A 111,411-nucleotide genomic window follows, 5' to 3' on the forward strand; every position below is an offset into this window, starting at 1 on the left:
TGAAACAATAATAGATTTTTCTTTAGGTGTGTTTACCTTGTAATACACTGCAAATGTTGCGCCTACGATTGAAAAGTTAGCCATACACATCATAGGCATTAACATATCGTAACCTTGTGTTGCAAAATTCTGCAAAGCAATCGGAGTCATTGCATGATGCATGCCAGTAAAGACAGCCAAAGGTCGAATCGCACCAACAACAACGCCAGCAAGGATGGGAGAGATACCGAATAAGCCTTGAACAAGCCAAGCTAAGCCATTGCCTAGGTGAATGCCAATGGGACCGATAACGGATAACGCAAGGAAGCCTGAAATAAACAAGGTTAACGTTGGCGTAACTACGGTTTTTAACACTTCTGGCATAAATCTATTGACAATTTTATGAATATGGCTCATTGCCCATACGGCAAAGATAATCGGGATTACAGTACCGGTGTAATTAAACACTGGGATAGGAATAAAGCTTAAAAACTGAAACGAGGAAAGTTCCCCGGCCTTGGCCGCATCCACCATCGTTGGAAACATAATGGTAGCAGCGATTGCTATCGCTAAATATTCGTTGGTTTTGAAAATTTTAGCCGCCGAGGCTGCCAGGAAAAACGGTAAAAACGTAAATACCCCGCTCGCCATCATGTTAATGATCTGAATGGTTTCGCTTTGATCCGAGATGACATGTAGGGCGGTCAACCCTGCGATAAGTCCCTTGATCAATCCTGCCCCGGCAATAGCTGGAACGATAGGCCCGAACACGCCGGATACAATATTCATGAAGAGTGTAACAAACCCCTTCTTTTTTTCAACACTTGCCTCATCTTCCTTTTGAACATCCGTTAGCTTTAATTCACTGGCCAAAATATTAAAATATTCCGCGACTTTAGGACCGAGAATGATTTGGAATTGGTCATTATTAAACTGCGCCCCTAAAACTGGGTCCAATTCCTTAATTTTGTCTATGTCCACTTTGTTTTTATCTTTTAGATCAAACCTGAGTCTGGTCATGCAATGCCAAGCGTTTTGAATATTGCTTTCTCCTCCGACCCCATAAATCATGTCTTGTACCGCTTTCACTTTGTTCATTAAAATTCTCCTGTCCTAGGAATATAAAGTATTGGTTCCGTTTACATTCTGAATGGTATCACAATGGTCTGGCGAATAAAAGCAGTCCAAAATAAGCTTTGTTTCATGAAAAAACCTTGATACATAAGGTTTTTTTGAACTTTTCATGCTAAATTGGACTGGTTTTTTTAAACAATTCGACAATTTACCCAGCCAAATTGATTCTGCATTTCAAACATGTTTCAATTAACCTAGAAATTCTTAGAAAAGAGGAGACATATGAACCCTTCCATCATCACTAATGTGGAATGTTTTGTGCTTAAACCTGACCGACATAATCTGGTGATCGTCAGAGTAACTACAGAAAATAAAATTACAGGATATGGTTGCGCCACTTTTCAGCAGCGCCCGAAAGCTGTTCAACTCCTCGTCGAGGAGTACCTTAAACCTATATTGATTGGAAGAGACGCTAACCATATTGAGGACTTATGGCATATGATGATGGTCAACTCTTATTGGCGTAATGGACCTGTACTGAATAACGCTATTTCTGGGGTGGATATGGCTTTGTGGGACATTAAGGGTAAAATAGCCGACATGCCCTTGTACCAGCTGTTTGGAGGCAAATCGAGGGATGCGATACCTGCATATACTCATGCAGTTGCAGACAACATCGAGGATTTGTACCGAGAGATTGATGGTATTCTTGAGCAAGGATATAAACATATCCGGTGCCAACTTGGCTTTTATGGGGGGAATCCTTCGCAATTGCACGCTCCGGAATACTCAACCCAGGGTTCCTATTATGACCAGGACGAGTATATGCGAACAACCACCAAGATGTTTGCTTTATTAAGGTCAAAATATAATGACCAGTTTCATATCCTGCATGACGTGCATGAACGACTTTTTCCGAATCAAGCCGTACAGTTTGCAAAAGACCTCGAATGCTATAAACCGTACTTTGTTGAGGATATTTTACCTCCGGATCAAAATGAATGGTTAAGTCAGATACGCTCCCAAACCTCAACTGCAATAGCCACCGGAGAACTGTTCAATAATCCTTTAGAATGGAGAAGCCTTATTGCCAACAGGCAGATTGATTTTATTCGCTGCCATGTATCTCAAATTGGAGGGATCACGCCTGCTCTTAAGCTCGGAGCCTTATGCGAGGCATTCGGAGTTAGAATTGCTTGGCATACACCATCAGACATTACTCCTATTGGGATCGCCGTTAACACGCATCTTAATATTCACCTGCACAGTGCCGCGATCCAAGAGAATATTCCTGTTAAGGAGAACACACGCAGCATTTTTACACCCATCATAGACGCTAAAGACGGATATATTTACCCTCTTGAACTTCCGGGCATCGGTGTGGAATTCAATGAAGAACGGGCGAAAAATTATCCGGTGGAATACAGGATGCACGAATGGACGCAGGCGAGATTGCCAGATGGAACACTGATGACCCCTTAAAACAGGCAGCTTCTCCAGCATATAGGGACCCTTATGCTGGAGAAGCTGCCTGTTTAGGTGAATGCTTCTATAAGTTTCTTCTTTTGTGATGCTCGTTATTGAAGGCTGTCAAATACGTACATTTATAGTCAATGGCTACGATTTCGCTTTTCTCAAAGATAATCCCATTATTAAGAATGCCGCGGCTTGATATTTTCATTGCTGGGCTCTTATTCTTTTGTTGTAAGAGCATAGCTTGTTCTTTACTTAGGGCGATTGCCTCATAGGTATTTAGGTAATGCGAAATCGTATATTTATGTTTTTTCACATAGGATTGAATGGAGTGTTCGGCATCCGTGTGCGTAAGGATTGGAAACAAAATAACAGGTAATCGGGACAACTCTAATTGCATCGTTTGATAGTTAACGATTCTTAGACGTTGATATACCCATACCTCATCGCTACTTGTTATTCCAAAAATCTGTTGGTCCTCGGGAGTAGCGGGTTGCTTTTGCAACTCGATTACTTTGGATTTTATGTTGGAGTATGGGTTCTCAGTTAAAGAGTTATAGATGAGTGGACTGGTCTGAATATTCTTTCCTATGAAGATGCCTGATCCTTGAACGACTTTAACCAAGCCCATGTATTTTAATTTTTTGATTGCTTCATGGATGGTGTATCGTGAAACATTATACTGCTTTGCGAGTTCTCTTTCCGTCGGCAGTTTCCAGTCAGGATAATGATTTTGATAGATTTTGCTCAATAAATCGTGAATTACAAATTCCTTTTTGTTCACTAATAAGCCCCCTAGTTGTTGGTTCATTGATATTTTTATCATACTGTTATAGCAACTATTATCAAGTGATCAGAGTAATTATGAGATAGAGGGAGGAATGCAGATTTGTCTTTCTTGGACATGTTATCTCTAACAAATCTTCGTGTCCCGTTAGGCTAAGTATGCCACCAACCTATAAAATAAAGGTAAGAAGAGTCTTCATCGTTGAATAGGAGATGACTATAAATGAAACTCTGTGAACCTCTGATCATTTCATCTGAAAGCGGATACAATCTTCGGGCTGTCGGAAGTGTGCCAGTTGCCCACGCTTGGAGAATGATTGCTCGAGATCATAAGCAAGTGTTTGGCAGAGAGCCCTTGCAAACAGAAGAAGAGGCCTCGATCATTATCCGTTATGCGCAGGAAGAGGATGATTGCCCGCAGTGGCCAGAGGGCTATTGTATGCGTTTTATTGCTGGTGAGAAGGGAACGGTACTACATATCATAGGCCGTGATGAGCTGGGGATCATTTATGGGTTGCTTCATTACAGTCGCTTCGTGCTTGGTGTGGAGCCGTTCTGGTTCTGGGCGGAACTCCCTCCGACCAAGCGGGATACAATAGTCCTGTCGAGCCAGAATTATGACAGTGCACCGTCCAAGGTTCGCTATCGGGGCTGGTTCGTCAATGATGAGGTCTGCCTGATTGGCTGGAAGGATGATTATCCACCAACGGAGCAGGTGTGGGAGCCCGTTTTTGAAGCGTTACTACGCTGCGGTGGCAACATGGTGATCCCGGGAACGGATTTACCGCGCACGGGTATTCATCATAAGCTTGCAGTAGAAATGGGATTATGGATTACACATCATCATGCCGAGCCGCTGGGTGCAGAGATGTTTTTGCGCGCTTTTCCAGGGAAACAGGCCAGCTACAAGGAGCATCCCGAGCTGTTTGAGCAGCTATGGCAGGAAGCGATTGAACGGCAAAAGAGAGAGAAAATTGTATGGGTATTGTCTTTTCGTGGGCAGGGAGACAAGCCTTTTTGGGAAAATGATCCTTCTTTTAATACGCCGGAGAAGCGCGGACAATTAATATCTTATGTGGTTCGCAAGCAGTACAGTATGATCTGCGAATTTGTAGAGCAGCCTGTGTGTAGTATGGCGATGTATGGCGAGATTGCCGAGTTATACAAGCAGGGTCATATTGAAGTCCCCGAAGGGGTGATTAAAATATGGGCGGACAATGGTTACGGTAAAATGGTATCCCGGCGCCATGGGAATCTCAACCATCGTGTACCCGCATTACCCAAGGTGGAGTATGAAGGCAAGAACGGTGTATATTATCATGTGACCTTCCACGACTTGCAGGCGTCGAACCATCTTACTCAATTTCCCTCCTCAGCCGAGCTGATTGTGGACGAATTAACGGCAGCATTTGCCGCAGGAGCAGACGAGTATCTGTTGGTCAATTCAGGTAATATTTTGCCACATTTATATACTCTGCATTTGACAGCGAATTTATGGACGTATGGTAACGTGGATGCTGAACAGCAGCTTATTGATTTTATCGGGAGGTTGTACAGTCGTCAGCATCAAGAGATTTCCCAATTATACCGGGATTATTCCCGTTGTACTATTGTTTATGGCCCGCATAAGGATGATCGAGCGGGGGAGGAATTCTATCACCATCCAGCGAGGCAAATGATGGGCTTTTGGCTGCAAGGCAAAGAAGGCAGTGATCAACGGCTGTGCTGGGCTGCTGGAGAAAGACCTTTTGCTGAGCAGGTACGCTGGTTCAAGGAAAAAGCCGAGTCGGCCATCCCGGGCTGGGTTGAACTGCGAGAGCGGTGTCTACGAATTATGAAACAATTACCTGAAGATGAATATCGCAGACTATACAATCAGCTTCTTGTACAGATTGAATTGCATCTAAGCGGTTGCCGCGGGCTGGCTAACATCTGCATCGCTTACGGGTTATTTCTTGAAGGAGATTATCCACGAGCATTTATACAAGCTTCGCATGCCGTTTGGAACTACCAGACGGGTAGAGAAACGCTCTCGCTCGCAGGGACTGGAAGATGGGAGCATTTCTACCGGGCAGATTGGTTGACTAATCTCGATAACACCATTTCTCATGCGGACACAGTGCGGAGGTTTCTCCGGATTCAGGGAGATAGTCCCGATATGTTCCTGTGGTACAAACAATATGTAATGGCGGAAACCGAGAAACATATCTACCTGGAGAATACGCATCGCAAGCCTCTACCCGATGATGAATTGGCACGCTGCTTGGAGAAGGTGCTATATTAGAGGAGTCGGTCCCAGTAAAAGAACCTTCCAATCCATCAAGATGGAATGGAAGGTTCTTTGTAACTTAGCCCATGGTTCATTTAGCTTCTGCATATCTCATGATGCAACATTCAAGATACCATCACCTGCTGACCTCTAAACAAATTTTTTTCCTTCTATATCGTTTCTTGAGTTTCAGGTCTACTCATATCTTCTTGTAGAGAACCCGTGTTCCTTGGCCCCCCACGAAACGACGAAGGCAAGAAGCATAAGTATAAGCAATGTCCACGGGAAAGAGCGAACCCCAAGCGTCTCTAAAAGAATTCCGCCAAGCAAGCCGCCCCCGCCAATGGCCAAATTCCAAGCAGTTACAAGCATAGACTGAGCTACATCTGCACTCTCACCTGCCGTTTCGGCCAATGCGGTCTGTAATAAGGTAGCAGCACCGCCAAAGGTCAGTCCCCATAGGGCAACACTTAAATACACGATAGCAGGTTGGTGACTTCCGATTCCTAGTGCTACAGCAGTTACAGCAAAGCCAAGGGTACTCATGAGTACCAATAGACGCAGCCAGCGGTCGACCAATGCACCGATCAATCCAATTCCGGCAACCGAAGTTATCCCGAAAATAAGCAGCACCGCATCCGTTCGGGAGGCCAGTCCAGCCTGACTCAAATAAGGAGCGATATAGGTGTACAGAATATTATGCGCCAGTACCCAAACCAAAACGACAAGTAAAATGGGACGTACACCGGCAATCGTGAAAACCTTACTCAGTGGGAGTCGCTGGTGGGTAGCCTGCACGGGAAAATTTGGAAGTTTCCAGAGTACCCAGACGATTAAGACTACCGCAAGAAAGGACATGGTACCAAAAACCGTTCTCCAGCCAACAAGCGCACCGAGGAACGTTCCTAACGGAACGCCGAGGGCAAGAGCCAGCGGGGTTCCTGACATGGCGATAGCCATGGCGCGTCCTTTTAATGCATCCGGAACCATTCGCCGGGCATAGCCAGCGAGCATCCCCCATAACACACCAGCGGCTACGCCTGCAAGGAAACGGGCAGCCAGCGTCAAAATATAGTAAGAAGACAGTGCTGTAAGGGTGTTAAACAAGAGAAAGCCAATGATACAGAGCAATAATAAAGGCCGTCGTCGCCAGCCCCGTGTTGCGGCAGTCAATGGGATTGCGGCAGCGAGCGAACCGAGAGCATACAACGTGACCAATTGGCCAGCCAAAGCTTCTGATATTCCCAGCCCTTTGCTGATTTGTGGCAATAGACCAGCGGGAAGCGTTTCGGTGAGAATACAAATAAATCCGGTCATAGCAAGCGCCAGCAACCCGCTCCATGGGAGTCTTTTGGATGGCGCTGTATCTCTGGAAGTGCGTTCGGTAAAATTCATATTTCAATCCCCTTCTAAATCAAGCATTACATCTGCTCATAAGGAGCAGGAGTTGTTTTTTATCATAAGATATGTTTTGATATAACTGAAATACTATTATTTCATATAGGGCATAACCATACGGTTATGATGGGTGTATGTCTTTGAATATGAATCATCTTGAAGTGTTTATAAAGGTTGCAGAGAAAATGAATATGACGGAGGCTGCTAAAGCGCTGTTTATTTCCCAGCCTGCGGTTAGCAAGGCTTTGATCCAATTTGAAAATACTTTGCAGGTAAAATTGTTTATTCGCGACAAGCAGAATGGACTTGTACTGACTGAAGTGGGAAAAGAAATGCTGAGTCTGGCCAGACAAATGAAGGAAATCGAACATAAAATGGTTCAGCTTGCGTGTCAGGAGAATAAGCTTTTGCGCGGTAAAGTGAAAATAGGCTCCTTCCCGGCGGCCTCTACGAACATGCTTCCAGAAGCGATCTGCTTATTCCGCTCCCAATATCCCGAAGTCACCATTGAACTGATGGAAGGAAACTCGAATCAAATTAAGCAATGGGTGGAGGATCGCACTGTTGAAATTGGAATAGTAGCTTCTCCATTCGATCATTATGACGTCCATATTCTTGAACACGATTCCATGGTTGCGATCATACCGGAGAATCATCCATTGCAAGCAGAACATGAGGTTTCACTGGAACAGAACAGGAACGATCTTATCTTCTGTAAAGGAGGACATGAATCTGCTGTATTAAACACCTTGCATGAGCAGCAAATTCCTTTCCAGGAGAGTCTCACGGTCCAAACGGCTGAAACCTTAGTCCATATGGTCCAAAAAAAGCTGGGCATTGGAATTATATCAAAGTTTACGCTTTCCTCGGTGTCTCATTCACTAATCGTTAAAGGGATTATACCCCAGATTAAGCGGGATATCGGAATTATCGCGCATTCTTTTGATGAAGCGACCCCGGCAGCTCGTGAGTTTGTGAAAGCATTGAGTCAGTTATATCGTTCGAATGAGTAATGAATAAAACAGGTCAAAAGCAATATTCGGATGCCTATGACTGTGTGAATAGGATCGCTTGCAACCTTTCCAACCTGTACTGCGTCAAAGAGGTTGCTAATGGCCAGGCGGCCTAATTCAACTACAAGGTGGAACTTACATGAATATGAGAAAAAGCGCATTCGCAGCCATGACCACAGTAACACTTCTTTCCTTCTCTTTTGGAGGTCAAATGTTTGCGGCGGGCAATCCGTTCAAGGATTTGGACAGTGTAAGCGGCAAAGATAAAATCATCTCCCTTCAAAGTCAGGGTTTGCTCAAAGGGGTCTCTGATACGCAGTTTCTCCCCGCCTCTAAAGTGACTGCTGCCCAAGGCATTCAGTTGATCTCCGGCGGGTTTCAGCTCAGTTTGGCCGCTATTGATTTTAATAAGGCGCCACAGGCCAGCGGACTGTTCGCCCATGTAAAGGATACCGCATGGTATGCCGAAGCCTTTATCAACGCGCATTATAATGGCGTAGAGATTCCAAAAGATATCGATCCTTCAAAAACTCTGACCAAGGAAGAGTTCACCCATATGCTGATTCAGGGCATGGAAAAAGCAGGTAGCCTGCCGATGATCAAAATTGCACCTGTAACGATTGCCGATGATAGCAAGTTGGAGCCTTCGTATCAAGGCAGCATTCAGCGTTCGCTGATATACAAGGTCAATACCTTGGATGCAAGTAAAAAGTTTAATCCAAAAAGCGAGATTACACGTGCGGAAGCAGCCGTTATGTTGTATAACGCGCTAGAATATCTAAAAACTCATAAGGCTTAACCGACTATTCTGGGCCAACCTCTTGATTTTTATGAGGTACCGTGTGGATTTGGGCTTACAGTTACTTGACACCATTATCGTTAATGCTATAATAAGGAAATCGAATTTAGACCCAACGGTAGCTGATTATCGTATGGTTTCTATCCTGGTCCTTCGGCATGTAACACAGGTAACGAATAAATAAGCTGGCTCCGGATGAGGGAGACCAGCTTATTTTTTTGTAAATAAACCGTTTAAACATTTCGGGACCCATATATCGAGAGGAGACGGGAGTTATGTTTGGTAATGATTGGGATGAAGTTTTACGAGAAGAGGTAGAAAAGCCTTATTTCAATGAATTGAGGTATACATTAGCACGCGAATACAAGATACATAAAGTCTACCCTCCAAAGGAAGATTTGTTTTCCGCACTCAAATTAACACCATATCATCTTACCAAAGCCGTTATATTGGGGCAGGACCCCTATCATGGAGAGGGACAAGCCCACGGCTTGAGCTTTTCCGTAAGACCAGGTGTGCGTACACCGCCGTCTCTGCAAAATATATATAAAGAGTTGCGTGATGATATCGGCACTCCCATTCCCAATCAGGGTTACCTTGTTCCTTGGGCAGAGCAGGGAGTGCTGCTGCTGAACAATGTGCTCACCGTGCGTGAAGGACAACCGCAATCTCATCAGGGAATAGGCTGGGAACGTTTCACGGATGCCGTTATTGAGGCGATTAATGAACGTGAGCAGCCGGTAGTGTTCATTTTGTGGGGAAGCCATGCTCAGAAGAAAGCAAGCTTTGTGAATACGAGTAAGCATTTGGTTTTGAAATCCGTCCATCCGAGTCCTTTGGCGGCTCATAGGGGCTTTTTCGGCAGCAAGCCTTTTTCGCAAACCAATGCATTTTTGCTGGAGCATGGAATGGAACCGATTCGGTGGGAGATTCCTAACCACTAGCACTGGAGGTGAGGACATGCGTCAATGGAAGGGACGTCAGGTCATTTTATATCACGGCAACAATGGTCATACCCAAAAGGTGCGCGGAACGATTGAAAAATGGGATGACACGCACAAGTGTGTTATTTTAGGCCCGAAGATGTTGTCTATTCCTTTTGAAAATATAACGTATATTACAATGCTCCCTCCTGGGCGTGAGCGCAGAAGCCGTCATCCGGCGAAGCTACATTCTATCGGTTATGTGATGAGCGTTCCATTACAGTTTGATAATGCCATTCTTTTTCAATCGGCGGTGACCGTTTGGAAAGAAGATCAGTTGATTGCTTACAACACAAAATTGACCAGTCACACGGATTATGATGTCGTTCTGGATGATGGACAAACCTTGTCCAAGAAGGGGCATTTGTTCGTGGTAAGGTCGCTACACGGAGAACTTTAACTGTTATAATCCGCCTTTTTTCTTCCCAAGGGTTCAAATTAAGTATCTGTTTACCGATAAAGGTAATGGGATTGTTAATTATACCCTATTTTATAGAACTGAAACTAAGGGAGAGAAACGAATGGAACGTATGAAACGTATGAGCAAACGGAGTACCTTCTTACTTGCTGTGCTGATGTTTTTATTCGCAGCATTGCCAGCGGGTTTGATCCGGGCGGCAGAAGAGAGCAAGACCTCTACGGTACAGTGGGACAGTCAAAATGTGACTACATTGAATCTGGGTGGAAACTCCGCTCAATTAAAAGTGTGGAAAGTGACAGAGTCCGGTAAAGAGGATGTTACCCAAAAGGCAGCATGGATCTCTGGAGACTCAGGCATATTAAAGGTAGATAAGGGACTTATTACTCCAGTATCAAAAGGGCAAATTAAGGTTGTTGCCACATATGAACAGCAAACGGTAAGCACAACGATTACGGTTAAATCGCCTTACAGCAAGCTGCAAATAGATCCATCCGTTCCCATCAATCTGGTGGTGAGCGGAGATTCGAAGCAATTGACTGCCCAAGGTACGCTTACGGCAGGCGGTACAGAAAAAGTATCTGGTGTGGAATGGACATCTACGAATCCGTCCGTGGCTACAGTGGAAGAGGGTCTGGTTCGTCCTCTTGCCAAGGGCATGACTTACATTAAAGCAAGCAAAGATGAACTCAAAGCACAAACGATCGTGTATGTACGTTCCTCTTCCCAGGCATTAACATTGAGTCCATCCGCTTCCCAATCGGTCTTTCTGGGTAGTTCACCAATTCAGGTCAATGCGACCGATGTGAACCTTACCGGAGGTAAAACGGATGTCACCAGTACGGCCGAATGGACTTCCTCCAATCCGCTGGTTGCCACAGTGGAGCAAGGAAAAATTAGCCCAATGGACGCGGGTAATTCGGTAATTACTGTGTCCTATCACGGTTTGAGTAAGAACTTGAAGGTCAACGTATTGCCGACCATTGAAAAGCTGGTATCAAGCAAAGCGAGCTTATCTCTCGAAACAGGAAGCAAAACGGCTCTTCCGAGCATATCTGCTTACTTGGTCAATGGAGCCAAAAAAGCAGTCCAATCCGATGTAAAATGGAGCCTGAGCAATGAAAGTGTTGTCAAAATCGCGGACGGTAAGCTGGTTGCAGTGAATCCAGGTAGTGCAACATTGACAGCTACGTTGGGTGCCATCAAGCTGGATATCCCGGTAACCGTGCAATACAAGGTTCTCAAGCTGACCGCTTCCGAGAAAAAGTATGTGCTGGTAGCGGGACAAGAAGTGAGTGTTCCTACGGTAAAAGCACAAATGGCTGGTGGTGGAACGCTTGATGTTACGAATCAGGTAAGCTGGGTAGCTACGACTGCGGCCGTAACAGTGGGAAATGGCAAGGTAAAAGCAGTAAGCGGCGGTAACTCTGGAATCAAGGCCATGTATTTGAATAAATATGTGAAAGTGCCTGTCATCGTAGAAGGAACGATTTCTTCGTTGACACCAAGCCTTTCAAGCGCTGAAATGAATTTGAAAGGGAGTCAATCCGTCAAGGTCATCGGTGTGTATACAGATGGTAAAAAAGTTACACTTAGCAACAAAGTGAAATGGACAACATCCAATACTTCCGTGGCGATTGTAAACGGCTCAGCCATCAAAGCGGTTGGGATTGGAACAGCGACGATTACAGGCACATACCAGAATAAGTCGTTTAACATTGAGGTCAAGGTTACACCTAAGCTGCTCAAGCTGGTATTAAGTAACAAGAACTTGAAGCTTCCTAATGGTTCCTCTCAAGTGCTGAGTGTGAATGCGGTTTATGACACAGGCACAATTACCAATGTGACAAGTTCAGCGGTATGGACTTCCTCCAAGCCTTCTATCGTACAAGTTAGCGGAGGACAGGTGAAGGCATTGGCTTACGGAAATTCCAGTATTAAAGTGGTTTATAAAGGTAAGACTGTAGCTACCTCTGTCAGAGTGTTAAAATAATCTTCATGATCGCTTATGCAAAAATAACCCCGGTCAATGACCAGGGGTTATTTTTCAACCTATTCTACGCCGTCCTGATAATGATTCTTCCAGTGTTTGTCGCCTTTGTGTGAGAAGTCTTCAACCGTCTTTTCCAGCGTGGCCACCAGTTGAGCTTTAATCTCGGAAATGGTATCTCGGAACAGTCTTTCTTCCGTGCCGTTAATTTTTTCACCATACAAAGCCTGAGCGGCTATAAATTGACGATGTTGCTCAACAAAGCTGTCAATTGAATGCAGCGCATGCTCCACGTATTGTGAAATGCTATGATGCTCGCTAGGTAGTTGTAATTTTAACTCCTGTACTCTGTTTAATAATGCCATGATGATCACCTCGTACGTTTTATTATGTCAATAATTATACATCATTTTCGGAAAACTTTCATTAAATTTTGATTAAAATGTGATTTTTTTTATATCATAATTGTCATTCCCGATGGGAATGAACTTATTTCCGGAACGATTTCAATTTATCTTCAGATTATTATATTTTAAAGTTAAAATATTTATGATTAAGATATATGAGGGCATGTTGCGACAACGGTCTTTCTGGCATGATATAATAGGGCAAAGCCCAGTCGGAAAGGTTGTCAGTGCGGTATGAAGCTTTTTAAAGGTTTATTTTGGGGAATATTGATTAGTCTTCTCCTGTGGTGTGCCTTCTTTGGGTTTGTCCGCTGGATATCTCAATGAGTCGGGTTATACAAAATAAAGTTCGGGGATTTCCTTGATTGAAGGTTATCCACCGGAATAGCTTGAAGGGAAGAGGGAAATTGAAGAAAAAGCTGTTAAGTTTTATAACTCTATTGCTGCTAGCTACTGGCGTGTATTGGTTTGAAGGTACCAATCTTCTTACGAAAATGACAGGAGAGAACCCGCCTTCATCGGCTCAGGTTACGTTGCAATTTCCGTCAGGTCGTTATCCTGAGACGGCGCAGCATATCAAGGAAGCCATTCAGGCGGGGAAATCATCCATATGCACAATTGACCGTGAAGGAGCCGAGCAAAATCGCAAGCATTCGCTTACAGGAATCCCCACTCGAAAAGGATACGATCGTGACGAATGGCCGATGGCTATGTGCTCAGAAGGTGGTAAAGGTGCAAATGTCAAATACATAGCTCCTAAAGATAATCGTGGGGCAGGATCATGGGTCAGTCACCAATTGGATGATTATGAGGATGGAACGCGCGTAAAATTTGTCGTCAAATAATATGTTATGAGATCGTATCGTTACTTTTTCTTTCCCTTAGTAGGCTCCTGTTTGGTCCTAACCAGAGCCACAAAATTATTATCCTTAGCAGGCTCCTGCTTGGCTCTAATCAATGCCAAAAAAGCAAAAAAATCACCTAGTGTAGTGAAGCCTGCACCTAATAGCGCCAGATCTTCAGCGGATAGTTGATTGAACCATTCCATTTGCTTAGCATCAAACATTTTATCACCGCCAACCATTAATAATGTATAGTATGTTCTGATGGCAACGAAGGTCAGGGCTCTGGCATAACATTTATGTATGCCTGTTTTTTGTGCAGAGGATGTGTAGAACACATGTTAAAATTTAATTTTTATACTAAAATTGTCTCTATCGTTATCGTATTGCTTATTCCTATTCTAATCCTGTATGTGTATTCAAACCAGACAACGACAGACGTGTTACGTAAGGAACTGAATCAATCTAATTATAACCAGTTGACTTTTTTCCAAAATCAGGTGAATACGAATATTGAAATGATATCCTCCTGGCCGCATCTGCTGATTCATGATCCTGACGTAGCCAGTTTTCAAACAATTTTTTTAAAGGACAAGACTCTCAATCTGGATGGCATTAACCTAGTCAAGCGGATTCAAACCAAGCTTGGACTTCAAGAAAGCTCATCGAATTGGAGGACGGGTCTGAATATTTATTCACCTTCGCTTGGACGTGTTGTATCAGAAAAAGGAGCCGGTTTTTATGATCAGAAAGAGTTAAAGCAAAAGATTAAAAACGGCTGGCAGGTATCTAAAAAAAGGATGTACGGGAAGGATCAGTTTATATTTTCGCTGTATACATTATCCCCGTTTTCTTCACTTGGTAATCTGGAAACCGCTAACACGATTATTAAGGTCGAATTTGATAGCAGCAATATTCAGGACATGCTTGACCGTTTCAAAGGAGATGGACGGAAGGAACCTTTTTATTATAAAAAAGGCGTAGGAGTGATCTATAATCGTACTGCGAATGAAGAGCTGTCAGGCAAGCTGATTACGAAACTGGAGAAGATGGGACTGCATGAAGTTGATAATCTGACCGTGAAAGTTGGAGAAGAGAGCTACCTTGTTCACGCCGTTCTTTCACAAACGACGGGCTGGTATTTGATTGACTACATGCCTTTGTCCGATATGATGTCTCCGATTTATACATCTAATCGACTATTTTATATAACCGTTGTTGGCTTGCTGCTGGTAGGCTTCATTGGTGCTTATCTGCTTCATTCACAGGTGCAAGTGCCGATTCTTCAGCTTGTGCGGGCATTTCGGAGATTAAAGGATGGGGACTATGCTGTTCGATTGAGCCCGAAGGGGAGTCATGAGTTTGCTTTCCTGTCTCGTCAATTTAATTTGATGGTCGGACAGATTCAGGAGCTGTTTGAAAAGGTTTATGTTGAGAAGCTACATGTGAAGGAAGCGCGTCTAAAGCAGCTCCAGTCACAAATCAATCCACACTTTTTCTATAATTGTTTTTCTTTTATTACAAGTATGGCGAAGCTGCGTAATCATGAGGCGGTCGTGGCAATGGCTCATAATTTGTCCAAGTATTATCGATATACGACAAGACAGGAACGGGATTTAGTACCTTTATCGGAGGAAATCGAGTTTGTTCATTATTATTTGAAAATTCAGCAGATGCGTATGCCGCGGCTAACGTTTTCAATTCATGTTTCTTCACAGGCCAACAGTCTGCTGATTCCGCTGCTTGTAGTGCAACCACTAGTAGAAAATGCGGTGCTGCATGGGATAGAACCTCAAGCAGAGGATGGTATAATCTGCATTACAACGGAACAGATCGGGCTATATATGTGCTTGATTGTGGATGATAACGGACTCGGTTTGGGTAGGGAGGCTATAACATCCCTGAGATCAGCACTTGACAAGCCTGTAGAAGAGGACAGCGGCTACGGTTTATGGAATGTGCATCAACGAATGCGATTACATTTTGGGGAAGACGCCGGACTGGACTTCTCATTGTCACCTTTGGGGGGACTGCGCGCGGTTTTAAAATGGCCGGTGTTAACAGAAGAAGAGCAGGCGAATAGCTTGATCAAGCTCAAACCTTCGTCAAATTCGAATATGGTTAAAATGGAGGGACCTGATGGTTCAGATATTACTGGTAGATGATGAGAGCTATGTAACAGAAAGCCTGGCGGCTACGATTCCATGGGAGGCGCTGGGCATTGAGAGGGTTCATCAAGCCGCTTCCGCATTAGCAGCAGTGGATGTGCTGGAAGCGTATGATATTGATATTCTGGTTACGGATATTCGTATGCCTGGCATGACAGGGTTGGAGTTGATTGTTGAGGTAAACGAACGATGGCCGCATATCCGATGTTTGCTACTAACAGGCTATGCCGATTTTGAATATGCTAAAAGGGCACTTCAGCTTAAGGCTTTTGATTATATTTTAAAACCGGTGGATGATGAAGAGTTTATGAAATGTGTATCAGCTGCCATCGATTCGCTAAAGGAAGAATGGGAAGCTTTTAATAAGGTTCATCAATTACAGTATAACCGCCGGACGGATTTTGGTGTGCTGCGCACCCACTTCATGCACGATTTGGTACTTGGACGTGATTTGTCTGTACAGATAATAGAGGACAAGTTATCCCAGTACGAAATCATGTTACGTACGGGACAACCCGCAGGTATGCTGCTTATTCAGATGGGCAAGCATTTTTCTGATATGGATTATCATTCAGTATCTTTAATCGAGTATGCGATTGGAAATATCGCTGAAGAAGTGTTCGCACCTGATTTTCACGTCTGGCACTGTAAAGCACCACATGACTGCTTAATTGTATTAATAGAAGCAAATTGGAATAACAATCTGAAAAAGTATGGTATGCATCATGAGGAAGAATCAGAGGATGTCCCAGAACAGCATGCTATGAAGCGAATAACAGAAATTAGTATGGACGAGCATAGTAGTATTTTGCGGGCGACTATCGAAACCTTTCGGAAAAATGTGAGCAATTACTTGAAAGGGGAAATTTACGTCACGGTAACTGGTTGGTTTATGTTCCCGGAGGAGCTGCCTAAGGCATATCAGACTGCGATAAGATCCTTATACTGGAACCACCGGGAGGAGGCGGATACGTTGCTATTTGTAGAGGAGCAGACAGAACAGCCACACAGGTCAGTCAAATCGCTGGAGGGACTATATATGCCTCCTACGCTTACTCATCTACTGGAGTCTAGGCAATGGGAGGAGGCTGAAGCGAAACTGAACCGTGTATTTGGGAAGATAGAAGAAGCAGGATATACCCGCGAACATTTATATGAGCTGTTTATCTCGGTTACGAGCGCCTTTATGTACACGGCACACAAGCAAGGGCGCTTCATTACGCAGATGGATCAAACGGGCTTCGACCCGTTGCATGCCCAGAAAATGGTTCAATCGTTCTCCAACCTTAAGGAATGGATTTTTTCCATGATGAACAAGCTTAAATCGGAATGGTCTGCAAGTGAGCAAAGCGCCAAAAGCTATGTGGTCAAACAGGTTCAGGAGCTCATCTCCCAGGATAAAGGTCAGGAGCTGTCTGTTAAGAAGCTTGCCGATCAGGTTTATCTTCATCCGGTCTATTTGTCGAAAATATATAAAGCTGAAACCGGAGAAGGTCTGGGAGATTATATCATCCGAATGAGAATGGAGCGGGCTCTTTATTTGCTCAAGTATTCCAACAAAAAAATATATGAAATTACAACCGAATTGGGCTATCAGAATCCCCAATATTTCAGTAAGATGTTCAAAAAGCATTACGGAATGACTCCGCATGAATTTCGGGACCAGTAAAGATGAGACCAAGGAGAGAATAGTCAAGATCAGTTGGGAAAGGTGCAGAAATATTTATTTTGTGACATAGGCTGCGTAGAAAAGCCCTCTTATAATTAAAAGAGTAGAAAATGATTTTTTGAGGGGGAACATTATGCGAGTTCATTCGAAAAAAAAGCTGTTGTCGTTGCTCACCGCAACTATGGTATTAGGAGTTGGCCTTGTGGGCTGCTCAGGGTCGGGGAATGATGGAAATGCGGCTAGCACAGCTAAAACTGAAAACGTATACAAAGAAAAATACAGTCCGGAAGTCACAATTTCGACAGTATGGGGTGTAGATCCTGCCTTAAAATTTAAAAATGGCGAATCTATCGAAAATAACGTTGCGACGAAGTGGGCTAAAGAGAAATTCGGGATTAATGTAAAATCACTCTGGTCTGTCACGGATACGAATGGCGCATTTGCCACCAAGCTGCGATTGGCTATGTCCTCAGGTCAGGAGATGCCCGACGTCGTTGTATTGGGGACAGAGAATGAGCAACTGGCACAGGATATGATTGATTCCGGTATGTTTGCGGAAGCGGGCCCGTTGTTTGATAAATATGCTTCGGATTCCTGGAAGCAAGCGATGAATCAGGATACGAACGTATGGAACCAATATAGTCGGGATGGCAAAAAAATGGGTATTCCTGTACTGGATTTTGCCTATAATCACGACTATGTGTTGTGGGTACGACAGGATTGGCTGGACAAGCTGGGCATGAAGGCCCCTCAGACGATGGATGAGCTTGAAAAAGTGATGGATGCTTTTAAAAATAAAAATCCAGACGGATTGTCTCCGGACAAAGTTATTCCGCTCAGCATCGGTTTCAAAACGTCCATGAACACTTGGATGGGTGACCCTTCCTGGATTTTCGGGGCATACGGTACACTCCCAGAACAGTGGAACACTGGCACGAACGGTAGTCTGGAATATGGCTCCGTGCAGCCTGGTATGAAGCAGGGTTTGCAAAAGCTAAGTGAGTGGCTCAAAAAGGGATATATTCCGCGGGAAGCAGCATTGTGGGATGAGAATAAGACGGCAGAACCCACAGTCGCGGGAACAGCAGGTATGATTCCTGGTCCTTACTGGATGAGTGGCTGGCCGCTTCAGGATACGGTGAAAAATGTGAAGAGCGCTGTATGGAAGCCGATCAAGATCCCAGTGGGGCCTGACAACAAAGCCATGCGCCACGGTACGCAATACACCAATGGTGTCGTACTGATCAACAAACAAATGCAGCATCCTGAAGCTTTTTTCACCTATCAAAATTACCTGTTTGATCACTTTGCAAATGCCAAACCGGAAGGGGATTTGGCGAACGGGATGTTTAAGGGCTACGACTATGAATTGGATGCGAGCGGAATGTTGTTGCCTATCGACAAAATAGCAGGAGGTTATGTAAACTCTGTTCGTTATTTGCTGGTTCGTGATGGTGCGCGTATACCTGATGCCCAAATGAAAGCTTTGTTAAGCTTGGCTAACGGCGGGGAAGCGAAGACCCGTCTGGAGAAGGATGTAATGGTTAATTATGGGCAAGGTACTCCTGCGGCTGCCAAGGTGTTGATGGAACAAAAGGACATCTCCATGAAGGATCAGTTCACGGGGCCTACTACGCCAATCATGAAGGCCAAAAAAGACTACCTGGACAAGATTGAAAACCAGACCTTCAATGAAATTATTTATGGTAAACAGCCGATCTCGGCCTTTGACACCTTCGTGCAGACGTGGAAGACTGCTGGAGGCGAACAAATTACAAATGAAGTGAACGAATGGTATAAAAGCGTTGAAAAGTAATAATAGTTAAAAATGGTAAAAAGGCTGCCCAAACGGGCAGCCTTTTTAATACAGATTACCAGAATAAAATGGAAATAAATGCGTTATCTTTATGAATACGAGATAGACTTTCACTCCCATGGTGAGACTAAAAATGATTGCTTTTGTGCCATGTATGTTGGTTATTTGAACTGTCGGGACAGCGGAAACGTCTCTATAATTGAAGTATAACATGAGAGTTACAGGAGGAACTGCAATGAGAAGTCTGCAACGTACGTGGCCATTTCATATTATGCTGCTGCCAGCCATCATTTTCTTAATTGTATTCAGCTACATTCCGATGGGCGGCATTGTCATGGCCTTTCAAAATTACAAGCCTTGGCTCGGCATAACCGGTTCCGAGTGGGTTGGACTGGATAATTTTCGCTTTTTGTTTCAACGGGAAGACAGTCTTCAGGTCGTCTGGAACACGCTAATTATCGCTGTATTAAAGATGTTTTTTAATCTGCTGATTCCATTTGTTTTTGCTATACTGCTCAATGAAATCCGCAAGGTTGGACTTCAGCGTTCCATTCAGACACTGGTTTACCTGCCCCATTTTCTATCATGGGTAATTTTAGGAGGTATTTTGATTGACCTGTTGGCTACAGATGGATTTATGAACCGCATTCTCGGAAGTTTCGGGATTCAGCCCATCTTTTTTCTGGGAGAAAATAACTGGTTTCGTTTTACTGTCATTGTATCGGATATATGGAAGGAGTTTGGCTACAACACCATCGTATTTCTCGCCGCACTGGCGGGCATTAATCCTTCGTTGTACGAAGCATCCGAGATGGATGGGGCGAGCCGCTGGAGACAGACGCTACACATCACTGTACCTTCGCTGATTCCTATGGTGGTGGTTGTCGGTACGCTTGCACTAGGCAATGTCCTGAATGCCGGTTTTGACCAGATTTTTAACCTTTATAATCCGTTGGTATACCAAAAAGGCGATATTATTGACACATTCGTCTACCGGACAGCCTTAATTAATGGGGAAATGGGCTTTGCCACCGCCATCGGGTTGTTCAAATCCGTTATTAGTATGGTTCTCATTCTGATATCTTATCGACTTGCTTACAAATGGGCAGGTTACCGTATATTTTGATTCCACGAGGCTGAAAGAGGGAGAGTCATGTATCATAAAACAAAGGCATATCGCATCTTCAATGTGTTTAATATTTGCTTACTTATATTTTTATCCATCATGTGTATCGTTCCGTTAATTCATGTATTGGCGGTATCATTTAGCGCCAAATCAGCAGCAGATGCCAATCTGGTTGGACTGTGGCCGGTGCAATTTTCATTAGAAGCCTACAAGAAGACGATGAATAATCCTATTTTTCTGCACTCTATCTGGATCTCTGTTCTCCGGACCGTGCTGGGAACTGGCTTGACGCTGCTCATTACCTTCTTAGCTGCTTATCCACTTTCAAAGGAAACATCTGTGTTCCGTAGCCGAAACGTATATTCATGGCTGTTTGTATTCAGTATGATTTTTAACGGTGGCCTGGTTCCATTCTATATGGTTATTCAAAAGATTCATCTCATGGACAGCTTTTGGGTTCTTGTTTTGCCAGGAGCGGTCAACACATTTCTGGTCATCCTCATGTTGAACTTTTTTAGAGGAATACCCAAAGAGATGGAGGAGGCTGCACTGATTGACGGGGCAGGTCATTTTCGGACCTTGTTTAGTATATTTTTGCCGATATCCATGCCATCCATTGCGACGATTGCGTTGTTTAGTATGGTATTTCACTGGAACTCATGGTTTGACGGCCTACTCTATTTGAGCAATGCCAAGGATTATCCATTGGCTACATTCCTGCAAACGGTAATCATTCAGAAGGATATGAGCTCTATGAGTATGAGTCCCAAAGAGATGGAGTTGCTTTCACAAACGACAGTGAATGCAGCACAGATTTTTATTGGTGCAGCTCCTATTCTGATTGTATATCCATTTTTACAAAAGTATTTTGTTAAAGGTATGACGCTTGGTTCTGTCAAAGAGTAAAGCATATTGATTTAAAGGAGATGATTTACAGTGTCGCAGCAAAACATAATCAAATACCCGCCAATCAGTGAGCGAGTTCCACGTATGCTGCATGGAGCGGATTATAACCCGGAGCAATGGCAGCATGATCCCGAGGTGCTAGAAGAGGATATTCGTCTGATGAAACTGGCTAAATGTAACGTGATGTCCGTTGGCATTTTTTCCTGGGTGGCATTGGAGCCTGAGGAAGGCGTATTCACGTTCGAATGGCTGGACCGTATCCTGGATTCGTTTGCTGAGAACGGGATCTATGCGTTTTTAGCTACTCCCAGTGGAGCAAGACCTGCCTGGATGTCACAAAAATATCCCGAGGTGCTGCGTGTAGAGGCTAACCGTGTCCGTAACTTGCATGGGTTTCGTCATAATCACTGTTCTACGTCGCCTGTATACCGGGAAAAAGTAGGCATCATGAATACAAAGCTGGCCGAGCGCTATGCAAATCATCCGGCTGTCATTGGTTGGCATATTTCCAATGAATTTGGTGGGGATTGCCACTGTGATTATTGTCAGGAGGCATTTCGTACCTGGGTGAAGGATAAATACGGCACGCTGGATAAGCTTAATCACGCATGGTGGACGACCTTCTGGAGTCATACGGTTACGGATTGGAGCCAAATCGAGTCTCCGGCTCCTCACGGTGAAACGCAGGTCCATGCTATGAATTTAGACTGGAGACGGTTTGTGACCGATCAGACCGCAGATTTTATCAAACATGAGATTGTGCCGCTCAAGGCTGCGAACCCGGCACTTCCGGTCACCACAAATCTGATGGAGTTTTTTGAAGGATTGAATTACTGGAAGTTCGCTGATCTGCTCGATGTTGTATCCTGGGACAGCTATCCAACGTGGCATGACCGTGGAGGAGATGATAGCCGTCAGGCTGCCAAAGTGGCCATGATGCATGATATTATCCGTTCAATCAAGGGCGGGAAGCCATGGATACTGATGGAGAGTACGCCAAGCTTGACGAATTGGCAGGAGATTAGCAAGCTGAAGCGGCCAGGAATGCATCTGCTATCGTCTTTACAGGCTGTGGCACACGGGTCAGATACAGTCCAGTATTTCCAGTGGCGGAAAAGCCGTGGTTCGAGTGAAAAATTACATGGTGCAGTCGTCGATCATGTGGGGCATGAGCATACTCGGGTGTTTGGGGATGTGACAAATGTGGGCAACGCGCTGGAAAAACTGGAGGAGGTTATCGGCACATCTGTACCAGCAGAGGCGGCAGTAATTTTTGATTGGGAGAACCGCTGGGCGGTCAACGACTCACAAGGTCCACGTAATAAAGGTGTAAAATATGAGGAGACAGCTGAAGCACATTATTTGGCTTTGTGGGAGCAGGGTGTGCCTGTAGATGTCATTCATATGGATGCAGATTTCTCTAAATACAAACTTGTGGTAGCTCCAATGCTGTATATGGTGCGCAGCGGTGTGGGCGAACGTATCCAAAAATTTGTTGAAAGCGGTGGCATTTTTGTAGCAACCTATTGGTCCGGTATTGTGGATGAACATGATTTGTGCTTCCTTGGAGGCTTTCCGGGGCCGCTTCGTAAGACGCTTGGGATCTGGTCGGAAGAGATTGACGCGCTGCATGATCACGACCGTAATCATATTTTTCCAGTTGAAGGCAATGAGTTGGATCTGCATGGTGAGTATGAAGCTGTGGAATTGTGTGATCTCATTCATACGGAAGGAGCAGAGGTACTGGCTCTATACGGTTCAGACTTTTATGCAGGACGCCCAGCCTTGACGATGAACCGCTTGGGACAGGGAAAAGCTTATTATATCGCCTCACGCAACACCGGATCATTTCACAGTCATTTTTACAAAAGTTTAATTGATGGCGCAGGAATTAGTAAAGCGCTCAATGTTCAATTGCCGCATGGAGTGAATACGGCGATTCGTACCGATGGAGTTCATGACTATATTTTCATACTGAATTTCACTCATGAGCCACAAGAGATTCGGCTGGATGGACATATTTATGCGGATATGCTCGAAAATCATGTGGTGGAAGACGGTAAGGTTCGATTGGATGCCTATGCTGTTAAGGTACTAAAGACAGAGCGGAGTAAATCGGAAATAGTATAGACTGTGATGGCTGGCGTTTTCCCGAATGAGTTTCTAGGTAAATTTGCAAGAGGCAATGAGGTGTACACAATTCAGATGGGGGATGACTTATGAAAACAAGTAAACGGATTATGGTATTTGCGATGTTGATCTTGTTATCCAGCTTTTTGTATCCATTTGGCTCTGTGGGAGGTGGTGCGGCTTCGGCCGCCCCTGCTTTTGCCAAAGGAGCAGATATAAGCTGGGTAGCAGGAATGGAAGCGCAAGGTATGACCTGGAAGGATAAAAAAGGGGTTCGCCGAGATGTGCTGCAAATTTTGCGGGACGATTATCAGATCAACTCGGTGCGTATCCGGGTGTGGGTAAACCCTGACATGAAGGATTATGGAAGCGGATACATGAATGCCGAAAAGGCAGCAGAACTGGCGCAGCGAGCTAAAAAATTGGGTATGAGCGTCATGCTGACGCTGCACTACAGCGATTCATGGGCTGATCCCGGACAGCAGAACAAACCTTATGCGTGGCGAAATCTTACATTTACGCAACTTATGGACGCGGTCTGGTCTCATACGGTTTATGTTATGAACACGGTGAAAAGCAAGGGGGTAACACCGGACTGGGTGCAAATCGGCAATGAAACGAACAATGGAATGCTCTGGGAAGACGGTAAAGCCTCGGTGAACATGAAAAACTACGCATGGCTCGTCAATACAGGGAATAATGCTGTAAAATCGGTAAGCAGCAGCACAAAAACGATCGTACACCTGGCAAACGGGGATAATGGCTCCACCTTAGCCTGGAATATTGGCGGCTTGATTGACAATGGAGCTCAGTTTGACCTCATCGGGTTTTCTCTGTATCCGTCTCCTTCGAACTGGCAGGGAAAAGTGAACCAGACGATTACCAATGCCAATGATCTCATTGCAAAATACGGCAAAGGTATTGTTATCAGTGAAATCGGAATGGAATATAATGAACCTGCAACCTCCAAGGCATTTATTGCCGACATCAAAACAAAGGTTCGCAGCATCGCGGGCGGCAAAGGCTTGGGAGTATTTTATTGGGAGCCGGCTGCAACCCCAGGTTATAATCAGGGCTATAACAAAGGTGCTTGGCAGGCTGACGGCAAGCCAACCTCAGCGCTGGAAGGCTTTATAAACTAAAGTACGTGACGAGTATGTCAAAGAACCTCTAATTCGCACAATGCGCAGAATAGAGGTTCTTTGTTTTCGTTGGTTTATTGAAGGTAGATCGTTAGGATTTCCGATTTACCTTGAAGAATGAAATAAGCTCTCCTAACTCCCCGGACATCAAGGTAAGCTTGTCTGAAGCTTTGACGATAGAAGCCATCGACTCAGCCTGTTCTCCAATGGTGTGCTCAATTTGTTTGCTGCTGTCTGCTGTTTTACTTACTGTGGAAGACAACTCGTCAGAGGTTGCTGACATTTCCTGCGTGCTGGCTGAAATCTGCTCTGTCGCACTGGATACCTCCTGAATTTGTGACGATACTTTATTGGCCGCATTCAAAATCTCCGAGAACATTTCGCCCGTCTGACGTGTGACTTCCAGCCCGATTTGAACTTCCTTCACGCCTAGACTCATTCCTTCCACCGTTTGTCCAATTTCCTTTTGAATTTCCCCAATAAGCTCGGCAATTTGTCTAGCGGATTCTTGAGATTGCTCAGCCAAATTACGCACTTCTCCTGCTACTACTGCAAAGCCTTTCCCTTCCTCACCTACTCTGGCGGCCTCAATGGAGGCATTCAGTGCGAGCAGATTGGTTTGGCTGGCAATGCCTGTAATGATGCTTACGATATTACTGATTTCGTTAGATCGGTTCTGTAGCGCATTAACGGAATCAACGGTTCTTTCTAATGTAGTGGAGATAGAATCCATTTGAGTAGATAGCTTTTGGGCTACCTGGTTGCCTTCTACCGAACGTTTTTCCATGGAATAAGCTTGATCTGCTACGGAAGATGAGCTTCCGGCAATGGTTTGGATAACCGTAGCCATTTCATTCATAGCCCGGGAGCTTTCAAGCGCAGCGTGATCCTGGGATTCAAGTCCTTGGGTTATTTCCTGAATATTGCTGTTAATGATGTTCGTATTCTCACTGTTTTTCTCACTAATACTTAGCAATTCCTGAGCTGATCCTGTAACCTCTTGCGTCGTATCCTGTACTTTTACCATCGTATCGTTAATACGTTTGATCATGGTATTAAACTTTTGATTGATAATGCCAAGATCATCCTGGCCTGTTTTGATGCTAACATTCAGATTGCCCTCGCTCACTTCCTCGATGCCCTTCATCAAGCTGCGAATCGGGGAAAGGGTACGTTTTACCAGTAAATATTGAATGGTTAAGAAAATAGCAAGGAACAGAATGAGCAGGGATACACCGTATAAAAGCAGTTTTTGAAGTCCGGCAGGTACCGAGCTTGCGTCTACGTCAAAGAAAATGGAACTCGTAATTTTACCGCTTGCATCTGTAATGGGATAAACAATGGTCGTCCATGTGCCATAATCGTCGGTGTAAAAGCTGCTCAACGCCGATTCTTTCGTTTTTAGCATTTCATTTACGGCGGTTGCATTTTCAATAGGAAGAGTATACATATCCCCTATGTTCAGTTTGGAATCCTGGAACGATTGAACCAAATTTGTGGGAACGCCAATAATGGAGGTTTGGTCTCCTTCTTTTAACTCTGTACCAAATATGTAAGCTTGGGCAACATTTGGATAAAAGGTGTGAATAGAGTCGAGAAATTTGCGTAGATCTTGCTGAACAGGGCCATTATAATCTTTTTCGGTCAAGGCTTGTTGCACTTTTGTTTTATCGACATCATTTGCCCATTTTTTGGTTAACACCTTAACCTGGTCTTGTAGCTGTGTGGTGAGAATGTTCTTTTGAAGGATGTAGCTGGATGTGATGAGAATCGTACCGATCAATACGATGTTAAGGAATGAAATCAATAGATTTTTACCAAAAAAGGACATAGTACTCCACTTCAAGTTTTTCACGTGCTTCTTCTCCTTTAAGTTGAACTATATTTTTAATATACAACCTATCCCTTATATATTTCGTCTATTTGCTTTCTAAATGTTAGGTATTTATTAAATTTGGAGAATATCGATTACATACTAGTGAAATATAGCGATAAAAACCGACAAATATTATTTTTTGATTTTATAAGGTTAAAATGGGATTTGAAGGATGAAATAAATTAGGAATTAAAATGATAAAAATATGACCTGTTGCCATGATGTTGCTTCCAATAATGAAGATGTCCACCAAATGGCTGGCGGACATCGGGTAATCAATCATTACTTTGCTTGTATGCAAGTTAACCTGATAATCTTAAACCAGGACCGTTTTTTTGCCATTCTGTTTAATGGGTCTATACTTGCAGTCCCACATTGCATCCCGAACCGCTTGGCGGATATCATCGGGCTGGTGACGTGCTATGCCATCCTGAACGGCAGCCTCTGCAACTGCTACAGCTACTGCTTCAGATACTTCACGCAACTCGCTGATTTTCGGTAGAAGGGAAGCTCCTGGCTGTGACAAATCGACTATATCGGCTACTGCATGGGCAGCGGCGGCAAACATGCTGTCTGTGATGATTTTGGATTTCACTACAATCGCGCCAAGACCTAGACCAGGGAATACGAAAGCATTATTGGATTGTCCAATTTCAAACTTAACATTATTATAGGTTACCGGTTCAAAAGGGCTGCCTGTTGCAATCAATGCTTTTCCTTCAGTCCAGCGGATCAAGTCTTCCGGAGTTGCTTCAGCCAGTGGAGTTGGATTAGACATAGGCATAATAATCGGATGTTCTGTATGCTTAGCCATTTCTTTAACGATTTCCTCACTAAATGCTCCGGTAACACCAGAGGTTCCGATCAAAATGGTTGGTTTCACCCGGCGAATGACTTCCAAAAGTGGAATTTTGCCGTCCTCCACACGTTCCCAATCACGATATTCTGCGGCGTCTCGTACATAAGGAACCTGGAATGGGAAAAGTCCTTCTGTTTCATTAGTAAGCAGACCGCGGTAATCATAAGCCCAGAAGTTACTTCTTGCTTCAGTTTCCGATAGTCCTTCCAGCATCATGGCTGCACTAATTTGATCTGCATTACCGATACCAGCGGCTCCTGGACCAAAGACCAAAACTCGATGCTTGCTCAGTGGGACACCAGACAGTTTGACACCAGACATAACACCTGCGAGCGTAACTGCACCAGTGCCTTGAATATCATCGTTAAATGTCAAAATACTGCTTCCGTATTTATTGATAATGTTCCGGGCGTTGACATTACCCAAGTCTTCCCAGTGCAGTAGCGCATTCGGAAAATAAGAAAGTGCAGTCTGAACATAGGTGTCAATAAATTGGTCATATTGTTCTCCGCGAACACGCTTGTGACGGTTCCCCATGTATAAAGGATCTTCCAATAGTATTTCGTTGTTCGTACCTGCATCAAGAACAACTGCCAGCACCCGGCTAGGATCAATACCGGCAGCGGCAGTATAAACAGCAAGCTTACCGATGGAGATATTAATTCCACCAACTCCCCAGTCCCCGATTCCAAGAATACTTTCAGAATCCGTGGCTACGATGAGGTCAATATCCTCAGGGTCCAGGTTCAAATTTTTAAAAGCTTCTTTAATGGCGGAAAGGTTACCAATAGATAAATACATACCGCCGGGTTTGTGATATTCATGACTGTATTCCTGTATAGCCTGACCGACCGTTGGAGTATAAACAATCGGAAGCATTTCGCTTAGGTGCTCGGAGAGCAAGCGATAGTATAGGACTGTATTCCGGTTAAACAGATCGTTTAACGCGATATTTTTACGCAAATTATCCGGTTGGCTCTGAAATTGCTCGTAAACCCGTTGAACCTGTTCCTCAATAGTCAATATGGTAGGAGGCAGGAGACCGTCAAGTCCAAGCTGCTGCCGTTCTTCAAGAGTAAAAGCCACTCCTTTATTCAGTAGTGGATTAGCCAGCAATTCCTTTCCGGTTAATTTGGTTTCGATAGAACCATCTTCAGTCAATTGAAAAGCACGCATTTCTAATTCCTTCTTTCTAAAAATTTCATTTGATTTTCATTATATTTTCGATGAATTTTATAAAATGTAAGTTATGTCATAGCGAAGCTACTGTTGAGATGAAGAGATTTTTATAATAGGTGGATAAAGTGAATGAAGAAGAGAGAAGGGGGATATACACAATAAGTCACTTGGAGTTTTAGCTATGAGATTTTTTTATTTTTAGGCAAACAAAAAAAGCCTTGAGTATCAAGGCTTTTTGACGTATAGGACGGATGGGGATCGAACCCATGACCCTTACCCTGTCAAGATCATACCCTGATAAGTAACGTTCGGTAGGTTACGGTAAAAAACCAATAAAATAAAGGGTTTTAGTGTTCGCACGAACAAACGTTCAGTAGGTTTAAGTATGTCTAGGAACCTACTTTCGTATCAAAATTCGTATCAGGCTTGTTATAGAATGACTTCCCAAACAGATCGGCTGTGTCTTCTTGTATGTCCGGCAGTATGTGAGCGTAGTTGTCAATCATTCTGGTATCCGACCAGCCCATTCGTTCTGCAATAACCTGAGGCGTTTCTCTATTCTTTATAAGAAAGGTAACGTGTGAATGCCGCAGATCATGGAATCTTATTTTCTTCAATTTAGAGTTAGCTATTATTCTATCAAAAGTACGGCTAATGTTTCGAGGGGAGACGGGTGTTCCTAACGACGTTGACACCACTAATCCAAGGTCTGTGTATACAAGTTTGTTGCTCATCTTCTTTTCATTGGTGCGTATTTTATGAAGTCGCAAAGCCTCCATAGTTTCTGAGTCTACGCGGATTAGCCTGCTCCCCGAGATCGTCTTAGCACCAACTTGAAAGTCTTTCCCGTCACTACTCATAATCTGAGTGATTGATATAGTTCTTTTATCGAAATCTACGTCCTTCCAACGGAGTCCTAATATCTCTCCTTTGCGCATTCCGGTGGTTAGTGCAAGAAGGAACACAATATAGTACATATCGTCTTTTGAAGCTTCCAGGAAAGCATGTGCCTGTTCTAAGGTCCACACCTGCATTTCCTTTTTTCGAGCTTTAGGACGTTCGACCAACGAAACAGGATTTTTGCTGATCATTTCCCAAGAAGCTGCTTTTTTCATGGATTCATTAATAATTGTGTGGCACTTCTGGATGTTTTCATCCGATAGCTTCCCGTTAGAATGCAAATCATTATAAAAGTCTTGAATGTGGCGTGGTGTGATGCTGCTAATGGCAAGGTGTCCAAGTGCGGGCAGAATATGATTGTTAATCATGCTGCTATATGTAGTCATCGTGCCTCGCTTAACATGCATCTTCTTATCGTTTAAAAAACTCTCCATGAAATCCTTGTAGAGTGTCTTTGACTGCTCAATAAAGGTGCCTTTGTTTAGATCGTTCTCCATTTCACTCATCGCCGCTTTTGCTTCTTTTTGAGTTCTGAAACCACGACGCATCTTTTGTTTGTACTTACCATTCTCTTTGTAGTTGACTTTGAAGTCCCATTTCCCAGTCTCATCATTCTTATATACAGGCATTATTGTTCACCAGCCTTATGCTCGATTATATCGCTCGCCTGCACACCAAAATGCGTACATATCTTGTTCAACACTTCAAACGATATATTTTCATCTTTGCCCATCTTCGCCATTGTTGCAGTAGATATCCCCAGTTGAAGCCGTAAATCCTCTTTGTTCATATCCCTTTCAATTAACAACTTCCAAAGCGGTTTGTACGAAAAGCCCATTTTAACACCATCCCAAATATTTATTTTATATATATAAATCATATCTTTACATTATCAAAGATATGATATTCTCGCAAACTTTTGAATCGAAAAAAAATACGTGAAAATTGATCGTAAAATGAAAATAATTGTGATCCATTAGGTTTTGCACATGGTAAATTAGTAACATAGGAAATCAAGAAGAGAACAACACCCGACACAATCACACACCTGTTTGACGGTGGTAGGCGTAAGACGAGCGGCACCAGTTAGCCCCTTGCTATAAGACCTACAGAGAGCCGCAAGGGTAGGACAAGCGGGCATGTTGCTCTTTCTATTCCTGAGCTTGTCACGACCGCTTGAGGGTGCGTTCTACGCGTCTTAGGTACGTGAGGGGCAATTACTCCACTTTTGCCTGTCCAAGCGCTTATATCGGGCGTATGGCATCTGTATGCGGTGATCCTAGCCGTTAAAGAGTGGATCAGGAGCGCAACTGGTCGCGTCAGTAAGTACCGGATTCCGAAACAAAGCCTATATCAGATGTGGTGGCGGAAGAGAGACGCATACACAGGACACGCGCGGCTTTAAAGAGCGAGGCGTGGGTTCAATTCCCACACCGTGCAGCGTGCAGAATATCTGGTGTGCTGCGGGGGTCAGATCCCCACAGTCCCGGTTCAAATCCGGGCTTCTGCTAAAAAAGAAAAGACCACCTGAGAAAGGCGGTCTTCCTGAAAAATTGATTTACTTCTTGTGTTTGGTCGGATCGACTAATTTGTAACCTTCGCCAGATTTTTGTGTAGGTGGTAAAGGGTTACCTTTAGTAGATGTGACCTCTCTTCCTTTGCTGCCGCCTCTTGGACCTACAACTTCGTACTGTCCAGACTTGGGAGTAGGAGTGCCGGGAGTCAATTTGTCTGCTATATCAATCACCTCCTTTCGAACTAATACTTTCGGCACGGAAAAAGGAATATCCTTCCTTGGTGTCGAATTGTTGTGTCGAAAGGAGGGTAACCATGACACAGGTTTTAGTTTTATCTGAGTATTCAGAAGGAGCATTGCAACGAGGGATTAATGAATTTCTTAACGGCTTCCATAAATCTAGGCTAATTGATATAAAATTCAGTACCTCAATGATCCCTGATAATGGTGATTTGTCTATCACAGGGCATACCATAATTTATTCTGCTCTAATTATTTATGAAGAAAATGGACAACTCTAAGCAACCTAATCACTGACTTCTACCGATATAAGGTAATGAGAGAGGATGTATGAAAATTGGAATACGTAAGAATCGAGGCCTGCAGTGAACAATCTGTTCAGAGATACCTTGATGGTGGTTGGAAGATCATTGACACTGCCAAGAGCGAGTACCCCGGAGAAGGTTCACAAATCATTTACCATGTAGGATATCCAGCAGCTAAACGAATTGAAGACTTGCTGAATATCATTAAGGATTATGAAAAACACGGTTTTAAAGAAAGACTGTTTGAGATTATCGCTACTGAAAATGAGGACGATTATACTCAGTATGATCGAGATGGCGGAGTACCAACAAGCGACACAGCAAAGTACATGTCACAATATGATAGCGCTGTGCAGAATAGAAATATTACTTACTCTAAAAGACACGTTCCTCAAGAATACCATTTACGTGGTTAAGCCGCTCATACGAGCGGCTTTTTTAATCCCCTTGAAAGGGTGAAGGCCAATGTTTAAATGGCTGACAGAATCCTATCCGCCGCGTGACGTATTCGAGTGTAACAATTGCGGGAAGAAGACGCCTGGTCGATGGTGCGGTTATTGTCCTGGCGAACGAGGAACCTACTGGGATAAGAATGGTACTCCCAGCAAGCCGACAGCGCGTATAAATCCTAAACTAAAGGACGTGGTGAAAATGAAGAAGCAGACCGTTTGGTTCAGGGAGTAGGTGTGATATGAGAATACTCAAGTGGCTTGTACGATTGACAGCAGCTCATTCTGAGGCACCGAGAAACAGGACAGAACGTCGTCAGGGAACACGTGTCTAGTTGGGGGTTCAAATCCGATACCCCCTCCTGAATCTTGGGGGCTCAAATCTGATACCTCGGCTTGTATGCAGTGCTGTTCACACGACTCAAACCAAAGATTAAGCGGTGAATGTTTATGCGTAATATACAACAATCAATGCATGTAGTGGTGGACGATTGTACCCCCTAACATAATTCTACTGGTGGATGATTGTCCCCCACTAGGAGAGTGTAAGAATGCTTTAATCCCTTATGTATAAAGGGTTTGTGGGAATTACACTCTCATGATGGTGTGCAAAATGTACCCACTGCATTAATGTATAAAGTGTGCATAACGCCGAATTTAGGCTAAAATGGACTGCTTGACAGCTAAATATGATTGTCAGTATAATGCTCTTATCCTTCGTATCTAGTAACTAAGTACAAGGATCTTAATATGGAGCGTAGCGTTCATATGCACTTCATCTGTTCAAACGATTTAAAAAGATAATTTAAAAAAACAGCAGGTTCACGTCATTTTTTCAGACGTGAACTAGGCCAGTCCGGCTATGAGGACGGTCTTATCTTTAAATCTTTTAATGCATACGTTTAAAGTAACTTTAATGCTATAAAGTATATACGACGCTAAAAACCTTGGTATAAAAGGGTTATTCCTATACAGAAAACACACTACGATTACCGAAGTCACTCCTATAAAAGAGTGGCTTTTTTGTGTTCATACATAAAACTGATTGGAGGATACAGACCATGATCACACACCCCAACATATTCAGATGGCATATCAGAGGAATAAGGATAACAGGAGACGATACCGCTGTTATTGATATATACATACCAGGAGTGAATCAACGGGATCGGGTAGATATACGCTTAAACCTGATTGATAGATTACGTGGTATTGATATCGAAAAGAAGACATTACGTACATTGGATAAATGGATACTGATTTGTCATGAGAAGAATGTAGAGTTGGATAGAGCAGATGCATTGAGCAGAATTTATCATGAACCAGGAGCTTATGCCAGCATAGTTCCATATAGCAGGATTGTCACTAAGAATACAGAGCATGGATAGCAGCTCACCCTTTATACCAAATGATTTAAAGATAAAGAATAAAAGAAGGAGGCGCGCGCGTGAAATGATTATGAAAAATAATCATAAAAGCTTTCTTTTTCTCAGAAAAAATAAATTTGGGTCCTTCTGGAGCTTAAAAATGGGTACGGGTGCGCATGAGCCCGAAAATGCTCCAGTTTTTTATTCAGAATTTCACTTCCGTTTCCGCTTTAGAAAGCGCAGGAGTTCGATAGAGAGAATTTTCCTACTAATTAAGGGGGTCGGTTAGGGTCATGGTTTAAGAGGGCTTAAAACGGAAGCAGGAGGGCTGACGATGGCTAAAGCTAAGACGGAAGCAATGAAGGTACATGATCAAATAATTCAGACTGGCGAACTGGCTGCCATCGTCGGCAAATCAGACCGCTGGATCAGGCAATTGACCACTGAAAAGGTGCTGCAGCAGTGCTCCAGAGGCAAATACAACTTGGGTGAATCTGTTCAGTCTTATATTGAGCATGTTTCTGGTGGTAAGGAAGTCGATAAAGGGCCTCGGCTGATAGATTATAAGACTGAACATGAAAAAACGAAGGCAGAAAAAGCAGCGCTGGAGTTGGATATTTTAAAGGGTAACCTCCATGCTGCTGGAGACGTGGAAAAACTTCTCGCAGACTTGATAATAACAACAAAGTCACGGCTGCTTGGGATTCCGCACCGGGTAGCGACTGAGTGTGAGCACGAGACGGCGGATGTTATAGAGTCTGTTGTCCGGCGTGAAGTAGAATCAGCACTTGCTGGGCTGGCCCGTTATTCCCCGGATCAGATCGGTGGCGGCAACGATGATAGCTAACAAAACGATAGACCTTTTTAGCAGAGCGAATAAGCAGTGGGAGCCAAAACCACAACTGAGTGTGTCGGAATGGGCGGACCAAAACCGGATGCTCACGACTGAGAGCAGCGCAGAGCCGGGACCATGGCGGACAGATCGAGCAGAGTACCAGAGAGAAATTATGGATTCTATTAAGACATGGGAAGAAGTAGCTATTATGGCCTCGGCTCAAGTCGGCAAGACAGAATTTTTGCTGAATGTTACAGGCTCGTATATTGATCAGGAGCCTTGCCCTATCATGCATGTGCTGCCCAAGGATGATTTAGTTCAGGCTTATTCCAAAAAGCGTCTGACTCCAATGATTAATAGCTGCGACGCTTTAAAAACTAAGATCGGTCCAGCCAAGTCGAGAGACAGCAGTAACACGATTGAAGAAAAATCTTTCCCCGGTGGTTATGTGACAATAGTGGGGGCCAACGCTCCAGACAGCCTTTCTTCGCGTCCGATTCAAGTTGTTCTGTGTGACGAGGTGGACAGGTTTCCGGTTTCCTCCGGTAAAGAAGGTGACCCAATCGCTCTTGCTACTGCACGGACAACAACATTCCGGCACAAGCGGCGGCATTTGTTTGTATCAACTCCGGTCGATAAGGAAACTTCTCGCATTTACCAGCTTTACGAAGACAGCACTATGGAACAATGGTGCTTGCCGTGCCCGCATTGCGGGGAGTTGCAACCTTTGAAGTTCAAAAATGGGGTTGAATACGAACATTACGAGTCGGAAAGCGGCGAGATTGTGGTCACAAAGGCTGAATATCGCTGCTGTTATTGCGGGATTTTGGGTTCTGAAAAGGAGTGGAAGCGCGGAAAAGGGGCGTGGATTGCACGTAAAGAGCATTCAACCCGACGCGGATTCCACATCAATCAGCTTTCAAGCCCCTGGTCTGACTGGCGGGAGGTCTCGAAAAAGTTCTTAATTGCCAAGCGTGAGGGCGTAGACAAACTCAAAGTTTTCATAAACACGGTCCTTGGAGAACCTTGGGAAACCAAGGTTAAAGGAATGGACGAGAAAACGTTGATGCAGCGCCGTGAGGTGTATGAAACCGAGGTGCCAGAGGGTGTGAAAGTCATTACGGCAGCGATTGACACCCAAGACGACCGTTTTGAGGTCGAGATTATGGGCTGGGGTGCTGGCAAAGAGTCTTGGAGAATTGAATATCACCGTATTTATGGAGACTTGGACAGACCCGAGGTATGGGAGGAACTGGACAGGTTTCTTTGTCGTTCGTGGGTCGGACCAAACGGACGAGAATTCCGTATTGTGGGCGCTTGTATGGACTCAGGCGGTCATTATACCAAAGAGGTGTACGAATTCACTAAACCGAGGGAACATCGCCGCATATACGCCGTTAAAGGGCAAGGGATCAATCCCAAAACGGCAGAGCATGTCCCGTTCATCGCCAAACATACCCGTACCCAAATGTATAATGCGATATTAATTCATTTGGGGGTAGACGATGGCAAGGTCAAGGTCCATGACAGCTTAAAAGTAGAATCGCCAGGTCCGTTATACTGCCATTTTCCGGGCGAGGACAAGGGATACACGCAAGAATATTTCTTGGGCCTGACTGCTGAAACTCACAAAGTAGTGGTAAAAGAGGGCGTTAAGTACAAGGCTTGGGTTAAAACCCGCGACCGAAACGAACCATTTGACCTAGCTGTTTACAACCGGGCAGTTGTTGAATTGTTAAACCCTAACCTTTCACTGCCCATTGAGCAACAGCCTAACGGGCCTATCATTGATCCTGATGTTGGAGGGCGAGTAATTGCACCACGTAAAAAGCGCAGGCAAGGCGTTAACAGCAGTGTGTAAACCATATGAAGGAGGTGAAAAGGGGATATGCCAAATATCACACTTGAAGAAGCGAGGGAAAATCTGACCGCATGGCGTGATGCTGAGATGGCTCTTGCTACAGGACAATCCTATAGCATCAAAGGGAGATCAATAACCCGTGTACCCATGAGCACAATCCTTGAAAGGATACGTTACTGGAGCAAGGTGGTTGACGATTTGGAAAATCCGGGCCGGAGACGTTCCCGTACTCGTGCGTTCACCCCGTTTGATATATGAACAGGCTTGAACGGATCATCAATTATGTTGCTCCTGGTGTAGCTAAAAAAAGAGCTGCAGCCAGAACTGAAACTATTCGACAAGAAAAAATCGCAGTTATTTTGAATCAAGGGTACGGTTCTCATGGAGCCAGCCGGACCAAGAAAAGTATGACCCTTTGGAATCCTGATATCGGTGATGCCGATTCGGATATCCATGATTATCTGGAGGAATTGAGAGCACGTTCCCGGGATCTTGCTGTAGGAGGAGCGATTGTTGCCGGAGCTCACAAGACTATGCGAACAAATGTGGTGGGAACAGGGCTCCGGCTCAAACCAGCGTTTGACAAGGACTTTTTAAATCTAAACGCTGAGCAATCCGCAACATTAAAATCTCAGATTGACCGCGAATGGTCGTTGTGGGCCGATTCGAAAAATTGTGATGCCGCAGGTTTGAACGACTTCTACGGACTTCAACAGCTTGCTTTTCTTTCTCAGCTTCAAAGCGGTGACGTTTTCGGACTCTTGCCGATGATTCCACGCAAGTTCTCAACCTACGACCTAAAGGTCAATCTGATTGAGGCTGATCGTTGCAGTAGCCCAAATCTTTCGGATACGGACCGGATACAATCCGGGGTTGAAGTAGATGAAACAGGTATGATTATCGCCTACCATTTCAGTAGTCGTCACCCAGGAAGTGGGAAGAGCTACCTCGGCGGCGACCAAAAATGGACGAGGGTGTTGTCACGGGGAGAGGGGACAGGTAGATACAATGTACTCCACCTGATGGAGTCTGAGCGCCCAGGACAGCGCCGTGGTGTTCCAGTCATTGCGCCAGTTATTGAGGCGTTGAAGCAGCTTGACCGCTACACTGAGGCAGAATTGACGGCTGCTGCAATACAAGCGATGTTTACTGTGTTTATCGAAACCGAAAATGCCAATGATCCGAACGCGTTCGGTTTGAAACCACCTGACACTGATAATTTAGACGGTGACGAGCTGCCGTCCAATGACATTAAACTTGGAGTGGGAGCAGTTCAGTTTCTTGAGCCGGGTGAAAAAGCAAATTTCGCAGACCCAACAAGACCAAATCCGAACTTTGACCCATTTGTTACGGCTATATTGAGGCAGATTGGTTCTGCTCTTGAAATTCCTTACGAATTGCTGGTCAAACACTTCACGTCGTCTTATACAGCTAGCCGCGCTGCAATGTTGGAAGCATGGAAAATGTTCCGCATGCGGCGAACATGGCTTGCCAAGTCGTTTTGTCAGCCTATTTATGAAGAATGGTTTGTGGAGGCAGTTACAAAAGGTCGCATCGACGCGCCGGGCATCTTTGATGATCCGGCTATTTTTCGTGCCTATACAAAAGCTGCTTGGCATGGTCCGTCTCAAGGCATGCTCGATCCGGTCAAAGAGGTTAACGCTGCAATCAGCCGTATCGAATACAACTTTAGTACCGCAGAGGGCGAAACAGCCGAACTAACAGGCGGTGAGTGGGAGTCCAACGTGCAGCAACGAGCCCACGAGCTTGCTACCCTCATGAGGTACGGACTTAGTGAGGGCGCAGCTAAAGCAGCGGCTACCGCCGTTCCAACATCGTCTAATGTAGGCGACGAGGACAACGACGATGAGGAAGGGGGTGAAAAAGAAGATGGCGAAGAAACTCAAACTTAACGGAACGGTTGTGAGTCAGAGCATAGCTTGGATTTATGACTGGTTCGGCATTGCAACCATTAACCCTGCTGCTGTTTCGGATTTTTTGGATGAAGCAAACGGCGAAGATGTTGAAATTACAATTAATTCAGGTGGGGGTGATGTTTATTCTGGCGCAGAAATCTACACATCTCTCCGAGATTACCACGGAAACTCCACGGTTAAGGTCGTTTTTGCCGCCTCTGCTGCTTCTGTTATCGCTATGGGTGGCAAGAAGGTCCTTATGTCTCCTGCCGGGCAGATGATGATCCATAATTCATCTACATCTGCATGGGGTGACCGTAATGACATGAATGATACGGCAACCATGCTCAAGTCTGTTGATGATTCCATTGCCAACGCTTATGTCAACAAAACGGGCATGAGTCGAGAGGAATTGCTTGGCCTGATGGATCAGGAAACTTGGATGGATGCGGTAAAGGCGAAGGAATTAGGGTTCGTTGATGAGATCATGTTTTCTGAGTCGGCCCCACAAACGACGAATAGCGCCGCTGGAGGTCAGGTTATACCCGAAGAGGTCATTAACAAAATACGCAACGAGTTCCTTTCTAAAGGCGGATTCACCTCACAGTCTCCGGCTCTTGGTGACGGTGGACCAGAAGGTATTATTGATCTGAACGCCAAGACTCCATCAGCCAGCGTCAACACGAATAAAGGTGGCGCGCCTACTGGACTCACAGCGGAAGGACTGAAAAATCAGATAAGCCAAATGAAGGGAGAAAACAAACCAATGGATTTAAATCAACTGAAAAACGAACATCCAGACCTATACAACCAAGTCGTACAAGAGGGTGTGACAAACGAACGCCAACGGATTACGGCGCTGAATGAATTGGCTGCTGCTCCAGGCGCTGTCGAAATTGTAAAGAACGCTATCGAGGCAGGCCAAACCGTCGCAGAAGCTTCCTTTGCGATTGTACAAGCTTCTATCGCTAAGAAAGGTGAGGTAGCAGCAGCACGTCAACATGACGCGCAAAATAGTGGGGTAAATGACGTTCCTGTCCAAGAATCTACTACACCAGAAGCCAAGAAAGCCGCTGAGGAAGTGCAAGCACAAACAGAGGCGGAAGAGGTAATTGCAGAAATGAAAAGATTACGGGGAGGTAAATAATTATGCCAGCATACGAAAGCCAGCCTTACGATAACCTGATTGCGGGATATGTTGTACCGCTCGCTACTGTGTCCGTCATTGTAAAAAGCGGCTCCGGCGTCATCAAGCGCGGGACTGTTTTGGGGGTTGTATCTCAACTGCCTGAAATGAACGCTTCTCATGGAATGTACATCGTGGCTCCTGTAGATTCCAGCAAGACAGACGGTTCTGAAACTCCTTTTGCAATCCTATCCGATCAGGAAGTGGATGCAACCACCAAAGATGTACGAGCTACAGGTTATGTGAGTGGCGAGTTTAATCGCCATGCTCTTATTTTTGGTGGCACGGACAAGGTTGAAAAGCATGAAGTAGCAATGCGTAACATTGGTTTAATCACAAAACGGGTAGTGGAATAGGAGGATTTAAACAATGCCAGATATTTATTCTTTGCCGCAGCTTCTCAGAGTAGTTGGGCAGTTACCGCAAACATCAGAGTACATTTTGAGTACATTCTTTTCTGACGGTGAGGTGGGGCTTACAACAGAAATCGAAATCCAGACGCTGAAAGGTAAGCACCGTATCGCACCTTACGTATCCGAATTACAACAAGGTAAAGTTGTACTGCGTGATTCTTTCAGCGCGAAGCAATATTCCCCGGTTCCCGTTAAGCCAGCACGGAACATTACTTATCATGACCTTAAAGCTCGCCAAGCTGGAGAATCACTGTATAACCCGGATAGCGTTGAACAACGCCTTCGTAAATTGATTGCTAGGGACTTGGTGGAACTGAATGACACTATTACTCGCCGTAAAATCGAGATGGCATCACAAATGATTTTCACGGGTAAGGTAACGCAAATTGGTGAGGGTGTGGAACAAGAACTGAACTACGGATTCTCGAACGCCATCACTCTTTCCGGTAAAGACTTATGGAGTGACCCGGATTCCGATCCTATCAAGTTCTTGGCGGGATTGCGATTGTCTGTCATGCAAAAGAATGGACAGACTCCGCGCAAAGTAGTGGGTGATTACGAGGCACTGATAGCACTGACCCGTCACCCAGCCATTCTAAAACTGGCCGACAATAAAGGGCTGACCATCGGTAACATTGACACGACTTTGTTACCTGACGGTGTAACTCACCATGGGTTCCTGAGAGACGTTGGTCTTGATCTTTACAGCTATACAGGTACGTTCGTGGACGACGATGGCGTAGAAAAGCCATTCATCCCGGCTGGTACGATTGTGATCCTGCCAGAAGGCAAGCCATTTGAATTCCTTTACGCAGCTAACCCGGTTATGGTCGGAGATGATGATATTCGTTTGGTTAATCAACAAGTGGTTGCACAAGTATTTGCAGACCGCCGCACGGCGGTTCGCACACTGGAGCTGCAAAGTCGTCCGTTTCCTGTTCCGTTGAACATCGAGAACTGGTACGTAGCAAAAGTTCTATAAGGAGGGCTATTTGTGGAAATCGAAGCATTGAGTAAAATACGGCACAACGGTAAGGACTATGCTATTGGTGATGTTATTAGTGGCCTCGATGAAAGCGAAGCAAATCGACTTGTTAGCCTTAAATCAGGGAAATTTGTCGAGGTTGTTGGTGAAAAGCCACCTGACGACCCAATAACTGTAGAAGAGTTTGCTAAACTAAAGGCTGATGAGCAAAAGGAATTGCTGGAGTCTCTTGAATTTGAAGCGGCGAGTAATGTTGAGGGTCGAGTCGAGCAGTATACTGCTTGGTTGGACGAAAACAATGCGCTCGTTTAAGGAACAGCTTGAGAAGGATGTGAAGGATGTTTTTCTGAACGAGAAAGAGTTTGCGGATTGGCATGAAATCGCCTTTATGAGTCCGCCGAAAAACGGACTGCCTGCCACACCTGAACCGCCTGTCAAAATGTTGGTTATTGTTGATGATGATGAACTGAGAGATCGGAAAAGTAGCGCCTCGAATCCAACAGATGGCGTTTACGATGCCGATCTTTTGTTTTATGCCCAGCGTGCCGACTTCCTCCTGTATTTTGGCAGGTTGCCTGTACTGCAGAGCAAAATCAAGTTTGATGGTCGCATCTATACTGTTGCGGATCTACAGGATGATGGGAACATGATAACTGTAACTTTGGGGCGCAAAGGATCATGATCCAGATTGACACCACTGCTTTGAGAGAAGCGCAACGGCACCTTCAAGAAGTCAAAAAGAAAACGAAAGTCGCTATGTATCGGGCGCTTAATCGGGTCGCTCAGAACGCAAAGACAAACGCCAGCAAGGAAATACGAGAGCAGTATGTTATAAAGGCTGGGGACTTAAGCAGTACCTTTTCCATAAAAAAAGCTGACAAAGGAAGCTTGTCTGCTACTATACGTTCCCGCAGCCGAGGTACAGGGTTGGATAAATACAAGTTTTCACCCCGCCGAACGACAGGTAAGCGCCCAAAAGTGCTAAAGGTCGCTGTTAAAAAGGGCGGTATGAAAAAGGTTCCAGGCGCTTTTGTTGCTGAAAAAAATGGAGTTAAAATCTTCATTCGTGAAGGCAGAAGCAGGCTACCGATTAAGCGATTATACGGTCCACCTGCGCCAGAAATGTTCAACAATGTGCAAATACGGGAGTCGGTGGAAAGAAAAGCCCGTATTTTATATGCACAACGACTGGAACATGAACTGAATAGGGAGTTGGGCGGATAATGACACCCTTTATACTGCAAGACGCTTTGGTAGCTAAACTAAAGCGTCTTTTTGCTGATTCGGAATACATGAATGCTCAATATGAAATGGTGCCTCTTAATATCTATCCCCAAAACCTTCCTGCAAAAGAAGAACAAGATGACCGCGCTCATTTTCCTTTTATCACTGTGCGCTTTGGCGAGACAGTGGACCAAGGTCATGAAGCCCAGTCATCTTGTTCTGTTTTGCTTAGTGTGGGCATTTTCGATGAAGAGTTGGATATGCAAGGTGAAAGAACGGTTCAAAACATCACACAGCGTATCCGGCATGCATTCATGACGCATCCGATTTTGGAACGGATGTTTGAATTAGATTTCCCCCTGACCTGTTCCCTTTTTGACGACGAAGACTTATCACCATATTTTTTTGGCTACGTCAACATGAAGTGGAAAATTCCAGGCATAAGCAGAGAGGATGTTTATTTTGGATAAAGAGCTAGAAAAACAAGAAGCTGCGGAATCGAAAACGCGACGCTCTCATACTGCTGCGACTGACAAAGTCGCTCAAGCAGATAAGGCTGCTATCGAACCAGATCAACTAATTTACATCGGGCCGAACTTGCCAGGAGGGCGGCTGGCGAAGTCACTTATTGTTCGCGATGGTTTCCCAGCACATTTGGATGATGTTGCAGAAAAAGTACCAGAAATACGGCAACTTTTCGTGCCAGTGTCTGAGTTGGCTACGTCGAAAGCGGCGTTGTCCGTACCGGGAAGCGCACTACAAATTGCATATGCTGCTGTCATTGCAGCAGTAAAAGGAGGGATTTAAATTGGCAGAACGTCATGGTATTTTCACTACCGAGCAGCCAGCGGAAGTCATTACGCCAGTGCCACTAAACATTACTTTACCAGTCGTGTTCGGTACGGCTCCAGTCAATCTGACAACTCTGGAGAATGCGCCAGTAAATAAGCCGATCCTCTGCGAAAGCTGGAACGATGTGGTTGCTGCTTTTGGATACTCGGACGACTGGGAGAGCTTCACACTGTCTGAATTTACACATTACTTTTTCAAGATTGCGAAGTTGTCACCAGTTGTGTTCGTGAATGTCTTGGACCCAACTAAACATAACGCAACGGTAGCCACAGCCAGTTACACATTATCTGACGGTGTTGTTACTGTACCGGACCAGGGCATTATTAAGTCAACGGTGGTGCTCACCTCTGACGACGGAGCGACCACCTACACAGCAGGGAAGGACTACAGCGTGAGCTTTAATACTTCCGGCAACCTCGTGGTATCCCGCATTGCTTCCGGCGCTCTGACAGCCAATAGCACCGTTAAAATAGCATACTCTAAGTTGGATCGCAGCAAAGTGACAGCAGCGGACCTTATCGGCGGCGTTGTGGAGGCTACTGGTGAGGCTACCGGGCTTGAACTACTTGATCAGGTATTCCCGCTGTTCCGAATCGTTCCGGCTTTGATCGCTGCACCGGGATTTTCGCAAAATCCAACCGTTGCAGCAGTAATGACCGAAAAAGCAGCGAGTTTAAACGGTGGACACTTCAAAGCACAGGCAATTACTGATCTATCGAGCGAGATTGTGTATACAGATACGCCTGCATGGAAAAAAACGAATGCTTACAATGACCCGCGCCAGATAAACACCTATCCGCTATTCACTTATGATGACCGAACATATCATTCTTCCACTGTGGCATCCGCGGTAATTGTACAAACAGACGTAAATAACGGCGGGGTTCCATCGGTTTCGCCATCGAATAAATCGGCAAAGATTGACGGAACAAAAACGGATACCAGGGCGATTGCTCTTGGACCTCAACAGGCACAGTATTTGAATGCAAACGGCATTGTCACGGCGTTGAATTTTGTCGGCGGCTTTGTTCTTTGGGGTAACCGTACAGGTGCATACCCAAATCAAAAAGACCCACAGTCGTCGTTCATTCCGGTTCGCCGTATGTTCGACTGGATCAGCAATACATTGACGCTCACCTACTGGAAATATCTCGACGGTTCCATTGATAGGCGTCTGATCGAAGCTATTACTGATGCAGCAAATTTCTGGATGAACGGCCTGACTGCTGCTGGGTACATTCTGGGCGGACGTGTGGAATTTAATGCATCTGAGAACCCTGTCGCCGATCTGATGGATGGGAAGATGAAATTTCACGTCTACGTAACGCCGCCGTCTCCTGCACAGGCTATTGATTTTGTGATGGAATACGATACATCTTACTTTGCTGCGCTATTTGCTACGGCAGCGTAAAGGGAGGGCTGAACCTTGAGCCAAGAAAAAATTAATTTACGGACAATTAAATACGAAGCGATACGTAACGGTAGTCAATACCTTGGTACGACCACTGTTGATTTGCCAGACATTGCTATGCTCTCTGATGATGCCATGGGTGCCGGAATTAACGGTACCGTTAACGTCGCCACGCTTGGACAAACCGATTCCATGCAGGTGACGTACAACTTTGCAACTTGGGAAGAAGGTTATTTTGACCTATTTGCTCAGGAGACACACACAGTTGACCTGCGGGCGGGTATTCAGAGCCAAAACCGGGTTACGGGTAGTATTGACGTTATTCCGATCAAAATAACTATTAAGGGCTCTCCGAAAACGCTGTCGATGGGTAGCTTGGAGACAGCAGCAGGGTCAGATAATTCAGTAGAACATGAAGTCACATATATCAAGATTACGATTAATGGTGTCGTAAAGATTGAAATCGACAAATTCAACGATGTTTTTGTCGTAAATGAAGTGGATTTCGGCGCTAAAATTCGGGCTGCGCTCGGCAAATAATGGAGGACAAGACTATGACTGAAAAGAAAACTACAACCCCAGCAGAAGCAGGAAACGAGGGTAAATACGTCCTTAAATTTTCAAAACCTTTTAAGTTTGAAGACCAAGAACCAATTACAGAATTAGTTTTTGATTGGGACAAAGTGAATGGTCGTAAACTCATTTCTCTAAGCGAGCGTTTGGCATTGAATGATATGGATTCACCCATTAAAGCTGTGAACATGAAGTTTCAGGCCGCCGTGTGTGCCGAAGCTGCGGGTGTTCCGTTTCAACTAATTGAGGAATTGCCGGGCGGCGTATTTGGGCGTGCGACCGCAATGGCACAAAGTTTTTTGCTCGGTTTGGAATAAACGGTAACGCTGGAGCGGAAATAAGGCAAATCATAATGACACTTTCCATTGAAACAAGGAATTCTCTGGATTTTTGGTTGGACCAGAGTCTTTATGAGTTGTATCAGTGGCATGAGGCATTTGAAGCTTACGTTAATTTGAAAAATGAGGCGTTAGAAAAGCAAATGGAAGAAGCAGAAAAGAAACGTAAAAACAAAGCTCCTAACGGACGTAGAGGGCGCGTAGGACGGTGATTTAATGTCCCATGAATATGATGTAGCAATGAACCTAATTGCCGAGGTTGACCAGAGATATCGTCGTGCGTTTGACCAAGCGAATAATCAGGTTGAGGAATTACAACGTCAATTACGAGAATTGCAAAATTCACGTGGCCCGGATCGGGCTCGACGTGAAGTTGAAGACCTTACAGATCAAACCAAAAAAGCAGGCGGCGCGTTCGGGAAACTGAGCAGCGCCGCTTCTTCTTTTGGTCGCACTTTTCGAAAAGTCGCAGAAGTATCCGGTGCTATGGCTATATTGGATTCAGTTACGGGTACCATCAACAATATCGGTAGTGCTATTGGTGATCAGCAGGAAGCATTTAACCAGTATGCGGCATCTACTGGTACAAGCCTAAAAGATATGCAGGCCATCAAAAAGGAAGCTCGGAATTTATATAACCAAAATCTCGGGGAAGACTGGAACGATCTTGGAGGCGCGATGGAGAACACGCGTCAGGTTTTGCAACTTACAGGCCCTGCGCTTGAAAAAGCGACGAAGAATGCAATAGTCTTTCGGGATGTGTTCAAGGATGACATCCCAGAGACAAATAAAGCTGTACAGACCATGACGAAGCAATTTAAAAATCTCGGTAATACGGAAGCCTTCAACTTGCTTGCTCAAGGTAAGCAGATGGGGCTGGATAAGTCCGGGGAACTGCTGGATTCAGCGAATGAATACTCCGTATATTACAAAACGATAGGTTTGGGTGCGGAGGACATGTTCAACAGCTTCAAAAATGGCTTGGATGCAGGGGCCTTTAACCTTTTTATTAGGGCTTTATGGCGGTGACGCCATATCGAAACCTCTCTAATTCATGGAAAACCCTAACGTAAAGTCGAGGGAAATCATGAGCGAAGCCTGTATAAAGCAGGAACGTGCAACGACTATCGGTGAGAAACCGAGTACACGCAAGCGCGTGGAAATGGGAGGGGACTCTTAGGAGTTTTTGATATAGTCTGATCTGCATGGAAACATGCAGCTGCCTTTAGTGGCGGGTAAGGCGTAGCGAGCCTTGCTGAACAGTATGTGACAAAGTTGGTGATGCCATCAAGGAATTTGGAATTCGGAGTAAAGATGGTTCCAAGACAACGAATGAGGCATACAAGATTCTGGGGCTGAATGCAGATAAGATGCAAAAAAAGTTTGCTTCTGGTGGAGATGTGGCACGGCAGGCTTATTTTCAGGTCCGGGATGCACTAAACAAAGTTAAGGACCCCATAAAGCAGAATACAGCCTTGCTGAATTTGTTCGGTACGCAGGGTGAAGATTTGGAAAAATCAACGATACAAGCTATTTTGCGTACAAACAATGCTTTTGACAAAACAAAAAATACAATGCAAGAAGTTCAGAAAATAAAATATTCCTCCATAAGCTATGCCTTCCGATCCATCGGCAGGCAGTTGCTCACCGAATTTGTATATCCACTCTCTGACCTTGCGTTACCTGCCCTTGCTAGTTTCGGTAAAGGATTAGAGACGGCTATTCCTAAAATAAAGAAATATTTCAAACAGGGCATGCAAGCTATGCAGCCTTTTATTAAAGCCTTGCAGGATGTAGGAGACTTGTTTGCTAATTCAATGGCAGGCACAGGGGACATGTCTGCTGCAACTGGTATAAGTAAATTCTTAATCAGCCTGGGAGTTGGAGAAGACAAGGCATATAAGTTTTCGGCGGCCATATCTGACGTGTTTGATAAATTCGCAGCAATTAAAAATATCGTAAAAGGCGCAGGGGGCTTGCTGACAAATGCACTAATGGGTAGTGGAGATATCAGCGGTGTGCAAGATATTAATAAAGGGTTGCAGTCTATTGGGTTTAGTCCGGATCAAGCCATTAAGATGTCTAATGGTTTCGTCGATGCGTTTGATAAGATCAAGGGCAAGGTTAATGATTTTGTTAATAGTATTAGGCCAGTCATGGACGATATAACATCATATTTCAAAGATGCTTTTACGTTTGGTGGCGGTTTGGATCTTGGTGGAATTGTAGACAGTGTGAGCAGCCTTCGTGACTCTATAACACCTGTAATAGAATCTATTGCCACCGGGATCGGTCCAGCGCTACACTCTGTCACCTCTTTGCTTGCTCCTTTGATGAAAATGGGGAAGCAAGCATTCAATGCCATAATTCCTTTGGTCGCTAAATTAGCATCCTCCATATCTTCAAAACTAGGCCCCGTATTTACGTCAGTCTTTGGATATCTGACAAAGACCTTGTTGCCGCAAGTCAGTTCGGTGTTGGCTGCATGGCTGCCCAAGATAGGAGCTTTGTTTGGTAAACTAGGCGGCTTAATAATGGCTATATACGAAAGGAGCATTGCGCCGACCATAAATGCCCTTGTGGGTATATTCAAATGGGCGTGGCCCGTTATCACTACTGTTGTAACAGGTGCGATTAATATTCTCAAACCGATTATCGGAGGGATTATTGATGTGTTGGGTGGTGTAATTGACTTTTTAACAGGGGTGTTTACAGGTAATTGGTCATTGGCTTGGGATGGCATCAAACAAATCGTGGTTGGCATATGGGAAGGCATAACCGGGGCAATTAAGGCCGCGTTCAATAATGTGATCGGAGTAATAAATTCAGCTATTGATAAAATAAATGGATTTAGTTTCACGATGCCAGAGGCTTTAGGGGGCAAGACTATAGGTGGCATGGATATACCGCATTTGCCCATGCTCGCAAAAGGTGGATTTACTACAGGTCCGTCTATCGCAGGAGAAGCCGGAACCGAGGCCGTCATCCCGCTAAACAATAAACAGCGCAGTATGAACCTACTGGAGAAAACAAACCGCATGATGGGGTATACCACTACTAATAACGGCGGGGATTCCATTGTGCTGCAGTTTGACATAACTATTCAAGGTAATGCCGATAAGGAAGTCGTACAGCAGGCCATTCAGGCGGCGCAGCCGACTTTTAGGCAGCAGTACCTAAATATGAAGCGTCAGGATGCGAGGACGAGCCTATGACGACATATACGACAATCCAGGGTGATACCTGGGACATGATTGCCTATAAAGTGTTTGGCGTTGAAACGTTGATGATCCAGATAATGAATTTGAATCTGGACTACATCGACGTTTCTGTTTTTTCTGCTGGGACTGTTCTTCAATTGCCGGATATTTCTGTAGTGGAAGAAACTGCTGCTGATCTGCCGCCGTGGAAGGTGTGACAATGAACGATATCATTAATGCAAGACGTGCCCAGGTCGTCATAAATTACAACGGCAAGGACATCACCAAAGAACTGTCTGATTATCTGCTGGATTTTACTTATACCGATGCAGAGCCGGGCACCTTGGATGACTTGCAAATTAATTTGGAGGATAAGGCCCGCAAGTGGTCTGGCCCTTGGTTGCCCACCGAGGGGGATAGGATAATCGCGTATATAAAGACAATCGGCTGGGATAAGCCGGGAGAGATCAAGCGGCTTAATTGTGGCATGTTCGAGGTTGATTCTATGGACTTCGCGGGACCGCCTGATACGGTGTCGATTAAGGCTGTATCCTTGCCTGTGAACGTCAATGTCCGACAGGAGAAGAAAACGAAGGCTTGGGAGTCCGTGACGCTCAAGTCTATTGCTGCGGAGATTGCCAAGCGCGCAGGCTTTACACTGATGTATGAGGCTCACGGGAACCCGAAATATGACCGCCAGGATCAGACGGATGTGTCTGATCTGGCTTTTTTAAATGACCTGTGCAAGCAGGAAGGCGTCGCTTTGAAAGTTACGGGCAAAAGGCTGGTTCTGTTTGACGAATACGTTTATGAGCAGAAGCCTCCAGCTTTGGCAATCACACGCGGCGTATCCGACATTATTAGCTATGGATTTACCTTTTCGACTCAGGATGTGGCATACGCAGCATGCGAGGTCAGCTATCAGCCAGCAGCCAAAAAGAAGTCGTCAAAGAAAAAAGACGAGAAGAAGGATGAAACAAAGGACGATAAGGATAAGACCAAAGCTGCTACAACCGCCACTGATTCCAAGGAAACTGATAAGGAATCGAAGACCAAAAAGAAGAAAGAGAAATCGGAGCAGCCAAAACCGATAAAGGTGATTTATCGTCCACCAGGCGCTCCAAAAGATGGCCCAATACTAAAGGTGTCTCAGAGTGTTGGTTCACAGGCGGAGGCCCTTAATGCAGCACGCAAGGGCTTGCGTGAGAAGAATAAAGAGGCTGGCAAAGCTACTTTGTCTCTTATGGGTAATGTCGGTCTTGCAGCCGGGATGACCATCACTATAAAAGGGTTTGGGAGATTTGACGGTAAGTACATTATCGTTTCTGTTACTCATGCTGTTGGCGGATCCGGTTATACGACCAATCTGGAAATCAGGAAAGTGCTGGGGTGGTGACATGGCGAATGAAAATTTAAACAGGATCGGGGTTGTCTCCAGCGTTGATACCGACACAGGAATGGTTCGGGTAGTCTTCCCTGACATGGACGACATGGTTTCCCCCGAGTTGCCACTTTTAACAACGGGCACAGGCTGGGGGCTATCAAACGCGATGCCAGAGCCGGGTGACAATGTGGCGTGTATTTTTATCGGGAATGGACGACCAGATGGAGTTTGTCTTGGTGCGTTATATGACGGCAGTTATGATATGCCTGCGGACCAATCGCAGCGTGGTATCTACTTCGAGGATGGCAGCTACGTGTATTTTGATAAAAATACAGGCTCCATAGAGATTAATGCGGTCGGAGCTGTGAATGTACAAGCCAAGGATGTGAGCATTAAAGCGGAGTCTGTTCAAATTACAGCCCAAACCGTAGAGATTAACGCCAGCAGCGTAAACATAAATGCTCCAGCGGTCCGGTTTGGTGGTAATGTAACGGTCGTCGGATCCGTAAAGGAACTAAATGAGCCGATTGAAGGTGAATAATTATGGCAGCTAAAATAGGTAGCTATGGCAACATTGCTTTTGTCGTTACGCCGAAGGTGATTCGTACATTCAAAGAGCTTACCCGGTCCAGTGCCAGCCGTTGGGCGGACCATGAAATCATGTTGAAAAAGCCCAAAAGCCAGTTCTTAGGGCCGGGGCTGGATACCGTGACATTTACGATGTACTTTGCGGCATGGCACGGAACTAACCCCCGTAAGGAAATGGATAAGTTAGTGGATTGGGACCGCAAGGGAAAAGCCGGAGCGCTCACAATCGGTGGCAAGAAGCTGGGCGTTGGTCTGTGGGTTGTGACGGGGCTTGAGCAGGCTTGGACTCACGTTGATAACCGAGGAAACGTATTGTCTGGAACCATCAACATAACGCTAAAGGAGTACGTTAAATGAGCCAGTACAACCTTACGTTATCCGGTACCCAGCCGATTGACTTTGCCCCGGCCTCACGCGAGATTGAATTGCGACAGAACCTGTTTACTCTGCTCACATCCTGGCGCGGATCGGTTGTATTGAATCGACAGTTTGGGTTTGATCCTGCAGCATTGGACGAGCCGACAGAAGTTGCCAAGGCACTTATAACATCACAAATTTATGAGCTGGTTGGTGAATATGAGCCGCGAATATTAATTCAGGAGATCCAATTTGTGAATCCGCAGGACGACCCCGACAGCGGCCGATTGATTCCTGTTATTTATTTCGATGAACAGGAGGTGAATGCGGATGAGTACACTGGCTGAGTTGCCGGATATTGATTTTGTCCAGGCGGATGTTAAAGCGATGCAGGATTCCCTTATTACGCTGTACGAATCAATCGCAAAACGACAGCTTGCTCCAGCCGACCCGCTGCGTATTTTCATTTACGCAATAGCATACAAAATGGTTCAACAAGAAGTTAAGCTGAATCAGGTCGCCAAGGGGCAACTACTCCGGTATGCGCGCGGGGATGTGCTGGATCATTTAGGGGCCTTTGTAGAAACACCGCGTTTAGGTGCCGATTATGCCGTTACGTTAATACAGTTCACGTTGTCCACTCCGCTGACGAATGTCCAGATTATTCCCGCAGGGACCCGTATAGGGCCGACTGAGGGGGATGGTACTATTTATTTTTCTACCAAAGAGGCGGTATCTGTCCCGATTGGTGATGTTGTTATTACTGTAGCAGCAGAATGCAATGTTTCGGGTCCAGAAGGCAATGGATATATCGCAGGCCAACTTACGACGCTGATCGACCCTCTTCCATACGTGGCATCTGTCACCAATCTTACTGAAACATCGGGCGGAGCTGCCGTGGAGGACAACGACCCATACCGTGAACGTATACACATTGCCCCGGAATCGTTTAGTGTAGCGGGTCCAGATGGTGCGTATGAATATTGGGCCAAAACTGCCAGTGCATCAATAGCAGACGTACATGTGGATTCTCCGAGTCCTATGCAGGTGGTGGTTACCGTGTTGCTTGCTGGTGGGGTCATCCCCACACAAACCGTTCTTGACGAGGTGTTTGCGGTGTTGGATGACAGGAAGCGGCGGCCTCTTACAGATAAAGTGACAGTCAGATCGCCCACAACAGTCGACTACAATATTGATCTGACTTACTATATCCGTAAATCGAGAGCGACAGACGTAACGAGTATTCAAAAGGCCGTAGAGGCAGCTTCATCTGAATACAAGCTGTGGCAAAAGTCAAAATTAGGGCGCGACATAAACCCATCTCAGCTAACGCATATGTTTGTTGCAGCCGGAGCTTCACGACTTGAAATTCGATCACCTGTATTCTTGGAGCTTAATTCAAGTCAGGTAGCCAAGGAAGGGACTACGACGGTGGTTTTTGGAGGGCTGGTCGATGATTAAACTGTCTGAATTAAGCCTATTAGACTTGCTACCTGATAACCTGCGGACAGACAAGCAAGTGTGTGACGCTGCTATGGCCCTCGACGTGAAAATGGACGAGCTGACGGCGAAGATTCAGCGTGTTAATTTGTTCGGGAGAACCGATTGGACAGACGAAGAAACTGATGAGTTAGCTTGGCAGTTCCATGTAGACTACTACGACCCTACATTGCCTCTTGAGCAGCGTAGGGAGCTTGTGCGCCAGTCTATCCCCCTCCATCGACGCAAAGGCACACCGAGCGCTGTGGAAGATCTGGTAACGACCATATTTGGATACGGAAAAGTAGAGGAATGGTGGGAGTACGGTGACGATCCTGGCTATTTTCAGGTGGTTGTGTCCAACCCGAAGGCTACCGAAGAACAGGCGCAGCAGTTTATTGAGGTAGTCGAGTCTGTTAAGCGGAAAAGCGCCCATCTACGCCGGGTTGTTGTCTTGGATTCGGCAAAGGGCACTCATTACTATGGTGTAGGTACACAGCAAGTGGACTTCATCAATTTAAGGCAGGTGAACTAAATTGGCTTTCGACGGAATCCAAATTACTAATCGGGGGCGAAATCTGCTGGCAAAGGCAGAAGCAGGCCAGACCAAAATAACATATACAAAATTTTCAGCGGGAGACGGGAAATTAGCTGGGCAAATGCCTATTACATTAAAGGCGCTCATTAGCGAAAAAATCTCCTTCCCGGTGAGTCGCTTGAAGATACAAAATGAAAACGTGGTTGTTCCAGGCTTTGAATTTAGCAACCAGGGTGTTTCCTCCGGCTTTTTCTTTCGCGAGGTTGGTCTATGGGCGACTGACCCAGACTTGGGAGAGATCTTATACGCGTACGCTAATGCGGGTGAGGGAGCCGAGTACATTGATGCTCAAAACACCTCAGCTGTACTTAAAAAGCTATTTAATTTTGAACTGACTGTAAGCAATACAGCCCAAGTAACAGTAGTTGTGGACGACACAATTATTTATGCCACTCCGCAAGATGTGGCGGACGTCTTGAAGAAATCAAAGGAGTACACAGACAACGCAATTTCAAACGTAAAAGTACCTGACGCCAGTACGACCGTGAAAGGTATTGTGCAGTTAACCAACTCCACAAACAGCACATCCGAAGTATTGGCACCGACCGCCAAGGCGTTGAAAACTACTTATGAATTGGCTAACAGTGCTTATAGACATAGAGGAAACGCGCCAAACGACTGGAACACCGCAATATTATCTGGTAACTATGCCGTGGCGCTCGCTAATTGGACGGGATACTCTAATTACCCCGCTGGTTCATACACTTATGGGAAACTTGTTGTTCACGGCGATTATGGATTACGCGTTCAGACGTACCACACACACGACAACCCCGGACGTGTATACACTCGCGTTTCCTTCAATGATACTGATTGGAGGGCATGGACAGAGGTAATCACCAGCAACACGACTGCGAATTGGCAAAAATACAGGCTCACAACAGATACAGGGTCAAACATCCTTTACATTAGCGGCGACTTGAATAACCTGACCAAAAACGGGTTTTATGCGGGGGAAAACCTTGGCAATTGCCCGTTGGGTAAGGCTCTTGGCACTTGGGCATATATAGAAGTCATGTCCTTGGACGGAACGAGTGGGTACGTCATCCAGAAACTTTATAACCTGCACGGGGATTTTTCTTTTTACGTGCGGACGCAAAAAAGTGGGACATGGGGTCCTTGGTCCCAAGACCTTTTTACATCTGTCGTTAATGGTAAAGGCGCTGTTGCTGGCGCAATTAACGGCAAGGGTGGCAGTGCGAGTGCAAGCAACTCATTCGCAGAGCTGGCGGCAGCTATAACAAACCTTCCCGTCAAGAGGTGGGCAACAGGCACATTGAATGGACAAAGCGCACAGGCCGCAAGTACAGTTAATGGAGTGGATATGAGAATAACAGTGACCGGGTTACCATTCACAGTTACTCGCTTATTTGTACGGGTCATATTAGCGGAAACCGATGGTACGCGACACATCGACGCTGTTCTAATGACCTCATCAACCTTTAACGACAATAAAGGCGCTAAAGGATGGAGAAATAATTATGTGAACATTGGATACATCGAGCCACCTATACAGGGTTTCAATGTGTTGCTGTCCAGTAGCAGAATAGACGCGTACGCTGGCGGTTCTCCAATCGCCAAAATATCCGCCTATGAATGGTGGGCGTACGAATAAGAGAGGGTGTTTAAATTGAAAATAGGTCCAAAAGTGTATTGGAGAAAAACAACTGGCGAGATTATTTACATCACATCCCAAGTCGAATCACCTTGGGCGGTAGAAACGACGAAAGAACAGGATATGGGATTTTACCCGCAGCTCAAAGGGTTCGACCCCGAACAAGTGGACGTGTTCAAGCTGGAGTTTGATAAATATACGGAAGACTTCACACACGCAAAGTCGTATTGGGTAAACCCGAACACTGGCAAGCTGGAATTTTCCTATGCTGAGGGTGGAGAAACCGAACCCGTACATCAATCGCCGCTTACTGATCAGGTCGCGGAACTAAAACAGGCTGACCTGGACAACAAAGAAGCTATTGCCTTGTTGCTTACCCTTGTTCAGCCAGCCGATGCATAGGCTATGGATCTGGCTATCCCTTTGGGCGTTGGAACGATCTGTGAGGGGAGGTGATGAAATGTCCGAACAAATGAAGCGCGTATTTGCAACAACCTACGTAGCCCTTATACTGGCCGGCAGACGGACGGTGGAAGATGTACCATCCTATCTACTGGATATCGTTAAGGTAGATCTAGGCACAAATACAGAGCAAGCTTAACCAGCACGCCCATAACGGAGCGTGTTTTTTTATGCCCTCGCAATGGTCGGGGGCTTTTTATATTCAGGCCAGGATAATTTTCCTGACCTATAGAGACGGGGGAAGCAAGTGGACAAGTGGGAGATTTATAAATTAAGTGCCGCCTTTGGCGGGAGCGCGATAACGTATCTTTTTGGAGGATGGTCATTTGCTCTGGCTGCACTTCTTACATTTACAGTATTTGATTATGCTACAGGGCTGCTTGCAGCGTGGACGGAGGGTAAAAAAGGAACGGGTCCCGGTCTAAAGAGCAAGATTGGTCTTATCGGTATTTCCCGCAAGGTTTTTATCTTTGCAATGGTAGCCGTGGGTCATATTGTAGACGGTATTTTGGGGGATAGCCATTTGTTCCGAGACACGGTCGCCTATTTCTATCTGGCCAACGAACTACTTTCGATCATCGAAAACGGTGGTAGGATGGGTGCGCCAATTCCGCCAGTGATACGGCAGGCGGTTGAGGTTCTAAAAGGTAAAGGAGGCGGTAACAGTGGCAATGACACTGGAGTTGGTAAAGAGTAAATCCGCCGCTCGCCTGCAAGGTCTTTTACCAGTCGTGCGTACAGCCACGGAGCGCCTTATAGAGCGCTCTTTTTCTTTGGGCATACCTATCGTCATTGTTCAAGGATTGCGTACCATAGCGGAGCAAAATGAGCTTTACGCGCAGGGTAGAACGAAGTCGGGGCCAAAGGTAACGAACGCTAAGGGCGGGACTAGTTACCACAATTTCGGTGTCGCGGTTGACTTTGCTTTATTGCTTCCAGACGGAAGATCCGTAAGTTGGGATACCAAACGGGATGGCAACACCGATCACAAGGCCGACTGGATGCAGGTGGTGGCTATCGCTAAAGAGTTGGGTTTCGAGTGGGGTGGAGACTGGAAGACTTTCACCGACCTTCCACACTTGCAGATGGTCTTTGGACTGTCTACGGCACAGTACCGGGCTGGAAAGCGTCCTACGGAGGCACAGATTCAGGCTGTACTTAAAAAAATAGGAGAGGCGGAGGAAAGCTTGGAAAAAGCAAAAGTGATTGTAAATGGTAAGAGTATTGAGGATGGCGTGCTGATTAACGGTAAAACCTATGTACCGCTGCGTGCTGTGGGCGAGGCATTAGGTGCTATAGTGGATTGGGACAATAAGACTAATACGGCTACAGTTAAAAAGTAATCAAATGCCCTGCTGGCTTCGGCTGGCGGGGCTTTTTTTATTTTTGAGTTGTTAAGGAGACCAACGATTTACCTTATATTGTAGACGGGTTGTTAAGGATGAGTACACCATATGATAATTTGTATTTTTTTAGAAAACAAAAAAACAAGCAGGAATCTGGAAGCTCGATGTAGAAAGCTATGTTTAATTTTATAAATTAAATATAGCCGTACTATATAGCTCGAAGAGCTGTATAGTACTTTTTTTATGCTGAAAGGCGCTTCGGCTTAGGCATAAAGCAAAAGAAGGGGATGCCATGAGTAATTTAAAAAATCTGTTGGTATATTTTCTTGAACATTCCCCTAGACTGTTGGGTAGAACGGATTTGATGAAGTTTGTATACTCGTTTGAGTATTACTACTACCAATTACACAAACAACATTTCACCGAGACGACATTCATCAGGTATCATTATGGACCGAATGATGACTCTGTAGTAACTGCTACTATGGAGTTACAACAAGAAGGTTTTGTGGAAATCGCTCGAATCCCAACATCAAAAGGGAACTTCTTTATCCAGCATGAATACACTGGTAAGAATACTCAACAATATTCCTTGCCAGAAAATGCTGAGTTAGTTGCATGTTTTATATTGGATCGCTTGGGTAAGGAGAAGTACGGAGGAGTTATTGAATTTGCGTATTCTACTCCACCAATGAAAGCGGTCCTTGATGAAGAAAAGAGAACGGGGACAAACATTAGTGGGAGGGTGTTAGACATGGACCAAAAGGAAAAGGTCTTCAAATCCACTCGCCAAGAAAAAGAGGAAGCTCGAAAAAGATTGAAGATGAGAAAGTTTCCCGAATGTTCTCAAGAAGAATATTACGATCACATTGTGGCGCAATATCAGCTTTATGAGGATGTTAGAAGGAGGACTAGTCTTGTCGGCGACTGTTAGATATGCAAACAGAAGGGCCTTGTTTGATGATAGAAAATTTAATTTTGGTGACATTTGGCTTATTGATGACGAATTTGTGAATACGCCACCCTCTGATCAAATAGGCAAACGAAAAAAACATGTAGACAGATGGGTGGCTATTGTTTCAAACAATGATGAAAATTTTCACCCGCTTTGCCCAATAGTAACGGTAGCTCCATTATCTCATCGGGTTGATCTTATGCAGAAAAATGATTTGGAACTGTTTTCTGATAAAGACAGTGTTGCTCAGAATTGTCTGGCTCAACTGAAAATCATGCAGCCTATTCTTAAGAAGGATCTTAGAGATTTCAAAGGTCCAATCTCAGATACCAAAAAGATTGAACTGCAAGTGATGATTGAAGACTTTTTTGGTTTATCTACAGAAGAATAATTTCCGAAGGTGATCATCAAGAATTATACATACGAGTTATTTACAAAATCACCCAAAGCGATTATACTGATAACAACACATACGGAAGCACCGTCGTGCAATCCGAAAGCATCGGTGATACCCTACTGGCTAAGCTGGTGGGGTGTTTTTACGTTTAGGGGGATGTAATTTGAAGAACATGAAAAGCTTAATAGTAACCATAATATTGGCCTTTAGTATCGGGTGGGCTGTTACACACGGAATGTTCATTCCGCAAGGTCATGAGGCTCCTACGGTGTCTGAGCAATCGCAAACAGCGACAACTGGCGAGACAGTGCAGTTGGAGTTCCCAAGTTCACGTTATCCTGAAACGGCGCAACACATTAAAGAGGCCATAGCAGCCGGGAAGTCATCAATATGCACAATTGATCGTGACGGAGCCGACAGCAACCGTGACGCATCTTTACGGGGTGTGCCCACACGTAAGGGCAAAGACCGCGACGAATGGCCTATGGCCCTGTGCGCAGAAGGTGGAGAGGGTGCAGACATTAAGTACATATCCCCAAAGGATAACCGTGGTGCAGGTAGCTGGGTAGGTCATAAGCTGGACGACTATCCGGACGGAACCCGAGTGGAATTTATAGTGAAATGATGTACAGGCGTATGCTATATTAGATGTAACAGTAACACACCCGTGTATTTAAATTTTTAGTTCTACTTTTAGAACATATAACCATAACAAAGGATGTAAAAAGCTCTGCTAACCTTAATTGGTCGGCAGAGCTTTTACTTTAATCATTCCGATGCGCGTGTATTTCCTCCGCCTCAGCAGGCGTTTTGAAATCAAACTCGAAGTATACTGCACGAGTAACCTCTCTTATTTTATCATCCTCCCAACCTTGTCGGCGTAGAGCTGATATGATGTACCCAAGGCAGGCGTTATTACTCATTGCTTATCCCTCCAGACCTTTACCCCGACGTACACCGATACGACCAATGCAGCCACGCTCACAACCATCGTTACTGTCTCCATACGATTACCTCCTATAGAGGGGCCGTAGCCCCTTAATGGTTAATTGTGAGCAGTCTCCAGTTCTTGCATTTTTGAATTTACTATATTGTGGAACATCATGTTCCAGTTATTATACTTAAATCCTTTGTAATCTTTTGCGGCGCTAACCTTTTCAATTGGATAGCCCAGCGCCTTCATGGCGCTTTCCAGCAAAATTACATTTTCCTTTGTTGCCCTATACTTCTTAAACATTATCATTACCTCCCGCGTAAGGCCGCCGCCATATAGTCTATCTATGGAAAATCAATATAATTGTATTGGCGATGCTAATTATCAAGGCGGCATAAGTGGCCCATATTTCTACCCTTTTTTTCATATCTCATCGCTCCTTGTGTTATAATCGAAAGGAAAGGCGACACCTTGTATTTCATCACCCTACACCTTAACCCCTTGCGGGGCCAAGGCTTCGGGTTTCCCTACTTCACCAGCAGGAGGATGAAGGTGAGTACCGAGTTAATCAAGAGGATGATTGCAGTCACCATCTTGATTGTTTCGACTCGTTGCTCTTGTTGCCTTTCTTTTCGTGTTTTATCCAAGTTGTTCACCTCCTTTCTATATTCTAATTATACAACATTAAACGTTGAATGTAAACATAAAACGTTTAATTTATTCTTTTAAAGTTGATTTTAATCGTTTAGTGTTGTATATTTAGCGTATGGAGGTGAGTCATTATGTTACGTTTGAGGCTACGAGAATTAATGTTTGAAAAGCGGTGGAATGCGAAACAGTTAAGTGAGGCCACTGGTATTCGTTGGAATAGCATAGACGATATGATGGAGAATCGGTCAAAGAGATGGACTGTTGAAAATATGGAGAAAATTATGACTGTCTTGGAATTAGAGGATATATCAGAACTTATTGAATATAAAAAAATGAGCAGGAGGGAATGACCTCTCTGCTCTTTTTGTATCTGGATATATTAAAACCCCGGATTGCTCCGGGGCCTGTTTTATTTACCGATATCAATCAAGGCCGTTTTTCCAGCTTCAAACCCAAGCCCGCTATCGGCTTGCAGTTTGAATCCTTTGCTATCCTTTGGTACTTCAAATGCAATGTTTGCCTTCTTTGTTAAACCGGGGTTGATCTTGGCGAAAAACAACATGTTTTCCGGTTTGTTTATGTACATATCCGCATCGCTCATTGGCTCATATTCTGTACCGTCTGTGCCGATCAGCTTGAACATACTGGAGTCCAGTGTGCGTGCTTCCTTATCTCCGTTTTTTATCGCCAGATTTATAACGATAAATTTTTCTTCGGTAGTCTTTTGAAGGTATTCATTTTCACCGATCTTTGTCTTAGCGCTCACTTTAGTTGCTGTTACAGTAAGACTGCCCACCTTTACGGCTTCGCCTACTTTAGTCTCCTTAGGAGCAGCTTCCTTTTCAGCAGTTGCAGCAGCCTTTGTATCGGCTTGTGTAGTAGATCCCGTAGCTTTTCCGCTATCAGTAGTGGTTTTAACTCCACAACCAGTAACCACAATCCCAAATGCAAGTACAGCGGTAGTGAGTAGTGCCAATTTCTTATTAAACACTTCTTATTTCCCCCTAAATTTAGAATATATTATATAGGGGTAGTATATATGAACTAGGAAAATATTTCTATAGAAATACAGGAAGAAAAAAATATATTTGGGAAGACTATTGTAAAATATACGGGATTGCCGTATATTTATCAGGTAGTATTTTACATACATGAGGAGGGAAGTCATGACCTTGAATCAATACAAAATGATTGCCGATAAAGTTGGAGGAGAGGTCGGAGAGACAATACGAGAGCTGATAAGAGAGCTAGAAGAGGCACGGGAAGTAATACGAGGCAAGAAGATTCCTCCGTTGCTTGGAAGCAAAGAAGTAGCTGAGTATTTGGAGGTAGACCCCAAGAATATGCATCATACCCGTAAAACACGTTTTTTCCCCGAGCCGGATCTATTGGTTGGAATACGACCATTTTGGTTCAAAACTACTATACAGATGTACCAGGATAAGCTGGCGGATTGGCGCGAAAGTAACGCTAAATAACTGCTGGATAACTGGTGAAAAAGGGGATGCGCGTATGTGGGAGCCGATTAGGTTCTTACTGTTTTCGACAGCGGAGGCAATGGCGGCATTTTTTCTAATGACCGCTATGTTCCGCTTGAAAGGGATTGATTATGCATGGCAGGCTCTGTTTATAAGCCTTATTATGAATCTTCAAAGCTATATGATTCGAGAGGAAACAAGCCTGTCATTTATAGCGCCAATCGTGAACATTCTTCTATTCACATTTTTGCTCGCGACCGTTGTTAAAGTACCCGTTTTGTGGTCAGCGATAATTTCCATAGCCGGGGTTTTCTTGTATGGAGCTATACAAGCGATACTACTGGTTACCACCTTTAAGGAGGTAGACTCTACCCAATTACAAAACTCATCAACAGGGGCGTTGTTGCAGGCCATAACTAGCGCGTTGGTATTTATTCTATCTTGGTTCCTGTACAGATTCCGGGTAGGTTTTACCTTCGACTTCGAAAAGCTCCGTCTTAAATGGGAACACACTATAGTATCAGTTCTTATTGTCACGACTCTTGCGGCTGCAGCATTTGTCATGTATGCAGCCGATCTTGCACTTATTATTATTTATTTTGTACTGGCTGCAGGGATGTTTTTATACTATGCGTTAAAAAAAGAAAGGGAAGAGGGGTGAATAAGCTGATCGAGGCCTTATCTTTACGCATGGCTCAACACATTAAAAGCGTTGTGCCGGATCATCCCGCTTCTGTAGCGGTCTTAAAGCATGCACTGGCTGTACTCCTTAATATGTTCTTTATTATCGCCTTTACAGTTGTCGTTGCTTTATTTACGGGCAAGGTGAGAGAGGTCGTTTCATTAATGGCCGCATTTGCGTTTTTACGGCAGATGACAGGCGGAGTACATCTTAAAAGTGGTATGGGCTGCGTATTGGTTTCTGTACTGTTATTCACTGTTTTGTCATATGTGGAGTTTAATCATGTATGGACAACTGGGGCCACAGTCGTCAGTATGTTCCTCATCCTTCTGTATGCGCCCGCAGGGATCGAGAACCAAACGCGCATACCACCACGATACTTTCCGTTATTGAAAGTGGCTGCACTTATTGTCGTTGGCTGCAACTTTTGGTTTGTTAATCCCGTTACAGCTGCAGGTTTTTTGGCACAAAGCCTATCGTTAATTAGCCTAAGGAGGTGGAGAACATCATGAGATTTGGAAAATTTAAGATTAGACGAAGCACCTACTACGGCTTGGCTACATGCCTTTCCTCGGTTGCAATTATGACCGTTGTAGTTGCAAGTTTGGTATTTGTCCATAACCCGGAACCTCCGGAAGAACTGCTTAAATAAAGCTGGAGATGAGTTTATGATTTCTGTAACAAAAGAATTGGATGCAGGTCTGATCGTAATTCCTGTTCCTGATATATGCTACGGGGAATATGATAGCTCGATTGAGAGGATCAAAATCCATACACACAAGCACACATTTTATACAACTGGTTCGTTGATTTATTGGACAACCATTTTAAATAACAGTGGGTATAATTTTCACAAAGCTGACCGATACCATATGATTAATGTGGACAACATTGTCGAAATGGATTCGAAGTTACGTTATGTGTACTTTGACGAGCAGCCAACAGAAGATTCAGTAGTATGTAAGATGGCATACCATAAGTTCATTAAGGTTAGCCAGGAATTGTTGAAGCTTAATTCGAGGATTGTCTTAACGTAAGAGCTGCTGAAAAGCAGCTCTTTTTTTGCTCGGGGCGGCATTGTAACATAGGTCTAATGTAACATGCTGTCGAAACTTGTAGAATGCATATGCAAAATTCATTCTACGAATTTTTATTTACATAACCCTAATTATGGGATTAAATAATAAGAAATGGTTAGCATTTTTTTCTTGACACAGTGGAGGTTAACAACGCTGTAAACATGGCGCCATGGTGGAGCGGTATACAACCACTCCGGCCTGTGCGTTAACGGGGCCATTCGTAAAGGTCGACCTCTTGGCAACATAAGACAATGCACATCCCACGCATGACGACCGGGTTCATCTTCCTGTGGTCGTTCTCATACTGGGATATCATTACTGTGGATACATCAAGGCCGAGCCTAGAGAGCCTATCAGACAACTGAGCCTGTGTTATTCCGGCTTCTAGTCTCCTATAACGCAACAGGCACTTCCCGAAGGTAAGCGCCATGTCGATCCTCCATATTAAATTTTTATTGTGTAAGAACGTCCGTTCGCATATAATGAAACTACGATTACACGGGGGTAGTACATAATGACCAAAACCGATAGTGTCGATGCAGCTCACTTTTTGCAATTAATCGCAAAGGATACCGAGGCGAATTTACAATTAATTGCCGATTTTTTTAACGATCTTGCTGCAGAAGCAGACGAGCCATAGACTGCAACTTTTCTTTATCCGCACGCGTAAGTTCACGTCCATTTATAGTAAATTCAGCATCCAAGAATGAATCGTCGCCTAACTCAATAGCCTTTACCAGAGCCCTTTCAGCCTCCTTCAAAACGCTGTTAGGGTTATTTGTATGCCCCAGTACCCAATCCGATGTTACTCCATAAAGATCACACAGGACCTTCAAAGTGTCATAATCCGGCTGGTTCTTCCCTGTTTCATAACCACTCAATGTTTTGTTGTTAATCCCCGTAGAATGCATGACTTGCAATTGTGTCATGTTGTTGGCTTTTACACGAGCTTCTTTCAATCTTTTAGCGTAAATTGGCAACATCTTATCGTTCACCTCTTAATTAGGATAGTAGCATAATATCCGAGTTACAGAGAAATTATTCTCTAAAACAAATACTTTTTTTATTTTTAGCGTTGACATCTCTGAAACGAAGAATTATAGTAAGGGTACGAAATCTCTGAAACAGAGAATATTCTCTAAGACAGAGAAGAAGGGAGGCGTATCATGCCCGGTACCAAAACACCTATTCCTATTTACCGTCGCGTTCGCAATTACATCCTTACCCAAGGTTATGTATTCAAAGATGTTGCTGAAAAAGCCGGTATTCATCCAAAGCGATTCTACAAGCTACTGTCCGGCACCTATGCACTAAACGCGGAAGAGCTGGAAGCGATATGTATGAAGGGACTGGGTATCAATCCATCGGTTTTTTTTGAGAAACAATTCTCTGAAATAGAGAATTGACCACGAAATGAATTATACGGTAAAACCGTATAAAATGCAATACTCATTAGGGATTTATTTCCGGTTAGGAGGAAACATGAAACGAAACGTTGCTGCATTAAACGATTATCAAGCGGCGGTTGTCACGAATCGAGGCGATGCATCACTTACATTGTTTCAAGAAGAAATAACTGATCTGGAAGGATTGTCAGGTGTCCAGCCTGCAAAATCATTCAGGATAGATGGGGTCGAATCGCTTATAGAACTGCGTGATTTACTAATTGCTGCAAACCTTGGTTGAAAGGAGGTTCCGCATGAACATACGAACTGAAACCTGGCTCGGTCATAGCATTCACTTTGTTGAAAAAACACCTAGTAATTGGTGGGCAATTGCTGGAGATATCGCGGAAGCCTTGGGATATCGAAAGATTGACAGCATGCTGCGGAAATTAAAGCCATCCCAAAAGGATGCTCACTTAATGAGTACCCTTGGTGGTCTACAAGAAGTATCTATTATCTCTGAAACCGGAATTTACAAGGTGATAATGCGGTCTCGAAGAAAAGAAGCCGAAGAATTTGAGGATTGGGTACTTGAGACGATCCGCACGTTACGCCAGTCCACCGGACTTGAAGGCTTTCAAATCTTCCGCATGTTGGACAAGGACCATCAAAAAGAAGCGATGCAGAAACTGCGCTCCAGCCTGAAACAGCCTGTACGCGTGGACTTCATCAAAGCGAACACGATCGCAAACAAAGCTGTTTCATCAAAGTACGGTCACCCAAAGATGATCAAAAAGGATCAAATGACACCGGACATGCTTGTAAGCAGGCAGGAGATTCTGGAGGATACAGTCGATCTAATGGGCACCAAAGAGCGTTTCGGGCTGGACATAGCGGTGAGCCAGACGATTTATGACAAACACATTCATTAACGAAAGGAAGGTAGCTATGGACGAACAGCAAAAAGAAACCACCGCGGCAACGATGGTCACTCATGAAGAAGGGACTACGGACGGCGAAGCCTCTTCTTTATCACAGGATCGTCAATCTTCCCAGGAATCTTCGGGTGAGCAATGTAATCAGCAGCTACCCCAAATTGAAGAGCTTTCTTGTACAACAGAGCTTCATCTTCATGCAACACCGGAATCTGTTGCGGCTGAATCTCAAACTCGTGTTCGAAGTCTATTATCTCCCAAAGATAACTTGTAACGTAATCCAATGCACGATTTTTGGCAGATTCCCGATCTTCTGAAATGACCCAAACATGGGCAATTGCACTGGCAATATCTGCACAATCTTTATTCTCTGGCATCGGAATGACATTTATCACAAATAAATACGGATTCAACTCTATCACCTCCCCTCTGGAAGATAGTTTACCAGATTGAGGAAACAGAAAGAAAGGAGCATGAACACACATGCACAAGCCTAACGAAGAAAGGTTACGTGAGCTTTGCGAATTCTTCGGCAAAATGGAACGCCGGATGTTGGCGAATGGTCGTGTTCTGATAGCCCTACACGCTCGGGGCCAGTATCGCAAATACCATCGGCAGTTGGTTGGGCGGTGGACAGCATGAAGGTTTTGGGATCAGTTAAAGGCACTTGCTGCGCTGTATGCGGAAACGTAATGCATAAGCAGTTTCTACGCCGCTGGAACGAGCAGGACGTTTGCAGGCCGTGCATCGGTGAAATGACTCAGGACTACCCGGAGGGAGGTGAACACATTGGGAATGAAGCGCGATGACCTGATAGGCCGCACTGGTTCGATTACCCGGAGCATAACCGTAATTGATGCTAAGGAGTGTGAAGACGGTACCGTAGATGTCCGTATTCAGGACAGTATGGGAAATGAATATTCTACCGAATTGGACGACGATATCTATCTTGATTGAGGTGGGAGCATGAACAATCACGAACAGCAATTATTCCTTCAATTCTTCAACTCACTTGCCCCGGAAGTGCAGCGGGACATTAAGCATTATCTATTCGTCTATGACATGTATCTGGACGAGAAGGACCCGAAAGCCCGAGGAACGTTGCTGATGGAAATGCACATGCTGGAGCGCAAATACAATTTGGAGGTAACACATGGAAATAAAAATAATCAGCCTACGGGCGCATAACTTTAAGGCGCACCGTGACCTGTCTGTTGAGTTTGGCGACACGACGCAGATCACGGGCGACAATGCACAAGGCAAGTCCACCATTTTGGAAATACCTTCGTGGACATTGTACGGCACAGATACCATGGGTGGCAAGCTCGATCCCACACCTACCAATTATTCTTACGATCATGTTCAGGCTGAAACGCTGCTAGACATTGACGGGAAACAGGTGCTACTTGGTCGTGGAATTGAGAAGGGCAAGGCTACTTACTACGTCAACGAGGTTCCTAGTAAATACGGCGACTTCGACGAAATTGTTAAATCTCTTTTTGATAAAGATTTGTTCTTGTCTCTGTATAACCCGTCCTATTTTTTCACTCTTCATAAGGATGATCAACGGGACCTGCTACTTCGTTACGTGACTCCAATATCGAATAAAGAAGTATTCACGGAAATGAGCCGGACAAGCCCGGACGAAAAGACAAAGGACATAAAACTTAATCCACAAGCTGCCAAGTTGTCGGAGTTGGTGAAAAAACACACGCTGCAGCAGTTGGGAGAAATCCATAAGAAGAACAAGAACGACAAGGACACAGCCTATAAGCGGGCACAAGGACGCACAGAGGCGCTTGTCGATCAGCTCCAAAAGCTTCCCGCAGCACCGGAGGATATCGAGGCGATTAAAGCCGAAGATGCCGCGCTGCTTGAACAAATACAGGCGCTGGAAGCCCAAACGGATATTGCCGGAGAGACGAACCGCAAGCGTACCGTATTGGAAAGTACCATACAGTCCCTTCAACGTCAGATCGGGCAAGCCAAGGACAATTATATGCGTGTCTATAACGAAGCCATTGAAGACCATTGCCCTGCTTGCAAACGTCCACTTGATACGGAGTCTGTGGAAGCTGTCACACAGGATAAGGAGCGCCGGAAGGAAGAACTTCGGAACGCGCACCAGAAGCTTATCAACGAGCGCAAAGAGCTGGAAACCCAGCTTGCCAAGATTGAGCCTGTGGATATATCCGAGCAGACCTCACAGATTCGAGCATTGGAAGAAAAGCGAGACGCAACAGCCACAGCGCTATCGGCCCACAAAGCACGTCAGGGCATGCAGGATGATCTGGACAAGGCCCGTGCTGACGAGTCAGACACGCTTGCCAGCCGGAACGATTCTATCTTTATCTTGGACGCAATCAAGGCGTTCGAGGCAAAAGAGGCCGAATTGCAAGCCGCCAAGGTGCAAAGTCTGTTCACAACTCTATCAATCTCTTTATTCAAGGATCAGAAGAATGGCGAGCGTAAGCCTGACTTCGTAATCGAGATGGACGGAAAGGCATATCCGCTATTGTCACTGTCAGAGTCCGTCAGAGCTGGTCTGGAGCTTCGGGAAGTCCTCAGCGAACAGAGTGGTGTCATTGCTCCGGTAGCCGTGGATAACAGCGAGAGTGTGTTTAAAATCAAGCAACCTTCCGGTCAATTGATCTTGGTCAAGGCCGTCGAAGATGCACCTTTGGAAATCAAACAGATCGGGAGCGAGGTGGAATGAAGAACGGAAAGAAGCCCAACCGTCGCCAGCAGGCCGCAATCAAAGAAGCCAACTTAAATCCTGACAACTGGCTCGTGTTTAAAGTCGAACCGGCTGCCATGCATATCGTACACCGCACTACTGGAAAGACCCAAATTATTAAATCATAGGAGGCTTTTAGCCCATGGCAAATACAAAACAACTCAGCACTGAAATAAATCTTAACGAAATTCAAGCGATTGGAGAGTTTGGTTTACCTGAGCTAATGACCATGAAGGAAACGCTCGGCAAGAAACTCACGATCCCACAATTCAACTTGTTCATGTACCAGATGAACCGCATGAAACTGGACCCATCACTGAAACACGCTTTCCCTATTCCTTACGGCGACACCATTGATATAAGGATTGCTTACGAGGGATACCACGCCAAAGCACAGGAGTCCGAAGGATATCAAGGCGTTTACAATCAGGTCATTTGCGAAAATGAGGTTGAAGATTTTGAAGCGGAGACTGATGACGAGGGCGTTATCGTTAGCATCAAGCATAAAATACGCTTCCCACGAGGCAAGGTTATGGGAGCCTACTCCATCGCAAAAAGAGAGGGACGAAAGAACGCTATTGTGCTTATGGATGTATCTGAGGTTCAAAAGTGGGTCAAAAAGAACCCGAACTTTTGGAAGCTAGATGACGGTTCAATAGATCCAGATATGTTCAAAAAACACGCAGGGACAAGGGCGATAAAAGCTCAATACGACATTGCTGCTGTGGTCGAGGATAGTATGGAGTCTCTCAACGCTGGATCTGCAGTACCTTCATATGAACGCCGTGATATCACTGCCGAGTCTGACGCAGCAGCAGCGGCAGCCAAGCAAGATAACAAGCAACTACCTAGCGAAGAACCGCCACTAACACCAGTCGAACAAGCCTTAGCAGATATGAAATCTAAGTTCAAGCAACTTGGCATTACTGAGAGGGACGACCAATATGCCTATATCCAAAAGCATGCGAAGCCGAAGGCTGACGCTCCCACACTGGCAGAGCTCAAAGGCCTGTTAAAGATAATGGACCTGCACCTTGCCGAGAAAGCCGCTCAGGAGCAGGCAAATGACGAGCTTCCACTTTGATAGCCAAGTCGAAATATACGTCCGCTGTGAAGACTGTCACGTTTGCGGAAATGAGATAAATCCCGGCCGGGAAGAGTACATTCGCGAATTGCGGGTGTGCCCCCGGTGCTATGCGGAACTGAGGGGAGGCGGCGCAGTACGGATATGTTTGTCTCTTTCGTGCTGGGCCGCAGGCATTATCAAGAGCCTGCCAAGGGGTGCCAACATCTTAAAGAGTGGCAAGAACGCATTAAGAGGGAGAGGGCTATATGAACATTTCAGGAATAAGGTTTGAATATTTCAACGAATGCCAAAACGTGTACATTGACGCGGTTGGCGATGATTTAATCCCGAAATTTGAAAACACAATTCCCGTTGAAGAGGGCGGAACCATTCACTGGGGAGTGAACGAACACGGCATCGTTAACTTCGGTCTTTGGAAAGATGATCCTAAAAAAAGACCGGGGCATGGTGGTATGTGGTCAAGCAGGGCAGGAGTTGTAGGCCCACTGATTGACCGCAAGATGGTTGAAGTTGGAATCAACGGCTCCGCTGCTCACATCACGGTTGAAGTCCTAGAAAAAATCCTTCCTGATGAATATGAAATTAGGGAACGGGACTCGTACGGGGAAACCGTGTATGAAGTACAAAGGAAAGACGGGAATAACGTTCCTTCCTCAAGGACAACGACATTGAATGCTGGATATTGGTATGGAGGTCTACCGGATGAAAGTTGATATCTTGGCATCCGGCTCAAAAGGCAACTGCATCGCGCTCACATCGCAAGATCAGACCATCCTTATAGATGCTGGTATAGCCAAGACCAAAATCGAAAAACGACTGCTGGACGTTGGTGTCAGACCAGATCATATCAAATCTATTTTTATAACCCACGCTCACGGTGACCACATCAAGGGCCTACCACTGGCGAATAAGTATCGCATTCCGGTGTGGGCCAGTGAAGGAGAGTGGAAAGGCATATCGGGCGTTTACGACGACCTATGCCAGGTAATCGAAACGCGGTTCGGTGTGTATGAACCCGTGCAGTTGGGACGAATCTCCGTTTACCCATTTGGCGTACACCACGATGCATATGAACCTGTAGGCTACGCAATCGAGCCGGACGAAGGGGATCGCGTCTCCGTTGTGTTCGATACAGGAAAGGTTGATAAGTCCATGCTGGCGCTCATGGAAGGTTCCATTTACATCATCGAAGCCAACCACGACCCCGACATGGTAGAGGTATCGGATTACCCTATCAGTACTCAATCTCGTATCCTGTCCGACCTTGGACACCTGAGTAACCAGCAGACAGCAGCGGCGCTCCAGAAGCTTATACAGGGCCGGGGGGAGCGCATATTCCTAACACACTTATCTAGTAAAAACAACATGCCCGCGCTGGCTGAAATGACCGTGAAGGCGGCGCTCAAGCAGCGGGGATTCATAGAAGGCACACACTATCATTTGGAGGTTGTTTCAGAATGAAGACTTTTAAAATTAGGATCATCACTAAATTCAACACCAAAAATGAACTGTTTATCCCGGGTGAGGTACACGAGGCACGCCGCCTCTCTTATGACTTCATGGATTTTAAAACGCCTTTCCAAATTGTTTCAGGCAAGAAATCAGGCGAGGAAGTGCCCTTTAAATATGCTATTGTGGGACCGGACAAGCACCAGCCTACGCAACAGCAGTTTGACAGACTTAGCCAACAAAATGCAGAGCTATTGGACGAGTTGGAACAGATCAACGCAGCGGTAGGCAAGTATGATGGGCAATTAGTGGATGCAGTACGTAAGCTGGTCCAAGACAAATCCGAATTACTCCAGACCGTGGAACGCCACACTGACGAGCAGCTAAATTCCGAAAAACTCCTGCAGCGTATCCGAGAACTGGAGACAATCGCCAACGAGCGCGATGAAATGATTAAATCCATTAAATCCGTAAGCGTTGTGATACGAGATAAGCGCAACCCTGTTGAGGTGCCTCGGGATGTAGCAAAGGCAATTGACGGGTACAGATGGAATGGGGTCGATAACGACGAAATCATGAGACATTTGGCTATCGGAATCAAGGGGCCGAACGTGGATGTTTTACGATCATATGTCCTTGAGGGAGGTAATGGACACAATCTGTTACGTGCTTTGCTCAACGGCTACACGACGGTTTCAGAACAGGACGATGCCGCCGCCATGTTGGAAAGTGTGACTACCCTTGTGCAGAAGTGGTATCACAGTCCTGCTACAGACAATGGAGTAGAGGTTTTATCTCAACAAATCTGTGATTTTATCAGGGAACGGGAAACGGCGGCAAGCGAAGCGGTGACTATTTAAAGCAGGTGGTAGAATGAGCGGCTTCATCCAGGTCGGAAGGGAGTTGCAGAACCATTGGATTCGTCAAGACAAGGACTATTGGATGGTTTTCTGTGAAATGTACTTTCTCGCCCGGTTCTCGGAAAAGCCCGAGGTGAGAAGGATTGAGGGAATAGATGTAACGGTCCATCATAAAGAGTTCATTTTCGGTCGGCCTGGCTGGAGCCGCAGGCTTGATATATCGGAGCAGCGCCTGAAAACGCTGGTCAAAAAAATGGTTAGTGAGGGGTTCATAAAGCAGACCCAAAAGTACAACAAATTCACGGTTTATTCCTTCGAATACGTGGATTCAATCAACCAGCAGAACAACCAGCACAGCAACCAGCAGAAAACTCCAGATCAACCAGCAGAACATCAAGCCACACAAGGGATTGAGGGCCATGCCAACCAGCAGAATATTTTTGAGCAACCAGCAGAACAACCAGCACAGCAACCAATGAAAGAAAAAGGTATTAAAGAAGAAGGTTACAAAGAAGAATGTTTTAAACCTTTAGAGGAGGAACAAGACGTGCGGAAGTATACAGAATCGTTTAATAAATTCTGGTCTTCATATCCAAATAAAAAGGGCAAGTCTAAGGCTTCCATCTACTGGAATAGACTTGTTGAACCTGAGCTAAAAAAAGGTAATGTAACCATGGTTGAAATTAACGAAGGCACAGCTCGCTACGTGGAATACTGCGAGAAATCGGGCAGGCCATTGAAGAGCGGAGACACAGCGGTTAATCACGAGGTGTGGCAAGATGACTGGACGTGGAAAGGTGAGACGTACGGAGACTCTAGAGTGTCATTAGCCCCAAAAGAGCCTTCATTCTTGGAACAGAAGTTAGGAGGGATGATCAGTGACGGAAAGAGAGTTGACGTTACTCCTAGCCGTAGCGGAGAAGGTTCAGTCCTCCTTGGTCAAGGATCAGGAGACCTTTAATGTTTGGTACAACTTGGTCAAAGACGTGCCGTTTGAAGTAGCGCACCAAAACGTGATACGACACCTGCAGACAAGCCCCTTCTTCCCGAAGCCAGTTAATATAATTGGCGACTATCTTACTCGGCAGCCATCATACTACGAGCTACAGAGGGCAGAAGAACAGGCTGACGCTTTGGCTCTTGAAGAGTACAACCAGCAGGCCGTGCCTATGCCCGACCACATCCGCAAGCGGCTGGAGAAATTACAGTCCAGTAGGAGGCTGAACCATGAGTCTTGAAGCTGAATGCGCAGTATTGGGTTCAATCCTGAATAAACCCGAATTACTGGACGACTGTTACCTTTCTCCCGAAGAATTTGGAGCTGACGAACGGCACGGGCTGATTCTTACGACGCTCCAGTATGCTTATGAACAATTTACAGGGAATCCTGACCCATTTGATCCGCTGTTGATGGTACAACACTGGGGTGGGAATATTGCAAAGATTGGCGGGGCGAGCTACCTCATGCAGCTTCGTGATGCGGTTCCTGCGGTTCATAACTACCAAGCCTATCAATCCATTGTTCGAGAGGCGTATGTACAACGGGAAGCCGCTAGAGCGTTTGAGGAAGCATCGGCTGCAGGAGTAATTGACGTTACGTATGTACAGGAAAAAATGGACGAGCTCAACCAACTCCAAAAGGGGCAGGCCGAGAACAATATGCTTCGGATGACAGAAGTTCTTGAGGGCCATCACTTAGAGATTATGGACCGTGGCTCCCGCGCGGGAATGACTGGCGTAAAGACGGCTTCGACTGACCTTAACGAAATGGGGAGCGGTCACCAGCCTGGAGATGTAACCATTGTAGCTGCGCGGCCCAGTATCGGAAAGACAGCCTATATTGTTAACGATTCTGTAGCTGCTGCTGAGGGCGGAACTACTGCCGCTATATTCTCCGCTGAAATGCCATCCAAAGACGTGTCAGAACGTCACATATGCGCTCTAGGTGGCATCGACAGCAAGAAGATACGAACGGGACGACTGACGGAAAACGACTGGGACAGCTACAGCAAGGCCCTTGAAATTTTGGAGTCGTTACCAATCTACATTGACGACACTCCAGGTATGACCATCGAATATATTTGGCGCCAAGCGAAGGCCCTTAAAAAGCGGAATCCGCGCCTGATCATTTATATCGACTATCTTCAATTAATTGAATCAGAACGGAAGTTTTCTAAAACATCTGAGCGTGTATCTTATGTTTCAGCACAGTTTAAAAAGCTGGCTCGGGTGCTGGGTATCCCCGTGGTGGTAATCTCTTCGGTCGGCCGGAAATGTGAGGATAGGCAGGACAAGCGTCCCATGATGTCAGACCTACGAGACAGCGGCAACATCGAGTTTGACGCGGACGTGATTATCTTCCTCTACCGGGACGACTACTATTACCCGGATACGGTCCTAAAAGGGGTCATGGAGCTGATTGTAGCCAAAGGCCGAAAGATCGGTACCGGAACTATACAGATGATGTTCAACCGGAAAACGAGCCGCTTCCTGAATCTCACGAAGGATGACAAGTACGAATTGGAAAAGAAGGTGAGGGAGCATGTCCAAAATCGAAGATGAAGCAGGCTACCAGCGTTCGTTGTCCTGGCTCGTATCAAAGGCTGCGATGCTGGATGATCCTCTCATTGACGAATCTGCCAAAACCAAACTCAGAGAGCAGTATGACCTTGTAGCGGCGAAGGTTCATGAGTATCGGCGCGGGGAGCTGGTAGCCAAGTTTCTGGGGCTGAAAGAGCAATACAAGATACTCGGATGGTCTTATCAGGAAATGCCCTCACAGGCCGAACAGGAGGCCCCAGTAACAGAGGCTGTACAGACGCAGGCCAACGCACCTACCGAGCCTGAACAGGCTCCAGAAACGCCGCCAGAGCTGCCAAAAGCTAAGCCGGATCTATCAGGCTGGTTGGATTAATTTAATAGGGAGAGGATGAACGGTATGCCTTACGAACCTGATTGCATGATTGATTATGACGATTTTTACGGTGAGCCAAGCGAATTCGAACAGAAGTGGAATGAGCTTAAAGGACAACTTATGGATAGTGTGAAGGATGAGCACAAGCAGGAGGTAGCACGGCTCAGAAAGGAGAATGCCGAACTACGTGAGGTCAAGAGTAATTTAGACGAAACGAAACACGAACACAACCAGAAGCTTCACGAATTGGACTTACAAAAACGAGACCTTGAGAGAGTTGTCCGCAAGGAACGACTCGACCAATTGATGGGTGATTTCAAACTAGAATTGTGGGTTCCTGAGTCTGATTATAAACTCGGTGAGAAGTGCGATAAATGCGACGATAATCGCAGATTCCACTACAAAACACCAATGGGAAGAAATGATTCGGAGACTTGCGGGTGTGCGGTGAAAATCCCTTATTACAAGCCCGAATTATATACCGTCTATTCATTCGGCACGTATGACAATGGCTCTAAACTTAGACCATGGTACAGAAAAAAATACCGTGATCAAGATTATTACGAATCCGACAGTTCATACGCTGCTGAAGCTATCTATGAAGGCGAGACGTTCGAAGAATTCCGGAAGAAATCAGAGGATGAATACCGCGCGTTTTTCAAGGATAAAGACGATTGCCAAGCATACTGTGAATGGCTGGCAGAAAGAAGGAAGGAAGAGATGCAAAATGCCAGATTGTGAATATTGCGAAGGAAGCAGCATACAAGATTTTGGCGATGGAGTACATGAGTGCGAAGAATGCGAAGGAACGGGTAAAACAGGCTGGATATACCAAGACGGGCAACGTGTCCCGGCTCCACCAAAGAAAATGAGGCATGTGGTTTGTTGGGAATGTGAAGGCAAAGGGTGGCACGCATCCATTGGGGCGAGCTCACTACCTGAACAGGAAACATGTCATCAGTGTAAAGGTAAAAAAACGATGTTTTGTACAGAAGAATTTTTTCAAGGTATGGGAAACTTGCAGGAGGTCGAGACGGATGAATAATAAGATACAAGAGATTAAAGAAGCACTGGCAGGGATTACACAAGGTGAATGGTGGTCAACAGATGATGCTGTAAGGATTACTCCAGCTGACAGTGAAGTATGTGTTTGGATTTGCCAAATGTACGAAGAAGACGAAAATGGGCCTGATGGGATTGCTCCTTTCCCAAACTATGAAAATAACGCAAAGTTTATCGCTAACGCACCATCTTATATATCCTACCTCCTACAACAGATAGAGATTAAGGATAAGGCGCTGGATTTTTATGCGGACAAAGAAAACTATCGCGGGTACTATTCCGCAGGGAAGGAATGGAAATCACCTGTTAACGACGATTGGGGTGACTTAGCCCGAGCAACTTTGAAAGGAGAGGATACCCAGTCATGAGCGAAAAATTCATAGTATTTGCAATCCCCGTGCTGGACTATCCAGTGCAAGGCTACCAGCCGGGAGACATGCGGGTCAAGCTTCAAGAGGAAGTCAACGAGCTTATTGAGGAAGTCGAGTCCGAGGATTACGACCAGCGCCGGACGCTATCGGAACTGTTCGACGTGTTACAGGTAACGGTGGGTCTGATCCGGCAGCAGGCGCGTGAGAATCTTCCACCCGGTGAAGCTACGAAGGTCCTCAAAGACGTGATTGCCCGAGCGAATCAGGACCACTTATACAAGATTGCAGAGTATGGGCGGCAGCGCAGTTGGGAAGTGTCGCGGCGATGAATCTTTTGGGGATCGACCCGGCTATGAGATTTGTGGGAATTGACCCGGCGACAACAACGGGGCTTGTTGCTTTGGACATTGACGGGAACGTGTTAATTGAGACGGAACTAAAAGGTAAAGGACCAAAGGAGCCCGGGGGAATATCAATGGAGCAACTGGTTTCCCTTGAAAATCAACTGTTCCAAGTAATACAGCCTAATGATGAAATTGCTATCGAACAGCCCGCTATGAATACGCCAAAGGGCGTGACAACCGGGATGATACACGGCGGATGTCGGACCATGATCCATCGAAAAAAAATGGTTTTCAATGATGTTAATCCGACCCGGACAAAGAAGTATGTTGGTGTTACCGGATGGACAGGCGAGCAGGGCAGCAAGCGCCGCTTGAAGGATAAAGAGAAGAAAAAGGCTGTCGGTGACGCTGTGAAAGAGCATTTCGGATACACCCACAAAAGCGACAACGTTGTGGATGCCTATATCATCGCTCGTATCGCTCTGAATCTCTACCGCATGCGCGAATACATGCCGCTGCTGGACAACGAACCATATCAAATAGAAGTCATAGAATCCATCTTAAATAAGGCATAACACCCAGGGCTATTGGGTCCTGCGGCGGGTAGCTGCGCCCAAAAACGCTCAGAGAGGGGCAATCCATGGGTACACCTGTACCAAATCGGAAAAATGAGTTGTCTTCGCAGGGTCAGGGTGACGTTAAAACGTACACTCTGACCCCGGAAGAAATAGAAAAGATTGTCGGCAAGCCTATACCCAAGTCGCATATAAAACCGCTGACCTTCCGTGCCAAGACACCGACCATCAAGGAGGAGGGGCAGCACAAGTGCCCAAAATAACTACCAAAAGAACCGGAGCGTTCCGCGATGAAGAATGTACGTGCGAATGCGGCAATAAACACGAGCTATACGGCGGTGAAGGGTACAGGACCGTTGTTTGCGAAGCTCATTCTAACGGAAGTGTAGGCGGAGGTTATTACATCCACACGGTGGCGTGCAATAAATGCGGTGCGCCCAGTGAGCTTGTACTTTAGATAGATCATTTAGGAGGCTTAGCCCTCCATAAGGGGGAGAGACACATATGCGTAAACTAAGCCTGTTCAGCGGTATAGGTGGAATTGATTTGGCTGCTGAGTGGGCAGGCATGGAGACGGTAGCATTTTGTGAGCGTGAGCCGTTTCCGCAGTCTGTGTTACGTAAGCACTGGCCCACCGTCCCAATATACGACGATGTATGTACGCTTACAACAGATAGATTAAGGGAGGATGGAATACTTGGAGACAATCGAACAATTGACATTATTTCCGCTGGATACCCCTGCCAACCCTTTTCCCATGCCGGGAAACGAAGAGGCGAGGAAGATGACCGTCACCTCTGGCCGGAAGTTGCTAGATTACTATCGGAAATCAGGCCCCGTTGGTTCCTTGGTGAAAATGTTGCTGGGCACATCACTTTGGGGCTCGACGTTGTGCTTTCTGACCTGGAAGGGCTCGGCTACACCGCGCAAACGTTTGTTATTCCGTCTGCAGCCGTCAATGCCCCGCACAGGAGAGACAGAGTCTTCATTGTGGGCTACGCCGAGCGCAGCGGATGCAGTGGGCAGTCACGGGGGAGGACAGAGCAAGTCGCTTCGGACGGACATAGACAACTGGAAGAAGGGGTTTTGGCCAACTCCAAGGGCGGGGGACGGTCCGCACGGAGGGCCGAACAGCCGGGACAGCAAAGGGAATTATGCACTATCGGGAGCTGTACATCATGCGAAGATGTGGCCGACCCCGGCAGCCCAGGACAGCAAGAATGCCACGCTACCGCCGTCACAGATCGAGCGGGATACGGTTCCTGGGGCACTGATGCGGGAAGGTCACTCGGGGCAACTAAACCCGGACTGGGTAGAATGCTTGATGGGGTTTCCCGAAAACTGGACGAACATAGATGGCCCGCAGCATTAGGGCAGGAACAATACTATTGGGAACCGCCGCGAGTGGCAACCGGTATAAAAAATCGTGTGGGCCGGCTCAAGGCGTTGGGCAATGCAGTTAATCCACGTCAGGTTTACCCGGTGTTGGCAGCTATAAAAGCCATAAATGACAGTCTATAAGGGGGATACACAATGCAAGGAGTACGCAGCCCATTGATTTGGTTCGGGGGCAAGAGCAAATATGCCCAGCACATCATTAGTCGCTTCCCGGCACATCGGAAGTATGTTGAACCATTTGGAGGCGCGGCGCACGTCATTGCTCAGAAGCCAAGAATAACGCATGAGGTATACAACGATATTGACGGATTGGTGGTCAACTTCCTAATGGTCAATATAGGGGATCCTGAACGGTTACGTGTTGCTTGTGAGGCACTTCCATATAGCCGCCAACTATTTGAACGGTGGAAGCGTGAGCCGATGCCGCAGGAGCCATTTGAAAAGGCCGTTCGCTTCTTCTACCTGAATCGTTCAGCCATAAGCAAGGGGAATGCGGAAGAGGTTCCACAAACAGGCTGGCGGCACAGTACAGTTTCTGGCCAAAGCCCGGCGAACGGATACCTTAGTGCCTGTAAGCTACTGGCAGATTTTGCGGAGCGGATGAAAGGTGTAATGATCGAGCATACAGATTTTCGGAAAAATATTGAAAAATATGATGATCCACACACACTGTTTTACGTTGACCCGCCTTACGTGGGCAGGGAGAAATATTATGCTGGAAGCTTCACTGAGCGCGACCACCGCGACCTGTCGGACTTGCTGCATGGAGTACAGGGAAAAGTGGTCCTGTCTTATTACGACGATCAGCTAGTCAAGGAGCTGTACCCTGATTTTACTCGAGATCCATTTGATGCACATAAACAGGTTGTCGGGGGATCCGGTGCGGATATCGACACGGAAGAAATGCTTCTCATGAATTTTGACAATCGTCAATTAACACTATTTTAGGGGCATCCCCTATACCAAAGGAGAGATAACAGATATGCCTGAAGGAGTGACTGGCCTCGCAAAAAAACCAAAGTACCAAAATTATAGAGTTTGTTATGACAGTTGGGATCGTACTAAAGCTACAAAGCTGTACGCTCTATACAAATATTGCAATTGCCCCGATTGCAAAGACAGTTTGTTGAGAAGGGAACCCGTCAACTGGGCCTCGGCCACCACAAAAGAGATTTCAAAAGTGGATGATGTGGCTGAGTTTTTACAAAAGTGGACGTGTGACACCAGGGGGAGATACGTAGGAGTAGTTTTTTTGAAATTTTAGCATTGAGGCTTTCGGGCCTCTTACCCCCTATAAGGAGAGTGAATAGATATGGACGGGCTAATCATTAAGCCTAACTGGGCTAACAAGTACGCTCATAAGAGCAAGCCAAAGGGGTGACCGTCAAGTATGTGGTTTAAGATCCTGCTCGCAACATGGCATGCATATGTGTTGCATCTATATTAGCGTTGTCGATACTGTTCGTTTTCTATAAATAAAAATTGAGAGGGGGAATTCAAATGTCTATTCAAGTGAAAGCGAATTTTAATAAGCAAACCAAGGATTCTAAAAAGGAGCTGGTTCAGTTCCATGTAAAGGGTGACGACGAATTTAAGCCGGAGCTCAATACGCTGACCCGTGAGGTGGTCGAACTCAGTATCGAAGGTGTTGAACAGAAGATCACAGCTGAGTTCAGCAAGAGCACGAAGGACTCTAAAAAGACGGTTCTGGAGTTCATTGTTAAAGGCGATACTTCTTCCGCTCAGTCGTTTGAATTTTATAAAAAGGCTGGTTCAGATGTGGTCCTGAATATCGTGGCTTCTCAGATGACCATGGAGGAATTCCAAAAAGAGCAGAAGGAATATCGTGAAGGCGTTAAAGGGACCATTGCCCAGGACGGTAGCGTAACGGTAAACCGTGAAGATGATCCGAACCAGGCTGAATTGCCTTTGGATGACGAAGCAGCCGCAGCCGCTGAGATTGCCGCAAGTGCTGCAGGCGGAGATAACCCGGACGACGATTTGCCTTTCTAAGCAGACCGCACTTATACGCTCCCCGGCTTCGGTCGGGGGATTTAATACAGAGCATGAGGTGATTACAAGGTGGGTCAACAGAGTTTTTTACCGGAGATCGACCGGAAGCGGACACAGGCTGCTGTCGAGGCAGCTCTTGAGAAATACAGAATATACAAGTACCTCAGTGTTGAAGAACGGGAAGCAAGCACAACGGCAGCGTACAGCGATATGCCGCGTAGCAGCCCGACGAATGTTACTAGCGATCAGACAGCTAGTATTGCTATATATAATGTAGATTCTCAAGCATATCGTGATGAATATTGTAAACGGGTGGAAAGAGCTGTGAAGCGTATGCCCAAGATGGAAAGCTTCCTAATTGAATCCCGGTATATGACAAAGGAGCATGATTACATTACGGATTATCATGTCTATAATTTCGCTTTCCAGCCTCCTATGAGTGGCGGTAAGTATGCGACGATCCGTTGGAAAGCTTTTTATAAGTTTGCTTCTATTATGAACCTTCTTGTGGAGAGGGAGCAGAGAAAGGGTGGGGATAATGAACGGAATTGAAGTGGCTAATGATTGGGCGCAATATCCTATGACTCTGCGCCCCAAACATGTTGAGGAAATAATGAAGATGAGCCAAAAAAAGACTTATGAGTTTCTGGCAGATCCACCCTTTCATGTGGCCCGGGCTGGCAGGGAAATATATATCAGCAAATTGGTGTTTCGTAACTGGCTTGAAGGTACTAATTTTGATGTGTTCCAAAACAACGAAAGCAGCGGATTATAGCCGCTGCTTTTTCGTATCAAAAAGTGATTCGTATCAAATTCGTATCAGAGCCATATTTCGTATCGGATAAGAGTTTATAAAAATAAGAAAAACCCCTTATAAATCAAGGGGTTTTCAGTATAGGACGGATGGGGATCGAACCCATGACCCTTACCCTGTCAAGATAATGCTCTCCCGCTGAGCTACCGTCCTTCGGTTATTAAATAATATCATGTATTAACCATAAATGTAAAGTAGAAAAATAGAAATAAGCTTGTACTTCATCACCATTTATATATATAATTCAAATTTAGTGGGTTTGCAAATTGAAGCAGCATAAGGGGGAGCAGATGAATGGCCGCAGAAATTATCAGTGTGACGACAGAAGAACAGCTACAGGCAGCGATATTGATCCGTACCAAGGTGTTTGTCGAGGAGCAAAAAGTTCCTCTCAATCTAGAAATTGACCATTTTGACAAGCTGGGGAATACTGCACATCATTTGTTGATCTCTGATCATGGTGAGATGGTGGCAACGGGACGCTTGACCTATTATGAGGAAGATACAGCTAAAATGCAACGTATTGCGGTTCTCAAGGAGCATCGCTCCGGGGGGTATGGACGTATATTGCTGCTGGCTCTGGAGGAACGCGCACGTGAGCTGGGGATGCTGCATTCGCTGCTGGATGCTCAATGTCAAGCTGAAAAGTTTTACGGGAAGTTTGGTTATGAAACGATTTCGGAAGAGCCTTTTGACGATGCAGGTATTCCACATGTACGTATGCGCAAAAAGCTGTAGCTGGCAGCCCAAAGATGTATATAATTCTGCATAGGGTGCATGCTAGTAAAATTCCTCCACTATACTATGGATAAGGAGCGATGCAGCATGACTAATGTAGAACGGGAACAAATTACGGCAGTACGTAAAAACGGTGATGGTGATCTGACGTCATTTCAGACTTCTACCGGACGGGTTTTGGATTACAGTCAGGCTTTAAATGAAATTGAAGCAGGCTCGATTGAAGGGGTCAATGTTTTCAAAGCCAAGGACGGAAGCAAACGGATTCGCGGAGATGCAGATGGAGATCCTACGAATAATTTAGATCAGTTGCCGTTGTTCTGACGTTTATTTCAAGCATCTATCCCTAAGCACATAACTACACGCAAGTATATGGCACGTCGCCGGGCTCTTTTCCAGTTGGAAACCCGGCGGCTTTTTGCTTTCTCACTTTGAATCCAGTATTATTTTTGCTTTGTGCGTTCCAACTCCACAATGTTGTATACGCGCTGCTGCTCCAGAAAGGACATGACTCCAGCTTTTTCCTTGAATTGCTCCATATCGTCACTATAGTGCATGAGACGAATCCGCTCTTGAAGCTGGATTGGCAAGCTGAGCAGCTCGTCCAACGTCGTATGAACTTCTCCTGCACCCTGTAATTGAACCTCATGCAAAATGCTGCGACAGCCCCGCTCGTGTACCAGTTGATTCAGCAGGCCTGGATCAAAGGTCATATCCGCACTATAAAAAAGACGGTCATTAATGAACAGGGAGTAGCTGTCCTTACCAGGGATATGACGAGTAGGAATGAGTTCAACTTCGACGCCGGATATGAAGCTGGTGGATTCACCAGGCGTCAGTACGTTTACCTCAAACACATCCTCCAGCTTGCCAATCATTCCTTGCTGTGACATGCCCCCCTTGAGCGTATTTTCCCATAATGGATGAATTAGCGGTTCTGCGATACAAAGCACAGGTTTGCGGCCATGTAGGATATTCATTTGAAAGCCAAACTCTTCCAGACCCCCGACATGATCGGCGTGAATGTGGGTGATTAGAATGGCGTCAATTTCGGGTAATGGGACACCCATTTGGTGCAGAGCCAGCGAAGCGGTTGTTCCACAATCGACTAACAGCTTGCCTTCTTCACTGTCTAGCAGCGCGTTATTGTTGTAATAGCTTTTGGCAAAGGCATTGCCTGTGCCTAGCATTTGTATGGTCAGGCTCATTCGTATTTCACCCTCCAGGCTAAATGTGTATAAATCCTCTTCAGTCGTATCTTACCATTGATGCTGTTAGAAATTAAAGATTTTACGCCTTATCAAAAACTTTGGACAATTTGTGATGCCTAGCGCAACTTGTGCGGCTGAGCTAGGTATAAATGTACAACAGAAGGTTTTTAACAGATAATGATGGAGGGATATCTAGCGATGAAGTGGAGAAAAGTGATGGCCCTAGTGATGGCCTTTTCGATAATGGGAGGGACCGTTATTTCGGCGGAATCCGCCAAGGACCAAGTGAAGCTGATTATTAACGGTGAGGTGTCGAAGGATGGCGCGGTTGTCATTGATGGCAAAACGTATGTGCCCATTCGGGATTTTAACGGAATTGTCAGTTTTGATCCGTCCGGTGGAAAAGTTGTTTTTGACCAACCGAATGTACACATGTTCTTGTTCAAGGGCGATACGGTGTTCGGCAACGTGAATAAAGGCAACAAAGTGAAATTCAATGTATTCAGTCAAATTGATACACTGAAAGCGGATATCTCCGGAGTGAAGGTAGCGATTACCGACCCGACGGGTAATGTGAAAGATATTCAGTCTCAGGATATCAGCGGAGCACAAAAGGATAACTTTTGGTTCCGTACAAACGACTTTACGTATGATTTTAAAACAGCAGGGAATTACCGGGTCGGTTTCTACATTAAAGAAAGCAAAGATGGCAGCTATACACTGGTGTCCGAAAAAGTTATTACAGCGATAAATTAGGCATACCACAAATTGACCTGTACCCTTGATCATGTTACGATACGGGGGAAAATAAAACAATTTGAAGGTAGGTATTTCCATGAGTGATCACAAACATGAACACGGTGAAGCCTGCAACCACGATCATGACCACGAACATGAAGAAATGGTTCTTACGCTAACTGATGAAAATGGCAAAGATGTAGAAATGGTGCTGGTAGAGACCTTTGACGTAGAAAATCACGTTTACGCTCTCCTGCTGGAGCGCGGCAATCCTGAAGCAGACGGCATTATTCTTCGTATGGAAGAAGAAAACGAAGAAATGGTGCTTTACAATATTGAGGACGAAGATGAATGGAAACGTGTAGAAGAGGCATACAGCGAGCTGGTTGCCCAATACGAATAACATTAGATCTATCGGCTGTTACAACATTGTTAGCTGATGAAAAAGCCCCCATTTGGGGGCTTTTTTTGTTAAGCTTTTAAGATGCTTATAAGATTTTTCAAGCTTGTTACGGCTCAGGAGACTTAGGAAATGGCGTCCGTTTCGACGATAACCTTCACTTGATGTACCGTTCGATCCTCAGGCCCTTTAACAGGCAGGCCTACTTCCACATGATCGACAATATAATCAATATTGTCCTGTGAGATCACTTCGCCCGGCAGCAGGATCGGAATACCTGGCGGATATACATAAATGAATTCTGCAATAATGCGTCCAGCAGATTCCTTGAATGGTACCACTTCCGTATCTCCGTAAAAAGCGTCTCTTGGAATCAGGGAGAGCTGCGGGATATCCTGTATTTTTACATCCAGTTCATGCTGCTGACCTGTAGAATAATGTGTGGAGGCCAACTCACGCAGAGCTTTCAATAAAATCTCAATATCCTCTTTCGTATCCCCAGGGGTCACCAGACAGAGAATATTGTACATATCGCTAAGCTCAACCTCGATATTGTAGTTTTGTCTCAGCCAATTTTCCACGTCATACCCGGTAAGGCCCAAATGGCGGATATGAACCGTAATTTTGGTTGGGTCATAATCATAGGTAGCCTCCGTGCCGAGAATCTCACTCCCAAAGCAGTACAGCCCTTCAATCTTATTGACCTCTGCACGGCAATATTCAGCCAAGTCCAGAGCACGTTGTGCTATTTCATGACCGTTAAGCGCCAGGTTACGTCGGGATGTGTCCAACGAAGCCAGCAGAATATACGAAGTGGATGTCGTTGTCAGCATACTGAAAATCGTCTGCACACGCTGCGGATTGACGTATCCGTTTTTGGTATTCACATTCAGAATGGAGCTTTGTGTCAAGGAACCGCCCAGCTTATGGACGCTTGTAGCTGACATATCTGCTCCCGCCTCCATGGCGGACATTGGCAGATCAGGATGAAAATGAATCAGTACACCGTGGGCCTCATCGACCAGGACCGGCACATTATAGCTGTGAGCGAGATCTACAATTTCTTTCAAATCGGCGCACACACCGTAATATGTCGGGTTGATGACGAGGACGCCTTTGGCGTCAGGATGGCGTTCCAGTGCCCGGCGTACGGACTTGGTTGTAATCCCGTGGTGGATACCAAGATTCTCATCACTGACCGGAGATACGAATACAGGCTTTGCTCCAGACAATATAATGGCAGACATTATAGATTTGTGTACATTTCGGGGTACAATAATTTTATCACCTGGCAAGCAGATGGACATAATCATAGTAATGATAGCTCCACTTGTACCCTGTACACTGTAGTAAGTATAATCTGCTCCATAGGCTTCTGCTGCAAGCTTTTGGGCTTCTTCGATGACACCCGTAGGTTGATGCAGATCGTCCAATGGAGCGATGTTGATCATATCTATCGAAAAGGCATTATCCCCCATAAATTCGCGAAATTCCGGATCTGCGCCCACTCCCTTTTTATGACCTGGGATGTGAAATTGAACCGGGTTGCTCTGAGCGTGCTTTTTCAAAGCAGTAAAAAGCGGGGTGTTGCTTTGATTCATTAGTGTTGTCACAACCTTTCGTGCAGGATTTCGACAATCCTGGCAAGTGATAATAGAACAAAATTGAGTATAGCAGTTTAAAGTAGGAATGCAAGCGGTTGACGGTGCTTTTATTTGTAAATGAGAGGAGCATGGGGACAGCCCGGACTTCATGACAAAAAAAACGAAGGTAGAGGATGTGGGACAGATGAAGCAAATCGGAGGAGAAAAAAATCCTCGGCGGTTGTGGTCTCCCTTTTTTGCAGAATTATGGGTACTGGTATTTCTGGTTGAATTTATGAAGGGATCTCTTCTGGTAGCTATCCTGCCGGTATATATGGGAGAAACGCTCAGACTGTCAGCTGGAATCATCGGTTTGGCCTTTTCACTTCAATATTTTGGCGATAATGCGTTCCGGGCACCGGCAGGCTGGATAGCTGAACGGCTCGGTTACCGGGGAACGATGTCGTCCGCGTTGCTGTTCACACTTGTAGCGGTGATCATGCTAAGTGTGCTGACAGAGCCAGTGTGGCTCGTAGTCGCCTGTCTGCTGCTCGGTCTGGGCACTTCTCCGCTCTGGCCCTGTGTCATGACTGGAACGACTGAAATGTCCGGGCCTAATAACAGCAATGGTGCGGCGATGGGCACATTGGAAATTGCGTCCATGGGCGGAACTGGAATGGGGCCGCTTGTTATGAATTTCGCTATGGCACATTATGGTCATTCCTACGGAATGGTGTTTATGATTTTGACAGGATGCAGCATTGTGTTGTTGCTGGTCTCCCTTATGCTGCCCGGACGCAAAAAAACTGCTGACCAAGGAGCGCTGCAACGGAGCGCCTTGGTGTCCTCCGACGGTCTCGCGAAGCAAAAGGAGCCGCTACTGGGAGGAATCAAGGAAACTTTCAACTCTCTCAAAACAAAACTTGATGTAAACCCGTTAATTTACCCGGCGCTGTTTTTGCAGTCGTTTGTTATCGGTCTGATCAGCCCGGTATTGACGCTGTATGCCCGGACAGACCTCGGCATTTCGCCGAATCTGTACAGTGTATTTCTGATCGCGGGTGGCGGGGTGACGGTGCTGGCGCTTATTCCTTGCGGAAAGCTGGTGGATCGGCTGGGAACAGAGTATTTTCTGCACGCCGGTTTTTTGCTTGCCGGGATTACGCTGTTTTTCTTTTCCGCCGTCCGATCCATTCCACTTGTGTTCGTATCCGTAGCGCTCATTGGCTTGGGTTATGCGCTCATTTTACCTGCATGGAATACCTTCCTCGCTAAATTGATCCCGGAAAGCGAACGAGCGACGATATGGGGCTTTTTTCTGACACTTCAAGGCTCCGGCATGGTCATCGGTCCACTCGTTTCAGGAGTGCTGTGGGACCGCGCTGGACACACAGCTCCATTTATCATCAGCGGAGTTGTAATGCTGCTTATGTTCTGCTGTCATTTGGCTTTGGCGCGTAATCCGCACAGAAAGTCGGCCAAAGCCTGAATAGTAGCTTGTTTAGCTAATGTTGGTTACTCTTTCGAGAAGGCAATTTGGTACAGCGGCAGCAAACGCTCAAAAGTAGAGCGCACTGTCTGTAGCAATGCAGCTCCGTCACTGGCGAGTGGGTCGTCCCGGTCGATACGGATACCACACATGACCTCGGCTTTTTTAACCTGCTGCAGCTTGTCGATGATCGTTTGAAAATCCTTCTCGTCCATTTGTTTTTGCTCTGTACCTTCCGGAGCCATATGGTCCATGGACCAGTAAAAATGATCCGGTATGTTTGAGCGTACATCGCTCAGGCTGGCTTTAAGTGCCTGGGCAAACGTAGCTTTGTTCGGACTTTCATAAATAATCGCAAAAATGACGAATAGATGTGAAGCAAACATACCTACCTCAAAATGCGGTAACGCCTTGTATCCACGCTTATTCGCCGCCCAAGCTACCCAAGAATCCTTGGGTGGGTTTACTTTGCGTCGTGCATGCCTTGCAACATGAACGTGCATGGGCTCGCCGCACAGGTCCGTCAGGAAAGAAGCCAGCTCCGCACCAATCGCTTCTAGTTTGGGTCGAACCTGTTCAATCAGTACCTCCATGCGAGGCTCCAGCCCCGGTATTTCAAAAACATCAAAGTCCTTTGCAGTAAATCCACTGAATGTCATACCTTTTCCTCCTGTAACTGGGTTAAGCCATTTCGTGTGGCGCAATATGTCCGATTATAGCATAATGGCAGCAGGCTTGACCGACTTTAGGCCGGGTTTAGGATAAGCGTATAAGGCAAAAGTAGGATTGTGCGTTGTTACTCATAAAAATAGGTCAAATAACCAAGTACCCTTACATAAAATGAAGTATAAAATAGAGCAAGGGAAGATCAAGCGGGAAAGCCGCAGGCTTTGCTGTAGCCGGACTTCTTGAATCGGACTTGAAAAAGGAGGGAATGCCGTGAACAAGGGCTGCGAGGTAGAATATTGCAATTTGGAGCTCCGGTTTAGCCGTCGGCATATCCATAATCTGATCAAGGATTTGATATCGGAAGGATATTCGCTGTACTGGAGCGAGGATGAGTCATACCTGGTGCTGTCGGTAAGGACCGGACGTAAGCTGGTGAAGCTTCGTTTTCAACAATTGCGTACAGGGCACTACAAGTTGGCCGGAGATTATGTGATCCGCGACGCCAAGCTGGCGGAGTGGTTGGAAAAGCTGATTGGAAGCACCCGAGGCCATGCCATTGTCAAAAGAGTTAAGGACCATCATATTTTGGTGGAAAATATTTTGTTCGGTGAGGTCATTCGTCTGGTCGAGGTTACCGGTTTTAAGCAACGCGTTATTTATCAGAAGGGACCCGTGCTGTCAGCGCAGGAGATGGAGGAAATGTATATTTCCAATGAGGGAGAGACCCGACTGCTGCTGCTCAGAATGGAAGTGGATGATGAACTGGAGAAGCTTTTCACGGCAATGATAGAGGGAGATACGATCAGAGCCGAGAACTGTCATGAACGCCTGCAAGCGCTATCCCGCCAACTGCTGATGATGGAAGCATAATAATGCAGATTTAGTATAACCGAACACCTCATGAAAATGGGGTGTTTTGATCTGCGAATAGACAGGGGTTCACTTCTGACACCAAAAACGTTAAAATAGAATTGCACGTGTTCCGATTCACATAAAGTGTAATACGGTAAAGCGGCGATATAGAATAAAAAATATGTTGCAAAGGATGAGGAACCAGATGGCAAAACAGCAGATTGGTGTGATCGGCCTGGCGGTAATGGGTAAGAATTTGGCCCTTAATATTGAGAGCAGAGGCTTTACCGTCTCGGTATTTAACCGCTCTCCCGAAAAAACGCATGATCTTATCAAAGAAGCAGAAGGTAAGAAACTGACGGGTACTTTCTCCATAGAAGAATTTGTGAACTCACTGGAATCGCCCCGTAAAATCCTGATCATGGTTCAAGCTGGTAAAGCAACGGATGCCACGATTGAGCAGCTTGTGCCTCATCTGGACAAGGGCGACATTATTATAGACGGAGGCAATGCCTACTTCCCTGATACACAGCGCCGCAGTAAGGAGCTGGAGGAAAAAGGATTCCGCTTTATTGGTACAGGCGTATCCGGTGGCGAAGAAGGTGCCTTGAACGGTCCTGCAATTATGCCGGGTGGACAAGAAAGTGCCTACAAGCTGGTAGAGCCGATTCTGACAGCAATCTCTGCAAAAGTAGAAGGCGACCCTTGCTGTACATATATCGGTCCCGACGGTGCTGGTCACTATGTAAAAATGGTGCATAACGGTATCGAGTACGGCGACATGCAATTGATTGGTGAGGCTTATCACCTGTTGAAATCGGTCCTGAATGTGAATGCGGAAGAGCTTCATGAAATCTTCACAGAATGGAATAAAGGTGAGCTGGACAGCTACCTGATCGAAATCACGGCTGACATATTCTCCCAATATGATTCCGAAACAGGCAAACCAATGGTAGACGTTATTCTGGATGCAGCAGGTCAAAAAGGTACTGGTAAATGGACAAGCCAAAGCGCGCTGGATCTGGGCGTGCCATTGTCCATGATTACTGAATCCGTATTCTCCCGCTTCCTGTCTGCTATGAAAGACGAGCGCATTGCGGCAAGCAAAGTGCTGAGCGGTCCTAATGCTGAATCCTTCAGCGGAGACAAAAAAGAATTTATCGAAAGTGTACGTAAAGCATTGTTCGCGAGTAAAATTGTGTCCTATGCTCAAGGGTTTGCTCAAATGCGTGCAGCCTCCGACGAATACGATTGGGATTTGAAATACGGAAAAATTGCTATGATCTTCCGTGGCGGTTGCATTATCCGCTCGCAATTCCTGCAAAACATCAAGGATGCGTATGACCGCGATCCTGCTCTGAAAAATCTGTTGCTGGATTCCTACTTCAAAAATGTAGTAGAAACTTACCAAAACGCATGGCGTCAGGTGATTTCCGTGGCTGTATCTCAAGGTATTCCAGTGCCAGGCTTCTCCAGCGCGCTCGCATATTATGACAGCTATCGTACTGAGCGTCTGCCAGCAAACTTGCTGCAAGCGCAACGTGACTACTTCGGTGCGCATACGTTCAAACGTGTGGACAAAGAAGGCGTATTCCATCACCAATGGTTCTAATACATTGATGGATATGTAAGGATAGCATTGATGTAATACAACGGAAGTTTTTTTTACCCTTGTGGTAGAAGGAGCTTCCGTTTTTTGATTTCGTGAATGGGTAATTGGATGAGGATGAAGCTAGAGGATTGTGTAATCTTTTGGCGCTGTGGTATGATAAGAACAAGATATTTTAACGCATTACCGCGTCTAAGCTTTGGGTTGTGAAAAAAGACGGGAAGATCCCGTCTTTTGTGGTGAGCAGCATGTTACTGCTCTTGTGACCATTGCAGCATACCGCCGGTCATGTTAGTGCAGCCTTCATAACCGAGCTGTTGTAAATATTCGCAGGCTCGTTCGCTGCGATAACCGCTCCGGCAAATAAAGATAATTTCACCGGTACGTTCAATTTCCTCAAGACGATTCGGAATCTGTCCGAGCGGAATATGCTTGGCACCGTCAATCATGCCTTCCGCTACTTCTTCTGCCTCGCGAACGTCGATCAATTGCAATTGTTCTCCTGCTTGCAGGCGTGCGCGTAGCTCAGAAGGCTCAATCAGGGCGATTTGCGTCATGGCTGTACCTCTTTTCTAATGTAAAATGGGTGCTGCGTGTGTTATTGACGTGTGCAAAACATCACACTCTCTATGTATGATAGCGAAGCTATCTCTAAGCTGTCAATTGGGCTAATCCTAAAGACAGTAGAGACTAATCAATCTGATGGATTAAACTCCGGTAGACCTAAATGAATATTGTATATTTTTTTGGGTAGAGAAATGAACGCTACAGCTTGTATAATGAACGTAAACTAGGATGGTTTGAATCGAAAAGGAGCATGTACAATATGGATGTTATCGTTAGACCTACCCCTTCCTTGCAGGGAGAGATTGGGGCCTTGTCCTCCAAAAACTACACTACACGCTATCTGCTCACAGCGGCGCTTGCCGATGGACAAAGTACCATTTATTATCCGGCACATAGTGAAGACAGTGATGCTATGCGTCGTTGTATCGCTGATCTGGGGGCGGTGCTGGAAGAGGATGACGAAAAAATTGTCATTACGGGTTTTGGTAGCCATCCTCGTGCTGTGAAGGAGTTAAATGTGGGGAATGCCGGAGCGGTGCTCCGTTTTTTGATGGGAATTACATCCTTATGTCCGGATGTTACTTTCGTTAATACATATCCTGACTCATTGGGTAAACGACCACATGATGATCTAATTGATGCGCTGGGCCAATTGGGTGTGAGAGTGGACCATCGCGAAGGTAAGTTGCCAATTCGTATTCAGGGCGGTCAAGCTAAGGGCGGCAAAATTCAGGTGTCCGGTTCGGTTAGCTCACAATATTTGAGCGCTTTGCTATTCCTTACACCTTTACTGGAGGAAGACAGCGAAATCGAGGTGCTGCATGATCTGAAATCCAAGGTGGTTATTGGTCAGACGCTGGAGGTGCTCCAAGAGGCAGGTATAATCATTCATGCAAGTGACGATTATATGTCTTTCCGTGTTCCGGGACGACAATCTTATCAGCCGCGCACGTATACAGTGCAGGGGGATTACCCGGGCAGTGCCGCTGTGCTGGCAGCGGCTGCGGTAACGAACTCGGATGTCACGATTCATCGGTTAAAGGAGCAGAGCAAGCAGGGAGAACGTGCTATTGTAGATGTGCTTCGTATGATGGAAGTACCGCTGACACACGAGAACGACACCGTTGTCGTGAAGGGGAACAGCCGTTTGAAGGCAATCGAGTTTGACGGCGATGCTGCGACCGATGCTGTGCTGGCCATGGTAGCTGCCGCTGTATTTGCTGACGGTACGTCCCGTTTTTATAATGTGGAAAATTTGCGGTACAAGGAATGTGATCGCATTACCGATTATTTGAACGAACTGACCAAGGCCGGAGCTCGCGTGGAGGAACGTCAGGCTGAAATTATCGTACATGGCCGACCGGAGGGGGTCGAAGGAGGCGTTGAAATCAACGCGCATTTTGATCACCGTGTTATTATGGCATTGACGGTAGTCGGTCTGCGGGCCCAGAAACCGCTGGTGATCAAGGATGCGCATCATGTTGCCAAATCATATCCGCAATATTTTGACCATCTGACGACGCTTGGCGCCTCTGTGGAGTGGGTAAAATAAAAGTAAGCTTTGAAAGTGAACAGGAGGGGACAGGATGGCTTTTGAAAATCCGTCAAGAGAAGAGATCAAAAGCATTTTGGAACAAGTAGGCAACATTGCGGTTGTAGGTTTGTCTGATAAATCGGACCGGACCTCTTATATGGTGTCTTATGCTATGCAAAAGCGGGGATACCGGATTATTCCGGTTAATCCTGCGGCAGCAGGGCAAACGATTTTAGGAGAAACTTGCTATGCAAGTCTCGAAGAAGTGCCTGAGCCTGTGGAACTGGTCAATGTATTCCGTCGCAGTGAGTACTGCGCGGAGGTTGCTCGTGAGGCAGCTGCTATTGGTGCCAAGGTTTTGTGGCTTCAACAGGGCATTATCAGCCAGGAAGCCGCTGACATCGCGCAGGAGCATGGAATGAAGGTTGTTATGGATCGCTGCATTAAGGTAGAGGATTCCGTAACCCAAGCTGTACGCAAAGGGTAATCTGAACATGAAGAAAAACCTTCGCCCCGGTGAAATACGGGGAGAAGGTTTTTAGTGTGGAATTTTACAGGAATCCATATAATGTATGTATGCCATTTAAACGGAGTTATTCAGACCTTTAAAAGCGTATATAAGTATTTTTTATCAAGCAAGAGAATCGCTTTGACAAAAGTATTTATTCGGCTTACCATCAGGGATAGAAAGGAGAGGAATGCCATGAATTGGCTCGGATCCTTACAACAGCTTGGTCGTGCTGTCATGCTCCCGACGATGGTGTTACCTGCTGCTGCTATATTACTAAGTCTCGGTAGCCTTCCCTGGTCCACTTGGGGATTTCCAATGGTGTCTGATATGGCGAAGACGGCAGGGAACGGGATTTTTTATTTTTTGCCGTATTTGTTTGCGGTTGGTGTTGCACTGGGTATGTCGAATCAAGCAGGTCAGGCTGGACTGGCTGCATTGGCTGGTATGGCTATATATGATCAGGTCACATTGAGATTTGGAAACGGACTCATTCAACCAGCGACGCTCATTGGTATTATTTTGGGGATCATCTCAGGGGTGGCCTATAATCGCTTCAAAAGCATCAAATTGCCCGAGGTGCTTCAATTTTTTGGGGGTACCCGATTTGTTTTGCTGCTTATTGGCCTCTTCTCAGCTGTATTTGCAGGGCTCATGCTGATTATTGCTCCACTCATTCAGAAAGGACTGCAATTTATAGTAGGTCTGGAATCGAGCTTGGGCGGCTTTGGACTGTTTATCTACGGTATTCTATACCGGCTGCTGGCGGCCTTTGGTCTTCACCATCTGCTTAATAATATATTTTGGTTCCAACTGGGTACATATAAAACGCCGTCTGGCAACGTTGTGCAGGGAGATTTACCTCGTTTTTTTGCTGGCGATCCGACAGCGGGCTATTTCATGTCCGGTTTGTTCCCCATTATGATGTTTGCGATTCCTGCCATTGCGCTGGCGATTATTCAGGAAGCACGTGAAGACTTGAAGCCAAAGGTGCAAAAGACATTTTTGACTGCTGCCCTGGTCTGCTTTTTTACCGGTGTATCAGAACAAATCGAGTTTGCTTTTTTGTTTGCCGCTCCATATTTGTTCCTTGTTCATGCGGTTATGTCCGGTCTGGCCATGTGGCTTACCTTCGAGTTGGATATTCATCACGGTTTTTCATATTCAGCGGGTGTTATTGATTACGTACTCAATTTCCATCTGTCACATAACGCTTGGTTATTGATTCCGTTAGGGGTGGCGTATGGTCTGGTGTATTATGTGCTATTCCGCTGGGCGATTCGGAGGTTCCGTATTCCCACTCCAGGTCGCGAGGAAGGTTCAGTTCTGGAGGATTGGGCAGGCAATATTCCCTACAGCGCTCCGCTCATTTTGGAGGCGCTTGGTGGGAAGGAAAATATTGTTCGGGTGGAAGCCTGCATTACACGGTTGCGCCTCACCGTCCACAATGACCGGCTGATTGATACCGGAGCGATAAAAGCCTTGGGCTCGGCCGGACTCATCAACTTGGGCGGGGGAAATTTGCAGGTTGTATTCGGTACGTATTCGGAGCTGATTCGTGAGGAAATCGCGAAACTTATGGAACGTGATCTTCCTCAAGTGTTGTTCAACGCCCCTGTGCATGGAAAAATGCTGCCAATTCACGAGGTGCCGGACAAAATTTTTGCAACGAAGCTGGTCGGAGACGGAGTTGCTTTTGTTCCCGAGCGAGGTGAACTTGTGTCTCCGGTGTATGGTACGGTTATGCATTTGTATCCGACCATGCACGCTTTGGGCATTTCTACACGAGAGGGACTTGAGGTTCTGCTTCACATAGGGATTGATACTTCACAGCTAAAAGGGAATTTTACTGCTATGGTAGAAGCAGGCGATACGGTGGAACCAGGGCAATTGCTGATCAAATTTGATTTGCAGGCACTGCGGGAACAAGCTCCATCTTTAGTGACCCCTATGGTCATTACGAATCCGGATCGTGTGAAGTCATGGAGCTTTGCTCCGTTTAAAACGGTGAAAAAAGGTCAGACCTCGGTAATGTCCGTTGTGCTGCATGACAGGAATGTTGGAGGGGTAGAAACATGATAGAAGGCATCGGCGCCGCCGCGGGTGTGGCAATCGGGAAGGCTTTTGTCCTGCCGAGCTGGGAGTGGGATTTACCTGAGCAGAAAATGGATGCGGTGGATCTCGCAAAGGAATTCGAGCGGTTGTATGAAGGGATACGCACATCCAAAAGTGAAATCCAGTTTATTAAGGATGAGTTTCGGGAAATGGTGGGACCGGAAGAATCCAGCATTTTTGATGCGCATCTGGCTATATTGGAGGACCCTGAATTCATGAACGAAGTTCGAGGAATCATCGAGCGTCAATATAAAGCAGCCGAGGTGGCTGTTAAGGAAGCAATTGACCATTTTGTGACAATGTTTGATCTGCTGGATGATGAATATATGAAGGAGCGGGCGATCGACATCAAGGATGTGGGGAATCGGTTGCTCAAGCATTTGCTGGGTGCGCCGGAAGTAACTCTTCCGAAGGACACACAGCCTTACATTCTGGTAGCCAAGGAGCTTTCTCCATCTCAATCGGCCCACTTGAATCCAAGCTATGTATTAGGAATTGTGACTATGAATGGGGGCAAAACATCGCATTCCGCGATCATGGCCCGTGCGATGGGCATCCCGCTCGTTTCGGGACTGGAGAGCAATCTCAATTTGCCTGTCCAGACTGGGGATATGATGGTTGTCGACGGAGACTTGGGTAAGGTTTATGTGAAGCCGGAGAAATCCATTATTGACCATTATACGGCATTACGTGATGAGCAGCTCCGCAGAAAAGAACAGCTTCAGGTGCTCGCTTCCGTGGAAGCCGTGACTAAGGATGGAACTGAACTGAGGCTGGCAGCGAATATCAGTTCTGTCAAGGAACTGGAGGCGGCATTGAAGCATGGAGCGCAGGGTGTTGGACTGTTCCGCACGGAATTTTTATATATGGATCGAAACTCTGCACCGGATGAAGATGAGCAGTATGAAGTGTATCGCCTGGTAGCAGAAAAGGCAGGAAATCACTCCGTTGTTATCCGTACATTGGATATCGGCGGGGATAAACCGCTGGACTATCTTCAACTGCCGGTGGAGGAAAACCCGTTTCTCGGCTATCGCGCTATACGCATTAGCTTGGATTGGAAGGAATTATTCAAGACACAACTGACAGCTATTTTACGTGCCAGTGCGGCAGGGAATATCAAGGTCATGTATCCGATGATCTCATCGGTGGAGGAGATCCGCCAGGCGGATGTGATCTTGAAGGAAGCTATGGCAGATTTGGATGCGAGAGGGCTTGCCTACAATTCACATATCCAGCAAGGGATTATGATTGAGGTGCCAGCGGCAGCAATGATTGCCGATCTACTCGCTGCTGAAACAGATTTTTTCAGTATAGGCACGAATGATCTGGTACAGTATGTGCTGGCCGTAGACCGTATGAACGAGCAGATTGCCCATATGTACCATCCATACCATCCGGCTGTGCTGCGGATGCTGCGGATGACGGCACTGGCGGCTCATCAAGCGGGGATTGATGTGAGTGTGTGTGGTGAAATGGCAGGAGATGAACGCTCCATTCCCTTGTGGCTGGAGTTGGGAATACATCAGCTAAGCATGTCTCCCCAGTCCTTGCTGCGAGTTAAGCATCGTGTGCTGAACACGTCCACAGCTGAGGCGAGGCTGGTTGCCCAGGCGTGCTTCAGTATGTCTACCGGCGCGGCGATCGAAGACAAGCTTACCGCAGTTAGTGTCAGTTGTATTTCAGTCGGGCCTGGACGGCAGTAATCCTGCAATGGTTGTATAGCTTGTTTTGGAATAAAAAAACACCTTCAAAACCATGATAACGTGGCGATTTTGAAGGTGTTTTGCTCATTTTACTGGACTGTCTTATTGCTTTGCATTGTTTGCCAACAGATCGCAGAACGCTTTTCCATATGGCGGAAGGTCAGGCGGACGGCGGGCAGATACGATATGTCCGTCTGTCACGACAGCTTCGTCCTTCCAGATGGCTCCTGCGTTTTCCATATCATCACGGATGCCCGGTGTGGATGTTACGGTGACACCGTCCAAAATTTTGGCGGAGATCAGCACCCAGCCTGCGTGGCAGATCTGCCCGATGGGTTTGTGGGCGGCATGAAACTCCTGTACAAGTTGAATCACTTTGGGATAGCGGCGCAGTTTATCCGGCGCCCAGCCTCCGGGGACAAGAATCCCGTCATAATCGCGGCTGTTCAATTCCTCAAAGGCATATTCCGCTTCAGCAGGTACGCCATATTTTCCAATATATTTTTTACCCTTTTCAGCACCGGCCAAATGCACTTCTGCGCCTTCTTCACGAACGCGGTACACGGGGTACCATAGCTCCAGATCCTCGAATTCCTCATCTACCAGGGCGATAACCCTTTTTCCGGCAAGTCTTGACATCTAACCATCCTTTCGTGCGTCACTTGATGATACGCTGTTTTATATCTGTACCTATACATCTTAAGAAAAAGAGCGCCGGAAGTCCATTCCTCTGTACATTCTCATAAATTGACTAGCTCTTTTAATACTAGCAGCACCATTTCGCGAACCACTAAACCTTTGGTAATTTGTTCATAGCTGCAATCTGTGGAAGGATTTGAGGTCCCAAAGTCGAAATTTAAGAGGGTATGAAAAATTTTATAGAGTTAACAAAACTTTTATAGACTAGTAGATAGATATATCTGGATTCTGATGAAATCCTCATATAGCTTGATCCTACGTAATGAGGTGGTTAAATGCATAAGCAATGCCAATGCGGTAAACCGATGGGGCTGGAGTTAAGAAAGGTAGTTTATGCGGACAAGGTTGAAATTTTACATGTTCCCGTATTTTCATGCGCTTCATGCTTCTCCAGTAAGGTTTTGCAGCATGTAACGAAGGACATTAAGGAGCTATTGCAAAATTTGGGGAGGAAGCCTACGGCTCGGCGCATTTCCTTTGCCCGTAATAACGAGCTGGCTGAAATTATTCGCAGGCTGGTGCTGGAGGAAGCGGACAATCCCAATGTGGACTGGCAATCCTCTTTGGAGGAGCGAATGGAGCTTCGAATCAATCTGCTGCTGGACCTTTATCGTTATGCGAGAAGTCTGGGAGATGAGGATTGGATGAACGATGTACAGAAAAGATTGGGGCAATTATCCGGTTTTACCAGTGAATCTGTGTTTATGAATACAAAAAACTAAAAAAGATGAAAATTTTCATGGTCACCATTGGATTTTACATGTTCTTTTTGTTAGGATGTGAATAGGACATACGACAATACGAGGAAAGGAATGTATATCCAATGGCGACGATGACAAAAATGACTACTGTTCAACAATTAAATGCGGCGCTGGAAGCGTCATCAGACAAGGCATTGCTTCTTTTTAAACATAGCACGCGCTGTCCGATTAGCTCTTGCGCACATCAGGAACTGGAGTCCTATTTGCAAGACACTCCCAACGAAAATATTGAATACGTTATCATTTATGTAGTAGAAGACCGGCCGGTGTCCAATGAGGCTGCGAACAAGCTCCAGCTGCAGCATGAATCACCGCAGGCCATTTTGATCAAGGGCGGAGAGGCTGTCTGGCATACATCCCATTCGAATATCACTGCGCGTGCGTTTCACGATCATTTGGTATAGATATAATGAGCGCTGTCGTTGCATAAAGTGGTATTTTGTCGTATCATAGTTCTAATTAGTTGTTCTAGGATTCGGTTGAAAATTTATTGGCAATGGAGAGAAGGAATTTGACGGTAACGATCTATGATGTAGCTCGCGAAGCTGGTGTCTCAATGGCGACAGTGTCCCGTGTAGTTAACAATAATCCTAACGTAAAGCCTCAGACACGCAAGAAGGTATATGAAGCGATTGAGCAATTGGGATATCGGCCTAATGCGGTGGCTAGAGGTCTGGCCAGCAAGAAGACAACAACCGTCGGCGTGGTTATCCCTGATATATCAAACTCAATTTTCGCAGAGATTGCGCGGGGCATTGAGGATATTGCGAATATGTATCACTATAACATTATTTTGTGTAATGCCGATAAGAGGAAAGAAAAAGAGATTCGTGTCATCAATACGCTGCTCGAAAAGCAGGTTGATGGACTTCTGTTCATGGGTGGCACAGTAACGGACGAGCATATTCAGGCCTTTCATACGGCTGCGGTTCCTATCGTTCTGTGCGCAACGAGTGATGAGAAAGGCAGCTACCCTTCGGTTGATATTGACCATGAAGCCGCTGCTTTTGATGCTGTGAATACATTGATCCGCCACGGGCACCGTCAAATCGCGATGATTAGTGGTACTCTTCAGGACCCTGCGAATGGCTATGCACGTTTCCAAGGCTACAAGAGAGCGCTGGAAGCAGCAGGAATGGAATATCAGGAAGATCTCGTGCGAATCGGGAACTATCGTTATGAGTCCGGTGTGGAGGCAATGAAGTATTTCCTGGGCCTCAAGAAGAAGCCAAGCGCAATTTTTGCGGCTACGGATGAAATGGCAATTGGTGCGATTCATAGCATTCAGGATGAAGGCTTGAAAGTACCGGACGATTTCTCTGTCATCAGTGTGGACAATATCCGTATGGCTTCCATGGTTCGTCCGCAGCTTACAACAGTAGCGCAACCGATGTACGATTTGGGTGCAGTAGCGATGCGTTTGCTGACCAAGCTGATGAAGAAGGAAAATGTGGAAAATCCCCGCGTTATTTTGCCGCATGAGACGATTTTGCGGTTGTCCGTTAATTATTTAGACTAGACAAATTTGTTAACAGGATAGACCTTTGATGAAAGCTCCTTTTATGGAGCTTTTTTCGTGAATACATAGTCCATAATGCACATCATTAAACAAAGAATAGAGGGATTTGAGATGAGCCGAATTTATGGATTAATTGGTGCCATGGATGAAGAAATTGAGCTGCTGCTTGCTGCAATGACTGAAGCTAGTAAGTCGGTCAAGGCTGGAATCACCTATACAAAGGGAGTCATTCACGGTCAACAGGTTGTCGTATGCAAGTCCGGTGTAGGTAAGGTCAATGCTGCGGTAACGACACAAATCCTTATCGATAGCTTTGGAGCGGAACAAATCATATTTACAGGAGTGGCAGGGGCGGTGCATCCGGATTTAAATATTGGGGATATCGTGATCTCCTCGACGTGTATGCAGCATGATATGGATGTAACACCTTTGGGTTACGCCAAAGGGATCATTCCTTATCAGGATACCTCGGAGTTTGCAGCTGATCCTGATCTTGTTCGCCTGGCTGAGCAAGCCTGTCAATCCTTCGGCGATCGTTATATTATCGGCAAGGTGCTTTCCGGTGACCAGTTTATCGCCAGTCGTGAGCTGGTAGCTGCATTGCATCAGGAGATGGACGGTGCTTGTACCGAGATGGAGGGTGCAGCAGTGGCTCAGACAGCCCATATGAACGCTGTGCCTTACGTGGTCCTCCGCTCTATGTCTGATAAGGCAGACGGATCTGCCCACGTTAATTTTGGCGAATTTACAATAGAATCTTCCCATCGTTCGCATCGGATTGTGGAGTATATGCTGAAGTATTTGTCTTAAATGGAAAATAGTATAATATTTAATACATGAACCTTCTCACAAACCGGATACGATCAAACTGTTCCCGTGACGTGAGGGGGACATCCTCTCCCATTCGGACCATTAGGCAATTCGCCGGGTGGGAGCATATTTCAGGATCATCCGTTGCGTACCAGATCATATCCACGGTTTTCATCAGACGTTCCATCATGCGGCGGTATTCCCATACAGAGAGACCGCTGCCTTTTAAATCCCAATGCCAATAGTACTCAGTCGTAAAAATAATATAGGATTCCAGTTGTCCGTCCTCAAAGGCGACACGGATCATTTGGCTTCCCAGACCCAGTCCGCGATATTCGTCGGCTACCTCAATCGCTCCAAGCTCCAGCAGGTCCTTCATTCCGGCTTCCGACCAGCGTTCCATCTCATCCGGATAGTGAAAAGTCACATATCCGAGAATGGTTTCCCCATCATGAGCGATGATAATCCTGCCTTCCGGCAGTCCCGAAATATCCACCAGCGCGTCGAATTGCTCCTTCGGCTTGCGAAAGGCGTCCAGTTGTGGATGCATTTGAAATGAACGCAGTTGGTCAGCGGATACGGGGCCTTCTAAGTAGATCTTTTGCCCGTTATGACTCAGCGTGTCCAAATGGTGCAGTTTTAAATGCTGCATACATGTGCCTCCTTGTTTACTGTGACCTAGCTCTCCATATCCCCTACTTATAGCAAAAAAACAAATAAATGAAAAGGATGGTCGTCACATCCTCACCTATGATATACTGTTTTAGACATAAATTGTTCACAATTGGTCGCTTTTATCAGATGTTAAACAAAGGAATTGACATGCTTGTATTGAATTTGTAAGCGTTATCATGTTCTATATTATTCTCATTATATCGTGAGGAGGCTGAACGCATGAAGATTGAAGAACTCCAGGCTGTAGTTCCCACATCCAACATGGGCCCGTATGAACAAGCTTACAACCGCTTTCAGTGGGAAGATGCAGAGCGTCATTTTACGTGGTATGAATCAGGCAAGGTGAACATGGCGCATGAAGCGATTGACCGGCATGTAGAGGAAGGGAGAGGCAGCAAAACGGCGTTGTTGTATTGTGACGCGAACCGCCATGAAGCCTACACCTTTTCTCAGTTGCGTGCCAGCTCCAACAGGTTTGGTAATGTGCTGCGTAAATACGGAATTGGCAAAGGGGAGCGGGTATTTATATTTATGCCGCGTTCACCTGAGCTGGTCATTAGTCTGCTTGGCATTTTGAAGGTAGGCGCAGTCGTCGGACCTTTATTTGAGGCATTTATGGAAACGGCGGTCAAGGATCGGCTAGAAGATAGCGGGGCGGTGGCGCTGGTGACCACGCCTGCACTTCTCGCGCGCGTACAGCGTGACCAACTTCCGGAGCTGCGGCATATTTTTGTGGTTGGCGACGTGGACGAACGGGAGCAGGGGATTATTGATTTTGAGACGGAAATGCTTGCGTCCTCCGAGGAACTTGAACCGGAATGGCTGAGTCGTGAGGATGGGTTGATTATTCATTACACGTCAGGCTCAACGGGCAAGCCTAAAGGCGTATATCATGTGCAAAACGCGATGATACAGCACTATTATACCGGAAAAATGGTGCTGGATCTGCGTGAAGATGATGTGTATTGGTGTACAGCCGATCCTGGTTGGGTTACCGGAACGTCATATGGCATTTTTGCCCCATGGCTGAATGGAGTAACAAATGTTATTCGTGGCGGTCGTTTTAGCCCCGAGGACTGGTATCGAACCATTGAGCGTCACGAGGTGACCGTATGGTATAGCGCTCCTACGGCGTTTCGGATGCTCATGAGCGCAGGGGAGGATATCGTTGACAAATATGATCTCGGAAGCCTGCGACATGTGCTGTCCGTCGGAGAGCCGCTGAATCCCGAGGTGGTGCGCTGGGGCTGGCAGGTATATAAGCAACGTATTCATGATACCTGGTGGATGACGGAAACGGGTGGCCAAATGATCTGTAATTACCCTGAGCTGCCGATTAAGCCCGGCTCGATGGGAAAGCCATTGCCTGGCATCCAGGCTGCTATTCTGGACGACAGGGGGCAAGTGCTGCCGCCTAACCGAATGGGGCATTTGGCGATACGTACGCCGTGGCCGTCTATGATGAACCGTATATGGAACAACCCGAACAAATTTCAGGAGTATTTCCGTTTTTCCGACTGGTATGTGTCCGGTGATTCTGCTTATATGGATGAGGACGGATACTTCTGGTTTCAGGGGCGAATTGATGATGTCATTAATTCGTCCGGGGAGCGAATTGGTCCTTTTGAGGTCGAGAGCAAGCTTCTGGAGCATCCCGCTGTAGCGGAGGCTGGAGTGATCGGAAAGCCGGATACCATACGGGGAGAGATCATTAAAGCTTTTATCTCACTCCGTGAAGGCTATACACCCTCCGAAGCTTTGCAGCAGGATATTTATCGCTTTGTCAAAGAAGGGCTGTCTGCCCATGCTGCACCACGTGAAATTGAGTTTAAGGAAAAGCTGCCCAAAACTCGTTCCGGTAAAATTATGAGACGTGTACTGAAAGCTTGGGAGCTTAATCTTCCTACAGGAGATTTGTCTACCATAGAGGATTGAAATGCTTTTTAAGAAAGATACAAAAAAGGGAGTCTCCAAAGCCGTGATGGCTAAGGGACTCCCTTTTTGTTGCTGTTGTGAGCTTTTATGGACGAACGGCTCCGGAAGGAGGTGATTCCCCCAAGGCATTCTTGGAAGTGATGCGGAACCAGCCCTTCGGTTTGCTGCCCGCTTTATATTGAAAGCTGGTGGATGCGGTGGAGCCGATATTTGCAAAAGGCTCCGCACCGCTTTCACTGTAGTACACGTTATAGCCTGTAATCGCGTCCTCAGGCTTTCCTGCACTCCATTGGAGCGCCACGGCTGAGCCTGCTGCTTTCGCTTGAGGCTGCCCAGGAGCGGTAGGAGTCTCCGTAGGCTGCGCACCTGTTCCATCTCCTTCACCCGGTACAACTGGATTCTCGGGATCAACAGGTGGCGTTACAGGAGCTGCACTTGCTTGGGGGCTTGGCCCTGACTCATGTCCGCCTACATCAACGGCGGTTACGTAGTAGCTGGAGCTGCTGCCACCCGGGCTGTCAGAGAACACTTTAGAGCCGTCAGCCATGACGACCTTGCCAAGCCGTTGGAAGCTGCCCCCATCCGTAGAACGATATAGGCGGTATCCTACGACGTCGCTGTTTCCACTTGGGCTAAAGCTGATCCTCGCTTTTCCGTCACTATAGCTTACGCTAACGTTAGACGGAGCACTAGGATCGGCTCCATCGTCTTTGCGCGGATCAATCTGGGTAGGAGCCGCCTTATCTGCATCCTGAGGCAGATAGTAGGACAATGAATTATGTCGTCTCATCACCGTAAAGGCTTGCTGGAGCTCTTTAATCAGCTCTGAAATCGGTTTTTCCCGTTTACTAACGGTCCGCTCGTTCAACATGTCATCCGGTGTGCCGTCCCGTGGAATGTAATTGACACCTTGATAGGTAATATATTTGGCACGAGTGACACCATTTTCACTGTTTTTGGGTGGATACTTACTGTTGTAAATATCCGAACCGTATGCGGACGCTGTTCTTGTTACAATACCGTCTGGTCGCTTGAAGCTGTTGGTTTGGAACAGATCCGGATCCTTGGCGGTCACTTCATTCATGATTTGCGCCCACAGGCGACGTGCCCGCTCTTTTTGTGCTTTCGTTTCAAGCTTATTGACAGGCTGCTTGTAACCAACCCATACACCCAGTGTGACGTCAGGCGTAAAGCCCTCGAACCATACATCGGTATAAGATTGTGTAGTACCTGTTTTACCAGCAATCGGAATCTTGCCAGCTTGATTGAAATTACGCTTCACGAGTCTGCCTGTACCTTCCGACACGACTGTACGCAGCATATCCGTCATCAGATAAGCGGTTTGTGGTGTAAAGGCTTGTACAGGATTAGGCTGATGCTTATAAACGATATTCCCTTGCGAGTCCACAATTTTTTCGATCATGTAGGCGTCATTAAATACACCGCCGTTTGGAATCGCACCATAAGCATTCGTCAGTTCCTCGACTGTGACCCCATGGGCCAAGCCGCCGAGTACACCCGTCTGGGCGTTGTTATCGCTTGGTTCCAAGGTGGTAATGCCTAGCTTCTTGACAAAATCCCAAGCTTTGCTGATACCCACTTTTTCGTTAAACAGCTTGAGTGCTACCGTATTTAGTGACTGATTCAAAGCATAACGGGCCGTAACAAGCCCCTGATAGCGGTTATTGGCGTTTTTCGGGATGTGATACCCATTGCTGCCATCCTTCAAAATAATAGGTGCATCATCTACGATGCTGCCTGGCTGCACAAGACCGCTATCCAATGCAGGAAGATAGGCGGCAATCGGCTTCATAGCCGATCCCGGCTGGCGTACCATCTGGGTAGCATAATTCATCTGTTCCTTTTGGAAATCCCGGCCTTCCATCATACCGAGAATCGCGCCTGTTTTGTGCTGGATAAGAATGGCGGCCGCTTGCTCGTCACCCTTGGTTTTACTTGTGGAAGAGAAATTATCCTTGTTTTCTGCAATTTGGCGCATCGACTTGTAGATACTTTTATCAATAGTGGTATATATCATATAACCACCTGTTCGAAGCTGTTGTTCAGCTTCTTTGAGTACGTCGTTATCATCCATAGTTTTGGCATCTGCACTGGCATTGGCCGCTTGACCCGGATTTGTGATTGACATAAGTGCCTGTGCCGCTTGCCGTTCCGTTTCCATCATAAGATACGGATACGTGTTGTAGGCTTTAACGGTGCGTGGAGCGAGCGACTTTTTGATATCAAAAGCCATCGCCTCATTATACTGTGCCTGATTGATTTTGTTCTCCTCTAGCATCCTGCTAAGTACCAGCTGCTGGCGGTTGATCGCCCTTTTAAAGCCGGACTCGTTAAATTCACCCTTACCGTTGTAAGCGGAATAAGAGGAAGGAAGCTGTGGTAGACCTGCCAGATAGGCGGCTTGAGCCACATTCAGCTTATTCAGATCATTCTCATTAAATATACCTTTGGCCGCTGCTTTGATCCCAAAGACGTTATAACCGCTTGATCCGTTACCAAAAGGTACTTTATTGAGATAGGCCGTAATAATTTGCTGCTTGCTCAGGAAGCGCTCAAGGCGCAGAGAGAGCAAAATTTCCTTGACCTTGCGGTCATCTGTGCGATCCAGATTCAGAAAGACACGACGGGCGAGCTGCTGGGTTAGGGTGCTTCCCCCGGTTTGTACGGATTCATGCAGCGCTTTTTGTTTTATAGCCCGCAGCGTTCCCGACAGATCGACACCTTTATGCTCGTAAAAATGGTTATCTTCAATGGCAATGACTGCGTTAATAACGAGTTGCGGAATCTCCTTAAACGTGACAGGACGCCGATCTTCTTCTGTCCGGAGCTGTCCGATAGGGGAGCCATCATTGAAATAAGCGAAGCCTGTAATTGCATTTTTGTCTACTTCCTGTTCAATCATGGATCTGGAGCGCACAGGCTCGCTTTTCACAATAGAGGCTACATAGCCGGCTGCGGCTCCTCCTGCAAACAGCGCTCCCATAAAACCGATGATGACGACCCACTTTATGACACGGCCGAGCCTTCGCATGTATGTCCATAAGCGGGAAGGCTTTGGCTCTGACACATTGTTTTTTTCTTCAACCATTAAGTCTTCCTCCTTTATAACAGCCATTATTATAGCATAAAATTACAAAATGAACCCATATGCTAAAAAGCCTGTCTTTTGGTGTCGTTGACTCTATAAAAGTGGTGTGGTATAAATAGGTCAAAGTAAATATCGTGAAAAGCAGAGAAAGACTTCAGTAGAAGGTGGAATCACGTTGTACAGAGAGCCGATGGGTGGTGCGAATCGGTAACGACTCTCCTTTGAATTACCGTCTGGAGCTGTCTGGATGAATGGTAGAGCTTTTGCAGATTTGCGAAGCTGACTATAGTAATCCAGTACCGGGTGTAGGCCCGTTATAGGAATGAAGTGAAAGAAACACTTGTCTTTGGCATACGTTTCTTTAATTAGGGTGGTAACGCGAGCAGCTCCTTCTCGTCCCTTGGGATGAAAGGGGCTTTTTGGTTTGTTTAATATGTAATATTTTGGATAAAAAACAGGAGGTATACAGGATGAAGTGGGAAGAGTTGAAGCTTGAACAGCAGGTAGAGGTAGAACGCCAATTAAATGTGATTCAACGTGGTGTGGCAGAAATTGTACCGGAGGACGAGCTGAAGCGTAAGCTTATTAAATCGGTCATTAGCGGTGAGCCGCTTCAAATTAAATTAGGACTTGACCCATCGGCGCCGGACATTCACATTGGGCATACGGTCGTTATGCATAAGCTACGCCAGTTTCAGGAGCTTGGTCATCAGGTACAACTTATCATCGGTGATTTTACGGGCAAGATTGGTGATCCGACAGGCAAATCGGAAACTCGTAAGCAACTGAGCGAGGAAGATGTCCAGCGCAATGCTCAGACGTATAAGGAGCAGATATTCAAAATTCTGGACCCCGAAAAAACAAAGGTATACTACAATTCCCATTGGTTGGCGCCCATGTCTTTTGCGGATGTGGTAACTCTGGCCGCTAAAGTAACTGTCGCACGTATGCTGGAACGGGATGACTTTACGAAAAGATACCAAAACGGCTTGCCGATCAGCATCCATGAATTTTTCTACCCGTTGATGCAAGGGATGGATTCCGTGGAACTCCGAAGCGACATTGAGCTGGGCGGTACAGATCAAAAGTTCAATTTGCTGATGGGCAGAACTCTGCAAAAGGAATACGGAGTGGAGCCACAGGCCACCATTACGTTGCCACTGCTTGAAGGGCTGGATGGCGTGCAGAAGATGAGCAAAAGTCTGGGCAATTACATTGGTGTCGATGAGGAGCCGAACGAAATCTATGGAAAATCCATGTCGGTTCCTGATGAACTGATGCTTAAATATTTTGAGCTGGCAACAGATTTGAACAATGAGGAACTGGCTGAGCTCGCGGAAGGTATTAAGAACGGTTCAGTGCATCCGCGTGACGCCAAAATGAAGCTGGCCGGAACGTTGGTACGCATGTACCACGGTAAGGAAGCGAAGGAAGCAGCGAAGCAGCATTTTGTGACTGTATTTCAGCAACGAGCGCTGCCTGACGATATTGAAGAGTTCACTTTGACGGAGGATCATTTGGAAGATGGCGGCATCCGTGTCATCCAATTGCTGACTCAATTGGGATTTGCGGCTTCTAACGGTGAAGCCAAACGCAGTATTCAGCAGGGCTCGGTCAAAATTAACGAAGAGAAATGGACCGATGTTAACGAAGCATACACGCCGCAGGAAGGCGATATTGTGCAGGTTGGTAAACGGAAGTTCGCCAAAATCAAGCTGGGCTGATAAAAATGTGAGACACATGACGGGAGTGAGGTAGCCCTGGGTTTATTTGAACGTAGGGAAGGACCGGATTTTGAAATCACCGATGTAATGAATTCTTCCTTTCCCGATTTGGATATCAAGGTATATATACCAATCGAATAAAATGTTGCAAGCAACACGCAACAGTAACACGAAAAAAGCACCCGAACGAAGTTCGGGTGCTTTTCGGTGCTATCACAAGGATTAGCGGTTGTAGAATTCGACGATTTGTTTTTCGTCGATATCTTGGGACAATTCGCCGCGCTCAGGCAAACGGATGTATTTGCCTTCCAGAGCTGCGTCATTGTACTCCAGGTAAGCTACCAAGTGGTTGCGGTTTTCCAAAGCTTCTTTGATGGAAGACAGGGAACGACTTCTTTCGCGAAGACCGATCACGTCACCCAGGCTTACTTGGTAAGAAGCGATGTCAACTTTTTTACCGTTCACAGTAACGTGACCGTGTGCTACCAATTGACGTGCGCCTGCACGGGAGTTAGCAAAGCCAAGACGGAACACGAGGTTGTCCAGGCGGCTTTCCAGCAAGAACATGAAGTTCTCACCAGCGATACCGTGCATGTGTTGAGCTTTGTTGAACAGAGTGCGGAATTGTTTTTCACCCAAGCCGTACATGTGACGCAGCTTTTGTTTTTCTTGAAGCTGCATACCGTAGTTGCTGATTTTTCTCCGTTGGTTTGCACCATGTTGTCCCGGAGGGAAAGGGCGTTTCAATTCTTTACCTGTGCCGCTCAGGGAAATTCCCAGACGACGGCTCAATTTAAATTTAGGACCAGTGTAACGTGCCATTATAGAGTTAACTCCTTCATAATTAAAATTTGAGTTGGGGCTCTCTTTGCGCTCCAATTTGTTCGGCGCTACCTATCAAGGTGATGCGCACTACTGACAGAAAAGTTCAGCCGCTGTCCTGTCAGCAACAAATAAGATGAGGGTGACACAAACTGTTACGCCCAAAATTTAAGATCCGCACAGTAGATAGTTCTGCCGTACAGTCTTTTTCATTAATATATACTATATGTAATGATGGGTCAATGTCAAGAAGAGAAAAAGAATGAAAACGTCAAAATTTGTCGATAGGGCTTTAGAACTAAAAAAGTGGGACGAATTTCTGAAAAATGGATGCATATTTCTGTAGTTAAGAGTAAAATAGATCATATTATAAGCTATAGTGGTGTATAGCCGCTGTCTTGGTACAGCTAATTTTGCTGTGAAGGAGCGCCTTAATATGTCGGACTTTTCAACAACGGATCAGCAAACGCTTGACGGTAAAACAGCCCAGGCTAGCGATGCCCCGCTGTTTGATGATAAAGGGTATACGTCTTTTGCCTGGCTGCAAAACATGGATATGACACCTTTTGATTTCCCCTATATTAATCAGCTTCTTGTCCAAGGGTATCGAAACTGGTTGCAGCAGAGCAATGGCATATCGTGGGTTAATGAAGAACATACCGCCGTTTTTAATTTTACAGGTGTTCGCGTTGCAGGTAGGGAAGAGGATAATGACGAGGATTTGGAGCTGATCGAACGTTGCTGCTTGTCCAGAGAAATGGAAATAAGCCAATGCAAACTTCGGGACGGAAGCCTTGCATTTGTGTACATGGTTCCTGTATTTTGCCGCAATTATAAGGGTGAGGCTTTTGCTGCTCTTCGTTTTACACTGCCTGCTCAACATTCTGTTCCTGAGCAGGATGCATTATTGGCGGCAGCTTTGCATTTTAGATCCTGCTTTTATACGAGATTTGAGTATATATTTATGGAAGACATCCTCGGGATGAAGAACCGGAGCGACCGCGAAGGCAGGCGACGCTCTATTTTATTTCAGATTGTAAAGCGGATGCATGACAAGATTGATGTTGAAGGCGTGCTGGACGAGGTATTTGGCAGCATAGCTTACTTGTTTCCGCATGTGGATATCACGTTATATATGAGCCAGGATCGTCACAGTCGTAATCCACAGGTCAAACCTTTGTTGTTGCACGAGCGGGACGAGGATGTATGTGTGCGTGCATTTATGAAAGGTCAAATGGCTGTAAATGAGCCTGTAGGCACAGAAGGAGAAATGACCGAAATTGGCATTCCTTTACGTGGCAAGCAAGGAGTATATGGTGTATTCCATATGATTCTTCCATCAGGTGCCGAAAGCATGAAGGAAGTGGATGTGGAGCTGATCGCCATGATGGCAGACACAGCCGGCACCGCATTTGAAAATGCAAAGCTGTTGGAGCAATCCAATGTGCTCATCCATGAGTTGCGCCTCATTAATGAACTCGTTCAGCGCTTGAATCAAAGCCTTAAACTGAATGAAATATTCGAGTTTGCTGTGCAGGAATTATTGAAAATGTTCTTGGCTGACTTTTGTTGTATTGTGCAACTCGATCAGGAGGGAAATTGCTTTAAGGTCACGTCAAGCAACGTAGAAAGTTTGAGTCTGCATAGTTACTCTGATGAGGATGGGGTTGCAGGGCTGATACGCAGAACAGGAGAGCCTCTCATCGTGTCGGATTACAGAAAGGAAGGGAAGATATCCTCCAGTTTTATGGATATGACCGACTCCCTTTCTTTGATGGCGGTACCTATGAAAACCAGCGGTACGCCGAGAGGGGCTATTTTATTGTCCAGTAAGCTCCCTCACTTTTTTTCGTACGATAATTACAAAATGCTGCAAATGCTGGCGCCCCATATCGGTTTGGCTGTAACAAATGCCATGCTGCATGCTGAGGTACGGCGTCTGGCCAATATGGACATGTTAACGGGTTTGTATGTACGTCATTATGTGGACAAAGTAATTCAGAGGCATCAGGAGAAAGATTTTTGCGGATCTCTTATTCTGGTGGACATTGATCAGTTCAAACAGGTGAATGATACATACGGGCATCAGACAGGTGACCGAATATTGAAAAGCGTCAGCGATATTGTTCGTTCGGCGACTCGCAGTGAGGATGTATGTGCTAGATGGGGCGGCGAGGAACTGGCGATCTATTTGCCGCAGCTTGGTGTGCAGCAGGCGTTGGAATATGCGGAAAAAATCCGTTATCGCATAGAACATGAGACCCAGCCACAGGTGACCGTCTCCTGTGGAATTGCCGAATGGAATTGGCTGGATAAGCAGATTAGTATTGAATCTTTATTTTACAGGGCAGATATGGCTCTGTATGAGGCGAAAAATGAAGGGCGCAACCGGATTGTTATTGATCATGTCAGTAATTCATAGAGAATGTTCCTAATGGAATATTCTCTTTTTTGTGCTGTGCATAACCTTTTGTAGACAGGAAACCCTAATCGTAGCTATAAAAATAACAAACTCAGACGTGTGTGGCGCATAAGCGTCACTAGAATGGTAAGTACACAGGTAATGGTTATTTCAGGACATGATGGGTGGAGAACTGGATGCGTTGGAGAAGAGAATGGGTTATGCTAGTTTGTATATTGCTGGTGATGTGCTCGTTGAGTGGATGTACACTGACAGAACAGCAAAATGCGCCGGAGCAGATTTTTAAAAGAGCCGTTGCAGGAGTAGCGGGCAAAGAAATATTAACGTTCAAAGGACAAGCTGGTGTCATAACCAAAAACGGTCTGCTGACGAACAAACAATTTGCATATCATGGAAAAGTGAGCAATCACGATGAACTGACCATGCATTGGGGTTCTGCGTCGGCTTTTAACAAACAGTCAAGCTATGCTGCACTCGAACAAGGCGTATTCGGGGATGGGGTAACACAGGAGCGTTTTCTTCGTCTGGATGGAAAATGGATTGCGGTGACGCCTGAACGTATAGCTATGAATGGAGTAGGGATGTTAAATCGTTTTAATCCGCTTCAGGAGCTGGAGGAACTGAATGCACTGAATAAGACCGTTCGTATGGAGGCTGGGGCAGCGCGGGGAACCTGGGTAGTGAGGATTGAGCCGGAGCCTGCATCCGCAAAGCGATGGTTGAAAGAGCGTTTAATGAAAGAAATGAATGCCATAAATCCTCAACTCTTGCAAGCGAAAATGAAGTATGACGGGACAAATCGAGAGCTACAGCAAAAATTGAATCGAATATGGGCGCAGAGTTGCGAGGATATGAGTAGCCAATTAGAACATTCTGATGTGCAGGCTGTGTATCATCTGACGATAGACCGCCAAACAGGTCTGCCCCTGAAGTTGTCGTCGGAATGCCGAATTGCCCGGCAGGAGGCAATCGGAGAGGAGCATGAGGAAGCTCTGATTACCAGAGTTGCTTTTGAGGGCTACAAGTAACAGGGCGGGCATGATACAATGGATTTGGAATTAACCGTTGTTCAAAAAGAATGAAATAGAGAAGGAGAGACAACAAATGAAAGATCCCAGAATACTTAAACTGGCAGAAAATCTGGTAGGTTACTCTGTTGAGGTACAGCCGGGTGAGAACGTGCTGGTTGAAATGATCGGTACAGAGCGTGACCTGCTTAACGCCATTATTCATGAGGTGGGCAAAAAAGGTGGCAACGTTTTCGTTCAGCTTACTGATCGTAAGGTCCAGAGCGCCATGCTTCGCCATGCGACAAAGGAAATGGTGCAAACCTGGGCTGAAATAGACCTTAATCGGATGAAACAAATGCATTGCTACATTGGGATTCGCGCTGG

129 protein-coding genes, 1 tRNA gene, 1 pseudogene and 1 other annotated feature (2 of these 132 running past the window's edge) are annotated in these 111,411 nt (G+C 45.9%); of the genes and pseudogenes, 107 read left to right on the forward strand and 24 right to left on the reverse strand.

Translation table 11 applies throughout. The features are described 5' to 3' along the window. Nucleotides 1–1,077, reverse strand: partial view of a PTS transporter subunit EIIC gene (locus ACIFO6_RS16200; protein WP_430041903.1) — the 5' portion only. It extends 309 nt beyond the left edge of the window; the window shows 1,077 of its 1,386 coding nt (coding positions 1–1,077); the start codon lies at nt 1,075–1,077; its stop codon lies off the left edge, out of view. A gap of 258 nt (nt 1,078–1,335) precedes the next feature. Between ACIFO6_RS16200 and ACIFO6_RS16205 the strand changes: the two genes are divergently transcribed. Further along, nucleotides 1,336–2,535: an enolase C-terminal domain-like protein gene (locus tag ACIFO6_RS16205; RefSeq protein WP_430041904.1), complete on the forward strand. Its 1,200-nt coding sequence runs from the start codon at nt 1,336–1,338 to the stop codon at nt 2,533–2,535. Between the two features lie 67 nt (nt 2,536–2,602). Here the strand turns inward: ACIFO6_RS16205 and ACIFO6_RS16210 are convergent, their stop codons facing one another. Further along, complete coding sequence (locus ACIFO6_RS16210; protein ID WP_430041906.1) at nt 2,603–3,310, reverse strand: GntR family transcriptional regulator; 708 nt, start codon at nt 3,308–3,310, stop codon at nt 2,603–2,605. Between the two features lie 225 nt (nt 3,311–3,535). Between ACIFO6_RS16210 and ACIFO6_RS16215 the strand changes: the two genes are divergently transcribed. Continuing rightward, nucleotides 3,536–5,596, forward strand: a complete 2,061-nt coding sequence (locus ACIFO6_RS16215; RefSeq protein WP_430041909.1) for a glycosyl hydrolase 115 family protein — start codon at nt 3,536–3,538, stop codon at nt 5,594–5,596. A gap of 180 nt (nt 5,597–5,776) precedes the next feature. Here the strand turns inward: ACIFO6_RS16215 and ACIFO6_RS16220 are convergent, their stop codons facing one another. Beyond that, nucleotides 5,777–6,976, reverse strand: a complete 1,200-nt coding sequence (locus ACIFO6_RS16220) for an MFS transporter (RefSeq protein WP_430041911.1) — start codon at nt 6,974–6,976, stop codon at nt 5,777–5,779. A gap of 137 nt (nt 6,977–7,113) precedes the next feature. Between ACIFO6_RS16220 and ACIFO6_RS16225 the strand changes: the two genes are divergently transcribed. The 5 genes from ACIFO6_RS16225 to ACIFO6_RS16245 all read left to right on the forward strand — a co-directional run bounded on the left by ACIFO6_RS16225 (nt 7,114) and on the right by ACIFO6_RS16245 (nt 12,185). Further along, entirely contained in the window at nt 7,114–7,992 is an 879-nt protein-coding gene (locus tag ACIFO6_RS16225) for a LysR family transcriptional regulator (protein ID WP_430041913.1), read from the forward strand. 139 nt (nt 7,993–8,131) lie between these two features. Continuing rightward, the gene (locus ACIFO6_RS16230; protein WP_430041915.1) at nt 8,132–8,791 is read left to right on the forward strand and encodes an S-layer homology domain-containing protein; all 660 of its coding nucleotides are present in this window, start codon (nt 8,132–8,134) and stop codon (nt 8,789–8,791) included. Between the two features lie 275 nt (nt 8,792–9,066). After that, the gene (locus ACIFO6_RS16235; RefSeq protein ID WP_430041917.1) at nt 9,067–9,735 is read left to right on the forward strand and encodes a uracil-DNA glycosylase; all 669 of its coding nucleotides are present in this window, start codon (nt 9,067–9,069) and stop codon (nt 9,733–9,735) included. 16 nt (nt 9,736–9,751) lie between these two features. Further along, nucleotides 9,752–10,174 (forward strand): hypothetical protein, encoded by a 423-nt coding sequence (locus tag ACIFO6_RS16240; protein ID WP_430041919.1) that lies wholly within the window; start codon nt 9,752–9,754, stop codon nt 10,172–10,174. Nucleotides 10,175–10,295: 121 nt separating this feature from the next. After that, nucleotides 10,296–12,185, forward strand: a complete 1,890-nt coding sequence (locus ACIFO6_RS16245; protein WP_430041921.1) for an Ig-like domain-containing protein — start codon at nt 10,296–10,298, stop codon at nt 12,183–12,185. 59 nt (nt 12,186–12,244) lie between these two features. Here ACIFO6_RS16245 and ACIFO6_RS16250 read toward each other — a convergent pair whose 3' ends face one another. Beyond that, nucleotides 12,245–12,547: a hypothetical protein gene (locus ACIFO6_RS16250; RefSeq protein WP_025683436.1), complete on the reverse strand. Its 303-nt coding sequence runs from the start codon at nt 12,545–12,547 to the stop codon at nt 12,245–12,247. Nucleotides 12,548–12,996: 449 nt separating this feature from the next. Here ACIFO6_RS16250 and ACIFO6_RS16255 point away from each other — a divergent pair, with 449 nt between their 5' ends. Further along, complete coding sequence (locus tag ACIFO6_RS16255) at nt 12,997–13,434, forward strand: NucA/NucB deoxyribonuclease domain-containing protein (RefSeq protein WP_430041922.1); 438 nt, start codon at nt 12,997–12,999, stop codon at nt 13,432–13,434. A 20-nt stretch (nt 13,435–13,454) separates the two neighbouring features. On the opposite strand, the gene ACIFO6_RS16260 is transcribed toward ACIFO6_RS16255, so the two are convergent. Next, entirely contained in the window at nt 13,455–13,769 is a 315-nt protein-coding gene (locus tag ACIFO6_RS16260; protein ID WP_430041924.1) for a hypothetical protein, read from the reverse strand. Here ACIFO6_RS16260 and ACIFO6_RS16265 point away from each other — a divergent pair, their 5' ends adjacent. The 7 genes from ACIFO6_RS16265 (at nt 13,770) to ACIFO6_RS16295 (ending at nt 24,388) form a co-directional block, all read left to right on the forward strand. Then, nucleotides 13,770–15,596 carry a sensor histidine kinase gene (locus tag ACIFO6_RS16265; RefSeq protein ID WP_430041926.1) on the forward strand — a complete coding sequence of 609 codons (1,827 nt, stop codon included), beginning with the start codon at nt 13,770–13,772 and terminating at the stop codon, nt 15,594–15,596. Next, nucleotides 15,571–17,268 carry a response regulator transcription factor gene (locus ACIFO6_RS16270; RefSeq protein WP_430041928.1) on the forward strand — a complete coding sequence of 566 codons (1,698 nt, stop codon included), beginning with the start codon at nt 15,571–15,573 and terminating at the stop codon, nt 17,266–17,268. Before ACIFO6_RS16265 ends, ACIFO6_RS16270 begins: the two co-directional genes overlap by 26 nt. 133 nt (nt 17,269–17,401) lie before the next feature. After that, the gene (locus tag ACIFO6_RS16275) at nt 17,402–19,084 is read left to right on the forward strand and encodes a sugar ABC transporter (RefSeq protein ID WP_430041930.1); all 1,683 of its coding nucleotides are present in this window, start codon (nt 17,402–17,404) and stop codon (nt 19,082–19,084) included. Between the two features lie 235 nt (nt 19,085–19,319). After that, nucleotides 19,320–20,210, forward strand: coding sequence for an ABC transporter permease (locus ACIFO6_RS16280; protein ID WP_430041931.1), 891 nt, complete (start codon nt 19,320–19,322; stop codon nt 20,208–20,210). A 27-nt stretch (nt 20,211–20,237) separates the two neighbouring features. Then, nucleotides 20,238–21,116 (forward strand): carbohydrate ABC transporter permease, encoded by an 879-nt coding sequence (locus ACIFO6_RS16285; protein WP_430041933.1) that lies wholly within the window; start codon nt 20,238–20,240, stop codon nt 21,114–21,116. Between the two features lie 84 nt (nt 21,117–21,200). Then, entirely contained in the window at nt 21,201–23,246 is a 2,046-nt protein-coding gene (locus ACIFO6_RS16290; RefSeq protein ID WP_430042235.1) for a beta-galactosidase, read from the forward strand. 89 nt (nt 23,247–23,335) lie between these two features. After that, nucleotides 23,336–24,388, forward strand: coding sequence for a glycoside hydrolase family 53 protein (locus ACIFO6_RS16295; RefSeq protein WP_430041935.1), 1,053 nt, complete (start codon nt 23,336–23,338; stop codon nt 24,386–24,388). 91 nt (nt 24,389–24,479) lie between these two features. On the opposite strand, the gene ACIFO6_RS16300 is transcribed toward ACIFO6_RS16295, so the two are convergent. The 4 genes from ACIFO6_RS16300 to ACIFO6_RS16315 form a co-directional block, all read right to left on the reverse strand. Beyond that, complete coding sequence (locus ACIFO6_RS16300) at nt 24,480–26,243, reverse strand: methyl-accepting chemotaxis protein (protein ID WP_430041938.1); 1,764 nt, start codon at nt 26,241–26,243, stop codon at nt 24,480–24,482. Nucleotides 26,244–26,580: 337 nt separating this feature from the next. Beyond that, nucleotides 26,581–28,299 (reverse strand): NAD-dependent malic enzyme, encoded by a 1,719-nt coding sequence (locus tag ACIFO6_RS16305; RefSeq protein WP_430041939.1) that lies wholly within the window; start codon nt 28,297–28,299, stop codon nt 26,581–26,583. 392 nt (nt 28,300–28,691) lie between these two features. Next, nucleotides 28,692–29,831: a tyrosine-type recombinase/integrase gene (locus ACIFO6_RS16310; protein WP_430041940.1), complete on the reverse strand. Its 1,140-nt coding sequence runs from the start codon at nt 29,829–29,831 to the stop codon at nt 28,692–28,694. Continuing rightward, nucleotides 29,831–30,040, reverse strand: a complete 210-nt coding sequence (locus tag ACIFO6_RS16315) for a helix-turn-helix domain-containing protein (RefSeq protein WP_430041943.1) — start codon at nt 30,038–30,040, stop codon at nt 29,831–29,833. The genes ACIFO6_RS16310 and ACIFO6_RS16315 overlap by 1 nt, the downstream gene beginning before the upstream one ends. A gap of 992 nt (nt 30,041–31,032) precedes the next feature. Between ACIFO6_RS16315 and ACIFO6_RS16320 the strand changes: the two genes are divergently transcribed. The 38 genes from ACIFO6_RS16320 (at nt 31,033) to ACIFO6_RS16505 (ending at nt 57,679) form a co-directional block, all read left to right on the forward strand. Then, the gene (locus ACIFO6_RS16320) at nt 31,033–31,239 is read left to right on the forward strand and encodes a sporulation protein Cse60 (protein ID WP_430041944.1); all 207 of its coding nucleotides are present in this window, start codon (nt 31,033–31,035) and stop codon (nt 31,237–31,239) included. 56 nt (nt 31,240–31,295) lie between these two features. Next, nucleotides 31,296–31,679, forward strand: coding sequence for a hypothetical protein (locus tag ACIFO6_RS16325; RefSeq protein WP_430041946.1), 384 nt, complete (start codon nt 31,296–31,298; stop codon nt 31,677–31,679). Between the two features lie 49 nt (nt 31,680–31,728). Beyond that, nucleotides 31,729–31,947, forward strand: a complete 219-nt coding sequence (locus ACIFO6_RS16330; RefSeq protein ID WP_430041947.1) for a hypothetical protein — start codon at nt 31,729–31,731, stop codon at nt 31,945–31,947. Nucleotides 31,948–32,773: 826 nt separating this feature from the next. After that, the gene (locus ACIFO6_RS16335; RefSeq protein ID WP_430041948.1) at nt 32,774–33,100 is read left to right on the forward strand and encodes a hypothetical protein; all 327 of its coding nucleotides are present in this window, start codon (nt 32,774–32,776) and stop codon (nt 33,098–33,100) included. A gap of 313 nt (nt 33,101–33,413) precedes the next feature. Then, on the forward strand, nt 33,414–33,926 hold the full coding sequence (locus ACIFO6_RS16340) for a hypothetical protein (protein ID WP_430041950.1): 513 nt from the start codon (nt 33,414–33,416) through the stop codon (nt 33,924–33,926). Further along, on the forward strand, nt 33,916–35,775 hold the full coding sequence (locus ACIFO6_RS16345; protein ID WP_430041952.1) for a phage terminase large subunit family protein: 1,860 nt from the start codon (nt 33,916–33,918) through the stop codon (nt 35,773–35,775). Before ACIFO6_RS16340 ends, ACIFO6_RS16345 begins: the two co-directional genes overlap by 11 nt. 27 nt (nt 35,776–35,802) lie before the next feature. Beyond that, entirely contained in the window at nt 35,803–36,033 is a 231-nt protein-coding gene (locus ACIFO6_RS16350; RefSeq protein ID WP_137062330.1) for a DUF6148 family protein, read from the forward strand. A 101-nt stretch (nt 36,034–36,134) separates the two neighbouring features. Beyond that, nucleotides 36,135–37,688 (forward strand): phage portal protein, encoded by a 1,554-nt coding sequence (locus tag ACIFO6_RS16355; RefSeq protein ID WP_430041955.1) that lies wholly within the window; start codon nt 36,135–36,137, stop codon nt 37,686–37,688. After that, complete coding sequence (locus tag ACIFO6_RS16360) at nt 37,666–38,838, forward strand: head maturation protease, ClpP-related (protein WP_430041957.1); 1,173 nt, start codon at nt 37,666–37,668, stop codon at nt 38,836–38,838. Before ACIFO6_RS16355 ends, ACIFO6_RS16360 begins: the two co-directional genes overlap by 23 nt. Before the next feature lie 2 nt (nt 38,839–38,840). Continuing rightward, entirely contained in the window at nt 38,841–39,233 is a 393-nt protein-coding gene (locus ACIFO6_RS16365; protein WP_430041960.1) for a head decoration protein, read from the forward strand. Nucleotides 39,234–39,246: 13 nt separating this feature from the next. Further along, a complete protein-coding gene (locus ACIFO6_RS16370) occupies nt 39,247–40,272 on the forward strand; it encodes a major capsid protein (RefSeq protein WP_430041961.1) in 1,026 nt (341 codons plus the stop codon). 12 nt (nt 40,273–40,284) lie between these two features. Beyond that, entirely contained in the window at nt 40,285–40,587 is a 303-nt protein-coding gene (locus ACIFO6_RS16375; protein ID WP_430041962.1) for a hypothetical protein, read from the forward strand. Then, nucleotides 40,574–40,957 (forward strand): hypothetical protein, encoded by a 384-nt coding sequence (locus ACIFO6_RS16380; protein ID WP_430041964.1) that lies wholly within the window; start codon nt 40,574–40,576, stop codon nt 40,955–40,957. The genes ACIFO6_RS16375 and ACIFO6_RS16380 overlap by 14 nt, the downstream gene beginning before the upstream one ends. Next, entirely contained in the window at nt 40,954–41,499 is a 546-nt protein-coding gene (locus tag ACIFO6_RS16385) for a phage tail protein (RefSeq protein WP_430041965.1), read from the forward strand. The genes ACIFO6_RS16380 and ACIFO6_RS16385 overlap by 4 nt, the downstream gene beginning before the upstream one ends. Next, on the forward strand, nt 41,499–41,969 hold the full coding sequence (locus tag ACIFO6_RS16390) for a hypothetical protein (protein ID WP_430041967.1): 471 nt from the start codon (nt 41,499–41,501) through the stop codon (nt 41,967–41,969). Before ACIFO6_RS16385 ends, ACIFO6_RS16390 begins: the two co-directional genes overlap by 1 nt. Next, nucleotides 41,962–42,306, forward strand: coding sequence for a hypothetical protein (locus tag ACIFO6_RS16395; protein ID WP_430041969.1), 345 nt, complete (start codon nt 41,962–41,964; stop codon nt 42,304–42,306). The genes ACIFO6_RS16390 and ACIFO6_RS16395 overlap by 8 nt, the downstream gene beginning before the upstream one ends. Nucleotide 42,307: 1 nt before the next feature. After that, the gene (locus ACIFO6_RS16400) at nt 42,308–43,762 is read left to right on the forward strand and encodes a phage tail sheath family protein (protein WP_430041970.1); all 1,455 of its coding nucleotides are present in this window, start codon (nt 42,308–42,310) and stop codon (nt 43,760–43,762) included. Nucleotides 43,763–43,777: 15 nt separating this feature from the next. Continuing rightward, nucleotides 43,778–44,302, forward strand: coding sequence for a phage major tail tube protein (locus tag ACIFO6_RS16405; protein ID WP_052646794.1), 525 nt, complete (start codon nt 43,778–43,780; stop codon nt 44,300–44,302). Nucleotides 44,303–44,316: 14 nt separating this feature from the next. Continuing rightward, entirely contained in the window at nt 44,317–44,652 is a 336-nt protein-coding gene (locus ACIFO6_RS16410; RefSeq protein WP_430041972.1) for a hypothetical protein, read from the forward strand. 35 nt (nt 44,653–44,687) lie between these two features. Then, on the forward strand, nt 44,688–44,885 hold the full coding sequence (locus ACIFO6_RS16415; protein ID WP_430041974.1) for a hypothetical protein: 198 nt from the start codon (nt 44,688–44,690) through the stop codon (nt 44,883–44,885). 4 nt (nt 44,886–44,889) lie between these two features. Further along, a complete protein-coding gene (locus tag ACIFO6_RS16420; RefSeq protein WP_430041976.1) occupies nt 44,890–45,702 on the forward strand; it encodes a hypothetical protein in 813 nt (270 codons plus the stop codon). Between the two features lie 25 nt (nt 45,703–45,727). Beyond that, nucleotides 45,728–45,853: a hypothetical protein gene (locus ACIFO6_RS16425; protein WP_430041979.1), complete on the forward strand. Its 126-nt coding sequence runs from the start codon at nt 45,728–45,730 to the stop codon at nt 45,851–45,853. Nucleotides 45,854–46,043: 190 nt separating this feature from the next. Continuing rightward, the gene (locus ACIFO6_RS16430; RefSeq protein WP_430041981.1) at nt 46,044–47,888 is read left to right on the forward strand and encodes a phage tail protein; all 1,845 of its coding nucleotides are present in this window, start codon (nt 46,044–46,046) and stop codon (nt 47,886–47,888) included. Next, nucleotides 47,885–48,091, forward strand: coding sequence for a tail protein X (locus ACIFO6_RS16435; RefSeq protein WP_430041984.1), 207 nt, complete (start codon nt 47,885–47,887; stop codon nt 48,089–48,091). Before ACIFO6_RS16430 ends, ACIFO6_RS16435 begins: the two co-directional genes overlap by 4 nt. Before the next feature lie 2 nt (nt 48,092–48,093). Further along, nucleotides 48,094–49,269 carry a phage late control D family protein gene (locus ACIFO6_RS16440; RefSeq protein WP_430041985.1) on the forward strand — a complete coding sequence of 392 codons (1,176 nt, stop codon included), beginning with the start codon at nt 48,094–48,096 and terminating at the stop codon, nt 49,267–49,269. 1 nt (nt 49,270) lies between these two features. Beyond that, nucleotides 49,271–49,798, forward strand: coding sequence for a phage baseplate assembly protein V (locus ACIFO6_RS16445; protein WP_430041987.1), 528 nt, complete (start codon nt 49,271–49,273; stop codon nt 49,796–49,798). 2 nt (nt 49,799–49,800) lie between these two features. Then, nucleotides 49,801–50,202, forward strand: coding sequence for a phage tail protein (locus ACIFO6_RS16450; protein ID WP_430041989.1), 402 nt, complete (start codon nt 49,801–49,803; stop codon nt 50,200–50,202). Continuing rightward, nucleotides 50,199–50,549 carry a GPW/gp25 family protein gene (locus tag ACIFO6_RS16455; RefSeq protein ID WP_430041992.1) on the forward strand — a complete coding sequence of 117 codons (351 nt, stop codon included), beginning with the start codon at nt 50,199–50,201 and terminating at the stop codon, nt 50,547–50,549. The genes ACIFO6_RS16450 and ACIFO6_RS16455 overlap by 4 nt, the downstream gene beginning before the upstream one ends. Continuing rightward, complete coding sequence (locus ACIFO6_RS16460) at nt 50,533–51,663, forward strand: baseplate assembly protein (RefSeq protein WP_430041994.1); 1,131 nt, start codon at nt 50,533–50,535, stop codon at nt 51,661–51,663. Before ACIFO6_RS16455 ends, ACIFO6_RS16460 begins: the two co-directional genes overlap by 17 nt. Next, nucleotides 51,656–52,216, forward strand: a complete 561-nt coding sequence (locus tag ACIFO6_RS16465) for a phage tail protein I (RefSeq protein WP_430041997.1) — start codon at nt 51,656–51,658, stop codon at nt 52,214–52,216. The genes ACIFO6_RS16460 and ACIFO6_RS16465 overlap by 8 nt, the downstream gene beginning before the upstream one ends. A 1-nt stretch (nt 52,217) precedes the next feature. Continuing rightward, nucleotides 52,218–53,894: a tail fiber protein gene (locus ACIFO6_RS16470; RefSeq protein ID WP_430041999.1), complete on the forward strand. Its 1,677-nt coding sequence runs from the start codon at nt 52,218–52,220 to the stop codon at nt 53,892–53,894. Nucleotides 53,895–53,909: 15 nt separating this feature from the next. Beyond that, nucleotides 53,910–54,296, forward strand: coding sequence for a hypothetical protein (locus tag ACIFO6_RS16475; protein WP_430042001.1), 387 nt, complete (start codon nt 53,910–53,912; stop codon nt 54,294–54,296). Between the two features lie 58 nt (nt 54,297–54,354). Then, nucleotides 54,355–54,495: a CD1375 family protein gene (locus ACIFO6_RS16480; RefSeq protein ID WP_430042003.1), complete on the forward strand. Its 141-nt coding sequence runs from the start codon at nt 54,355–54,357 to the stop codon at nt 54,493–54,495. Between the two features lie 108 nt (nt 54,496–54,603). After that, nucleotides 54,604–55,053: a phage holin family protein gene (locus tag ACIFO6_RS16485; RefSeq protein WP_430042005.1), complete on the forward strand. Its 450-nt coding sequence runs from the start codon at nt 54,604–54,606 to the stop codon at nt 55,051–55,053. Further along, nucleotides 55,028–55,699, forward strand: a complete 672-nt coding sequence (locus tag ACIFO6_RS16490; protein WP_430042237.1) for a M15 family metallopeptidase — start codon at nt 55,028–55,030, stop codon at nt 55,697–55,699. Before ACIFO6_RS16485 ends, ACIFO6_RS16490 begins: the two co-directional genes overlap by 26 nt. Nucleotides 55,700–55,994: 295 nt before the next feature. After that, nucleotides 55,995–56,636, forward strand: coding sequence for a type II toxin-antitoxin system antitoxin SocA domain-containing protein (locus tag ACIFO6_RS16495; protein ID WP_430042007.1), 642 nt, complete (start codon nt 55,995–55,997; stop codon nt 56,634–56,636). Next, complete coding sequence (locus tag ACIFO6_RS16500) at nt 56,620–57,048, forward strand: type II toxin-antitoxin system PemK/MazF family toxin (RefSeq protein WP_430042009.1); 429 nt, start codon at nt 56,620–56,622, stop codon at nt 57,046–57,048. The genes ACIFO6_RS16495 and ACIFO6_RS16500 overlap by 17 nt, the downstream gene beginning before the upstream one ends. Before the next feature lie 169 nt (nt 57,049–57,217). Then, nucleotides 57,218–57,679 carry a NucA/NucB deoxyribonuclease domain-containing protein gene (locus ACIFO6_RS16505; protein ID WP_430042010.1) on the forward strand — a complete coding sequence of 154 codons (462 nt, stop codon included), beginning with the start codon at nt 57,218–57,220 and terminating at the stop codon, nt 57,677–57,679. Between the two features lie 139 nt (nt 57,680–57,818). On the opposite strand, the gene ACIFO6_RS16510 is transcribed toward ACIFO6_RS16505, so the two are convergent. Next, nucleotides 57,819–57,977, reverse strand: a complete 159-nt coding sequence (locus ACIFO6_RS16510; RefSeq protein WP_430042012.1) for a hypothetical protein — start codon at nt 57,975–57,977, stop codon at nt 57,819–57,821. Between the two features lie 122 nt (nt 57,978–58,099). Next, nucleotides 58,100–58,291 (reverse strand): hypothetical protein, encoded by a 192-nt coding sequence (locus ACIFO6_RS16515; protein WP_044649220.1) that lies wholly within the window; start codon nt 58,289–58,291, stop codon nt 58,100–58,102. A 479-nt stretch (nt 58,292–58,770) separates the two neighbouring features. Between ACIFO6_RS16515 and ACIFO6_RS16520 the strand changes: the two genes are divergently transcribed. Beyond that, the gene (locus ACIFO6_RS16520) at nt 58,771–58,989 is read left to right on the forward strand and encodes a helix-turn-helix domain-containing protein (protein WP_430042013.1); all 219 of its coding nucleotides are present in this window, start codon (nt 58,771–58,773) and stop codon (nt 58,987–58,989) included. Between the two features lie 59 nt (nt 58,990–59,048). Here the strand turns inward: ACIFO6_RS16520 and ACIFO6_RS16525 are convergent, their stop codons facing one another. Further along, nucleotides 59,049–59,630: a DUF4352 domain-containing protein gene (locus ACIFO6_RS16525; RefSeq protein WP_430042015.1), complete on the reverse strand. Its 582-nt coding sequence runs from the start codon at nt 59,628–59,630 to the stop codon at nt 59,049–59,051. A gap of 175 nt (nt 59,631–59,805) precedes the next feature. Between ACIFO6_RS16525 and ACIFO6_RS16530 the strand changes: the two genes are divergently transcribed. The 5 genes from ACIFO6_RS16530 to ACIFO6_RS16550 are packed head-to-tail and all read left to right on the forward strand — an operon-like array spanning nt 59,806 to nt 61,836. Continuing rightward, on the forward strand, nt 59,806–60,117 hold the full coding sequence (locus tag ACIFO6_RS16530) for a hypothetical protein (RefSeq protein WP_430042017.1): 312 nt from the start codon (nt 59,806–59,808) through the stop codon (nt 60,115–60,117). 34 nt (nt 60,118–60,151) lie between these two features. Beyond that, nucleotides 60,152–60,778, forward strand: coding sequence for a hypothetical protein (locus ACIFO6_RS16535; protein WP_430042019.1), 627 nt, complete (start codon nt 60,152–60,154; stop codon nt 60,776–60,778). A 29-nt stretch (nt 60,779–60,807) separates the two neighbouring features. Then, the gene (locus ACIFO6_RS16540; protein ID WP_430042021.1) at nt 60,808–61,311 is read left to right on the forward strand and encodes an accessory gene regulator ArgB-like protein; all 504 of its coding nucleotides are present in this window, start codon (nt 60,808–60,810) and stop codon (nt 61,309–61,311) included. Next, nucleotides 61,308–61,451 (forward strand): AgrD family cyclic lactone autoinducer peptide, encoded by a 144-nt coding sequence (locus ACIFO6_RS16545; RefSeq protein WP_430042022.1) that lies wholly within the window; start codon nt 61,308–61,310, stop codon nt 61,449–61,451. Before ACIFO6_RS16540 ends, ACIFO6_RS16545 begins: the two co-directional genes overlap by 4 nt. 16 nt (nt 61,452–61,467) lie before the next feature. Next, the gene (locus ACIFO6_RS16550) at nt 61,468–61,836 is read left to right on the forward strand and encodes a LytTR family transcriptional regulator DNA-binding domain-containing protein (protein WP_430042025.1); all 369 of its coding nucleotides are present in this window, start codon (nt 61,468–61,470) and stop codon (nt 61,834–61,836) included. Between the two features lie 247 nt (nt 61,837–62,083). On the opposite strand, the gene ACIFO6_RS16555 is transcribed toward ACIFO6_RS16550, so the two are convergent. Beyond that, nucleotides 62,084–62,308, reverse strand: coding sequence for a helix-turn-helix domain-containing protein (locus ACIFO6_RS16555; protein WP_430042027.1), 225 nt, complete (start codon nt 62,306–62,308; stop codon nt 62,084–62,086). Nucleotides 62,309–62,483: 175 nt separating this feature from the next. After that, nucleotides 62,484–62,861, reverse strand: coding sequence for a helix-turn-helix domain-containing protein (locus ACIFO6_RS16560; protein WP_430042030.1), 378 nt, complete (start codon nt 62,859–62,861; stop codon nt 62,484–62,486). Between the two features lie 183 nt (nt 62,862–63,044). On the opposite strand from ACIFO6_RS16560, the gene ACIFO6_RS16565 reads away from it, so the two are divergent. The 3 genes from ACIFO6_RS16565 to ACIFO6_RS16575 all read left to right on the forward strand — a co-directional run bounded on the left by ACIFO6_RS16565 (nt 63,045) and on the right by ACIFO6_RS16575 (nt 64,195). Beyond that, nucleotides 63,045–63,284 (forward strand): helix-turn-helix domain-containing protein, encoded by a 240-nt coding sequence (locus ACIFO6_RS16565; protein WP_430042032.1) that lies wholly within the window; start codon nt 63,045–63,047, stop codon nt 63,282–63,284. A 76-nt stretch (nt 63,285–63,360) separates the two neighbouring features. Then, on the forward strand, nt 63,361–63,564 hold the full coding sequence (locus tag ACIFO6_RS16570; protein WP_430042033.1) for a hypothetical protein: 204 nt from the start codon (nt 63,361–63,363) through the stop codon (nt 63,562–63,564). Nucleotides 63,565–63,577: 13 nt separating this feature from the next. Beyond that, on the forward strand, nt 63,578–64,195 hold the full coding sequence (locus ACIFO6_RS16575; RefSeq protein ID WP_430042035.1) for a BRO-N domain-containing protein: 618 nt from the start codon (nt 63,578–63,580) through the stop codon (nt 64,193–64,195). Between the two features lie 74 nt (nt 64,196–64,269). Here ACIFO6_RS16575 and ACIFO6_RS16580 read toward each other — a convergent pair whose 3' ends face one another. Continuing rightward, entirely contained in the window at nt 64,270–64,611 is a 342-nt protein-coding gene (locus ACIFO6_RS16580) for a hypothetical protein (RefSeq protein WP_430042037.1), read from the reverse strand. Between the two features lie 70 nt (nt 64,612–64,681). On the opposite strand from ACIFO6_RS16580, the gene ACIFO6_RS16585 reads away from it, so the two are divergent. The 24 genes from ACIFO6_RS16585 to ACIFO6_RS16700 all read left to right on the forward strand — a co-directional run bounded on the left by ACIFO6_RS16585 (nt 64,682) and on the right by ACIFO6_RS16700 (nt 79,783). Next, the gene (locus ACIFO6_RS16585) at nt 64,682–64,840 is read left to right on the forward strand and encodes a hypothetical protein (protein WP_430042039.1); all 159 of its coding nucleotides are present in this window, start codon (nt 64,682–64,684) and stop codon (nt 64,838–64,840) included. Between the two features lie 147 nt (nt 64,841–64,987). Next, complete coding sequence (locus ACIFO6_RS16590) at nt 64,988–65,155, forward strand: hypothetical protein (protein WP_430042249.1); 168 nt, start codon at nt 64,988–64,990, stop codon at nt 65,153–65,155. Nucleotides 65,156–65,164: 9 nt separating this feature from the next. Next, a complete protein-coding gene (locus ACIFO6_RS16595) occupies nt 65,165–65,386 on the forward strand; it encodes a hypothetical protein (RefSeq protein ID WP_430042040.1) in 222 nt (73 codons plus the stop codon). Further along, entirely contained in the window at nt 65,352–66,914 is a 1,563-nt protein-coding gene (locus tag ACIFO6_RS16600) for an AAA family ATPase (protein ID WP_430042041.1), read from the forward strand. Before ACIFO6_RS16595 ends, ACIFO6_RS16600 begins: the two co-directional genes overlap by 35 nt. Next, complete coding sequence (locus tag ACIFO6_RS16605) at nt 66,911–67,063, forward strand: DUF6906 family protein (RefSeq protein WP_430042043.1); 153 nt, start codon at nt 66,911–66,913, stop codon at nt 67,061–67,063. Before ACIFO6_RS16600 ends, ACIFO6_RS16605 begins: the two co-directional genes overlap by 4 nt. Nucleotides 67,064–67,077: 14 nt before the next feature. Beyond that, on the forward strand, nt 67,078–68,019 hold the full coding sequence (locus tag ACIFO6_RS16610) for a recombinase RecT (RefSeq protein WP_430042045.1): 942 nt from the start codon (nt 67,078–67,080) through the stop codon (nt 68,017–68,019). A 248-nt stretch (nt 68,020–68,267) separates the two neighbouring features. Further along, nucleotides 68,268–68,735 (forward strand): hypothetical protein, encoded by a 468-nt coding sequence (locus ACIFO6_RS16615; RefSeq protein WP_430042046.1) that lies wholly within the window; start codon nt 68,268–68,270, stop codon nt 68,733–68,735. Continuing rightward, nucleotides 68,725–69,483 (forward strand): MBL fold metallo-hydrolase, encoded by a 759-nt coding sequence (locus ACIFO6_RS16620; protein WP_430042048.1) that lies wholly within the window; start codon nt 68,725–68,727, stop codon nt 69,481–69,483. The genes ACIFO6_RS16615 and ACIFO6_RS16620 overlap by 11 nt, the downstream gene beginning before the upstream one ends. Next, complete coding sequence (locus tag ACIFO6_RS16625) at nt 69,480–70,331, forward strand: hypothetical protein (RefSeq protein ID WP_430042050.1); 852 nt, start codon at nt 69,480–69,482, stop codon at nt 70,329–70,331. The genes ACIFO6_RS16620 and ACIFO6_RS16625 overlap by 4 nt, the downstream gene beginning before the upstream one ends. Nucleotides 70,332–70,344: 13 nt before the next feature. Continuing rightward, nucleotides 70,345–71,292: a hypothetical protein gene (locus ACIFO6_RS16630; protein ID WP_430042052.1), complete on the forward strand. Its 948-nt coding sequence runs from the start codon at nt 70,345–70,347 to the stop codon at nt 71,290–71,292. Nucleotides 71,293–71,344: 52 nt separating this feature from the next. Next, a complete protein-coding gene (locus ACIFO6_RS16635) occupies nt 71,345–71,569 on the forward strand; it encodes a hypothetical protein (RefSeq protein ID WP_430042053.1) in 225 nt (74 codons plus the stop codon). Continuing rightward, nucleotides 71,559–72,893, forward strand: coding sequence for a replicative DNA helicase (locus ACIFO6_RS16640; protein ID WP_430042055.1), 1,335 nt, complete (start codon nt 71,559–71,561; stop codon nt 72,891–72,893). The genes ACIFO6_RS16635 and ACIFO6_RS16640 overlap by 11 nt, the downstream gene beginning before the upstream one ends. After that, complete coding sequence (locus ACIFO6_RS16645; RefSeq protein WP_430042058.1) at nt 72,874–73,245, forward strand: hypothetical protein; 372 nt, start codon at nt 72,874–72,876, stop codon at nt 73,243–73,245. The genes ACIFO6_RS16640 and ACIFO6_RS16645 overlap by 20 nt, the downstream gene beginning before the upstream one ends. A 45-nt stretch (nt 73,246–73,290) precedes the next feature. Continuing rightward, nucleotides 73,291–73,986, forward strand: a complete 696-nt coding sequence (locus ACIFO6_RS16650) for a hypothetical protein (protein WP_430042059.1) — start codon at nt 73,291–73,293, stop codon at nt 73,984–73,986. After that, nucleotides 73,983–74,117, forward strand: coding sequence for a hypothetical protein (locus ACIFO6_RS16655; RefSeq protein WP_430042060.1), 135 nt, complete (start codon nt 73,983–73,985; stop codon nt 74,115–74,117). The genes ACIFO6_RS16650 and ACIFO6_RS16655 overlap by 4 nt, the downstream gene beginning before the upstream one ends. Before the next feature lie 165 nt (nt 74,118–74,282). Then, nucleotides 74,283–74,675 (forward strand): hypothetical protein, encoded by a 393-nt coding sequence (locus tag ACIFO6_RS16660; RefSeq protein ID WP_430042063.1) that lies wholly within the window; start codon nt 74,283–74,285, stop codon nt 74,673–74,675. After that, nucleotides 74,672–75,007, forward strand: coding sequence for a hypothetical protein (locus tag ACIFO6_RS16665; protein WP_430042065.1), 336 nt, complete (start codon nt 74,672–74,674; stop codon nt 75,005–75,007). The genes ACIFO6_RS16660 and ACIFO6_RS16665 overlap by 4 nt, the downstream gene beginning before the upstream one ends. Continuing rightward, the gene (locus ACIFO6_RS16670) at nt 74,986–75,597 is read left to right on the forward strand and encodes a hypothetical protein (RefSeq protein WP_430042067.1); all 612 of its coding nucleotides are present in this window, start codon (nt 74,986–74,988) and stop codon (nt 75,595–75,597) included. The genes ACIFO6_RS16665 and ACIFO6_RS16670 overlap by 22 nt, the downstream gene beginning before the upstream one ends. A 65-nt stretch (nt 75,598–75,662) precedes the next feature. Continuing rightward, nucleotides 75,663–75,860 carry a hypothetical protein gene (locus ACIFO6_RS16675; protein WP_430042069.1) on the forward strand — a complete coding sequence of 66 codons (198 nt, stop codon included), beginning with the start codon at nt 75,663–75,665 and terminating at the stop codon, nt 75,858–75,860. Nucleotides 75,861–76,101: 241 nt separating this feature from the next. After that, nucleotides 76,102–77,118, forward strand: coding sequence for a DNA cytosine methyltransferase (locus tag ACIFO6_RS16680; RefSeq protein WP_430042071.1), 1,017 nt, complete (start codon nt 76,102–76,104; stop codon nt 77,116–77,118). Between the two features lie 12 nt (nt 77,119–77,130). After that, nucleotides 77,131–77,943, forward strand: coding sequence for a DNA adenine methylase (locus tag ACIFO6_RS16685; RefSeq protein WP_430042073.1), 813 nt, complete (start codon nt 77,131–77,133; stop codon nt 77,941–77,943). Between the two features lie 552 nt (nt 77,944–78,495). Beyond that, nucleotides 78,496–79,008 carry a hypothetical protein gene (locus ACIFO6_RS16690; protein WP_430042075.1) on the forward strand — a complete coding sequence of 171 codons (513 nt, stop codon included), beginning with the start codon at nt 78,496–78,498 and terminating at the stop codon, nt 79,006–79,008. A 69-nt stretch (nt 79,009–79,077) separates the two neighbouring features. Beyond that, nucleotides 79,078–79,560 carry an ArpU family phage packaging/lysis transcriptional regulator gene (locus ACIFO6_RS16695; protein WP_430042078.1) on the forward strand — a complete coding sequence of 161 codons (483 nt, stop codon included), beginning with the start codon at nt 79,078–79,080 and terminating at the stop codon, nt 79,558–79,560. After that, on the forward strand, nt 79,547–79,783 hold the full coding sequence (locus ACIFO6_RS16700) for a hypothetical protein (protein WP_430042079.1): 237 nt from the start codon (nt 79,547–79,549) through the stop codon (nt 79,781–79,783). The genes ACIFO6_RS16695 and ACIFO6_RS16700 overlap by 14 nt, the downstream gene beginning before the upstream one ends. A 120-nt stretch (nt 79,784–79,903) precedes the next feature. On the opposite strand, the gene ACIFO6_RS16705 is transcribed toward ACIFO6_RS16700, so the two are convergent. Further along, nucleotides 79,904–79,975: transfer RNA gene (locus ACIFO6_RS16705), tRNA-Val, on the reverse strand. Between the two features lie 141 nt (nt 79,976–80,116). On the opposite strand from ACIFO6_RS16705, the gene ACIFO6_RS16710 reads away from it, so the two are divergent. Further along, nucleotides 80,117–80,560, forward strand: a complete 444-nt coding sequence (locus tag ACIFO6_RS16710; RefSeq protein ID WP_430042081.1) for a GNAT family N-acetyltransferase — start codon at nt 80,117–80,119, stop codon at nt 80,558–80,560. 87 nt (nt 80,561–80,647) lie between these two features. Further along, a complete protein-coding gene (locus ACIFO6_RS16715) occupies nt 80,648–80,884 on the forward strand; it encodes a DUF3892 domain-containing protein (RefSeq protein ID WP_430042083.1) in 237 nt (78 codons plus the stop codon). 119 nt (nt 80,885–81,003) lie between these two features. On the opposite strand, the gene ACIFO6_RS16720 is transcribed toward ACIFO6_RS16715, so the two are convergent. Then, complete coding sequence (locus tag ACIFO6_RS16720) at nt 81,004–81,768, reverse strand: MBL fold metallo-hydrolase (protein ID WP_430042085.1); 765 nt, start codon at nt 81,766–81,768, stop codon at nt 81,004–81,006. A gap of 201 nt (nt 81,769–81,969) precedes the next feature. Between ACIFO6_RS16720 and ACIFO6_RS16725 the strand changes: the two genes are divergently transcribed. Beyond that, on the forward strand, nt 81,970–82,527 hold the full coding sequence (locus ACIFO6_RS16725; RefSeq protein WP_137063656.1) for a copper amine oxidase: 558 nt from the start codon (nt 81,970–81,972) through the stop codon (nt 82,525–82,527). Between the two features lie 79 nt (nt 82,528–82,606). Then, complete coding sequence (locus ACIFO6_RS16730) at nt 82,607–82,912, forward strand: DUF1292 domain-containing protein (protein WP_025684269.1); 306 nt, start codon at nt 82,607–82,609, stop codon at nt 82,910–82,912. 122 nt (nt 82,913–83,034) lie between these two features. Here the strand turns inward: ACIFO6_RS16730 and ACIFO6_RS16735 are convergent, their stop codons facing one another. Beyond that, a complete protein-coding gene (locus ACIFO6_RS16735; RefSeq protein ID WP_430042087.1) occupies nt 83,035–84,510 on the reverse strand; it encodes an aminotransferase class I/II-fold pyridoxal phosphate-dependent enzyme in 1,476 nt (491 codons plus the stop codon). Between the two features lie 187 nt (nt 84,511–84,697). On the opposite strand from ACIFO6_RS16735, the gene ACIFO6_RS16740 reads away from it, so the two are divergent. Then, nucleotides 84,698–85,981, forward strand: a complete 1,284-nt coding sequence (locus ACIFO6_RS16740; protein WP_430042239.1) for an MFS transporter — start codon at nt 84,698–84,700, stop codon at nt 85,979–85,981. A 26-nt stretch (nt 85,982–86,007) separates the two neighbouring features. Here ACIFO6_RS16740 and ACIFO6_RS16745 read toward each other — a convergent pair whose 3' ends face one another. Next, a complete protein-coding gene (locus ACIFO6_RS16745) occupies nt 86,008–86,640 on the reverse strand; it encodes a YktB family protein (RefSeq protein ID WP_430042089.1) in 633 nt (210 codons plus the stop codon). Between the two features lie 280 nt (nt 86,641–86,920). Between ACIFO6_RS16745 and ACIFO6_RS16750 the strand changes: the two genes are divergently transcribed. Continuing rightward, nucleotides 86,921–87,520: a hypothetical protein gene (locus ACIFO6_RS16750; protein ID WP_430042092.1), complete on the forward strand. Its 600-nt coding sequence runs from the start codon at nt 86,921–86,923 to the stop codon at nt 87,518–87,520. A gap of 187 nt (nt 87,521–87,707) precedes the next feature. Continuing rightward, nucleotides 87,708–89,114, forward strand: a complete 1,407-nt coding sequence (gene gndA / locus ACIFO6_RS16755; RefSeq protein WP_044648633.1) for an NADP-dependent phosphogluconate dehydrogenase — start codon at nt 87,708–87,710, stop codon at nt 89,112–89,114. A gap of 248 nt (nt 89,115–89,362) precedes the next feature. Here the strand turns inward: gndA and ACIFO6_RS16760 are convergent, their stop codons facing one another. Next, nucleotides 89,363–89,668: a rhodanese-like domain-containing protein gene (locus ACIFO6_RS16760; protein WP_430042094.1), complete on the reverse strand. Its 306-nt coding sequence runs from the start codon at nt 89,666–89,668 to the stop codon at nt 89,363–89,365. 269 nt (nt 89,669–89,937) lie between these two features. On the opposite strand from ACIFO6_RS16760, the gene aroA reads away from it, so the two are divergent. From aroA to ptsP, 4 genes are all read left to right on the forward strand, one after another. After that, on the forward strand, nt 89,938–91,230 hold the full coding sequence (aroA, locus tag ACIFO6_RS16765) for a 3-phosphoshikimate 1-carboxyvinyltransferase (protein WP_430042096.1): 1,293 nt from the start codon (nt 89,938–89,940) through the stop codon (nt 91,228–91,230). Between the two features lie 34 nt (nt 91,231–91,264). Then, nucleotides 91,265–91,699 carry a CoA-binding protein gene (locus ACIFO6_RS16770; RefSeq protein ID WP_430042098.1) on the forward strand — a complete coding sequence of 145 codons (435 nt, stop codon included), beginning with the start codon at nt 91,265–91,267 and terminating at the stop codon, nt 91,697–91,699. Between the two features lie 216 nt (nt 91,700–91,915). Continuing rightward, nucleotides 91,916–93,799 (forward strand): glucose PTS transporter subunit IIA, encoded by a 1,884-nt coding sequence (locus ACIFO6_RS16775; protein ID WP_430042101.1) that lies wholly within the window; start codon nt 91,916–91,918, stop codon nt 93,797–93,799. After that, nucleotides 93,796–95,541, forward strand: coding sequence for a phosphoenolpyruvate--protein phosphotransferase (gene ptsP, locus ACIFO6_RS16780; RefSeq protein WP_430042103.1), 1,746 nt, complete (start codon nt 93,796–93,798; stop codon nt 95,539–95,541). Before ACIFO6_RS16775 ends, ptsP begins: the two co-directional genes overlap by 4 nt. A gap of 102 nt (nt 95,542–95,643) precedes the next feature. Here the strand turns inward: ptsP and ACIFO6_RS16785 are convergent, their stop codons facing one another. After that, nucleotides 95,644–96,180 carry a type 1 glutamine amidotransferase domain-containing protein gene (locus ACIFO6_RS16785; protein WP_430042104.1) on the reverse strand — a complete coding sequence of 179 codons (537 nt, stop codon included), beginning with the start codon at nt 96,178–96,180 and terminating at the stop codon, nt 95,644–95,646. 335 nt (nt 96,181–96,515) lie between these two features. On the opposite strand from ACIFO6_RS16785, the gene ACIFO6_RS16790 reads away from it, so the two are divergent. The 4 genes from ACIFO6_RS16790 (at nt 96,516) to ACIFO6_RS16805 (ending at nt 99,330) form a co-directional block, all read left to right on the forward strand. After that, complete coding sequence (locus ACIFO6_RS16790) at nt 96,516–96,962, forward strand: hypothetical protein (RefSeq protein ID WP_430042106.1); 447 nt, start codon at nt 96,516–96,518, stop codon at nt 96,960–96,962. Nucleotides 96,963–97,063: 101 nt separating this feature from the next. Further along, nucleotides 97,064–97,405 (forward strand): bacillithiol system redox-active protein YtxJ, encoded by a 342-nt coding sequence (gene ytxJ / locus ACIFO6_RS16795; protein WP_430042107.1) that lies wholly within the window; start codon nt 97,064–97,066, stop codon nt 97,403–97,405. 107 nt (nt 97,406–97,512) lie between these two features. After that, complete coding sequence (ccpA, locus tag ACIFO6_RS16800; protein ID WP_044648625.1) at nt 97,513–98,520, forward strand: catabolite control protein A; 1,008 nt, start codon at nt 97,513–97,515, stop codon at nt 98,518–98,520. 111 nt (nt 98,521–98,631) lie between these two features. Next, the gene (locus tag ACIFO6_RS16805; protein WP_430042109.1) at nt 98,632–99,330 is read left to right on the forward strand and encodes a 5'-methylthioadenosine/adenosylhomocysteine nucleosidase; all 699 of its coding nucleotides are present in this window, start codon (nt 98,632–98,634) and stop codon (nt 99,328–99,330) included. A 19-nt stretch (nt 99,331–99,349) separates the two neighbouring features. On the opposite strand, the gene ACIFO6_RS16810 is transcribed toward ACIFO6_RS16805, so the two are convergent. Next, entirely contained in the window at nt 99,350–99,982 is a 633-nt protein-coding gene (locus ACIFO6_RS16810; protein ID WP_430042111.1) for a GNAT family N-acetyltransferase, read from the reverse strand. Between the two features lie 242 nt (nt 99,983–100,224). Here ACIFO6_RS16810 and acsA point away from each other — a divergent pair, with 242 nt between their 5' ends. After that, on the forward strand, nt 100,225–101,940 hold the full coding sequence (acsA, locus tag ACIFO6_RS16815) for an acetate--CoA ligase (RefSeq protein WP_430042113.1): 1,716 nt from the start codon (nt 100,225–100,227) through the stop codon (nt 101,938–101,940). An 85-nt stretch (nt 101,941–102,025) separates the two neighbouring features. On the opposite strand, the gene ACIFO6_RS16820 is transcribed toward acsA, so the two are convergent. Next, nucleotides 102,026–105,049 (reverse strand): transglycosylase domain-containing protein, encoded by a 3,024-nt coding sequence (locus ACIFO6_RS16820; RefSeq protein WP_430042114.1) that lies wholly within the window; start codon nt 105,047–105,049, stop codon nt 102,026–102,028. Between the two features lie 135 nt (nt 105,050–105,184). After that, nucleotides 105,185–105,453: a binding site (T-box leader), on the forward strand. A 66-nt stretch (nt 105,454–105,519) separates the two neighbouring features. On the opposite strand from ACIFO6_RS16820, the gene tyrS reads away from it, so the two are divergent. Then, nucleotides 105,520–106,773 (forward strand): tyrosine--tRNA ligase, encoded by a 1,254-nt coding sequence (gene tyrS / locus ACIFO6_RS16825; protein WP_430042116.1) that lies wholly within the window; start codon nt 105,520–105,522, stop codon nt 106,771–106,773. A gap of 45 nt (nt 106,774–106,818) precedes the next feature. After that, nucleotides 106,819–106,914, forward strand: a pseudogene (locus tag ACIFO6_RS16830) (AraC family transcriptional regulator); the annotation flags it as partial. Between the two features lie 81 nt (nt 106,915–106,995). Here ACIFO6_RS16830 and rpsD read toward each other — a convergent pair. Further along, the gene (gene rpsD, locus ACIFO6_RS16835) at nt 106,996–107,595 is read right to left on the reverse strand and encodes a 30S ribosomal protein S4 (RefSeq protein ID WP_134913596.1); all 600 of its coding nucleotides are present in this window, start codon (nt 107,593–107,595) and stop codon (nt 106,996–106,998) included. 436 nt (nt 107,596–108,031) lie between these two features. On the opposite strand from rpsD, the gene ACIFO6_RS16840 reads away from it, so the two are divergent. The 3 genes from ACIFO6_RS16840 to ACIFO6_RS16850 form a co-directional block, all read left to right on the forward strand. Continuing rightward, on the forward strand, nt 108,032–110,017 hold the full coding sequence (locus ACIFO6_RS16840) for a sensor domain-containing diguanylate cyclase (protein ID WP_430042118.1): 1,986 nt from the start codon (nt 108,032–108,034) through the stop codon (nt 110,015–110,017). A 176-nt stretch (nt 110,018–110,193) separates the two neighbouring features. Further along, on the forward strand, nt 110,194–111,045 hold the full coding sequence (locus ACIFO6_RS16845; protein WP_430042120.1) for a hypothetical protein: 852 nt from the start codon (nt 110,194–110,196) through the stop codon (nt 111,043–111,045). A gap of 76 nt (nt 111,046–111,121) precedes the next feature. Continuing rightward, nucleotides 111,122–111,411 carry the beginning of an aminopeptidase gene (locus ACIFO6_RS16850; protein ID WP_025684244.1) on the forward strand. 826 nt of this gene lie beyond the right edge of the window, so only the first 290 of its 1,116 coding nucleotides appear in the window; the start codon lies at nt 111,122–111,124; its stop codon lies beyond the right edge, outside the window.

Source organism: Paenibacillus sp. NRS-1781 (assembly GCF_050467745.1).
GTDB lineage: Bacteria > Bacillota > Bacilli > Paenibacillales > Paenibacillaceae > Paenibacillus > Paenibacillus terrae_A.

Excerpts from the sequence above, each read along its gene's own strand:
- ACIFO6_RS16205 (WP_430041904.1), top strand. The coding sequence starts at position 1,336 with ATGAACCCTTCCATCATCACTAATGTGGAATGTTTTGTGCTTAAACCT.
- ACIFO6_RS16215 (WP_430041909.1), top strand. The coding sequence starts at position 3,536 with ATGAAACTCTGTGAACCTCTGATCATTTCATCTGAAAGCGGATACAAT.
- ACIFO6_RS16220 (WP_430041911.1), bottom strand. The coding sequence starts at position 6,976 with ATGAATTTTACCGAACGCACTTCCAGAGATACAGCGCCATCCAAAAGA.
- ACIFO6_RS16225 (WP_430041913.1), top strand. The coding sequence starts at position 7,114 with ATGTCTTTGAATATGAATCATCTTGAAGTGTTTATAAAGGTTGCAGAG.
- ACIFO6_RS16230 (WP_430041915.1), top strand. The coding sequence starts at position 8,132 with ATGAATATGAGAAAAAGCGCATTCGCAGCCATGACCACAGTAACACTT.
- ACIFO6_RS16235 (WP_430041917.1), top strand. The coding sequence starts at position 9,067 with ATGTTTGGTAATGATTGGGATGAAGTTTTACGAGAAGAGGTAGAAAAG.
- ACIFO6_RS16240 (WP_430041919.1), top strand. The coding sequence starts at position 9,752 with ATGCGTCAATGGAAGGGACGTCAGGTCATTTTATATCACGGCAACAAT.
- ACIFO6_RS16245 (WP_430041921.1), top strand. The coding sequence starts at position 10,296 with ATGGAACGTATGAAACGTATGAGCAAACGGAGTACCTTCTTACTTGCT.
- ACIFO6_RS16250 (WP_025683436.1), bottom strand. The coding sequence starts at position 12,547 with ATGGCATTATTAAACAGAGTACAGGAGTTAAAATTACAACTACCTAGC.
- ACIFO6_RS16265 (WP_430041926.1), top strand. The coding sequence starts at position 13,770 with ATGTTAAAATTTAATTTTTATACTAAAATTGTCTCTATCGTTATCGTA.
- ACIFO6_RS16270 (WP_430041928.1), top strand. The coding sequence starts at position 15,571 with ATGGTTCAGATATTACTGGTAGATGATGAGAGCTATGTAACAGAAAGC.
- ACIFO6_RS16275 (WP_430041930.1), top strand. The coding sequence starts at position 17,402 with ATGCGAGTTCATTCGAAAAAAAAGCTGTTGTCGTTGCTCACCGCAACT.
- ACIFO6_RS16280 (WP_430041931.1), top strand. The coding sequence starts at position 19,320 with ATGAGAAGTCTGCAACGTACGTGGCCATTTCATATTATGCTGCTGCCA.
- ACIFO6_RS16285 (WP_430041933.1), top strand. The coding sequence starts at position 20,238 with ATGTATCATAAAACAAAGGCATATCGCATCTTCAATGTGTTTAATATT.
- ACIFO6_RS16290 (WP_430042235.1), top strand. The coding sequence starts at position 21,201 with ATGCTGCATGGAGCGGATTATAACCCGGAGCAATGGCAGCATGATCCC.
- ACIFO6_RS16295 (WP_430041935.1), top strand. The coding sequence starts at position 23,336 with ATGAAAACAAGTAAACGGATTATGGTATTTGCGATGTTGATCTTGTTA.
- ACIFO6_RS16305 (WP_430041939.1), bottom strand. The coding sequence starts at position 28,299 with ATGCGTGCTTTTCAATTGACTGAAGATGGTTCTATCGAAACCAAATTA.
- ACIFO6_RS16310 (WP_430041940.1), bottom strand. The coding sequence starts at position 29,831 with ATGCCTGTATATAAGAATGATGAGACTGGGAAATGGGACTTCAAAGTC.
- ACIFO6_RS16315 (WP_430041943.1), bottom strand. The coding sequence starts at position 30,040 with ATGGGCTTTTCGTACAAACCGCTTTGGAAGTTGTTAATTGAAAGGGAT.
- ACIFO6_RS16320 (WP_430041944.1), top strand. The coding sequence starts at position 31,033 with ATGACACAGGTTTTAGTTTTATCTGAGTATTCAGAAGGAGCATTGCAA.
- ACIFO6_RS16330 (WP_430041947.1), top strand. The coding sequence starts at position 31,729 with ATGTTTAAATGGCTGACAGAATCCTATCCGCCGCGTGACGTATTCGAG.
- ACIFO6_RS16335 (WP_430041948.1), top strand. The coding sequence starts at position 32,774 with ATGATCACACACCCCAACATATTCAGATGGCATATCAGAGGAATAAGG.
- ACIFO6_RS16340 (WP_430041950.1), top strand. The coding sequence starts at position 33,414 with ATGGCTAAAGCTAAGACGGAAGCAATGAAGGTACATGATCAAATAATT.
- ACIFO6_RS16345 (WP_430041952.1), top strand. The coding sequence starts at position 33,916 with ATGATAGCTAACAAAACGATAGACCTTTTTAGCAGAGCGAATAAGCAG.
- ACIFO6_RS16350 (WP_137062330.1), top strand. The coding sequence starts at position 35,803 with ATGCCAAATATCACACTTGAAGAAGCGAGGGAAAATCTGACCGCATGG.
- ACIFO6_RS16360 (WP_430041957.1), top strand. The coding sequence starts at position 37,666 with ATGGCGAAGAAACTCAAACTTAACGGAACGGTTGTGAGTCAGAGCATA.
- ACIFO6_RS16365 (WP_430041960.1), top strand. The coding sequence starts at position 38,841 with ATGCCAGCATACGAAAGCCAGCCTTACGATAACCTGATTGCGGGATAT.
- ACIFO6_RS16370 (WP_430041961.1), top strand. The coding sequence starts at position 39,247 with ATGCCAGATATTTATTCTTTGCCGCAGCTTCTCAGAGTAGTTGGGCAG.
- ACIFO6_RS16380 (WP_430041964.1), top strand. The coding sequence starts at position 40,574 with ATGCGCTCGTTTAAGGAACAGCTTGAGAAGGATGTGAAGGATGTTTTT.
- ACIFO6_RS16385 (WP_430041965.1), top strand. The coding sequence starts at position 40,954 with ATGATCCAGATTGACACCACTGCTTTGAGAGAAGCGCAACGGCACCTT.
- ACIFO6_RS16390 (WP_430041967.1), top strand. The coding sequence starts at position 41,499 with ATGACACCCTTTATACTGCAAGACGCTTTGGTAGCTAAACTAAAGCGT.
- ACIFO6_RS16410 (WP_430041972.1), top strand. The coding sequence starts at position 44,317 with ATGACTGAAAAGAAAACTACAACCCCAGCAGAAGCAGGAAACGAGGGT.
- ACIFO6_RS16415 (WP_430041974.1), top strand. The coding sequence starts at position 44,688 with ATGACACTTTCCATTGAAACAAGGAATTCTCTGGATTTTTGGTTGGAC.
- ACIFO6_RS16420 (WP_430041976.1), top strand. The coding sequence starts at position 44,890 with ATGTCCCATGAATATGATGTAGCAATGAACCTAATTGCCGAGGTTGAC.
- ACIFO6_RS16425 (WP_430041979.1), top strand. The coding sequence starts at position 45,728 with ATGGAAAACCCTAACGTAAAGTCGAGGGAAATCATGAGCGAAGCCTGT.
- ACIFO6_RS16430 (WP_430041981.1), top strand. The coding sequence starts at position 46,044 with ATGCAAAAAAAGTTTGCTTCTGGTGGAGATGTGGCACGGCAGGCTTAT.
- ACIFO6_RS16435 (WP_430041984.1), top strand. The coding sequence starts at position 47,885 with ATGACGACATATACGACAATCCAGGGTGATACCTGGGACATGATTGCC.
- ACIFO6_RS16440 (WP_430041985.1), top strand. The coding sequence starts at position 48,094 with ATGAACGATATCATTAATGCAAGACGTGCCCAGGTCGTCATAAATTAC.
- ACIFO6_RS16445 (WP_430041987.1), top strand. The coding sequence starts at position 49,271 with ATGGCGAATGAAAATTTAAACAGGATCGGGGTTGTCTCCAGCGTTGAT.
- ACIFO6_RS16450 (WP_430041989.1), top strand. The coding sequence starts at position 49,801 with ATGGCAGCTAAAATAGGTAGCTATGGCAACATTGCTTTTGTCGTTACG.
- ACIFO6_RS16455 (WP_430041992.1), top strand. The coding sequence starts at position 50,199 with ATGAGCCAGTACAACCTTACGTTATCCGGTACCCAGCCGATTGACTTT.
- ACIFO6_RS16460 (WP_430041994.1), top strand. The coding sequence starts at position 50,533 with ATGAGTACACTGGCTGAGTTGCCGGATATTGATTTTGTCCAGGCGGAT.
- ACIFO6_RS16465 (WP_430041997.1), top strand. The coding sequence starts at position 51,656 with ATGATTAAACTGTCTGAATTAAGCCTATTAGACTTGCTACCTGATAAC.
- ACIFO6_RS16480 (WP_430042003.1), top strand. The coding sequence starts at position 54,355 with ATGTCCGAACAAATGAAGCGCGTATTTGCAACAACCTACGTAGCCCTT.
- ACIFO6_RS16490 (WP_430042237.1), top strand. The coding sequence starts at position 55,028 with ATGACACTGGAGTTGGTAAAGAGTAAATCCGCCGCTCGCCTGCAAGGT.
- ACIFO6_RS16495 (WP_430042007.1), top strand. The coding sequence starts at position 55,995 with ATGAGTAATTTAAAAAATCTGTTGGTATATTTTCTTGAACATTCCCCT.
- ACIFO6_RS16510 (WP_430042012.1), bottom strand. The coding sequence starts at position 57,977 with ATGAGTAATAACGCCTGCCTTGGGTACATCATATCAGCTCTACGCCGA.
- ACIFO6_RS16515 (WP_044649220.1), bottom strand. The coding sequence starts at position 58,291 with ATGTTTAAGAAGTATAGGGCAACAAAGGAAAATGTAATTTTGCTGGAA.
- ACIFO6_RS16520 (WP_430042013.1), top strand. The coding sequence starts at position 58,771 with ATGTTACGTTTGAGGCTACGAGAATTAATGTTTGAAAAGCGGTGGAAT.
- ACIFO6_RS16530 (WP_430042017.1), top strand. The coding sequence starts at position 59,806 with ATGACCTTGAATCAATACAAAATGATTGCCGATAAAGTTGGAGGAGAG.
- ACIFO6_RS16535 (WP_430042019.1), top strand. The coding sequence starts at position 60,152 with ATGTGGGAGCCGATTAGGTTCTTACTGTTTTCGACAGCGGAGGCAATG.
- ACIFO6_RS16540 (WP_430042021.1), top strand. The coding sequence starts at position 60,808 with ATGGCTCAACACATTAAAAGCGTTGTGCCGGATCATCCCGCTTCTGTA.
- ACIFO6_RS16545 (WP_430042022.1), top strand. The coding sequence starts at position 61,308 with ATGAGATTTGGAAAATTTAAGATTAGACGAAGCACCTACTACGGCTTG.
- ACIFO6_RS16550 (WP_430042025.1), top strand. The coding sequence starts at position 61,468 with ATGATTTCTGTAACAAAAGAATTGGATGCAGGTCTGATCGTAATTCCT.
- ACIFO6_RS16555 (WP_430042027.1), bottom strand. The coding sequence starts at position 62,308 with ATGGCGCTTACCTTCGGGAAGTGCCTGTTGCGTTATAGGAGACTAGAA.
- ACIFO6_RS16560 (WP_430042030.1), bottom strand. The coding sequence starts at position 62,861 with ATGTTGCCAATTTACGCTAAAAGATTGAAAGAAGCTCGTGTAAAAGCC.
- ACIFO6_RS16565 (WP_430042032.1), top strand. The coding sequence starts at position 63,045 with ATGCCCGGTACCAAAACACCTATTCCTATTTACCGTCGCGTTCGCAAT.
- ACIFO6_RS16570 (WP_430042033.1), top strand. The coding sequence starts at position 63,361 with ATGAAACGAAACGTTGCTGCATTAAACGATTATCAAGCGGCGGTTGTC.
- ACIFO6_RS16575 (WP_430042035.1), top strand. The coding sequence starts at position 63,578 with ATGAACATACGAACTGAAACCTGGCTCGGTCATAGCATTCACTTTGTT.
- ACIFO6_RS16585 (WP_430042039.1), top strand. The coding sequence starts at position 64,682 with ATGCACAAGCCTAACGAAGAAAGGTTACGTGAGCTTTGCGAATTCTTC.
- ACIFO6_RS16595 (WP_430042040.1), top strand. The coding sequence starts at position 65,165 with ATGAACAATCACGAACAGCAATTATTCCTTCAATTCTTCAACTCACTT.
- ACIFO6_RS16600 (WP_430042041.1), top strand. The coding sequence starts at position 65,352 with ATGGAAATAAAAATAATCAGCCTACGGGCGCATAACTTTAAGGCGCAC.
- ACIFO6_RS16605 (WP_430042043.1), top strand. The coding sequence starts at position 66,911 with ATGAAGAACGGAAAGAAGCCCAACCGTCGCCAGCAGGCCGCAATCAAA.
- ACIFO6_RS16610 (WP_430042045.1), top strand. The coding sequence starts at position 67,078 with ATGGCAAATACAAAACAACTCAGCACTGAAATAAATCTTAACGAAATT.
- ACIFO6_RS16615 (WP_430042046.1), top strand. The coding sequence starts at position 68,268 with ATGAACATTTCAGGAATAAGGTTTGAATATTTCAACGAATGCCAAAAC.
- ACIFO6_RS16620 (WP_430042048.1), top strand. The coding sequence starts at position 68,725 with ATGAAAGTTGATATCTTGGCATCCGGCTCAAAAGGCAACTGCATCGCG.
- ACIFO6_RS16625 (WP_430042050.1), top strand. The coding sequence starts at position 69,480 with ATGAAGACTTTTAAAATTAGGATCATCACTAAATTCAACACCAAAAAT.
- ACIFO6_RS16630 (WP_430042052.1), top strand. The coding sequence starts at position 70,345 with ATGAGCGGCTTCATCCAGGTCGGAAGGGAGTTGCAGAACCATTGGATT.
- ACIFO6_RS16640 (WP_430042055.1), top strand. The coding sequence starts at position 71,559 with ATGAGTCTTGAAGCTGAATGCGCAGTATTGGGTTCAATCCTGAATAAA.
- ACIFO6_RS16645 (WP_430042058.1), top strand. The coding sequence starts at position 72,874 with ATGTCCAAAATCGAAGATGAAGCAGGCTACCAGCGTTCGTTGTCCTGG.
- ACIFO6_RS16650 (WP_430042059.1), top strand. The coding sequence starts at position 73,291 with ATGATTGATTATGACGATTTTTACGGTGAGCCAAGCGAATTCGAACAG.
- ACIFO6_RS16660 (WP_430042063.1), top strand. The coding sequence starts at position 74,283 with ATGAATAATAAGATACAAGAGATTAAAGAAGCACTGGCAGGGATTACA.
- ACIFO6_RS16665 (WP_430042065.1), top strand. The coding sequence starts at position 74,672 with ATGAGCGAAAAATTCATAGTATTTGCAATCCCCGTGCTGGACTATCCA.
- ACIFO6_RS16675 (WP_430042069.1), top strand. The coding sequence starts at position 75,663 with ATGGGTACACCTGTACCAAATCGGAAAAATGAGTTGTCTTCGCAGGGT.
- ACIFO6_RS16680 (WP_430042071.1), top strand. The coding sequence starts at position 76,102 with ATGCGTAAACTAAGCCTGTTCAGCGGTATAGGTGGAATTGATTTGGCT.
- ACIFO6_RS16685 (WP_430042073.1), top strand. The coding sequence starts at position 77,131 with ATGCAAGGAGTACGCAGCCCATTGATTTGGTTCGGGGGCAAGAGCAAA.
- ACIFO6_RS16690 (WP_430042075.1), top strand. The coding sequence starts at position 78,496 with ATGTCTATTCAAGTGAAAGCGAATTTTAATAAGCAAACCAAGGATTCT.
- ACIFO6_RS16700 (WP_430042079.1), top strand. The coding sequence starts at position 79,547 with ATGAACGGAATTGAAGTGGCTAATGATTGGGCGCAATATCCTATGACT.
- ACIFO6_RS16710 (WP_430042081.1), top strand. The coding sequence starts at position 80,117 with ATGGCCGCAGAAATTATCAGTGTGACGACAGAAGAACAGCTACAGGCA.
- ACIFO6_RS16715 (WP_430042083.1), top strand. The coding sequence starts at position 80,648 with ATGACTAATGTAGAACGGGAACAAATTACGGCAGTACGTAAAAACGGT.
- ACIFO6_RS16720 (WP_430042085.1), bottom strand. The coding sequence starts at position 81,768 with ATGAGCCTGACCATACAAATGCTAGGCACAGGCAATGCCTTTGCCAAA.
- ACIFO6_RS16725 (WP_137063656.1), top strand. The coding sequence starts at position 81,970 with ATGAAGTGGAGAAAAGTGATGGCCCTAGTGATGGCCTTTTCGATAATG.
- ACIFO6_RS16730 (WP_025684269.1), top strand. The coding sequence starts at position 82,607 with ATGAGTGATCACAAACATGAACACGGTGAAGCCTGCAACCACGATCAT.
- ACIFO6_RS16735 (WP_430042087.1), bottom strand. The coding sequence starts at position 84,510 with ATGAATCAAAGCAACACCCCGCTTTTTACTGCTTTGAAAAAGCACGCT.
- ACIFO6_RS16740 (WP_430042239.1), top strand. The coding sequence starts at position 84,698 with ATGAAGCAAATCGGAGGAGAAAAAAATCCTCGGCGGTTGTGGTCTCCC.
- ACIFO6_RS16745 (WP_430042089.1), bottom strand. The coding sequence starts at position 86,640 with ATGACATTCAGTGGATTTACTGCAAAGGACTTTGATGTTTTTGAAATA.
- gndA (WP_044648633.1), top strand. The coding sequence starts at position 87,708 with ATGGCAAAACAGCAGATTGGTGTGATCGGCCTGGCGGTAATGGGTAAG.
- ACIFO6_RS16760 (WP_430042094.1), bottom strand. The coding sequence starts at position 89,668 with ATGACGCAAATCGCCCTGATTGAGCCTTCTGAGCTACGCGCACGCCTG.
- aroA (WP_430042096.1), top strand. The coding sequence starts at position 89,938 with ATGGATGTTATCGTTAGACCTACCCCTTCCTTGCAGGGAGAGATTGGG.
- ACIFO6_RS16770 (WP_430042098.1), top strand. The coding sequence starts at position 91,265 with ATGGCTTTTGAAAATCCGTCAAGAGAAGAGATCAAAAGCATTTTGGAA.
- ACIFO6_RS16775 (WP_430042101.1), top strand. The coding sequence starts at position 91,916 with ATGAATTGGCTCGGATCCTTACAACAGCTTGGTCGTGCTGTCATGCTC.
- ptsP (WP_430042103.1), top strand. The coding sequence starts at position 93,796 with ATGATAGAAGGCATCGGCGCCGCCGCGGGTGTGGCAATCGGGAAGGCT.
- ACIFO6_RS16785 (WP_430042104.1), bottom strand. The coding sequence starts at position 96,180 with ATGTCAAGACTTGCCGGAAAAAGGGTTATCGCCCTGGTAGATGAGGAA.
- ACIFO6_RS16790 (WP_430042106.1), top strand. The coding sequence starts at position 96,516 with ATGCATAAGCAATGCCAATGCGGTAAACCGATGGGGCTGGAGTTAAGA.
- ytxJ (WP_430042107.1), top strand. The coding sequence starts at position 97,064 with ATGGCGACGATGACAAAAATGACTACTGTTCAACAATTAAATGCGGCG.
- ACIFO6_RS16805 (WP_430042109.1), top strand. The coding sequence starts at position 98,632 with ATGAGCCGAATTTATGGATTAATTGGTGCCATGGATGAAGAAATTGAG.
- ACIFO6_RS16810 (WP_430042111.1), bottom strand. The coding sequence starts at position 99,982 with ATGCAGCATTTAAAACTGCACCATTTGGACACGCTGAGTCATAACGGG.
- acsA (WP_430042113.1), top strand. The coding sequence starts at position 100,225 with ATGAAGATTGAAGAACTCCAGGCTGTAGTTCCCACATCCAACATGGGC.
- ACIFO6_RS16820 (WP_430042114.1), bottom strand. The coding sequence starts at position 105,049 with ATGGTTGAAGAAAAAAACAATGTGTCAGAGCCAAAGCCTTCCCGCTTA.
- tyrS (WP_430042116.1), top strand. The coding sequence starts at position 105,520 with ATGAAGTGGGAAGAGTTGAAGCTTGAACAGCAGGTAGAGGTAGAACGC.
- rpsD (WP_134913596.1), bottom strand. The coding sequence starts at position 107,595 with ATGGCACGTTACACTGGTCCTAAATTTAAATTGAGCCGTCGTCTGGGA.
- ACIFO6_RS16840 (WP_430042118.1), top strand. The coding sequence starts at position 108,032 with ATGTCGGACTTTTCAACAACGGATCAGCAAACGCTTGACGGTAAAACA.
- ACIFO6_RS16845 (WP_430042120.1), top strand. The coding sequence starts at position 110,194 with ATGCGTTGGAGAAGAGAATGGGTTATGCTAGTTTGTATATTGCTGGTG.